The sequence below is a fragment of the Streptomyces sp. ALB3 genome, assembly GCF_044385685.1.
Lineage (GTDB): Bacteria > Actinomycetota > Actinomycetes > Streptomycetales > Streptomycetaceae > Streptomyces.
This window is the reverse complement of the sequence record NZ_JBISCE010000044.1, coordinates 1-113,380: the sequence shown is the minus strand read 5'-3', so window position 1 is coordinate 113,380 and position 113,380 is coordinate 1. Positions and strand designations below refer to the sequence as shown.

Here is a 113,380-nt window from a genome sequence, read left to right as displayed (position 1 = left end):
CTCCCCGAACCCCTCAGGGTTCCGGTCGCCGATTCGCACACCCATCTGGACATGCAGGACGGAACCGTCGAGGAAGGCCTGGCCAGGGCCGCGGCGGTCAACGTGACCGCCGTCGTCCAGGTGGGCTGCGACGTGAAGGGCTCCCACTGGGCCGCCGAGACCGCCGCCGCGCACGCGTCCGTGCACGCCTCCGTGGCCCTGCACCCCAACGAGGCCCCGCGCATCGTCCACGGGGACCCGGAGGGCTCGGCACGGCAGGGCGCGCGGGAGCCGGGCGGGAGAGCGGCCCTGGAGGAGGCGCTCGCCGAGATCGACGCGCTGGCCGCCCTCGGCCACGTACGCGGTGTCGGCGAGACCGGTCTCGACCACTTCCGCACGGGACCCGAAGGCATGGCGGCCCAGGAGGAGTCGTTCCGCGCCCACATCGAGATCGCCAAGCGCCACGGCAAGGCCCTGGTCATCCACGACCGTGAGGCCCACGCGGACGTGCTCCGTATCCTCGCCGACGCGGGCGCGCCGGAGCGGACCGTCTTCCACTGCTACTCCGGTGACGCCGAGATGGCCCGGATCTGCGCGGCGGCCGGGTACTTCATGTCCTTCGCGGGCAACGTCACCTTCAAGAACGCCCAGCCGCTGCGCGACGCGCTGGCCGTCGCCCCCACCGAGCTGGTGCTCGTCGAGACGGACGCCCCCTTCCTGACCCCCGCCCCCTATCGAGGACGGCCCAACGCGCCGTACCTGATCCCGGTCACGCTGCGTGCCATGGCCGAGGTGAGGGGCACCGACGAGGACAGCCTGGCCGCCGCCGTCTACGACAACACCGCGCGGGCGTTCGATTTCTGAGACCGACCGGCCCGGTCCGGCGCGCGTAGGGTAATCGTACGACTTCGTGCGGTGACGGCTCTCCGCTATCGTGCCCGCGCAACGGGGGCGGGCAGGCCGGAACCACTGGAGCGTCGTGGGCCATTCGCAGGGCAGTCACCGCGCGGCGCGCGGCAGTCGGAGCACGAGGCGGTCCCCGGCGCGGGTCCCCGCCCCGCCCCCGGCGCCGCCCCGCTCCCTCCACGAGGAGCGGACGATCGTGGCCCAGCTGTGGCCGGGCCCCCTGCCCGTCCACGACCCCACCGTCCTGGACATCCAGCCGGTGGCCCGGCAGGCGCCCCCTCGGCGGGCACCCGGCGGTCACCGGGCGCCCCGGCGGCGGCGCCGGGCCCCCGGGAACCTGCGGCGGATCGTCCCGCGCGCACTGGTCGTCGCGGTCCTGACGGGCGGTACCGCCGTGTTCCTCGCGCAGGACAAGGCGGTCCGCGTCAGCGTCGACGGGACGACGCGCACCCTGCACACCTTCGCGGACGACGCCGGGGAACTCCTGGAGGCCGAGGGAGTCACCGTCGGCACCCGCGACACCGTCACCCCCGCCCCCGGCACGGGACTGGACGACGGCGACGAGGTCGTCGTCCTCCGGGAGGCGGGCCCCGGCCCCGTGGGCGGCGGATACGGCGCCTCGCGGCGGCCGTAGGCTTGACGGGTGAGCACCACTGAGCCCGACGCCCTCCTGGGCCCCGCAGACATCCGCGAGCTGGCCGCAGCGCTGGGCGTACGCCCCACCAAGCAGCGCGGTCAGAACTTCGTCATCGACGCCAACACGGTCCGCAGGATCGTACGGACCGCCCAGGTGCGGCCCGACGACGTGGTGGTCGAGGTCGGGCCCGGTCTCGGTTCGCTGACCCTGGCCCTGCTGGAGGCGGCCGACCGGGTCGTCGCCGTGGAGATCGACGACGTGCTCGCGGGCGCCCTGCCGGCCACGGTCGCCGCCCGGCTGCCGGAGCGCGCCGGCCGTTTCGCCCTGGTCCACTCCGACGCGATGCTCGTCACGGAACTGCCGGGCCCCGCGCCCACCGCGCTGGTCGCGAACCTGCCGTACAACGTCGCCGTGCCCGTCCTGCTCACCATGCTGGAGCGCTTCCCCACCATCGAGCGGACGCTCGTGATGGTGCAGGCCGAGGTCGCCGACCGGCTGGCCGCCCGGCCGGGGAACAAGGTCTACGGGGTGCCGTCGGTCAAGGCCAACTGGTACGCCGACGTCAAGCGGGCCGGATCGATCGGCCGCACGGTCTTCTGGCCCGCGCCCAACGTCGACTCGGGCCTGGTGTCCCTGGTCCGGCGCCCGGAGCCGCTGCGCACCACCGCGAGCCGGGCCGAGGTCTTCGCCGTGGTGGACGCCGCCTTCGCCCAGCGCCGCAAGACGCTGCGCGCGGCCCTCGCGGGCTGGGCGGGCTCCGCGCCGGCCGCCGAGGCCGCCCTGACCGCCGCCGGGATCTCGCCGCAGGCACGGGGCGAGGCGCTCACCGTCGAGGAGTTCGCCGCCATCGCCGAGAACAAGCCGGAGCCCTCCGCATGACCCGCAGCGTCACCGTCCGCGTACCCGCCAAGGTCAACGCGCAGCTCGCCGTGGGCGCTGCCCGCCCCGACGGCTTCCACGACCTGGCCAACGTCTTCCTCGCCGTCGGCCTGTACGACGAGGTCACCGTGACCCCCGCCGAGGCGCTGCGCGTCACCTGCTCAGGCCCGGACGCCGGCCAGGTCCCGCTGGACGCGACCAACCTGGCGGCCCGCGCGGCGATCGCCCTGGCCGCCCGGCACGGCATCGCGCCCGGGGTGCACATCCACATCGCCAAGGACATCCCCGTCGCCGGCGGTATGGCCGGCGGCAGCGCCGACGGTGCCGCCGCCCTGCTGGCCTGCGACGCCCTGTGGGCCACCGGCGCGAGCCGGGAGGAACTCCTGGAGATCTGCGCCGAGCTGGGCAGCGACGTGCCGTTCAGCCTGGTCGGCGGTGCGGCACTCGGGACCGGCCGGGGCGAGCAGCTGACGGCCGTCGAGGTCGGCGGCACCTTCCACTGGGTCTTCGCGGTCGCCGACGGCGGACTCTCCACCCCCGCGGTGTACGGCGAGTTCGACCGGCTCACCGCCGGTACCCGTATCCCCGAACCGGCTGCCTCCCCCGCGCTCCTGGCCGCCCTGCGCAAGGGGGACGCCGACGCGCTCGCGGAGGCCCTCGGCAACGACCTCCAGGCAGCCGCCCTCTCCCTGCGCCCCTCGCTGGCCGACACCCTCGCGGCGGGCACCGCGGCCGGCGCCCTGGCCGCCCTGGTCTCCGGGTCCGGGCCGACGACGGCGTTCCTGACCGCCGGCGAGGAGTCGGCGCGGAAGGTGGCGGACGCCCTGCTGGCCTCGGGCACCTGCCGCGAGGCCCGGGTGGCGGTCTCGCCGGCGGCGGGCGCCACCGTCGTCTGACGGCGGGTACTCAGACGCGAACTGAGTACGGTCGCGCTGCCGCCCTCCGGGTGCCCGGCGCGACCGTATGCGCATGGGATCACCTGTTCGTGAAACGGCCGAGGCGACACCCGCCACCCGGGACCGCTACATCGACCTGCTGCGCGTCGCCTCGCTCGGCACGGTCGTCCTCGGCCACTGGCTGATGGCCGCCGTCACCACCGACGGGGTCGGCAACCTCCTCGCCGTCGTGCCGGGGCTCCAGCCGCTCACCTGGGTCCTCCAGGTCATGCCCGTGTTCTTCTTCGTCGGCGGCTTCTCCCACGCGCTGTCCTACCGCTCCCTGGTCCGGAGGCGCCCCGACGGCTCCACGGGACCGGTCTACCCGTCCTTCCTGCGCGCCCGGCTGCAACGGCTGCTCCGGCCGACCATGGTCTTCGTCCTCGTGTGGGGCGTCGCCGCGCTCGTCGTCCAGCTGTCCGGGGGCGGGGGCGGCCTGACCGGTGTGACGCTGCGGCTGGTGACCCAGCCCCTCTGGTTCATCGGGATCTATCTCGCGATGGTCGCGTTCACCCCGGCCCTGCTGAGGCTGCACGACCGGTACGGCTGGGGCGCGTTCGCGGCACTCGCGGGAGCCGCCGCCACGGTGGACCTCCTGCGCTTCGCGGTGGGCGTCCCGTACGTCGAGTTCCTCAACTTCGCTTTCGTCTGGCTCGCTGTGCACCAGCTCGGCTTCCTGCGCGCCGACGGCCGTGTCCGCCGTCCCGGGGCCCTGGCCGGCGCGGGGCTCGTCGCGGCCGTCGCGCTGGTGGCCTTCGGCCCGTATCCGCTGTCCATGGTCGGCATGCCGGGGGAGCGGATCAGCAACATGGCGCCTCCCACGCTCGCCCTCCTCGGGCACGGCCTGTGGCTGGTCGGGGCGGTCGAGACGCTGCGGGCTCCCGGAGCGCGGCTGGCCGCCCGCCCCCGCGTCCGGCGCGCGGTCGTGGCCGCCAACGGGGTCGCGATGACCGCGTTCCTGTGGCACCTCACCGCCATGCTGGGCGTGTACGGGATGATGCTCGCGCTCGGCCTGCCCTTGCCCGGGCCGGCCACCGGCGCCTGGTGGGCGCAGGTCCCGGTGCGGATCGCGGCCGCCGCGGTGGTCACCGCGGCCCTGGTCGCTGCCTTCCGGGCCTTCGAGCGCCCCGTCCGTGCCGTCCCCGGCAGGAGCGCGAGCGGTGCGGGAGCCGTGTCGGCGATCGGGGTGGCCCTCGCCCTGCTGGGTGTCCTGGGTCTGTCCGCGGTCGGCTACGCGGGGCTGCTCGAAGGGCACACGGCCCTGCTGATCGCCGTCCACGTCAGCGCTCCGGCGGCCGTGGCGATGGCGCTCGGCGGCTGGCTGCTCGTGGAGCGGGCGGGGCGGTGACGCGGGGCCGTGCGCCGGGGGAGACCGTTCAGCGGCCGTGCGGCGGGGGCGTGTCCCGTCAGCCCAGCTGCAGGGTCTTCCTCGCCAGCTCGTAGGCCGGGAGCATCTCCCGGTGTTCCTGGGAGTCCAGTCCGCCCAGGTGCACCACGACCGGGCCGCCGGGTGTCGCGACCGCGAAGGCTCGCTCCGTCTTCTGTTCGTCCAGCAGTTCGACGGTCACCGTGTAGGTGACCTCGGTGGCTGTCACGGAACCCGCCCGGGTCTGCGTGTACGACGCCTTCGCCGCGTTCGGATCGCCGGCCACGAAGCCCTCCAGCGCCGCTCGCGGGCCGGTGCCGGCGCCTTCGCCCCGCCAGACCCGGAGGTAGCCGATGTTCCCGGCCGGCTTGGCGTCGATCTCGCAGACCATCGTGGCCGAGCCCTGGCGGCCCGGTTCCGCCGGTCCGGAGCCGGGACCCACCTCCACGGCCTGCGGCTTCCAGTCCTCCGCCAGGTCGAACGTCACCGGCAGCTCGCAGGCCGAACCGGGGGCGCCCAGGGTTGTGCCCTTCCTCGCGGCGCCGCTCTCCACGGCCTTCGCGGGGGCGCTGTCCCCGTTCTTGGCGGTGTCCGTGGTCGCGGCCCCGCCGCCGCCGGACGACGCGGAACAGCCGGCCAGCGTCACCGCCGCGAGGACCGCCGGAATCAGAGCCCGTATCGCGTAGCGCGTCATGAAGTCCCCACCCCAGAGATGTTCCGAACCGCTCCGACCTGGGGTTACTCCCCATGATCGATCGCCGCACGCTATCGCACCCCGCGCGGCGACTACTCTGGGACGTCGAGCGGTCCCCGACGCAGGGGCCCCCTAGGCAGGAGTGAAATGGCCGTCAATCTGGTCAATGTCGAGCAGGTCAGCAAGGTGTACGGCACCCGTGCCCTGCTCGACGGTGTATCCCTCGGGGTGTCCGAGGGCGACCGGATCGGCGTCGTCGGCCGCAACGGCGACGGCAAGACGACGCTCATCCGGATGCTCGCCAAGCTGGAGGAGGCGGACACCGGCCGGGTCACCCACAACGGCGGGCTGCGCCTCGGCGTCCTCACCCAGCACGACTCGCTGGACCCCGAGGCCACCATCAGGCACGAGGTGATCGGCGATCTCGCCGACCACGAGTGGGCGGGCAGCGCGAAGATCCGTGACGTGCTGACCGGGCTCTTCGGCGGTCTCGCCCTGCCCGGCTTCGAGCACGGCCTGGACACCGTCATCGCTCCGCTCTCCGGCGGTGAGCGGCGCAGGATCGCGCTGGCGAAGCTGCTCATCGCCGAGCAGGACCTGATCGTGCTCGACGAGCCCACCAACCACCTGGACGTCGAGGGCATCTCCTGGCTGGCCGGACACCTGCGCACCCGGCGCTCCGCGCTCGTCTGCGTCACCCACGACCGGTGGTTCCTGGACCAGGTCTGCACCCGCATGTGGGACGTCCAGCGCGGCTCGGTCCACGAGTACGAGGGCGGCTACAGCGACTACGTGTTCGCGCGGGCCGAGCGGGAGCGGATCGCCGCGACCGAGGAGTCCAAGCGCCAGAACCTGATGCGCAAGGAGCTGGCCTGGCTGCGGCGCGGAGCCCCCGCGCGTACGTCCAAGCCGCGCTACCGCATCGAGGCGGCCAACGAGCTGATCGCCGACGTACCGCCCCCGCGCGACACCAGCGAGCTGATGAAGTTCGCGAACGCCAGGCTCGGCAAGACCGTCTTCGACCTGGAGGACGTGACCGTCCAGGCCGGGCCCAAGACCCTGCTCACGCACCTCACCTGGCAGCTCGGACCGGGCGACCGCGTCGGCCTGGTCGGCGTCAACGGCGCGGGCAAGACCTCGCTGCTGCGGGCGCTCGCCGAGGCGTGCCGGAGCCAGGGCGACGTGCAGCCGGCGGCCGGAAAGGTGGTCGTCGGCAAGACGGTCAAGCTCGCCTACCTCTCCCAGGAGGTGGCGGAGCTGAACCCGAACCTGCGCGTGCTCGAAGCCGTGCAGCAGGTGCGCGACCGGGTCGACCTCGGCAAGGGCCGCGAGATGACGGCGGGGCAGCTGTGCGAGCAGTTCGGCTTCGCCAAGGAGAAGCAGTGGACGCCGGTGGGCGACCTGTCCGGTGGTGAGCGGCGGCGGCTGCAGATCCTGCGTCTGCTGATGGACGAGCCCAACGTCCTCTTCCTCGACGAGCCCACCAACGACCTCGACATCGAGACCCTGACCCAGCTGGAGGACCTCCTCGACGGCTGGCCCGGATCGATGATCGTGATCTCCCACGACCGGTTCTTCATCGAGCGGACCACCGACAAGGTGATGGCCCTGCTCGGCGACCGTGCGCTGCGGATGCTGCCGCGCGGCATCGACGAGTACATCGAGCGCAGGCAGCGCATGGAGGAGACGGCCACGCCCGCTTCCGCCGCCGGGTCCTCCGCGCCGAAGGCGGCGCCGGCCGAGGCCGTCTCGCCGCAGGCCGCGCGGGCCGCGAAGAAGGAGCTCCAGAAGGTGGAGCGGCAGCTCGACAAGATGTCGACCAGGGAGACCACGCTGCACGCCCAGATCGCCGACAACGCCACCGACTTCGAGAAGGTCGCCGCGCTCGACGCCGAGCTGCGTGAACTGGTCGCGGAGCGGGACGTGCTGGAGATGCGCTGGCTGGAGCTGGCCGAGGACGCCTGAGGGTCCGCCCGGTCCGCCCGGTCCGCCCCCGTCCGGGCGGACCGGGCGTTCCGCTGAACAGGCCCGCCGCGCGCGCCGGTCGACCGGTGCCGTCCGGGGGCGCCCACCCGGCCCGGGGCCCCGGCCCGCCGTGCGCCGGGTGGTACAAAGTAGCTCCGCTCGACCGCAGTCACGGACCGGGCGCAGGACCGCACGAAGGGGGACGTGCTGATGACCCAGCCGCCCGGTCAGCAACCGCCGCAGGGGGGCTTCGGAGCACCGTACGACCCTCCGCCGGGAACTCCTCAGCCACCGCCCGGATACGGATACCCGCCTCAGGGGCCGGGCCCGTACGCCCCGCAGGCCGGCCCCTACGCCCGCCCGCCGGGGTACGGACCCCCGCCGCAGCCGCCGGCCACGGCTCCGCGGCCGGGCGGGTCCGGCGGCGGCCGCTCCAAGGGGCGGACCGGTGTGGTCGTCGGCGCCGTGCTCGCCGTGCTGCTCCTGGCGGGCGGGGGGATATGGCTGGCCACCGGCGACGAAGGGGGCGGCAGGAAGCCTCTCGCCGGGCCGACCGGGGGGAGCGGCGGGCCGAGTGCCTCGCCGACGTCCGGCGGGGACGACGACGCGACCGCCTCCGGACCGACCGCCGACGAGCTCAACGCGGGGCGCGAGCCGGGTGAGGCGAAGGTGGCGTGGCTGGCGGAGAACGGGGTCGACCTCCCGGAGTACGGGGAGGAGACGCACGGCCCCTGGTTCGCCGGGGACCTGATCGCCAAGGGCATGTACCGCAAGGTGACCGGCTACGCGGTGGCCGACGGCACGGAGAAGTGGAGCCTGCGGCTGCCCACGGACCTCTGCGCCTCACCCACCGCCCCCACGGCCGACGGCAAGGTCGTCGTCGGTATCGAGGACAACGTCTCGGAGTCGGAGGCCTCCTGCTCGGTCCTCCAGATGATCGACCTGCGTACGGGCAAGGCCGGATGGAAGAAGACGGTCGACCGCTCCGCCCTGCAGGACGGCCTGTCGCACGTCGCCATGTCGATCAGCGGCGACACGGTGACCTTCGGGCGCAACACCGCCTCCGACGCCTTCCGGGTCAGCGACGGCAAGAAGCTGTTCGGCAAGCGCGAAGGAGTCTGCCAGCCCTTCGCCTTCACCGGCGGCGCCCGGATGCTCGCGGCCGTCAGCTGCCAGGCCGAGGCCGACGATCCCGTACGCCAGCAGGTCCAGGAGGTCGACCCGGTCTCGGGGGCGCCGAAGTGGACGTACGACCTGAAGCCCGGCTGGTCGGTCGCGCACGTCTACTCGGTGAGCCCGCTCGTCGTCTCCCTCAGACAGCCGGAGAAGTGGGCCGTCGTCGTCCTGAACGACGACGGGACCTACCGCTCGCAGCTGGTGGGCGGTGACGAGGACTACGGCGTCCGGTGCGCTGAGGAATCGGTGGACCTGGGCGGCAATCTGGACGGCTGCGCGGGGGTCGCGGCGGACGCGGACAGGCTCTACATGTCGGGGCTGCCCGCGACGGGCTCGGGATCCGGCACGAACAAGGTCATCGCGTTCGACCTGGCCACCGGCAACTCGGTGTGGAAGGCGCCCGCACCGCACGGCCGGCTCGTCTTCCCGCTGCGCATGGAGGGCGGGAAGGTGCTGGTGCACATGGAGGCCCTGTACCGCGAGGGCGGTGAGATCGGCACGCTCGCCCCCTCCACGGGGACGTACGCGACGCTGCTGAAGCATCCCGAGTCCGCGGCCGGTACGGAGAGCTCGCTCTTCGTGCCGAAGGTCGTCTACCGCGACGGCCGTTCCTACCTGCTTCCGCAGCGCATCAGCCAGGACGAGGACGAGGAGGAGAAGGCGGCGACCGGCGTGCTGGTCTTCGGCCCGTAGGGCGGGACGAGGGGGAGACCGGTAAACGTGCGCCCCCTGCGCGCAGTTGACGGAGCGTCGGTGAAGGAGCCCGCGCCCGGCCGCGGCAGGCTCGTAACGACGGCATCACGGCCCGGTTCTCCCTTGGGAACAGGGGGTGGACCGAACCGGTGCCCGGTGTGGTGCGGGTGGTACAAAGAAGCCCCGCTCGACTGTCGTAACACTGCGGAAGCCATGCCCGATTCGCTCCTTTCCGGGGGGAATTCAGAGATTTTCTGCACCTGATCCTCTGATCCCAGCGGAATCGCGGGGGAGACCGGACCGGGCACCGGACCGCACGAAGGGGGACGTGCTGATGACCCAGCCGCCCAGCCAGCAACCGCCGCAGGGGGGCTTCGGGGCTCCGCAGGAACCGCAGGGCACTCCTCAGCCGGCTCAGCCGCAGTCACCGCCACCGGCTCCGCCGCAGACGCCGCCCGCACCGCCGCAGGGGCCGCCCCCCGCGCAGCCGGGTTACGGCTACCCGCAGGCCCCCGGGACGCAGCCCGGCTACGGCTACCCCCAGGCGCCCGGCCAGCCGGCCGCCGGCCCGTACGCGCAGCAGCCCGGCCCGTACGCCCCGCAGCCAGGCCCGTACGGCGCCCCGTCCGGCCCGTACGCGCAGCAGCCCGGTCCCTACGGCCAGCAGCCGGGCTACGGCTACCCGCAGCAGCAGTACCCCGGCGCGCCGGCGCCCGGCGGCTCCGGCGGCGGCCCCTTCAAGGGCAAGCCCGCCGTCATCATCGGTGCGGCGCTCGCCGTGGTCCTCGTCGTCGGCGGCGGCATCTTCTTCGCCACGAGCGGTGGTGACGACGAGAAGAAGCCCGTCTCCACGTCGAGCAGCGGCGCCCCCGGCCCGAGCGCCTCGCCGACCGTCGACCAGGGTGACGGCAAGGGTGACGGGCGCCAGGCCGACGACGACCTGAACGCCGGGCGCAAGCCGGGCGAGGCGAAGGTCCTCTGGCTCACGAAGAACGGTATCGACCTGCCGCGCAACGGTGCGGACGTGTACGGCCCCTGGATCGTCGGGGACACGCTCGTCAAGGGCATGTACCGCTCGGTCACCGGCTACTCGGTGTCCGACGGCAAGCAGAAGTGGAACCTGCCCCTGCCGGCCGACATGTGCGCGGCACCCGGGACGGCCACGGCCGACGGCAAGATCGTGATCGGCGTCATGAACGGCACCACGGACAAGGCCGACTGCTCCGAGCTGCAGATGATCGACCTCAACACCGGCAAGCCCGGCTGGAAGAAGTCGGTCAAGAAGAACGGCACCTGGGACCTGATGTCGGACATCGGTCTGGCGATCAGCGGTGACACGGTGACCGTCGGCCGCACGAGCAACTCCAACGCCTACAAGGTCAGCGACGGCACGGAACTGTTCGGCAAGCCGGCGGGCAACTGCCAGCCGTTCGCCTTCGCGGGCGGCCCCAAGCTGATCGCCGCCGCCAGCTGCCGCACCGACGACGTGAAGAACCCGCAGCACCAGGTGCAGGAGATCGACCCCGTCACCGGGAAGGCCAAGTGGACCTACCAGCCCAAGCGCGGCTGGGAGATCGACAAGGTGTACTCCGTGAGCCCCCTCGTCGTCTCGCTGACCCAGCGCGAGGAGAAGAAGTGGGGCATCCTCGCGCTCAAGGAGAACGGGACGCTGCGTTCCCAGCTGACCAGTGACAAGGGCGACAAGCTCTCCGTCGACTGCGGGCACGACTTCTCGATCTTCGGCCAGCAGCTCGAAGGCTGCGGCGGTCTCGCCGCCGACGCCAACAGCTTCTACATGATGACCGAGGACGACACCAGCGGCAGCGCCCGCACCAACAAGGTCATCGCGTTCGACCTGAACACCGGCAAGACCAAGTGGAAGGCCGCGGCCCCGGCCGGGCGCACCATGAAGCCGCTGCGCATGGAGGGCGGCAACGTCCTGGTCTACCTGGAGCCCTCGTACGACAAGGGCGGGGCGATCGCGTCGATCGCGGCCACCGGTGGCGCGCCCGAGGTGCTGCTCCAGCACCCGGACTCGACGACGCAGATCGAGAACTTCTTCTCCTCCAAGACCCTCTACGCCGGCGGCCGCTCCTTCGTCGTCAGCGACCGCGTCAGCGCCGGCAGCGACGAGGAGGAGAAGGAGCAGACGACCATGATGGCCTTCGGCAAGTGACGGCCGACCACGGCAACCGCCGCCCCTTCCTCACAGACTCCGCAGAGGTACGTACGCCATGACCCAGCCGCCCCAGCCGCCCAGCGAACCGCCCCAGGGCGGATTCGGCGCCCCGCAGGACCCGCCGCCCGGCGGATTCGGCGCGCCCACCCCGCCGCCCTCGGACCCGCTCGGCAAGCAGCCCCCGGCCGCGCCGCCCACTCCGCCCGCGGGTGGCTACGGCAGCCCGCCCACCCCGCCCGCCGGCGGCTACGGCAGCCCGCCTCCCCCGCCGCCCGGCGGGTACGGCGCGCCGCAGACCCCGCCCGGGCAGCCGCCGCAGAACCCCGCGTACGGCTACCCTCAGGCGCCGCCTCCCGGGCAGCCGCCGACGCAGCCCGGCTACGGCTTCCCGCAGGGGCCCGTGCCCGGACAGCCCGGCATGCCCGGCCAGCAGGCGTACGGCTACCCGACCGCACCGATGCAGCCGCAGTACGTCGCCCCGCAGCCCGGCGGCGGCAAGAAGTTCAACACCCAGATGAAGATCATCGTCGCCGCGGTCGTCGCCGTGGTGCTCATCGTCGGCGGCGGAGTCATCTACGCCTCCAGCGGCGGTGACGGCGACAGCGGCAAGCAGGACGAGGCCGCCTCGGCGGGCGCCACCGGCGGCGAGGGCAAGGGCGGCGAAGGCGGCGGCCTGGCCGGCGGGACCGAGAAGGCCCCGGCCGACACCAAGGCCAAGGTCGGTTTCCAGCTCCCGCACCCGAAGGTCACCGACACCACCGTCGTCGCCGGCTCCTGGGTCACGGACAAGGTGTACGTGAAGACCGGCGTGTACGAGGTCGTCGGCTACGACCTCGCCAAGGGCACCAAGCTCTGGTCGATCCCGCTCACCGGCCAGGTCTGCGCGGCCTCCCGGCACATGAGCAAGGACTACAGGACGGCCATCGCCTTCGAGGATGGCAAGCCGTCCGCCGAGGACAAGTACCCCGCCTGCACCCAGGTCGGCGCGCTCGACCTGGCCACCGGCAAGCTCATGTGGAGCAAGTCCGTGACCTCCGCGCGCAGCGGCGACGAGCCCATCAGGTTCGGCGAGGTCACGCTCAGCGGCTCCACGGTCGCCGCGGGCGGGACCAGCGGCGGTGCCGCCTTCAACCTCGCCAACGGCGCCGAGCTCTGGAAGCCGAAGGCGGACACCAACAACTGCTACGACATGGGCTACGGCGGCGGCGAAGCCCTCGCGGTGGTCCGCAAGTGCGGCAGCTACGACTCCCCGCAGCTCACCGTCCAGGCGCTGAACCCCGCGACCGGAGCACCGCTCTCCTCGTACGACATGCCGGCCGGCGTCGAGTACGCGAGCATCGTCTCCACCAAGCCGCTGGTCGTCGCCGCCGACGTCGGCGACACCGCCGGCGACGGCAGCAGCATCTCGGACTTCTTCTCCATCGACGCGGCCACCGGCAAGCTCATCGTCCGGATCTCGGCCGACGCGGACAAGTACGCCGCGGACTGCGGCTCCACCGAGGTCGAGCAGTGCACCTCCCTGGCCGTCGGCAACAACAGGATCTACGTGCCGACCGAGGAGCACGAGGGCGGCGGTGAGTACGGCGACACCAACGAGATCGTCGCCTTCGACCTCACCACCGGCAAGCTCGTCGGAGGCAAGGCGGACGCGGGCGACCGCTACACGCTGACCCCTCTGCGCATGGACGGCTCCAACGTCATCGCGTACAAGAAGCCCCCGTACGACAAGGGCGGCCAGATCGTCTCCATCGACGGATCGACGTTCGAGGAGACCGTGCTGATGGTCAACCCGGACGACGAGGCCGTCCGCGACGCGGAGACCAGCTTCTCCACCGACTACGCCGAGTTCATCTACGAGAAGGGCCGTCTGTTCATCTCCGAGCAGATGGTCAGTGAGCCCAGCAAGTCCAGCTCGCTGGACGACAAGCAGTACCTCGTCGTCTCCTTCAGCACCGTCTGACCCGCCCGGCCCTGCCCGGGCCCGTGCGACGGCCCTGCCGGTTGATCATCCGACCGGCAGGGCCGGTCGTTTTCCGACGGGTAAGTAGCCCTGAATGACGCAGAATTCGGCATTCTGGGGGGCTTCTGCCCGGGAGGGGGCGCGCCAGGTCGAACAAGCGTGTAACTTGCCGGGTCAGAAGGCCGGGGGGCCTGTTCAGGGTCGAGCAGCGGTACGGCGCTGCACACATGGGGGCTATCTCGATGGGCGTGCGGCTCATGGTGGTCGATGACCACCGTCTGCTCGCCGAGGCACTCGCCTCGGCACTGAAACTGCGGGGGCACCGGGTGCTCGCGGCGGCCGCGCCGACGTCCGGGGCCGCGGAGCTGGTCGTCAGCAGGGCGCCGGAGGTCTGCCTGTTCGGCACCGCGGCGCCCGCCGACCCCGGGGTGTTCGATCCGATCGTCCGGATCGGGCGGGAGCGCCCGCAGGTGGCCGTGGTGGTGCTCGGCCCGGTGCCCAGCCCGCGCGGCATCGCCGCGGCCTTCGCCGCCGGAGCGGCGGGCTACGTCCGCCACGACGAACGCATCGAGGGGGTCGAGCGCGCCATGGTCAAGGCCCGTGCGGGAGAGGTCGCGGTCGCGCCGCAGCTGCTGCGGGCCGCCTTCACCGAGCTGCTGCACCCGGCTGCCCAGCCGGACGACGAGGGGCAGCGGCTGCTGCGGATGCTGACCCCGCGTGAGGTCGAGGTGCTGATGCGGGTCGCCGAGGGGGAGGACACCCGGCTGATCGCGGCCGGCATGGGGATCGCGCCGAGTACCGCGCGCACGCATGTGCAGCGGGTGCTGATGAAGCTGGGCGTCGGCTCCCGGCTGGAGGCGGCCGCGCTCGCCGCCCGCACGGGACTGCTCGACCGGGCGGCGGGAGGGACGCCGCGGGGGCCGGACGGCCTCGCGTGAACGCGTGGTCGTCCGGCCCCCGCGGGGTGCCGGTCAGCTCTCCGGCGTGCCGGGGGCCTCGTCCGGTACCTGGGCCGGGCGAAGCTTCATCCAGATCAGGAAGAAGAGGCCGAGCGCCAGCATGGCCAGGCCGGTCCAGAGATTGATGTGGACGCCCTCGGCCTTCTTCAGGTCGGCGTCGGACGGGTTGACACCGGCGATGGTGACGATCACTCCGTAGACCACGAAGAGTCCGCCGATGATCCGCCGGATGTCGAAGAGACGGGCCGCGGTCGCGGACTTGCGCTCCAGCTCGGAGACTTCCTTGTGCAGGTCGGACATGGTGAGTGCCTCCGATCAGAGCGAGTAGGGCAGGTAGCAGAGAGCGGCGAGGACCATGGCGCCCCAGCCGAGCAGGGCGGGCTTGCGGTACCAGGCGCTGTCGCCCTCGTCCGGCGCCTCGTCGGCGTCCGGCGACTCCGTCCCGTAGACGAGACCGGCCAGCTCCGCCTCCGGCTTGGGTGCGGTGAAGAGGGTGACGGCGACCATGACGACGGCACCGGCGACGAATCCGACGATGGCGGACACGAAGTTGGCGCCCTGGTCGGAGGGGATGTCGATGACGCCCTGCTTGTAGATGACGAAGTAGTTGACCATCGCGGCGGTGGTGCCCGCGACGAGGCCCCAGACACCGGACTTCATCGAGGCGCGCTTCCAGAACATGCCGATGATGAAGACGACGAACATCGGGACGTTGAAGAACGAGAACAGCGTCTGCAGGTACGTCATGATGTTGGAGAAGCTGGCCGCGATGAACGCCGTGCCGATCGAGGCCAGCACACCCACCGCGGTGATCAGCCGCCCGAACTTCAGGTAGTACGCGTCCGGCTGGTCCTTCTTCACGTACCGCTGCCAGATGTCCGTGGTGAACACCGTGTTGAACGAGGACACGTTGGCGGCCATACCCGCCATGAACGCGGCCAGCAGACCGGTCACCGCGATGCCGAGCACACCGTTGGGAAGCAGCTCCTGCATGAGCAGTGGAATGGCGTCGTTGTACGTCAGGTCCGAGTCGGGAGTGCCGATCCTGGGTACGACCACGGCGGCGACCAGACCCGGGATCATCACCGCGAAGACGATGAAGATCTTCGGGAAGGCGGCGATCAGCGGGGTGCGCTTCGCGGCGGACAGGTTCTTCGCCGACAGGGCGCGCTGCACCTCGGCGAAGTTCGTGGTCCAGTAGCCGAACGAGAGCACGAAGCCGAGGCCGAGGACGATCGTCAGCCAGTTGGCGCCGAGCGGGTTGGCGTCACCGATGCCGGTCCCACCCCAGGCGGTCATGAAGTCCGCGCCGTGTTGCTTCTCCAGCGAGCCGCTCAGCCCGTCCCAGCCGCCGACACGCTTGAGGCCCAGCAGGGTCAGCGGGATCAGCGCGGCGAGGATGACGAAGAACTGCAGCACCTCGTTGTAGATGGCGGAGGAGAGGCCGCCGATGGTGATGTAGACGAGGACGAAGAGCCCCGCGACGACGATCGCGACCCACTGGGGCCAGCCGAGCAGCGCCTCCACGACGATCGACAGGGCGTAGAGGTTCACGCCCGCGATCAGAATCGCCGCGAAGGCGAAGAGTATGGAGCTCAGCAGATGCGCCGACCTGTCGAAGCGCTGGAGCAGGAACTCCGGGACGGAGCGGACCTTCGACCGGTAGTAGAAGGGCATCATCACCAGGCCGAGGAAGACCATGGCGGGGATGGCGCCGATCCAGTACCAGTGGACGACCGCGACGCCGTACTGCGCGCCGGTCGCCGCCATGCCGAGGATCTCGGTGGCGCCGAGATTCGCCGCGACGAAGGCGAGACCGGTCACCCATGCGGGCAGTGACCGTCCGGAGAGGAAGAAGTCGAGGCTCGTCCTCACACTGGCCCGGGCGGCGAAGCCGATGCCGAGCACCACGACGAAGTAGATCGCCAGGATTGTGTAATCGAGCCCGTTCGTGGGGAGCCGGAGCCCTTCGGCCAGATATTGCATGGGGGGTACTCGCTTCGTTGCGCGAACTGAACCCGTCGGAACCTACGCTCATGTGTTCAGAAAATGAACAGGTTGGATGGCGTTCTTTGTTTGATCGTGATCGAGAGGGTCGAAATATCCGCATCTGACCAGCCTCTGCGCACAGGACGGGCCCAGGGCTCGTCGGCATTGACGCCCCTGTTGAGTTGTGATTAGTTATGTGCGGTTCTGTTTAGAGGGCGTTACATGGAGGAGCCTGGTGAAGAAGACGGTCACGACCCTCGCCGACGGCCGGGAGCTGATCTACTACGACTCCGCGGACGACACCGTCCGCGACGCCGCCGACCTGCGGCCGCTGGACGCCGTCTCGACATCCTCGGAGATCCGCCGCGACCCGCTGCTGGGTGACTCGGTGGCCGTCGCCTCGCACCGGCAGGGGCGTACGTACCACCCGCCGGCCGACGAGTGCCCCCTCTGCCCCTCGCGGGAAGGCCGGCTCAGCGAGATCCCCGACACCGACTACGACGTCGCCGTCTTCGAGAACCGCTTCCCCTCCCTCGCCGGCGACTCCGGCCGCTGCGAGGTCGTCTGCTTCACCTCCGACCACGACGTCTCCTTCGCCGGACTCACCGAGGTCCAGGCCGCCCTGGTCCTGGAGGCCTGGACCGACCGCACCGCCGACCTCGCCGAGCTCCCGCAGGTCACCCAGGTGTTCTGCTTCGAGAACCGGGGAGCCGAGATCGGCGTCACCCTCGGCCACCCGCACGGGCAGATCTACGGCTACCCCTTCGTCACCCCGCGCACCGAGCAGATGCTCCGCTCGGCGGAGGCCCACCGCGCCGCGACCGGCGGCAACCTCTTCGACGACGTCGTCGCCCGGGAGCTGGCCGACGGCGACCGGATCGTCCTGGAGGGCGAGCACTGGGTCGCCTTCGTGCCGTACGCCGCGCACTGGCCCTACGAGGTCCACCTCCACCCGCGCCGCCGCGTCCCCGACCTGCGGGAACTCGACGAGGCCGCACGCACGGAGTTCCCACAGGTCTATCTGGAACTCTTGAGGCGATTCGACCGGATCTTCGGCCCCGGCGAGCCGCCGACCCCGTACATCTCCGCCTGGCACCAGGCTCCCTTCAGGGTCCCCGGCCGGGAGGAGTTCGGGCTGCACCTCGAGCTCTTCACCATCAGGCGGACCACCGGCAAGCTGAAGTTCCTCGCGGGCTCCGAGTCCGGCATGGGCGTGTTCATCAACGACGTGCCGCCGGAGGCCGCGGCCCAGCGACTGCGAGAGGTAGCGAGCGAGTGAGCAACACCGGCAAGAAGTACCTGGTGACGGGGGGTGCGGGATACGTCGGCAGTGTCGTCGCCGCACACCTGCTGGAGGCCGGCCACACCGTGACCGTCCTCGACGACCTGTCCACCGGCTTCCGCGAAGGCGTCCCGCAGGGCGCCGAGTTCATCGAGGGCCGCATCCAGGACGCCGCCGAGTGGCTGGACCCCTCCTACGACGGGGTGCTGCACTTCGCCGCCTACTCCCAGGTCGGCGAGTCCGTCACCGACCCCGAGAAGTACTGGGTCAACAACGTCGGCGGCACCACCGCCCTCCTCGCCGCCATGCGCGACGCCGGCGTGCGCACGCTGGTCTTCTCCTCCACCGCGGCGACCTACGGCGAGCCCGTCTCCAGCCCCATCACGGAGACCGACCCCACCGCGCCCACCAGCCCCTACGGCGCCTCCAAGCTCGCCGTCGACCACATGATCTCCGGCGAGGCGACCGCCCACGGCCTGGCCGCCGTCTCCCTGCGCTACTTCAACGTCGCGGGCGCCTACGGCAGCTGCGGCGAGCGCCACAGCCCCGAGTCGCACCTCATCCCCCTGGTCCTCCAGGTCGCGCTCGGGCAGCGCGAGTCGATCTCCGTCTACGGCGACGACTACCCGACCCCGGACGGCACCTGCGTACGCGACTACATCCACGTGGCCGACCTCGCCGAGGCCCACCTGCTGGCCCTGGACGCCGCCACCGCGGGCGAACACCTCATCTGCAACCTCGGCAACGGGAACGGCTTCTCCGTCCGCGAGGTCATCGAGACCGTCCGCCAGGTCACCGGACACCCGGTCCCCGAGACCGCGGCCCCCCGGCGGGGCGGCGACCCGGCCGTCCTCGTCGCCTCCGCCGCCACCGCGAGGAAGCGGCTCGGATGGCAGCCGTCGCGCGCCGACCTGGCCGCCATCGTCGCCGACGCATGGACGTTCGCCCGCCGAGAGGAGCCCACCGCACCATGACCGACGACGCCGAGCTGACCGCCTCCTTCACCGAGCTGTACGGGACCGCCCCCGAGGGCATCTGGGCGGCACCCGGACGGGTGAACCTGATCGGTGAGTACACCGACTTCAACGACGGCTTCGTCATGCCGCTCGCCCTCCCGCACACCGCCCGCGCGGCCGTCGCCCGGCGCACCGACGGACTGCTGCGCCTGCACTCCACCGACGTACCGGGCGGGGTCGTCTCCCTGCGAGCCGACGAGCTGGTCCCGCACTCGGGCCACGGCTGGGCCGCCTACCCGGCCGGCGTCGTCTGGGCGCTCCGCGAGGCCGGCCACCCCGTCACCGGCGCGGACATCCAGCTCACCTCCACCGTCCCCGTCGGCGCCGGCCTGTCCTCGTCGGCGGCCCTGGAGGTCGTCACCGCGCTCGCCCTGAACGACCTGTTCCAGCTGGGCCTGAGCGCACCGGAGGTCGCCGTGCTCGGCCAGCGGGCCGAGAACGCGTTCGTCGGCGTGCCCTGCGGCGTCATGGACCAGATGGCCTCCGCATGCTGCACGGAGGGCCACGCCCTGCACCTGGACACCCGCGACCTCACCCTGCGCCAGGTCCCCTTCGACCTGGCCGCGCACGGACTGCGGCTGCTCGTCGTCGACACCCGGGTCAAGCACGCCCTGGGCGACGGCGCGTACGCGGAGCGCCGGGCCGGCTGCGAGGCCGGAGCCAGGGCACTCGGCATCCGCACCCTCCGCGACCTTCCGTACGAGGGGCTGGACGCCGCGCTGGAGACCCTCGCGGCGTCCGGCGAGGACGAGTCGGTCGTGCGCTACGTCCGCCATGTGGTCAGTGACAACCGACGGGTCGAGCAGGTCATCGCCCTGCTCGACGCCGGCGAGGTGCGCGCCGCGGGCCCGGTCCTCAACGAGGGCCACGTCTCGCTCCGCGACGATCTGAGGGTCTCGTGCCCTGAGCTGGACCTCGTGGTCTCGGCGGCGAACGCGGCAGGTGCGCTCGGGGCCAGGATGACGGGAGGCGGCTTCGGCGGGTCGGCGATCGTGCTGGTGGAGGAGGCGATGGCGGACACCGTCGCCAAGGCCGTCACGGAGGCGTTCGCCTCGGCCGGTCACGCCGCCCCGGGAGTCTTCCCCGCGGTTCCCTCGGCGGGCGGCCGACGGATCGCTCCAGCCGCTTGACCAGGATGAACTCGGCGACGCCGGGCGGGTAGTCCTCGACCTCGCCGACCACCTCGTACCCCTGCTTCCGGTAGAAGTCCGGGGCCTGGAAGTCCCAGGTCTCCAGCCGGGAGCGGGTACAGGCCCGGTCGTCGCGGGCGAGGCGCTCCGCCTCGGCGAGCAGTCGGGAGCCGAGGCCGAGGCCGCGGTGGCGGGTGTCGACCCAGAGGAGGTCGACATGGAGCCAGTGGGCCCAGGTCCGTCCGCTCAGCCCGCCGGCGAGCGCTCCCCGGCCGTCCAGGAGCCAGACGTCCAGCGGGACTTCGTGCTCGGCGGGGGTGGAGCGCAGGGCGCGCAGCTCCGGTGATCCGTCCCAGTTGTCCTCATGCAGCCGCTTGCCCAGCAGAATGCGACGTTCCTTGTCCACTGCGGTCTCAAGACGGAACATGAACAACACCCTAAACACCTTGAGTGGTCAGTTCCGCGAATAGCCTTCCGCCACCGGCCGCCCGCCGTACGCTGATGCTCAGCACCGGTGGGGGCCGGTGCCGTTTCAGGGGACGAGACAGTCGGATGCGACGCCCGGAGCGGGTGGCGGCCGGCACACGGCGGCGGCCGTGCGCCGACGGGCCACCGGAGTGCTCCGGGCGTCGTGTCCGCCGTGGTCCTTCCCCGTCGGGGCAGGCCAGGACGGGGAGCCCCAGGAGCTCGCACAGCATGGGGGTGTCTGTGGCTCGGATCCGGGTTCTGGTGGTCGACGACCACCGCATCTTCGCGGAGTCGCTCGCCGCGGCGCTCGCGGCCGAACCGGACGTCGACGTGTCCGCCGCGGGCAGTGGTCCCGCCGCGCTGCGGTGTCTGGAGCGTGCGACCGCCGAGGGCCGCCGCTACGACGTGATGCTGGTCGACGCCGAACTGGGCGTCCTCGCCACGGGCGGAGGCCGCACCGTACCCGCGCCGCGCGGCGCGCCGGACGGCGGAAGCGGTCCGGTGGACGGCATATCCCTGGTGGCCGGGGTGCGCTCCGGGCAGCCCCACATCCGGACGGTGGTGCTCGCCGAGAAGGACGACCCGTGCCGTGCCGCGACGGCTTTGCAGGCCGGCGCCTCGGGCTGGGTCGCCAAGGACTGTTCGCTCCAACGCCTGCTGACGGTCATACGGGGCGTGCTGCGGGACGAGACGCACCTTCCGGCCGCCCTGCTGACGGGAGTCCTGCGGGAGCTGACGGCGGCCCGCAAGCACCGGACCGAGAGCGAACAGCTCGTCGAGTCACTGACACCGCGCGAGCGCGAGGTGCTGCGCTGCATGGTGGCGGGCCTGGGCCGCAAGGCCGTCGCCGAGCGGCTCTACCTGTCGCCGCACACGGTGCGTACCCACATGCAGAACGTGCTGGGGAAGCTGGGCGTGCACTCGACGCTCGCGGCCGTGGCGCTGGCCCGGCGGGCCGGGGTGGGCCCGGCCGCGCTAACCGGGGACGTTGTCGAACGGGGCGGTCAGCCGGCGTAGCAGTCCGGCCAGTTCGGACCGCTGCCCACGGGAGAGCTCGCCCAGGATGGCCCGCTCCTGGGCGAGCAGCCCGGCCAGCGACTGGTCGGCCTTGTCGCGGCCCAGGTCGGTCAGCCTGACCAGGACACCCCGGCGGTCACTCGGGTCGGGCAGGCGCTCCACCAGCTGTTTCTTGGTCAGCCGGTCGATACGGTTCGTCATCGTGCCGGAGGTGACCAGCGTCTGGGTGAGGAGCTGTCCGGGGGAGAGCTGATACGGGGCGCCGGCGCGGCGCAGCGAGGTCAGGACGTCGAACTCCCAGGGCTCCAGCTGGTGCTCGGCGAAGGCGATTCTGCGGGCGCGGTCCAGATGCCGGGCCAGGCGGGAGACGCGGCTCAGGACCTCGAGTGGTTCCACGTCGAGGTCGGGGCGCTCGCGGCGCCATGCAGCGACCAGTCGGTCGACCTCGTCCTCCATGTCGATCAGTGTAAAGGGTCCCTCGACATGAAGTCTCTTGAATTCAAGTCTCTTGACGTCAAGAGACACTGTCGGTGATCCTGGCCCCATGACAGCACCCAGCTGGGACCCGCGGCAGTACCTCCGCCACGCGGACCACCGGACCCGCCCCTTCCATGATCTCCTGGCCAGGACCGGGCCGCTGCCGCACGAGCCCGCACCCCGGATCGCCGACCTCGGCTGCGGCGCCGGCAACGTCACCGCGCTCCTCGCCGCGCGTTGGCCCGGGGCCCGCGTCACCGGCTACGACAGCTCTCCCCACATGCTCGAAAGCGCCCGCGCCCACGCCGGCCCCCTCCTCGACTTCGCCGAAGCCGACGCCGGGACCTGGGTGCCCGCCGAGACGTACGACCTCATCGTCTCCAACGCCCTCCTCCAGTGGGTCCCCGGCCACACGGCCCGCTTCCCCCACTGGCTGGACGCCCTCGCCCCCGGAGGCACCCTCGCCTTCCAGGTACCCGGCAATTTCGACGCCCCCAGCCACACCCTCATGCGTGAGCTGGCCGCCTCCCCCCGCTGGCACGACCGCCTCGGCGGCCTCCTGCGCCACGCCGACGCCGTGCACACCCCTGCGGAGTACCTGGAGCACCTCACCGCGCCGGGGCGCGTCGTGGACGTGTGGGAGACCACCTATCTGCATCTCCTGCGGGGCGAGGACCCCGTCCTCGACTGGGTCAGGGGAACCGGCCTGCGGCCCGTCCTCGACGCCCTCGCCGACGACCCGCAGGCCCGCGAAGCCTTCCTCACCGCATACCGCGACCTGCTGCGCGCCGCCTATCCCGCGGGCCCGCACGGCACCGTCTTCCCCTTCCGCCGCGTCTTCGCGGTGGTCCGCACCGCAGGGTGAGCGGTCACGGCCGGGCGGACGGGCCCCCGCCCCCCGCGGTGCGGACCGCGGCCGGGGACCTGCGGGCGTCACCCGTACGAGTGATCACACGCCCACCGCGGCGGGTCAGCTCTTCCGGTGGCCTATCAGCCGCGGTTTCGACTCGAGGTTCTCCAGCCCGTGCCACGCCAGATTCACCAGATGGGCCGCGACCTCGGCCTTCTTCGGCTTCCGCACGTCCAGCCACCACTGGCCCGTCAGCGCGACCATTCCGACCAGGGCCTGGGCGTACAGCGGGGCCAGCTTCGGGTCGAAGCCCCGGGCCTTGAACTCCAGGCCCAGGATGTCCTCGACCTGTGTGGCGATGTCGCTGATCAGTGACGCGAACGTGCCCGTCGACTGTGCGACCGGGGAGTCACGGACCAGGATCCGGAAGCCGTCCGTGTACGTCTCGATGTAGTCCAGCAGCGCGAACGCCGCCTGTTCCAGCAGCTCACGCGGATGACCCGCGGTGAGCGCCCCCGTCACCAGGTCCAGCAGCTGGCGCATCTCGCGGTCGACCACGACGGCGTACAGGCCCTCCTTGCCGCCGAAGTGCTCGTACACCACCGGCTTGGAGACCCCGGCACGCGCCGCGATCTCCTCCACCGAGGTGCCCTCGAAGCCCTTGTCGGCGAACAGGGCGCGTCCGATGTCCAGGAGCTGCTCGCGGCGCTCCTTCCCCGTCATCCGGACCCGCCGGGCCCGTCGCGTCGGGGCGGACATGCTCTTCTCGCCGCTGGTGCTTCCGTCGGTCGCCACGTCGTCAATCATGCAGGGTCGGCGGCCACGGGCTTGCGGCGGGCGGCGATACGCGAGGCGTCGGGCCACCGGACGTCGTGCGCCCAGCCGAGCTTCTCGAACCAGCGAATCAGCCGGGCGCTGGAATCGATCTGCCCCCTCATCACCCCGTGACGCGCACTCGTCGGGTCCGCGTGGTGCAGGTTGTGCCAGGACTCACCGCACGAGAGAACGGCCAGCCACCACACGTTCCCGGACCTGTCGCGGGACTTGAACGGCCGCTTGCCGACCGCGTGGCAGATGGAGTTGATCGACCACGTCACGTGGTGCAGCAGCGCGACACGGACCAGCGAACCCCAGAAGAAAGCGGTGAACGCGCCCCACCACGACATGGTGACCAGACCGCCGACCAGCGGCGGGATCGCCAGCGAGAGGATCGTGAAGCTGAGGAAGTGACGGGAGATTGCACGGATCGCCGGGTCCCTGACCAGGTCCGGGGCGTACTTCTGCTGCGGCGTCTGCTCCTCGTTGAACATCCACCCGATATGGGCCCACCACAGGCCCTTCAGCAGCGCCGGGAAGTTCTCACCGAACCGCCACGGCGAATGCGGGTCACCCTCGGCGTCGGAGAACCGGTGGTGCTTGCGGTGGTCGGCCACCCAGCGCACCAGCGGGCCCTCGACCGCCATGGATCCCGCGACGGCCAGGGCGATGCGGAGCGGACGCTTCGCCTTGAACGAGCCGTGCGTGAAGTAGCGGTGGAAGCCGATCGTCACACCGTGGCAGCCCCAGTAGTACATGACGACCAGCAGGCCGAGGTCGAGCCAGCTGACGCCACGGCCCCAGGCCAGCGGCACCGCCGCGACCAGGGCCGCGAAGGGCACAACGATGAACAGCAGGAGCGCGATCTGCTCGATCGAACGCTTCTTGTCGCCGCCGAGCGTGGCGGGGGGAGGTGCGGGGTCGCCTGCCGCCGTCGGCAGGCCGTCGTCGATCACATCGGGGCTGGTGGGCATGTGGGGAGTCCCCCGTGGGGTGAGGAAATATGACGGTATGAGCGGGCTACGCTTCCGTAACCTACGGCAACGTAAGTATTGCAGCGAACGGGGCCGGGACACGAGAGCGCCGCCACCCCAACCCTTGCGGCGACGAGGCACTCCCCCTCCGTATACCCCCGATCCGTCTCACCCCTCAGGGCAACGAGCACGCCGGACCCCCGGACACCTATCCTGGGTGGGTCGGACAGCGCGGTCCGCACTCTGCATATCCGGGGTGACCCGTCAGCACCGCGAGCGCCCCGGCCCCCCTGACAGACGTGCTCAACCACTGCAAGGAGCCGCACACTGTGAGCAGTGCCGACCAGACCCCTGCCGCCAACACCGAACTGCGGGCAGACATCCGCCGGCTCGGCGACCTGCTGGGCGAGACCCTCGTACGACAGGAGGGCCAGGACCTCCTCGACCTCGTCGAGCGCGTCCGCGCCCTGACCCGCACCGACGGCGAGGCGGCAGCCGAGCTCCTCGGCGACACGGACCTGGAGACCGCCGCACAGCTCGTGCGCGCCTTCTCCACCTACTTCCACCTCGCCAACGTCACCGAGCAGGTCCACCGCGCCCACGAGATGCGCGACCGCCGGGCCGCCGAAGGCGGGCTCCTCGCCCGCACGGCCGACCGCCTCAAGGACGCCGACCCGGAGCACCTGCGCGAGACGGTCAAGAACCTCAACGTACGGCCCGTCTTCACCGCGCACCCCACCGAGGCCGCACGGCGCTCCGTGCTCAACAAGCTCCGGCGCATCGCCGCGCTCCTCGAAACCCCCGTCATCGAGGCCGACCGGCGCCGCCAGGACATCCGGCTCGCCGAGAACATCGACCTCATCTGGCAGACCGACGAGCTCCGTGTGGTCCGCCCCGAGCCCGCCGACGAAGCCCGCAACGCCATCTACTACCTCGACGAACTCCACGCCAACGCCGTGGGCGACGTCCTGGAGGACCTGGCCGCCGAGCTCGAGCGCGTCGGCGTCGAACTGCCCGCCGGCACGCGTCCCCTGACCTTCGGCACCTGGATCGGCGGCGACCGCGACGGCAACCCCAACGTGACGCCCGCCGTCACCTGGGACGTGCTCATCCTCCAGCACGAGCACGGCATCACCGACGCCCTCGAACTCGTCGACGAGCTGCGCGGACTGCTCTCCAACTCCATCCGCTACACCGGAGCCACCGACGAGCTCCTCGCCTCCCTCCAGGCCGACCTGGAACGACTTCCGGAGATCAGCCCCCGCTACAAGCGGCTCAACGCCGAAGAGCCCTACCGGCTCAAGGCCACCTGCATCCGGCAGAAGCTCGTCAACACCCGTGAGCGCCTCGCGGCCGGCACCCCGCACCGCCCCGGCTGCGACTACCTCGGCACCGCCGAGCTCACCGCCGACCTGGCCCTCATCCAGACCTCGCTCCGGCAACACAAGGGCGCCATCGTCGCCGACGGCCGGATGGACCGCACCATCCGGACGCTCTCCGCCTTCGGCCTGCAGCTCGCCACGATGGACGTACGCGAGCACGCCGACGCCCACCACCACGCACTCGGCCAGCTCTTCGACCGCCTCGGCGAGGAGTCATGGCGCTACGCGGACATGCCCCGCGACTACCGGCAGAAGCTCCTCGCCAAGGAGCTCCGCTCCCGCCGGCCCCTCGCCCCCACCCCGGCCCCGCTCGACGCCGCCGGCGAGAAGACCCTCGGTGTCTTCCACACCATCAAGCAGGCCTTCGAGCGCTTCGGCCCCGAAGTCATCGAGTCCTACATCATCTCGATGTGCCAGGGCGCCGACGACGTCTTCGCCGCAGCCGTGCTCGCCCGCGAAGCCGGCCTCCTCGACCTCCACGGCGGCTGGGCCAAGATCGGTATCGTCCCGCTCCTGGAGACCACCGACGAGCTCAAGGCCGCCGACGTCATCCTCGACGAGATGCTCGCCGACCCCTCCTACCGCCGGCTCGTCTCGCTCCGGGGCGACGTCCAGGAGGTCATGCTCGGCTACTCCGACTCCTCGAAGTTCGGTGGCATCACCACCTCCCAGTGGGAGATCCACCGCGCCCAGCGCCGCCTCCGTGACGTCGCCCACCGCTACGGCGTGCGCCTGCGTCTCTTCCACGGCCGCGGCGGCACCGTCGGACGCGGCGGCGGCCCCTCCCACGACGCGATCCTCGCGCAGCCCTGGGGCACCCTGGAGGGCGAGATCAAGGTGACCGAGCAGGGCGAGGTCATCTCCGACAAGTACCTCATCCCCGCACTCGCCCGCGAGAACCTCGAACTGACCGTGGCGGCCACCCTCCAGGCCTCCGCCCTGCACACCGCGCCCCGCCAGTCCGACGAGGCACTCGCCCGCTGGGACGCGGCCATGGACACCGTCTCGGACGCCGCCCACGCGGCCTACCGCAAGCTGGTCGAGGACCCCGACCTGCCGACGTACTTCCTCGCCTCCACCCCCGTGGACCAGCTCGCCGACCTCCACCTGGGCTCGCGGCCGTCCCGCCGCCCCGGCTCGGGCGTCTCGCTCGACGGCCTGCGCGCCATCCCGTGGGTCTTCGGCTGGACCCAGTCCCGGCAGATCGTGCCCGGCTGGTACGGCGTCGGCTCCGGCCTCAAGGCCCTGCGCGAAGCGGGCCAGGGCAACGTCCTCGAAGAGATGCACGAGCGGTGGCACTTCTTCAGGAACTTCATCTCCAACGTCGAGATGACCCTGGCCAAGACCGACCTGCGCATCGCCCGGCACTACGTCGACACCCTCGTCCCCGACGAGCTCAAGCACGTCTTCGACGCCATCGAGGCCGAGCACGAGCTCACCGTCAGGGAAGTCCTCAAGGTCACCGGCAGCAAGGAACTCCTCGGCACCAGCCCGGTGCTCCAGCAGACCTTCGCCATCCGCGACGCCTACCTGGACCCGATCTCCTACCTCCAGGTGTCCCTGCTCGCCCGCCAGCGCCAGGCCGCCGAACGCGGCGAGGAGGCCGACCCGCTCCTCGCCCGTGCCCTGCTGCTCACCGTCAACGGCGTAGCGGCGGGCCTCCGCAACACCGGCTGAGCCGGTCGCCGGCCCGTCCGCGGGAGGAGTGACCGGGTGCGGTCCCGTCAGAGGGCGACGAACGTCGCCGTCAACAGGGCCGCACCCGCGAGCCCCGCGCCCCACGCCGTCCGCGTCAGCCGCATACCGCCACCGATCACCGGGGCGGCCAGCACCAGCGCACCTCCCAGCGGGACCCAGGCATGCAGGAAGCCCGGAACCCCGGTACGCACGACGTCCCCGGTTCCGGGCTTCACCACGACGGGGAAGCGGTCCCCCTTCCGCGCCGCGACGGACCGCTCGACGGTCACCTCGGAGCGCTTCGACGCGTCCGCGTCCGGCGCGAACGCGCCCGTGCACACGTCCTCACCGCACGACGTCACCGTCATCCTCCCGTGCTCACGGCCCTTGGCCAGCACGATGTGGTGCGCGCTGTCCCACGACGACCACACCGCCGCGGCCAGCAGCAACAGGACGACACAGCCCGCGGCGAACGTACGGCCGTGGGCCAGCAGCCGGTGGGAGGAACTCCGCTTCATGGGGGCCGATCCTTGGGCAGAGCCCTGCCCTCGGTCAACCTGTGGCCGAAAAACACCCAGGAAGCAACAGGAATGTCAGGAGTTGTACGCGGACTGGGCCCGCTCCAGCCCCTCCGCCAGCAACGACTCCACGGCATCCGCCGACCGGTCCACCAGATAGGCGAGCTCCTTGCGCTCCGCCGACGAGAAGTCCTTCAGCACGAAGTCGGCGACCTGCATCCGCCCCGGCGGCCGCCCGATCCCGAACCGCACCCGGTGGTAGTCCGGACCCATCGCCTTCGTCATCGACTTCAGCCCGTTGTGCCCGTTGTCACCGCCGCCCAGCTTCAGCCGCAGCATGCCGAAGTCGATGTCCAGCTCGTCGTGCACCGCCACGACGTGATCGGTGGGCACCTTGTAGAAGTCCCGCAGGGCGGTGACCGGTCCCCCCGACAGGTTCATGTACGACATCGGCTTCGCCAGCACCACACGACGGCTCAGGGGGCCGGGCGGACCGATCCGCCCCTCCAGCACCTGTGCCTGCGCCTTCTGGGCCCGCTTGAACTTCCCGCCGATCCGCTCGGCCAGCAGATCGGCCACCATGAAACCGACGTTGTGCCGGTTCGCCGCATAGTCGGGCCCGGGATTCCCGAGGCCCACGATCAGCCAGGGGTCGGTGGCGTCGGACATCAGACCTCGGTCTCCTCGCAGTGCGTACACGCCGGACAGGGCGGGTTGGTACGCGTCGGAACGGGTGGGTACAGGAAGACGGGGCGGCGGCACCCCCGGAAGGGAACCGCCACCCCGTCAGTCAAGCAGGTGGGGCGAGGCTCAGCCCTCGGCACCCTCGGACTCGGCACCCTCGCCGGCCGGCTCCTCGGCCTGCGCCGAGACGACCTGCAGCACGACGGCGTCCTCGTCGCCCGCCAGCACCGAACCCTTGGGCAGCGGCACGTCCTTGGCGAGGATCGAGTCACCGGCGTCCAGGCCCGCGATCGACACCGTCACGGACTCGGGGATGTGCGTGGCCTCGGCCTCGACGAGCAGCGTGTTCTGCACGTACTCGAGCAGGTTGCCACCCGGCGCCAGGTCGCCCTCGACGTGCACCGCGATCTCGACGTTGACCTTCTCGCCGCGCTTCACGGTCAGCAGGTCGACGTGCTCGATGTGGCCCTTGATGGCGTTGCGCTGCACGGCCTTCGGGATCACCAGGGCGTCCTTGCCGTCGATCTCGAGACCGATCAGGACGTTGGCGGTACGCAGGGCGAGAAGCAGGTCGTGGCCCGGCAGGTTGACGTGAACCGGCTCAGCACCGTGGCCGTAGACGACCCCGGGAACCAGGTTGGCGCGACGGGTGCGACGGGCAGCGCCCTTGCCGAACTCCGTGCGGACCGTTGCGTCGAGCTTGATCTCAGCCATGCTGCACTCCTCGTGAGGTGACGAAAAACCGATGGTCACCCGGCCCACGACAGGCCTGCTACGAAGAGCGCGTCGATAACGGAGCACCGGTCCCCATGACCACGCATGAGAACGGCCTCCCTCGCCGAGCAACTCACTGAGTCTACCCGGCGGGGAGGCCGCACCCAAAGTCGATCACCCGCAGGTGGTCAGTCCTTCTCCTCGAAGAGGCTCGTCACCGAACCGTCCTCGAAGACCTCGCGCACCGCACGCGCGATCGTCGGCGCGATCGAGAGCACCGTGATCTTGTCGATCTCCAGCTCACCCGGCGTCGGCAGCGTGTCCGTGAACACGAACTCACTGACCTTCGAGTTCTTCAGCCGGTCCGCCGCCGGGCCCGACAGCACACCGTGCGTGGCCGTCACTATGACGTCCTCGGCGCCGTGCGCGAACAGGGCGTCCGCGGCGGCACAGATGGTGCCACCCGTGTCGATCATGTCGTCGACCAGGACGCACACCCGGCCCTCGACGTTACCGACCACCTCGTGGACGCTGACCTGATTCGGCACGTCCTTGTCGCGGCGCTTGTGGACGATCGCCAGCGGCGCGTCCAGACGGTCGCACCAGCGGTCCGCGACCCGCACCCGGCCGGCGTCGGGCGACACGATCGTCAGCTTCGACCGGTCCACCTTCGCGCCCACGTAGTCCGCCAGGATCGGCAGTGCGAACAGGTGGTCCACCGGGCCGTCGAAGAAGCCCTGGATCTGGTCCGTGTGCAGGTCGACGGTGAGGATGCGGTCCGCGCCCGCCGTCTGCATCAGGTCCGCGACCATGCGCGCCGAGATCGGCTCACGACCACGGTGCTTCTTGTCCTGCCGGGCGTAGCCGTAGAACGGCACGATCACCGTCACCGACCGTGCCGACGCGCGCTTCAGCGCGTCCAGCATGATCAGCTGCTCCATGATCCACTTGTTGATCGGAGCCGTGTGGCTCTGGATCAGGAAGCAGTCGGCACCGCGAGCGGACTCCTGGAACCGCACGTAGATCTCACCGTTGGCGAAATCGAAGGCCTTCGTCGGCACGAGGCCGACACCCAGCTGATGTGCGACCTCCTCGGCCAGCTCGGGGTGGGCGCGGCCGGAGAAGAGCATCAGTTTCTTCTCGCCGGTCGTCTTGATCCCGGTCACAGCACAGTCTCCTCAGACGTGTATCTGGCGCCGCGCGCAGGTGTCCCGATGTGCGACGAGCCAGCCGAAATGGGTGAGCATCTATCACGGTACGCCGCCTTCGGCGCACCTGTTTCCGGTCAGCTTTCGCCGTCGGACTCCTGCACGGCCGCCTGAGCGGCCTGAGCCGCAGCGCTCCCAGGACGCTTCCGGGCCACCCAGCCCTCGATATTCCGCTGCTGGCCCCGCGCGACAGCCAGCGAACCGGCGGGCACGTCCTTGGTGATGACCGAGCCCGCAGCCGTGTAGACGCCGTCCCCGACCGTGACAGGCGCCACAAACATATTGTCCGACCCGGTCCGGCAGTGCGACCCGATCGTGGTGTGGTGCTTGGCCACCCCGTCGTAGTTCACGAACACGCTCGCCGCGCCGATGTTGGTGTGATCACCGATCGTGGCGTCCCCGACATAACTCAGGTGCGGCACCTTCGTGCCCTCCCCGATGGTCGCGTTCTTCATCTCGACGTACGTACCCGCCTTCGACTTCGCCCCCAGGCGCGTCCCCGGCCGCAGATACGCGAACGGCCCGACGGAGGCCCCGGGGCCCACCTCGGCGCCGTCCGCGACCGTGTTGTCCACCCGGGCGCCCGCGTGGACGACGGTGTCCCTCAGACGGGAGTTCGGGCCCACCTCGGCGTCCTCGGCGAGGTGCGTCGCACCCAGCAGCTGGGTCCCCGGGTGCACGATCGCGTCACGCTCGTACGTCACGGTCGCGTCGATCAGGGTGGACGCCGGGTCCACGACGGTCACGCCCGCCAGCATGGCGCGCTCCAGGAGCCGCTCGTTGAGCAGCCGCCTGGCCTCGGCCAGCTGGAGCCGGTTGTTGATCCCGAGGATCTCCCGGTGGTCGCCCGCGACCGAGGCCCCCACGCGGTGCCCGGCCTCCCGCAGGATCGACAGCACGTCGGTGAGGTACTCCTCGCCCTGGCTGTTGTCCGTACGCACCTTCCCCAGCGCGTCACTCAGCAGGCGGCCGTCGAACGCGAAGACCCCGGAGTTGATCTCCCGGATCGCGCGCTGCGCCGCGGTGGCGTCCTTGTGCTCGACGATCTCGGTGACGGCACCGGTGCCCGCGTCGCGCACGATCCGGCCGTAGCCGGTGGAGTCCGGGACCTCGGCGGTCAGCACGGTCACGGCGTTCGCGTCGGCCGCGTGGGTGGCGGCGAGCGCGGACAGGGTCCCGCCGGACAGCAGAGGGGTGTCCCCGCACACGACGATCACGGTGCCGTCCACGGATCCGCCGAGCTCTTCCAGGCCCATCCGGACCGCGTGGCCGGTGCCGTTCTGCTCGGCCTGGTAGGCGGTGCGCACGGGGGTGTCCCCGGCGGAGAGGTGCGCGGTGACCTGCTCGCCGGCGTGACCGACGACCACGACGAGGTGCTGGGGGGCGAGCTCACTGGAGGCGGCGACGACATGTCCGACGAGCGAGCGCCCGGAGATCTCGTGCAGGACCTTGGGGGTCTTCGACTTCATGCGGGTGCCCTCACCCGCTGCGAGGACGACGACTGCTGCCGGGGGGTTGGCGCTCACGGATGTGCCCTTCGGCTTCGGGTGGTGGACACCCGCAGGATACCGGGGGCGTTTGTGCCCGAAACGAGCGCGGGCCCCGACCGGAGAGGTCGGGGCCCGCGTGCCGGAGCTCCCCCATCAGGATTTGAACCTGAACAGACGGTACCAAAAACCGCAGTGCTGCCTGATTACACCATGGGGGATCAATACCGACTGAACCGGACATTGTTCCGGCCCGCCGGATCGGCACCCAACACTATGCCGTACCAAGCGCCTTCCACGCGACGACGGAGCTCCGCGCTCTCGGTCAGGGCGGCCCGGGAGCCCCCTGCCGCAGGAGTCCCCCGCCGCCGGGCCGAGGGGACGCCCGGCCCGCCGGAGCGTGGGATCGCGGCACGACCGGTCACCTTCCGTGCTGACGGAGTCCCCGGAAAATGAGATGCGTCCGCCCGTAGGCTGGATGCCATGACCGCAACGGGGGCAGACCGGGAAGCGGCGGGTCCGACCACCCGCGGCTACTGGTGGTGGGAGCGGCGGCGCGGTGTCGCCCTGGACGTGGGGCTTGCGCTGCTCTCGGCGCTGGAGTGTGCGCTGGAGGGAGTGGAGTTCGCCCGGGACACCGGACTGCCGGTGCCGTTCGGGGTGCTCTTCGGGCTGCTGGCGGGGTCGGTGCTGGTGCTGCGCAGGCGGTGGCCGATCGCCGTGGTGCTGGTGTCGATCGCGACGACGCCGGCCGAGATGGGCTTCCTCATGGGGATCGTGGGGCTGTACACCCTGGCGGCCTCCGACGTCCCGCGCAGGATCACGGTGGTGCTGACGGGGATGACGCTCGTCGGCACGTTCATCGTCTCCTACGTGCGCCTGCGGCAGAGCGTGAGTGATCACGCGGACTTCGGGCCGGGTGTCTGGTACGTCCCGGGGGTCTCGCTCTTCATGTCGTTGGGGCTGACGGCGCCCTCGGTGCTCTTCGGTCTCTACATCGGTGCCAGGCGACGGCTGATGGAGAGCCTGCGGGAGCGGGCGGACTCGCTGGAGCGGGAGCTGTCGTTGCTGGCGGACCGTGCGGAGGAGCGGGCCGAGTGGGCGCGCACGGAGGAGCGGACGCGGATCGCGCGGGAGATGCACGACGTGGTGGCGCACCGGGTGAGTCTGATGGTGGTGCACGCGGCGGCGTTGCAGGCGGTGGCGCCGAAGGACGCGGCGAAGGCGGTGCGCAACGCGGCCCTGGTGGGGGACATGGGCCGGCAGGCGCTGACGGAGCTCCGGGAGATGCTGGGGGTGCTGCGCAGCGGGGACGCCCTGGTGGCCGCGCCGTCGGGGCGGGTGCCGCTGGCGTCGGTGGGGCGGGTGGCGGCAGCCGCCGCGGCCGCGGCGGTCGAGGACGGGCCGCGGCTGTGCGAGGTGGAGGCGCTGGTGGCGCAGTCCCGCGAGGCGGGGATGACGGTGGAGCTGTCCGTGGAGGGGGAGCTGCGTCCGTACGCGCCGGAGGTGGAGCAGACGGCGTACCGGGTGGTGCAGGAGGCGTTGACGAACGTGCACAAGCACGCGGCGGGCGCGCGGACGTGGGTACGGCTGGCGCATCGGGGGGCGGAGGTCGCCATGCAGGTGGAGAACGGTCCCACGGACGGTGTGACGGCTGATGCGGGGCTGCCGAGCGGTGGCAACGGTCTGGTGGGGATGCGGGAGCGGGTGCTGGGCCTGGGGGGCGTGTTCGTGTCGGGGCCGACGGACGCGGGGGGTTTCCGCGTGTCGGCGGTGCTGCCGGACGGTGAGGCGGCGTAGAGCTCCTGCGCTCCGGGGGGTCAGCCGGAGGTGAGGCGGGCGGGCTGTGTGCCGGTCACGAGCGTTTCGAGGGCCCGGTCGATGTCGGAGCCGAGGTACCAGTCGCCGGTGTGGTCGATGGAGTAGACGCGTCCTTCGCTGTCGATGGCGAGGACGGCCTGTCCGTCGCCTTCGTCGCCGAGGGGGGCGACTTCGGTCCGGAGCGCGCGTCCGAGGTCGCCGAGTGTGCGAGCCAGGTGGAGTCCGCTGAGCGGGTCGATGCGCACGGTGGTGGTCGCGATCTGCCGGCCGGGTGCGGACGGGGTGAGGCGCAGTCCGCCGAATTCGGCCCAGGCCTCGACGGCTGCGGGGAAGACGGCGTGCTGGTGCCCGGCGGGGGAGGAGTGGGAACGGAGGGCGTCGGCCCACTCCTCGGCCTGCCGGATGTCCCAGCGGCCGGGTTGCCAGCCGGCGTCGCGGAGTGCGGCGTCGACGGCGACGGGGAAGCGGGTCGTGGAGGTGCGGCTCTGCTGGCCGGGTACGTCGTTCCGGTCGTGCATGGTGGTGTGCTCAGCCCTTCTCGGCGGTGGTCGCCGCACCTGTGGTGAGGTCGACGGGGCGTACGCCGAAGTGGGCGAGCATCACCGTGCAGGAACGGCACGGGGGCGCGTAGCTGCCGTGGAGGGGGTCGCCGTCCTCGCGGATGCGGCGGGCGGTGAGGCGGGCGTGTTTGAGTGCGCGCCGGGCTTCGCCGTTGGTGAGGGGTTTGCGCTGGGCCCGCTTGGAGCGGCTTTCGTCGGCTGCGGTGAGCTGGCGTGACAGGAGTATGGCTTCGGGGCAGCGCCCGGTGAAGCGTTCGCGCTGGTTGCTGGTGAGGGTGTCGAGGAAGTCCTGCACGAGCGGGTGGAGGACGGGTGGCTGGTCGCCCTTGCCCGCGGTGCAGGTGAGTGTCTCCCCGCGTACGGACAAGGCGGCGGCCACGGCGGGCAGGATGCCGTCGCGGCGGTGGTGGAGGTGCGGTGGGCGGCTGGGCTCGGTGGTGCTCCAACTGAGTCGCGGGTCTCCGGATGTGACTGCTTGTGCTGTGCGCATGGTGCTCGTGTCCCTCCCTGCAATCCCCCGAGTTGCGGGGGACAGCCTGCCAAATATGCAGGGTGGTGGGGAAGCTGGGTCGGTGAAACGTGTCTGCGTGTCGTGACCCGGGGGCCGAATCGTCGTGTGTCCGTCACGCGGCGGTGACGCTCGGTGAGTGGGGTGCGGGGGCGGGGGGCCTTGTTGCGTCACCGCATAGGCTGTGCGGAACACCGGACGCAGCAGGGGGCAACCGCCATGACGACAGGTCGGCTCGGGCAGCAAGCCGCGCCACCGAACGCGGCCTATGCCGGGCAGGTCGTGCATTTCCCGGATCCTGTCCGGGCGTCCCGCCACCCCAGGGGTGTGCGCGTGGACGGGGACGGCTATCCCGTGCTTTCGCCGTACGCGCGTGCGGCGGCTGAGATCGCGGATCCTCCTCCGGGCTTCGGTGTCGACGAGTTGCGTCTGACGGACTACGTGTCGGCGAACGCGGCGCTGGCGGCGAGCGGGCATGAGCTGTGGGACACGATTCCCGCGGTGGCGACTCCGCACGGGTGGACGTGGCACCACGTGGCGGGTGGCCGGCGGATGGAGCTGGTGCCGGTCGAGGTGAAGGCGCTGTTGCGCCACCACGGTGGCCTCGCGACGGCTTCGGTGGACCAGGAGCGCCGGGGTACGCGGCCGCTCCAGGAGACGCGGCCCGCTCATTTCCGGCTGCCGAAGGGTTCCGTGGCCGTGGGTGAGCAGCAGATCCTCGGCGTCGAGGAGGACCTGGGGTACCGGCTGCCGGGGGCGTACCGGTCGTTCCTGAAGGCGGCCGGTGGTTCGGCGCCGGTGGGTGCGGCGCTGGACGCTGAGCTCGGTCTGCTGGTGGACCAGCCGTTCTTCACGGTGCGTGAGGAGGCCGCGGTCAACGACCTGGTGTATGTGAACAAGTGTCTGCGGGATCACTTCACGAAGGACTACCTGGGCGTGGGTTTCGTCCAGGGCGGCATCCTGGCGGTGAAGGTGCGCGGCGGTGACGTGGGGTCGGTGTGGTTCTGCGCCTACGACGACGCGCGGGATCAGGACGGCTGGGGCGTGCAGGAGCGGGTCGACCGGCTCCTGCTGCCGTGCGGTGAGGACTTCGACGCCTTCCTCCAGCGTCTCGCGGGCAATCCGCCGGAGCTGGAGACGGTGGCGAATCTGATGGTGGACGGTGGCTTCGCGCGGGCCGTCCCGGTGGAGGGGTGAGCGCGGTGGTGACGTTCGCGCAGGCGCAGGAGCGGGCGGACGAGTGGGTCAACGGTGACGTGCCCCCGTATCAGCACCGTGAGGTCCGGGTCCGTGAGTTCGAGCTGGGGTTCGTGGTGTGGGCCGAGGACCGGGCGGAGGGCCCCGTCTCGGACGGGGGCCGCCAGCGGCTGGTGATCGCCCGGGACAGCGGTGAGGCCACGTTGTGGCCGGGGCTCCCGGTGGGTGAGGTGATCCGGCGCTACGAGGAGGACTACGGGGCGTCGGCGGAGGTGCGGGCCGCGCCGGAGCCGCCGCAGCGTATCGATCTGAATCAGACGTCCTTCCTGCTGACTCCGCCGGAGTGGTTGCAGGAGGCGGCCGACAAGCTTGGCATTCCGGACGAGCGTGCGGAGGTGGACGCGCCGCCTTCCGCCTCCACGCCGTCGTCCTCCTCCCCTGCGCCGGACGGCGGGTCGCCGTCCGGCGCTCCGGAGCCCGCTCCGTCGTCGGCTGCCGTCCCGGGGGCGGAGTGGCCGGCTGCCGGCGGGCAGGCGGATCACGAGCCGACGGCGAACGACGGGGTGCCGGCCGGGGCGACTCCCTGGGCGGGTACGGACACGAACGCGGGCACGGACGACGGTGGTGTGCCGTTGCCCGCGACGGTGTTCGCGCCGCCGCTGTCGGGGTCGGACGATGACGGGGCTCCGCCTCCGGTGGTGTCGGCGGAGGCGCCCACGGCGCTGATGTCGGGTGGCAGTCAGCTGCCGTCGACCGCGCTCGTTCCGGGGCTGGACCCGCAGGCTCCGCCGCCGGGGTCCTTCCCCGCGGGGGCTTCCGCCGGTCCCGGGATCCCTGCCGCTCCGCGGCCGGGTGCGGGCGACATCGCGGACGCGGCGACGAGCAAGGCCGCCGTGCCGCCGCGGGGTGCGCGGGTGGCGGGGCCGACGACTCCGCCGCCGCCGGGGGCGCCGGGCACGCCGGGTGTACGGCCGGGGGCGACTCCGCCGCCTTCGGGGCCGGGTGCGCCGGGTGCGCCGGCGGGTGGGTACGTGCCGACGCAACTGGTGTCGCAGCTCGGTCCTCCCGGTGCGCCGGCGTCCGGTGCGACGCCTCCTCCGGGTGCTCGGCCGCCCGCTCCCCCCGCTCCGCCCGGCCCTCCTGGTTCCACGCCGCCTCCGGGCGGCGGGATGCACCACGCTGCGACGATGTTCGCCGACGCGAGCATCGGGGGCCCGAACGCGCCGCGTCCTCCGGGCCCGCCGGGGCCCCCGGCTCCTCCCGGTCCGCCGGGTGCCCCGGGTGCCGTGCCGCCGCCCCCGCCGGGTTCCACGCCGCCTCCTGGCCCTCCCGGTCCTCCTGGTCCTCCGCCGGGGGCGACGCCTCCGCCGGGGGGCGGGGTGCACCATGCCGCGACGATGCTGGCGGGTCCGGGGCAGGCCGGCCCGGGTGCGCCGCTGCCGCCCGGTCCTCCGGGGCCTCCCGGGGGTGCCGGGATGCCGGGTCCGCACACTCCGCCGCCTCCCGGGGCGTACGGCTACCCGCAGCAGCCCCCGGGTCTGCCGACGGTCGGCCCGGGGTACCAGGCGGTGCTGCGTTTCCGTGCGCCCGACGGCAGTGAGCAGCAGCTGATCCGGCGTTCGGCGCCGGGTACTCCGCACCCCGAGTGGCAGATGCTGCACGAGCTGCGTGCGATGAACGTGCCGCCGCAGCAGGTCATCGAGCTGCACACGGAGCTGGAGTCGTGTGAGCTTCCGGGTGGTTACTGTGCGCGGATGATCCGGGAGACCTGGCCGCAGGTCCGGATCACGAGTGTGGCGCCGTACGGCACGGACCACGCGAGCCGTCAGCAGGGCATGCAGCATCTGCTGACGCATCAGGGCGAGCTGCACCAGGTGGCCGACGGTCCGGCGCGGCCGGCTCCGGTGCGGGCGCCGCTGCCGCAGGTGCCGCCGGCCATGGCGGTGCCGCCGGAGGCGTTGGCGGAGGAGCTGCACGGGGCGTTCGGCCCCGGTGTGCTGCGTTTCGACCAGCGTGCGGTGTCCCGTCAGGGTGTGCCGGAGGTGGTGGCGCGGACGTTGGTGTGGGCGGGGCTGCCCGCTGATTTCGGGCCGTTCTTCTGGGCGCAGCCGGGTCATCCGGTCGTGCCGACGCTGGCGGAGCTGGCCGCGCAGCGGCAGGTGCAGCCGGCCTCGGACGCGGGTTCGTATCTGGTGATGGGTTCGGACTTCGGCCGGGCCATCTGTGTGCAGTACGGGACGGCGAACATCGTGGCCGTGCCGGTGGAGGCCGGGCCGGGTGGTCGGCCGGTGCCGCCGCAGTTCGTGAACACGGGGCTGCCGGAGTTCGTGCGGTCGATGGCGTTGCTGGGCCGGATGTGGCGGCTGCGGTTCGGGTTGAATCCGGAGCAGGCGGGGCGTTGGACGGTCGATTTCCAGGCGCAGCTGGTGGCGATCGATCCGGCGGCGCTGGCGTCGCCGGAGGGCTGGTGGTCGGTTCTGCTGGAGCAGATGTGGGACGGGCTGCTGTGACCCGGTCCGGCCGGATCTGATCTGTCGTGTGCGAGAGGCGTCCGTTCCCTGTGGGGACGGGCGCCTTTCGTGTGGGGTCCTGTGATGCGGGTCGCTTCCGTCCTGAAAGCGGCTGATCGATTCCGACTTCCGGGCCAATTACCGCATCCTTGACGTATTGCTTCATGGCCGGGGCGTCGGAGAGCGGGAAAGAGGGCTTCAGGGATGAGTGGTGGACCGGTGTCCGTGCGCGGTTTCGTCGGTGTCCGGGGGCGTGGTTACCGTCCCGATCAGGTGGACCGCGTGGTGGCCTCGCTGTCCGCGGAGCGGGACGGGGCCTTGGAGCGGCTCTCCCGGCTGACGGCGCTGGCGGAGGAGCTGGCGTCGGAGTCGGCGCGGCTGGGTGAGGTGGTGGCCTCGCTCGCGCCGCAGACGTACCGGTCGCTGGGGGAGCGGGCGCAGCAGATCCTGGCTCTGGCCGAGGCCGAGGCGGAGGCCCTGCGGAGCGCGGCGCTGGAGGAGGGGCAGGCACTGCGGGACGCGGCGGACGCGGCGGGCCGGGAGGCCCGTGCGGCGGCGCGTGAGCAGGCGGGGGCGGTGCGGGCCGCGGCCGATGCCCGTGCGGAGGAGGTGCTGGCCGCCGCGCGGGAGGCCGCCGGGGCGCTGGTGGAAGAGGCGCGCCAGGAGGCCGGTGAGGTGCGTGGGGCGGCTGAGGCGGAGATGGCTGAGACGCGTCGGCGTACGGCGGGTGTGCTGGCGCATCAGGAGCAGGAGCACGCGGAGCGGAGCAAGGCAGCTGAAGCCGAGATCGCCGGTGCGGAGGCCGCGGCGGCGGAGCGCGAGGCGGAGCTGACGGCGCGTGGTGAGGCGCTGCTGGAGGCGGCGCGGCGGGAGCTCGCCGAGGCGGAGGAGGCGGCTCGTCACGGTCAGGAGGACGCTCAGGCGCGTGCGGCGGAGCTGCTGTCGGGCGCCAGGGTGGCGGAGGAACGTGTGGTGCGGGAGACGGAGCGCATCCTGCGGGAGCACGAGGAGGGCCGCGAGGAGGTGCAGGCGCACATGGCACACGTGCGTCATTCGCTGGCGGCTCTGACGGGGCGTGCGGCCGCGGACCCGGTGGAGTGACGCCGTGCCGGGCGCGGGCGTGGCTGTCCGTGCGCCGGGGTGCCGGCCTGGACGCCGGTGCGTGGTCCCGGCGTGGTGTGCGTCCGCGGAGACGTGCGGTCAGTCGCCGACGGCCCTGCCTCTTCGTGTGTCCTGACCGGGTTCGAGGGCGAACACCTGGTCGAGCCCGGTGACGCGCAGGATCCGCTGGACCGCGGCGGGCACGGCGGCCAGGGCGATGTCGGCCTGGGCGGCGGTGGCGTGGTTGCGGGCGACGATGAAGGCGGTGATGCCGCTGGAGTCGCAGAAGGCGAGGTGCGCGAGGTCGAGCACGAGCCGCTGGCCCGGTGCGAGGGCGAGGCCCGTCACCACCTGGCGGAGTTCGGCGGCGGTGCTGTAGTCGAGTTCTCCCGCGATGTGGAGTACAGGTCCGGTCTCGGTGACGCGGACGATCGTCGTCATCGGGCTCATGTCAGGGTGTCGCCTCCAGGGAGGGGCCGGTCGGTGGGGACGCCGAGGGCGAGGAGGGCGGTGTCGTCGTCCAGGCCGTCGCCGAAGCTGTTGAGCAGGCCGGTCATCGCCGAGATGACCTCCCGTGGTCCGGTGTGGGGGAGACCCGTCGCGAACGCGCGCAGGGCCTCGTCCCCGAACAGGTCGCGCTTCTCGCCCACGCGGGCCTCCGTGAGTCCGTCCGTGTAGAGCAGGAGGGTGTCCCCTGCCGTCAGCACGGTCCTGGCGGAGGTGAACGGGGCCGCGGGCATGATGCCGACGAGGAGTCCGCCGGGGGTGGGGAGGTAGTCGGCCCGGCCGTCGTGGCGCAGGACGAGCGCCGGGGGGTGCCCGCCGGAGGCGAGTTCGACCTTCACGGTGTCACCGTCGGGTTCGAGGACGCCGAAGACGGCGGTGCAGTAGCGCGGGTCGCCCGAGGCGTACCGCTCGTGGAGAACGGTGTTGAGGGTGGAGAGCGCTGCCACGGGGTCCGGGTCGTGGAGGGCGGCGGCCCGCAGGGTGTAGCGGGTCAGGGAGGTGACGGCGGCGGCCTGGGGGCCCTTTCCGCACACGTCGCCGAGGAAGAACGCCCAGCGCTTGCCGTCCAGGGGGAACAGGTCGTAGAAGTCTCCGCCGAGCCGGTCCGGTGAGGCCGTGTGGTAGTGCGAGGCGGCTTCCATGCCCGGCACCGGGGGGAGCTGTGCCGGGAGCAGGCTCTGCTGCAGGACCGCGAGAGCCTCCTGAAGCCGTGCGCGGTCCTCCTCGGCCTGGCGGCGGGCCTCTTCCGCGACCCGGCGCTCACGCAGCAGCTCCTGCTCGTAGGCGCGCCGGTCGCTGGCGTCGAAGACCGTCGTGCGGATCAGGAGGGGCCGGCCCTCGTCGTCGGTCTTGGTCAGGGAGCTGATGAGCACGGGGATCCGGCCGCCACCGGCCTTCTTGATGTCGAGGGCGATCCCGCTGACGCTCCCCTGCATGCTCAGGAGGGGGGCGAAGTGCGTGTCGTGGTAGATCTTGCCGCCGACGGTGAGGAAGTCGGTGAAGCGCATGCGCCCCACCACCTCCTCGCGGGAGCGGCCCAGCCAGGTCAGCAGCGTGGTGTTGATCTTCGCCACGGTTCCGTCCATGAGGGTGGACAGGTAGCCGCAGGGGGCGGACTCGTAGAGCTCGTCGGCGCTGTCCTCCAGCAGGGCGGTGAACGCCGCGTCGGTGGACGCGGTGGTCCCGCCCTCCGGCAGGTCGGGACCCGGTCCGGTGCGGCACATCACTGCTGGTTTCCCACGAAGTCGGCGATGGCGGCCACGGTCGCCTCGGGGGCGCTCAGCTGCGGGCAGTGGCCGGTCGCGTCCAGGGTGACGAGGCGGCTCCCGGGGACGGCCGCGTGGACGTAGGCGCCCACCTCCCGGGGGGCGATGACGTCCTGCGAGCACTCCAGGACCAGGGTGGGCACGCTCACCGTCTTCAGGTCGTCGCGGCTGTCGGACAGGAAGGTGGTCCTGGCGAAGACGCGGGCGATGGCCGGGTCGGTGGCGCAGAAGCTGTTGGTCAGTTCCTCGCCGAGTTCGGGACGGTCCGGGTTGCCCATGATGACCGGCGCCATGGCCGCCGACCAGCCGAGGTAGTTGGCCTCCAGTGATTCCAGGAGTTCGTCGATGTCGTCGGCGCTGAATCCGCCCCGGTAACCGGGGGAGTCGACGTAGCACGGGGAGGGGCCGATCATGATCAGTGAGGCGATCCTGTCCGGCGCCGCCGCTGCCGCGAGCACGCCGACCATGGCGCTGACCGAGTGCCCGACGAACCGGACCTCGCGCAGGTCGAGCGCCTCGCAGATCTCCACCACGTCCTGGGCGTACCCGTCGAGCGCGGCGTAGCGGGCCTCGCTCCACGCCGAGAGGTCCGAGCGGCCCGATCCCACGTAGTCGAACTGCACCACGCGGTGGTTCTCGGCCAGCGCGGGCGCCACCAGCCGCCACATGTTCTGGTCGCAGCCGAACCCGTGTGCCAGGAGGAGGACCGGTGCGCCCTGGGGGCCTGTCACGGTGACGTTGTTCCTGCTGACTATGTCCATACGGGCATCCTCGCATTCCGTGGCGGGGCCGGGTCCCGCGGTCTCACCGCCGCCCCGCGGGCGGGGCTCCGGCGAGGATCCAGGGTTCCACGGCCTCGTACTGGCGGCGCTGCCCGGTGGCGTCCTTGTCCCTGCCGGACACGGTGCCCAGCCAGCCGGCCAGGAAGCCGAAGGGGATGGACACCAGGCCGGTGGTCGTGAGGGGGAACCAGTTGAAGTCACGGTGGGGGAAGACGGCTCCGGGTGAGCCGGAGACCAGGTTGGTGCCGGTGATCAGGACGAGGACGCAGGCGGTGCCCCCGACGAGGGTGCAGAGCAGGCCGGTGCGGGTGAAGCGGCGCCAGAACATGCTGTAGACGAGCGCCGGGGCGATCGCGGACGCGCCGATGCAGAAGGACAGCGTCACCAGGGCCTGCACGTTCCAGTGCCGGGCGAGGACGGCCAGCGTGACCGCGAGCGCCCCCACGCCGACGGCCGCACCCTGGGCCGCGGCCATCTCGGTACGGTTCCTCACCGGTCTCCCGGCGCGCAGGCTGTGCGCGAACAGGTCGTGGGCGAGGGAGTTGGCGCAGGCCAGGATCATGCCGGCGACGGAGGCGAGCAGGGTCAGGAAGATCGCCGTGGTCATGGTGGTGACGACGAGCGCGCCTGCCGCGCCGCCGCCCGCCACGGCGCCGGTGACCTGGAGGACGGCGCTGTTGCCCTGGGCCCCGGCGGCGGTGATGCGGTCGTGTCCGACGAGGGCGGCGGCTCCGAAGCCGATGACTGCGAGGAGCAGGCAGAGGCCGACGACCACGCAGACGGCCCAGGACAGGGAGCGGCGGACCGCACGGGCGTTGCTGACGCTGGTCATCCGCATGGTGATGTGGGGCAGACAGGCGGCGCCCAGTACGACGGTCAGTTCGGCGCTGATCATGTCGAGGTCGTTGCCCCCGAACTGGAGCCCGGAGTGCAGGTAGGCGGTGCCCGCGCCGCTCCCCGCCTCCGCGGCGCGCAGCAGGGCGCCGGTGTCCCAGGCGAAGCGGTCGAGGACGAGCACGGAGACGAGGAGTCCCGCGCCGAGGAGTACGACGGTCTTGACGATCTGGATCAGTGCGGTGCCCTTCATGCCGCCGATGGCCGCGTAGCCGATCATGACGGCGCCGAGGGCGATGATGGATCCGGTGCGGAACCCGGAGCTGTCGAAGCCGAGGATGAACGCGAGGAGACTGCCGCTGCCGGCGAGCTGGACGACCATCAGGGGCAGCAGCGCGGCGAGCGTGACGGCGCACGAGGCGATGCGGGCGGCCCGGCCGGGGGCCCGGCGGGTGAGCATGTCACCCATGGTGAACCGGCCCGCGTTGCGCAGGGGTTCGGCGAGCAGGAACATCAGCAGGACCAAGGAGAGCGCCGTGCTGAGGGCGAGGACCACTCCGTCGTGGCCGGTGAGGGCGATGACCCCCGTGGTGCCGAGGACCGTGGCGGCGGAGACGTAGTCGCCGGCGATGGCGAGACCGTTGCGCACGGGTGAGAGCGAGCGGTAGCCGGTGTAGAACGCGTCGAGGTCGTCGCGGTCGGGTCCGGTCATGACGCAGAGCAGCAGCGTGACGCTGGCGACGGCGATGAACGCGGTGAGGGACAGCGTCTGGGCGGACTCGTCGAAACCGTTCACCGGCCGGCTCCCTTCCTGCGGTCCTCCGCCGGGGCGTGGCCGGCCCCGTTCCGGGTGCTGTGGCCGGCGCGGTCGCGGAGTCCGGCGCTGAGCGGGTCGACGGTGCGGTGGGCGGTCCACTCGTAGACGGCGATGGCGGCCAGCGCGACGGGGAGCTGGCACAGGCCGAGGAGGAGACCGGTGGTGAGCGTGCCGTCCCCGACGGGGCGGGTCATCAGGGCGGGGGCGTAGCCGGACAGCAGGAGGAAGAGGGTGAAGTAGCCGAGGGCGGTCAGGGCCGAGACGCGGCGCAGCACGCGGTAGGCGGTGCGCAGCCGCCGCAGGTCGCTGTGGTGGCCGGGCGAGGGGGTGGTGCCCCGTACGGGTGCGGGGCGGCGCGGCGGTGCGGGGGGCGGGGAGCTCTGCCACGGCAGGAGGTAGTCACCGGGGTACGGGGGCGGGGCGGGACGGTGCGGGGGTGGCGTGGGGTGGTGGCGGTGCGGGGGCGGCTGCGAGTCGTACGGCATGGCGGTGCTCCTTGCATGGCTCGGGCCCGGTGGCGGGCTGCAAGGCAGGAGCGCGGGTGCGCTGTAGGGAGCGCGTACGTTACTCGCGGGTATCGCGCAGGGGCAGGGTAAACGGCGAACTACCCCAGGTAACCCGCCAGTTGTCTAGTCCTTGGACACCGAGGGAGCGCTCTCGTGTTCGTCCAGGACCGGAAAGCGGCGCGGGGCGACGAGAACGAGCACCAGAAGGGCGAGCGCGGCGGCGACAGCGGCCCCGGCGAACACGTGGTCGACCGCCGTGTCCACGGCCCGCCGCAGGGAGTCCGCGGCGGTGGCGGTGAGGGCCGCCGGATCCTCCAGGGCGTGCGACACGGCGTCCAGGTCGCCGGGCAGCCCCGGAGTGGGGGAGTCGGCCAGCCGGGAGGCGAGCACGGCGTTGGCGACGGCGCCGAAGAGGGCGGCTCCCAGACTCTGGCCGACCTGGCGGCAGAAGAGCACGGACGCGGTCGTCGTGCCCCGCTCGGCCCAGCCGACCGTCGACTGGACCCCGACGATCAGCGGGAGCTGGAAGAGGCCGAGCGTCGCGCCGAGCAGCAGCATGAGCAGGGCGGGCTGCCAGGCGGCGCCCGGGTAGGGCAGGAGGGGGAAGCAGAGCAGGACCAGCAGCGCCCCGGACATGCCGGTGATCGCGGTACGGCGGAAGCCGATGCGGTTGTAGACCCGGTCGGAGAGGGCGGCGGCGACGGGCCAGCTCAGGGTCATCACGGACAGGACGAACCCGGCGGCGATCGGGCCCAGTCCGAGGACCGACTGGGCGTAGGTCGGCAGGAAGACGGTCGGCGCGACCATGAGCAGCCCCATCGCGCCGAGGGCGAGGTTGACCGAGGCGATGGTCCGGCGCCGCCAGACCCAGCCGGGGATGACGGGTTCCGCGGCGCGGCGTTCGATGACGACGGTCAGGGCGGCCAGCGCGGCACTCGCCCCCAGCAGGCCGAGCGAGGGCGCGGAGAGCCAGGGCCAGGCGACACCGCCCTGGACGAGAGCGGTCAGCAGGAGCGCCCCGGTGGCGAAGATCGCGAGCGCGCCCGCCCAGTCGGTACGGGGACGGGTGGCCGGGCGGGGGCGGGCCGGCTCGTGGAGGTGACGGACCACCAGCCAGAGGGCGACGGCGCCGACCGGCAGGTTGATGAGGAAGATCCAGCGCCAGTCGGCGTAGGCGGCGAGCAGCCCGCCGGCCGCCGGTCCGGCCACGGCCGACGTGGCCCAGACGGTGGACAGCTTCGCCTGGATCTTCGGCCGCTCCTTGAGCGGGTACAGATCGGCGGCGATGGTCTGCACCGTGCCCTGGAGGGCGCCGCCGCCGAGACCCTGGACGACGCGGAAGGCGATGAGGGCGGCCATGTTCCAGGCGGCGGCGCAGAGCAGTGAGCCGGCGAGGAAGAGGATGATGCCGGCGACCAGGACCGGCTTGCGGCCGAAGGTGTCGGAGAGCTTTCCGTACACCGGCAGGGTGACGGTCACGGCGAGCAGGTAACCGGAGAAGAGCCAGGAGAAGACGGAGAAACCGCCGAGGTCGCCGACGATCTGCGGGACGGCCGTCGCGACGATGGTGCCGTCGATCGCGGCGAGGCCCATGCCGAGCATCAGGGCCGCGACGACCGGGCGCCGGCCCCGGTCGGTGTCCGGTGCCGCTTTCGGGACGGCCGTCCCGTGCACCGCTTCCGGGCTGTCCGTGCCGCCGGTTCCGTCCGTGCCGCCCACAGAGGTTCCTTCCCTATGCACCTATTTCCTGGAGGTCACTGTCTCACCGTCCGCGCCGCGACGGGAGTCGCAGGCCGAGGCGTGAGACCCCTACTCAGGTCCTGCCCTCGGTCCCCGAACCCTTAGGGGGAGCTACGTAGTTGTGCCCGGGGGCCGTTCCTCCCACCGGAGGACGAGACAGGGGCGTCCTGTTCCTTAGCGTGTTCTTACATCGCCGACGGGGCCGGCCCCAGGGGACGGGGTGGGGAAAACCCCCCTCGAAGACTGCGCCGGGCACCAGCGCGCCCGGCCCCCTTCGCACCCGAGACTCGGAACGTACACAGAGACGTCCGGCCTTTGACCGACATAGGAGAGAAACCGTGACAACGGCTGTAACCATTCCCAGGCACGGGGACACTGGAGGGCGTACGGCCGTCGCTGCGCGGGCGCGGCAGGTCGTCAAGGCCTACGGGGCGGGCGAGACCCGCGTCGTCGCGCTCGACCATGTCGACGTGGACATCCTCCGCGGGCAGTTCACGGCGATCATGGGCCCGTCCGGGTCCGGCAAGTCGACCCTGATGCACTGCCTGGCAGGTCTGGACACGGTGACCTCGGGCCGGATCCACCTCGCCGACACCGAGATCACGGGCCTCAAGGACAAGAAGCTGACTCAGCTGCGCCGGGACCGCGTCGGGTTCATCTTCCAGGCGTTCAACCTGCTGCCGACGCTCAACGCGCTCGAGAACATCACGCTGCCGATGGACATCGCGGGCCGTAAGCCCGACGCCGGATGGCTCCAGCAGGTCGTGGACACCGTCGGCCTCTCCGAGCGGCTCAAGCACCGGCCCACACAGCTCTCCGGCGGCCAGCAGCAGCGCGTCGCGGTGGCCCGGGCGCTCGCCGCCCGCCCCGAGATCATCTTCGGGGACGAGCCCACCGGGAACCTGGACTCCCGGGCCGGCGCCGAGGTGCTGTCCTTCCTCCGCAAGTCGGTCGACGAGCTCGGCCAGACCATCGTCATGGTCACCCACGACCCGGTGGCCGCCTCCTACGCCGACCGGGTCCTCTACCTCGCGGACGGCTCCCTCGTCGACGAGATGCAGAACCCCACGGCCGAGCAGGTCCTCGACCGCATGAAGGACTTCGACGCGCGCGGGCGGACGTCATGACCGTCTGGAAGACCTCGATGCGCAACTTCCTCGCGCACAAGGGGCGCATGGCGCTCTCCGCCGTCGCCGTCCTGCTGTCCGTGGCGTTCGTGTGCGGCACGCTCGTCTTCACCGACACCATGAACACCACCTTCGACAAGCTCTTCGCGGCGACGTCCGCCGACGTCACGGTCAGTCCCAGGGCCGCCCGGGCCGACGACGTCCCCGAGAACGGCAGGCCCGAGGCGCTCCCCGCTTCCGTGGTGGCCGAGGTCGGCGGCGTGGACGGGGTCGAGAAGGCCGAGGGCGCCGTCAGCAGCATGGCCGTCACCGTCGTCGACAGCGACAACAAGAACCTCGGGTCCGAGACCGGCGCCCCGACGATCGCCGGCAACTGGACCGACAACGACCTGCGGTCCATGGAGATCACCTCCGGGCACGCACCGCGCGGCCCGACCGAGGTCATGATCGACGCCGACACCGCGGAGAAGCACCACCTGTCGCTCGGCGACGAGGTCCGCACCATCGCCGTCACCGGTGACATCAGGGCGAAGATCACCGGGATCGCCTCGTTCACCGTGACCAACCCCGGAGCGGCCGTCGTCTACCTCGACACCGCCACCGCGCAGGAGAAGCTCCTGGGCGCCCCGGGAGTCTTCACGCACATCTCGGTCACCGCCGAAGCCGGTGTCGCCGACACCCGGCTGAAGAAGAACGTCTCCGCCGCCCTGGGCGACTCGGGCGCGTACAAGGTGCAGACCCAGGACGAGGCCGCCGCGGCCAACAAGGACTCCATGGGCTCCTTCCTGGACGTACTGAAGTACGCGATGCTCGGTTTCGCCGGGATCGCCTTCCTCGTGGGCATCTTCCTGATCGTCAACACCTTCTCGATGCTGGTCGCCCAGCGCACCCGCGAGATCGGCCTCATGCGGGCCATCGGCTCCAGCCGCAAGCAGGTCAACAGGTCCGTGCTCGTCGAGGCCGTGCTCCTGGGCATCGTCGGATCCGCCCTCGGGGTCGGCGCCGGCATCGGTCTCGCCGTCGGGCTGATGAAGATGATGGGCGCCGTGGGCATGGAGCTGTCCACCGGCGACCTCACGATCGCCTGGACGACGCCGGTGACCGGGCTGGCGCTCGGCATCGTCGTCACCGTCCTGGCCGCCTACATCCCGGCCCGCCGGGCCGGCAAGGTCTCACCGATGGCGGCCCTGCGGGACGCCGGAACCCCGGCGGACGCGAAGTCCGGCTGGGTCCGCGCGGGACTCGGACTGGTCCTCACCGGCGCCGGGGCCGCGGGCCTGTGGGCGACGACCCAGGCGGACAAGGCGACCGAGGGCTCGCTCTACCTCGGTCTCGGCGTGGTCCTCACCCTCATCGGCTTCATCGTGATCGGCCCGCTGCTCGCCGGAGCCGTCGTACGGGTGCTCGGCGCGGTCGTCCTGCGGCTGTTCGGCCCGGTCGGGCGGCTGGCGGAGCGCAACGCCCTGCGCAACCCCCGGCGTACGGGGGCGACCGGCGCGGCACTGATGATCGGCCTGGCGCTGGTCGCGTGCCTCTCGGTCGTCGGCTCCTCGATGGTCGCCTCGGCCACCGACGAGCTCGACAAGTCGGTGGGTACGGACTTCATCGTCCAGTCGGACACCGGTCAGCTGATCGTGCCGCAGGCCGCGGACGCCATCGAGAAGGTGCCCGGGATCGAGCACGTCACGAACTACCGGATGCTCGCCGCGAAGCTCACCAACCCCGACGGTTCGACGGCGGACGAGCACGTCACGGCCGCCGACCCGACGTACCCGCAGGACCTGCGGCGCGAGACGACCGCCGGTGACCTGTCGAAGGCGTACGGCGCGGACTCCATGTCCGTCGGGTCGGACTACGCCGCGCTGCACGGGATCGAGGTGGGTGACGAACTCACCGTCGCCTTCAAGGCCGGCGGGACCGCCGGTCTGAAGGTCGCCGCGATCACCTCCGACGACACGAACGTCGACCGGGGTGCGATGTACATCAACGTCACCACGGCGGAGCGCTACGTGACCGCCGACAGGATGCCCAAGAACATGATCATGTTCGCCTCGGCGGAGGACGGCAAGGAGAAGGAGGCGTACGCCGCGCTCAAGAGCTCGCTCGCGGCGTACCCGCAGTACAAGGTGCAGAACCAGGCCGACTTCAAGCAGGACCTGAAGGACCAGGTCGGCCAGCTGCTGAACATCGTGTACGGCCTTCTCGCCCTGGCGATCATCGTCGCCGTGCTCGGAGTGGTGAACACCCTGGCCCTGTCGGTGGTCGAGCGGACCCGTGAGATCGGACTGATGCGGGCGATCGGCCTGTCCCGCCGCCAGCTGCGGCGCATGATCCGGCTGGAGTCCGTGGTCATCGCCCTGTTCGGCGCGCTGCTCGGTCTGGGTCTGGGCATGGGCTGGGGCACCTCGGCCCAGAAGCTGCTGGCGCTCGAAGGGCTCGGGGTCCTGGAGATCCCGTGGCCGACGATCCTCACCGTGTTCGTGGCCTCGGCCTTCGTCGGACTGTTCGCCGCCCTGATCCCCGCCTTCCGGGCGGGCCGGATGAACGTCCTCAACGCGATCGCCACGGACGGGTGACAGAGCCCGCCGTAGGATGACTGATCCGGCCCCGGGGCGTTCCTCCAGACGCCCCGGGGCCGGGTTGCGTCCCGCTGCCTCCGTCAGGTGGGCATGACCGGCACGTCGTACTGGGGAATCCATTTGTCGCGGGTGACGACCGTCAGACCTTCGGTCCGGGCCTGGGCGACGAGGATGCGGTCGAAGGGGTCGCGGTGGACCGGGGGGAGGCGGCCGGCGCGAACACCGTGCTCAGCGGTGTTCGGGACAGGCCTGAACTGCATGTCTCTGGCGCGCCCGGCGAGGTCGGGGGCACCCCGCAGCCTTGCCGGGCTGCTGTCATGACTGCCTCACAGGGGCCACGAGTGGACTCGCTGCCGGACCGAGGCTGGTCCCGCCGCAGGCGCCGGGACAACGGCGTTCCCTCGCGCGAGTGACACACCGACGTCGTACGCTGGAGCCCCCGGCCCGTGCCACGTGTCGGGTCCTTCGCGTTGCTCACTCGCCACACCGGACGGAACCTTCATGAGCCTGCACGGTCTGCTGGACGTCGTCGTCACCGACCCGGCGCTCTCCGAAGCGGTGAAGGCCGCAGCGGACGGCCACCGGGCCCATGTCGACCTGGTCGGCCCGCCCGCCGCGCGCCCCTTCGCCGTGGCCGCGCTGGCCCGCGAGGCCGGGCGTACGGTGCTCGCCGTCACCGCGACCGGCCGCGAGGCCGAGGACCTGGCGGCCGCGCTGCGGACCCTGCTGCCCCCCGACACCGTGGCGGAGTTCCCCTCCTGGGAGACGCTGCCGCACGAGCGGCTCTCGCCCCGCTCCGACACCGTGGGCCGCCGTCTCGCCGTGCTCCGCCGCCTCGCGCACCCCCGGCAGGACGACCCGGAGACCGGGCCGGTCAGCGTGGTCGTCGCCCCGGTGCGCTCCGTCCTCCAGCCGCAGGTCAAGGGGCTGGGCGACCTGGAGCCCGTCGCGCTGAACAGCGGGCGGACCGCCGATCTGGGCGAGGTCGTGGACGCCCTGGCGGCAGCGGCGTACGCCCGCGTCGAGCTGGTCGAGAAGCGCGGTGAGTTCGCCGTGCGCGGCGGCATCCTGGACGTCTTCCCGCCGACCGAGGAGCACCCCCTCCGGGTGGAGTTCTGGGGCGACGAGGTCGAGGAGATCCGCTACTTCAAGATCGCCGACCAGCGGTCCCTGGAGGTCGCCGAGCACGGGCTGTGGGCCCCGCCCTGCCGTGAGCTGCTGCTCACCGAGGACGTACGTGCCCGGGCTGCCGCCCTCGCCGAGGAGCACCCGGAGCTCGGCGAGCTGCTGGGGAAGATCGCGGAGGGGATCGCCGTCGAGGGCATGGAGTCCCTCGCGCCCGTGCTCGTCGACGAGATGGAGCTGCTGCTCGACGTCCTGCCGAAGGGGTCGATGGCGCTGGTCTGCGACCCGGAGCGGGTGCGGACCAGGGCGGCGGACCTCGTCGCGACCAGCCAGGAGTTCCTCCAGGCGTCCTGGGCGGCCACGGCGGGCGGCGGCGAGGCCCCGATCGACGTCGGCGCGGCCTCCCTGTGGGGCATCGCCGACGTCCGGGACCGGGCCCGTGAGCTGGGCATGATGTGGTGGTCCACCTCCCCGTTCGCCGCCGACGAGGATCTGGACGGCGACACCCTCAAGCTCGGGATGCACGCCCCGGAGGCGTACCGCGGGGACACCGCCCGCGCTCTCGCCGACACCAAGGGATGGCTCGCCGACGGCTGGCGCACGGTGTACGTCACCGAGGGGCAGGGGCCCGCCTCCCGTACGGTCGAGGTGCTCGGCGGCGAGGGCATCGCGGCACGCCTCGACCAGGACCTGACCGAGATCACGCCGTCCCTGGTCCACGTGTCGTGCGGCGCCATCGAGAACGGCTTCGTCGACCCGGCCCTGAAGCTGGCCGTGCTGACCGAGACGGACCTGACCGGGCAGCGCACCGCCAGCAAGGACCTGGGGCGGATGCCGGCCCGCCGCCGCAAGTCCGTCGACCCGCTGACGTTGCAGGCGGGCGACTTCATCGTCCACGAGCAGCACGGCGTCGGCCGCTACATCGAGATGGTCCAGCGCACCGTGCAGGGCGCGACCCGTGAATACCTCCTCGTCGAGTACGCCCCCGCCAAGCGCGGCCAGCCCGGGGACCGCCTCTACATCCCCACCGACCAGCTGGAGCAGGTCACGAAGTACGTCGGCGGCGAGGCGCCGACCCTGCACCGGCTCGGAGGCGCCGACTGGACGAAGACGAAGCAGCGCGCCAAGAAGGCGGTCAAGGAGATCGCCGCCGACCTGATCAAGCTCTACTCGGCGCGGATGGCGGCCCCCGGCCACGCCTTCGCCCCGGACACCCCGTGGCAGCGCGAGCTGGAGGACGCCTTCCCGTACGCGGAGACGCCCGACCAGCTGTCCACGATCGCCGAGGTCAAGGAGGACATGGAGAAGTCGGTCCCGATGGACCGGCTGATCTGCGGCGACGTCGGGTACGGCAAGACGGAGATCGCGGTGCGCGCGGCCTTCAAGGCGGTCCAGGACGGCAAGCAGGTCGCCGTCCTCGTCCCCACGACGCTCCTGGTCCAGCAGCACTTCGGCACCTTCACCGAGCGGTACGCCCAGTTCCCCGTGAACGTGCGGGCACTGAGCCGCTTCCAGTCGGACACCGAGTCGAAGGCGACGCTGGAGGGGCTGAAGGACGGGTCCGTGGACCTGGTCATCGGCACGCACCGGCTGTTCTCGTCGGAGACGAAGTTCAAGGACCTCGGCCTGGTCATCGTCGACGAGGAGCAGCGCTTCGGTGTCGAGCACAAGGAGCAGCTGAAGAAGCTCCGCGCCAACGTGGACGTGCTCACGATGTCGGCGACGCCCATCCCCCGCACGCTCGAGATGGCCGTCACCGGCATCCGCGAGATGTCGACGATCACGACGCCCCCCGAGGAGCGCCACCCGGTCCTGACCTTCGTCGGTCCGTACGAGGAGAAGCAGATCGGCGCGGCCGTGCGTCGTGAACTCCTGCGTGAGGGCCAGGTGTTCTACATCCACAACCGGGTCGAGTCCATCGACCGGGCCGCGGCGCGGCTCCGGGAGATCGTGCCCGAGGCGCGGATCGCCACGGCGCACGGGCAGATGGGGGAGAGCCAGCTGGAGCAGGTCGTCGTCGACTTCTGGGAGAAGAGGTTCGACGTCCTCGTCTCGACGACGATCGTCGAGTCCGGCATCGACATCTCCAACGCCAACACGCTGATCGTGGAGCGCGGTGACAACTTCGGCCTCTCCCAGCTGCACCAGTTGCGCGGCCGGGTCGGCCGTGGCCGCGACCGGGGCTACTCGTACTTCCTGTATCCGCCGGAGAAGCCGCTGACGGAGACCGCGCACGAGCGCCTGGCGACGATCGCCCAGCACACCGAGATGGGCGCGGGCATGTACGTGGCGATGAAGGACCTGGAGATCCGCGGCGCCGGAAACCTGCTCGGCGGCGAACAGTCCGGCCACATCGCGGGTGTCGGCTTCGACCTGTACATCCGGATGGTCGGCGAGGCGGTGGCGGACTACCGGGCGGCGGTGGACGGCGAGACCGAGGAGGAGCCGCCGCTCGAGGTCAAGATCGAGCTCCCGGTCGACGCGCACGTCCCGCACGACTACGCCCCGGGTGAGCGGCTGCGCCTCCAGGCGTACCGCGCGATCGCCTCCGCGAACTCGGAGGACGACATCAGGGCGGTGCGCGAGGAGCTCACCGACCGCTACGGCAAGCTTCCGGAGCCGGTGGAGAACCTCCTGCTGGTGGCGGGTCTGCGGATGCTGGCCCGGGCCTGCGGGGTGGGCGAGATCGTGCTGCAGGGGCCGAACATCCGGTTCGCGCCGGTGGAGCTGCGGGAGTCGCAGGAGCTGCGGCTGAAGCGGCTCCACCCGAAGACGGTCATCAAGCCGTCCGCCCACCAGATCCTGGTGCCCAGGCCGACGGCCGGCAGGATCGGCGGGAAGCCGGTGGTGGGCCGTGAACTCCTGGCGTGGACCGGGGAGTTCCTGACGACCGTCCTGGGGTCGTAGAGGCGGTCGTCAGGACCACGCGGCGCCCCGCCGGACCTCGCGGCGGGGCCGCGCGTCCCCGCGCCGGCTCCGTACCGGTCGGTCGCCGTACCGACAGGTCGCCGTACCGGCAGGCCGACGTACCGGTCACCCGTCGGTGCCGTCGCGGCGCGCGAAGAGCAGGCCGGTCAGTGAGCGGAAGGCGGTCTCCGGGGTGCGGCCCTCCAGGGCGCCGGAGAGGTTGCCCGTCAGCAGCAGGGTGGCGAAGCCGTGGGCCAGGGACCAGGCGGCGACGCCCGCGAGCCCGGCGTCCTCACCCCGGGCCGCTTCGGGCAGGTCGCCGACGCCGGCCCGCAGCGCTTCCGTGGCGTGTGACCTGGCGGTGAGCAGGGCGGTGTCGTCGGCACGGTACAGCTCGGGGCGGAACATCACCTGGAAGTGCGCGGGGTGCCGGGTGGCGAACCGTACGTAGGCCACCCCCCGTTCCTGGAGGTCGGGGGCAGCGGCCAGCGCGTCCGCGAAGAGCGCGTAGCCCTCGGCGGCGACGGCGGTGAGCAGGCCGGTCCGGTCCTTGAAGTGGTGGGCCGGCGCGGCGTGCGAGACCCCCGCCCGGCGGGCCAGGTCGCGGAGGGACAGGGCGTCGGGGCCTTCCTGGGCGATGACGTCCAGTGCGGCAGTGAGCAGGGCCCGGCGCAGGTCACCGTGGTGGTAGGTGCGTTCGCGCGTCATGGGACGTACGGTACGCCGAATCTAGGCATTGACAAGTTCGAGAGCGCGGCGCACCCTGGCCATCTAGACGATGACAAGATTGACCGGACGGAAAGAGGTCGGGAGATGTCCGACGAACGGGGTGGCGTGCGCCAGATGTGGCACCTGCTGGAACCCTTGCACGCCGTCATCTACTACGCGCCGGAGGCGTTCGAGGAAGCAGCCGCGCTGGGATACGCCACGGACGAGCGGTGGCCGTCCTACTTCGCCTGGCGCGCCGCGCCGCTCGGGGCGGTGGACGCGGACCGGGTGACCGGGGTGTTCCACAGCTTCAGTCCGCGGATGACCGGCGCGTACGTGCCGGCCGTCTGGTCCGTCGCCTCCCCGGAGGCGGTGCTCGCGTCCAGGGCGAAGGCCGTCGACCGGGCGTACCGGGCGCTGTTCGGTGACCGGGTGCACGGCCCCGGATTCGCCGAGGCCGCACAGCTGGCCCGGCGGGCGGCGTCGGCGGCGGATGCGACCGGACGCCCCCTGGCCGGGGCCGCCGCCGCGCTGCCCTGGCCGGACGAGCCCCACGTGGCGCTCTGGAACGCGGCGACGATCCTGCGGGAGCACCGGGGGGACGGCCATGTGGCGGCGCTCGCCGGGGCAGGCCTCGACCCGGTGGAGTCGCTGGTCTCCTTCGCAGCCGTCGGGGCCACCCGCCCGGAGGTGTTCGCGAGCCGCGGGTGGAGCGGCGAGGAGTGGGAGTCCGCCCGCGCCCGGCTGGCCGCGAGGGGACTGCTGGAGGCGGACGGGACGGCCACGCCCGCGGGCCGCGCGCTGCGCGAGGAGGTCGAACGCCGTACGGACGAGAGCGCGGCGGAACCCTGGCGGGCGCTCGGCCCCGGGGAGCGGGAGCGGCTGGTGGAGCTGCTGGGGCCGCTGTGGGTGGAGGTGATCGGATCGGGACTCCTCCCCTCCGAGACGACGCTGGGGATCGGGAAGGTGTGAGCCGACCGGTCCTCGCCGGGCGCGCTGCGGCCGGGAGGACGGGCCGGATCGTCCTGGAGGACGCACCGGCCGGGAAGGTGGGCCCGATCGGCTTCTGCGCGGCGCGGCGGGCGGAGGGACGGAGCCGGGGGGTGCGCCGGGCGCGAGGTGCCGGTGCGGCCGGCGTCGCGGTGGGCGGGCGGAACCCGCCCCGTGCCGGGATCGCGGCCGGGCGCCTAACCTGGTGCGCTGTGAAGCCTTCTGACACAGCGCGCCCCCGGCACCGTCTCCCCGCACTCGTGGTCGTGGCCCTGACGGGCTCTCTGGCCCTGACCGGGTGCGACGGCCTCGGCGAACTGCCCGGCCCGGCGCGATCGGAGGCGGCACCGGCGCCCGGCGGCAGTGCGCTGCGAGCGGTCGACGGGCTCGCCGTCAAGGGCCGGGCCCCCAGGACCGGTTACGACCGGGACGCGTTCGGATCGGCGTGGGCCGACACCGATCGCAACGGGTGCGGGACCCGCGTTATCTCTATGCTTCGGACTGTGAAGGGACTGTTCTCGCAGCGTATGCAGGGTGTGGTCGGCTGTGCGTAGCGAGAGGCACATGAGTCACAGGACCTTGTCGACTCGTAGGAAGGGGGCCGTCCTTACGGTTGCCGTTGCCGCCGCTCTCCTTACGGGCTGTGATGGCCTGGAGCCGGGTGGAAGCTCCGCAGGACCCGGACCGGACACAGCTGCCGGCCAGGCGGTGAGCCCGATGACGAATCCCGACGGGACGAAGCCGGGGCTCGCCGCGCTCACGTCGGAAGCGGACAAGGTCAACGCACGCAAGCTCATCCAAGGACTCGCCACAAAGGGTCGTGGACCGAAGACGGGCTACGAAAGGGACGAGTTCGGCTATGCGTGGATGGACACGGCGGACGGGGTTCCGCTGGCGAGAAATGGTTGTGACACGCGGAACGACTTGTTGAAACTCCATGGGCGGCACGTGCAGTTCCGTTCAGGTTCCGACTGCGTGGTTGTTGCGATGGACCTGTATGACCCGTACACCGGCAAGGACATCGCTTGGAAGAAGGCGAAGGCCACCGAGGTGCAGATAGACCACGTGGTTCCTCTCTCCTACAGCTGGCAGATGGGCGCCGCCCGATGGCCGGAGAGCAAGCGCAAGCAACTGGCGAACGACGTGCTCAATCTGCTTCCTGTCGAGGGGCGCGCCAACTCGGCGAAGCGTGACTCGGGGCCTGCGTCCTGGTTGCCGCCGAACAAGAAGATTCGGTGCTCTTACGTGGTGCGGTTCGCTCAGGTCGCCGACAAGTACGAGCTCCCGGTGACAACGGCAGATAGGGCGACGATGCTGAAGCAGTGCCAGGGCTGACAGCATCCCGATGACTGTCCTGGCCCCGGGGGCTGCGGGGTTCCTGTCGGACCGGGTGGTTAAGGTGCGCAATCATGGACGCTGCCGATCTCGACCGTCAGGCCCGGACATTGTCCGGCTGCATCCCTCCGTTCCTGGTCACCAGGCTTCTTGAGCTCGGCCACGATGACGAGGTGGAGGTCCAGGCCCGTTGTGGGGAATGGTTCTGCGCGCGGGCATGGGCGCGGCTGACCGGTGACCAGGGTCGGCAAAGTCAGGCGTTGGAGGTGCTCGCTCCCTACGTTGCCACGGGCTGGTGGCCGGCAGCCCAGACCCAGGCGGAACTGCTGGAGAGCTGGGGGCGGGCAGAGGAGGCGATCGCGCTGTCCCGCCCGTATGCGAGTACGGGAGGACTCCGGCTGGAGTTCTTCGCGCGCCTGCTGGCCCGGCACGGGCATACGGACGAGGCGATCACTCGGCTGAGCGCCGGAATCGAGGACTCGCTTCTTGCCGCCGCTCTGGTCGACATCGCCGAAGGAACAGGCCGGGACGAAGCCGTCGCCGCGCTGCTGGCTGCCCGGATCCCCGACCAGCACCGGTGTGACAGCCCGTGGTGCTGCAGCGGCCTGGACCCCGACAGCGCCATCGGGCTGCTTGCCACGATCCGCGAACGCAGTGGCGGCGTCGACGAAGCGATCGCCCTGCTGCACACCCGGCACATCACATCCGTCAACAACCGGGATCAGCTGGCCGACTTGCTGGCGAGACACGATCGGATCGAGGAACTTCGCGCGTACGCGGTGACCGAGTGCCACGGTCACGCTGCGCAGCGCTTGGCCGAGGTGCTGGAGGAGCGATATGACGTGGAAGGCGCGATCGCCGTGTACCGGCAGTCGGGCGGCTCGCAGGACTTCCGGTGCCACGGCACGGTGCGACTGGCGGAGCTCCTGGCACGGCATGGCCGAAAGGGCGAAGCCGTCGACGTGCTGCGGGAGCTGGCCGAGGCTCATAACGGGGACGACTGGATCCTGCATACGTGGTCCAACCTGTGCCTCGACCAAGGCCGCCCCGAGGACGGCCTGGCGCACCTCGACGCCCTCGCCGCCGCCCGTGGGCGCGAGGAGGCCTGGGACCTGTACTGGATACGGTTGCCGCTGATCGCCGCACGCGACGGCGTCGACGTAGCGGTCGCACAGGCCCGGTCCCACCCCGAGGGATCCACCTCGTACGCTGCGCCGCACATCGCCGAGCTGCTCGCCGGCGCCGGACGCATCGAGGAGGCTGTTGCCGTTCTCGAACAGCACGTCCCCGCGAACAGAAGCGACCTTGCCGGCCATCTCATCGAACTGGGGCGCGTCAACGACGCCGTCGTACTCCTTCAGCAGCGCGATTCCGCGCCGGTCTCACCTGTTTGGACCGGCTTGATCTTCAACGATCCCCCATTCTGAACGGACAGTCTGCCGTGTGGTGGTTCGGCACGGGTTACTGGGACGGCACGGCTCGCATCGCACGGCGGAGACCGGCGCGCGCGGCCGTGAGATCGTCTTCCGTCTCCCGCAGCCGGCCCTCCAGAGCGAGGATCCTGTCCCTGGCCTCCGACAGTTCCTGCCTCAGAACCGTGTTCCGTTGTTCCAGCTGCTGCACGCGTTCGACCAGCTCGTTTCGGTTCACCCCGTCCAATTCGGCACCGAGAGACAGCCGGACCCGGTTGTGGAGACGGTCGCGTTCCCTCTTGAGCTCCTTGATCTCTTCACGCGCCAGGGCGAGGTCCGTCTGCAGCCCGGCAGGAGACACCTGTCGCGCCGCTGGAACGGGGGCGCCCTGTACCTGCCCTTGCTGGGCGGTGATGCCGTTCTGAACGGCCTGGTGCACCTGGGGCTGGTTGTAGACGAACCACGTGGACACCGCCGCGTCCCGCGCCACCTGGCTGACGGTGATGCGTCGTCCCGAGCGGAGAAGGCCGTTCACTGCATCGAGCGCGCGCTTGGTCTTGTCCTCGCTGTCCTTGGCACGGCTGGCGCGCAGGCGCTCGACCCGTGAGTTCCGGTCATTACTGCCGGAAGCGGCAGGACTTTTCATTCTGGGCTCCGCGTCGTCAGTGCCTGCAAGGGGACGAAGGCTGCTGCGGAGCGGGCCTTGCGCAGCTCGCGCGAGGCGGATTCGACGACCGCGCGCTGCTCGGCAGGCAGCGCTTCGAGCTTCCTCCGCATCTCGTCGGCCGACTTCGAGTACGCGCGGATCTGGTCGTCGAGATTGCGCACGACCCAGTCCGCGGCTTCCATCGCCAAAGCGGCCTCCTTGTCGGCACGCAGGTCCGCGATCTGCTGTTCCATGGTCGGCAGGTAGGAGGGGTCGGGCCGGTAGAAGTCGCAGCCCGCGCACTGGAAGCGGATGCGGCAGTGCCCGCCTCCGGCCTTGACGTTGCTCGGTTCGGTGCAGCCGCCGTACGGAACTCCGACGCTCTCCACTTCGTAGGCCAGTGGGTCGCTGAAGCCACGGGACTCCCCGTTCCGGTCGACGGCGAGCGCCGCGACCGTCCGTACGGCTTCCTGTTTTCGGCTGAGGGAGACCTTGTAGTACCCCATGGTGACGTCCAGCGACCGGTGATCCATGAGTTCCCGGAGGACATCGGGGCGAGTACCCGCGTCCGCGTGGCGTTGGGCGTAGGCGTGCCGGAATCCGTACGGGACGATCTGGGTGCGGTCGTAGGGGAGAGGCTCACCGTCGTCGCCGAGGCGCTCATCAACGAGCACGGGAATGACCTCGTCGACCCAGGCACGGAAGATCCTGTTGCAGAACTGCGCAGGGGTGAGGTGACCACGCCGGGGCCGGTTGCGCTGACCTGGTGACGGGAACAACCACTGCTCGCATGCAGGTACCGGTGGCAACCGCTGAAGCGCCTTCTGCCAGGACTCGATCTCCTGGGCCGTCGCCTCGGTGATGGGCAAGCGGCGGCCGTGTCGGCGTCGCTTGTGGTTGTCGTAGATCAGAGTCGGTTTGCCGTCGATCCACTGCAGACAGTCGCGGCGCAGGCTAGTGACCTCGCCAGGGCGCCGACCGGTGTCTCGAAGGACCTTGTAAGCAACCTGGTACATCCGCGCGAAGTCCGCGGCAGTCCAGCCACCGCTTTCGTACGCTGTCGATGTGCCGAGCAGTTCGATGTGAGCGTCGAGCTGTGAGATGACATGTTCCGGGATGGCGCGGCCGATCTCGTCCTCGGAGATCTCGACCGCAGCGATGGTGTGGAATTTCGGGTTCAGCGCGAAGCCGCCGGGAATGTGGTCCATCATCCCGGCCTGTCGTACGTACTCGAGGAACGCACGCCATAGGCGCAGCAGCGACCGCCGGTGGCTCGTTGAGTAGTCGCGACCGTTATCCGGACGCTTGACGATGCGGAACGCGTCCACCACGGCGTTCATGTCCGCCATCGACAACCTTTCCGGTGTATCACCGTAGGGGCGATCGGTCAGCGCGGCTGAGGCGAGCGTCGCGGCGTACACGGTTTGCCGGAACTCGATGACATTGGGGCGCACCGCACGGCCGTAGTCCTTCACCAGTTCACGCAGCCATGGCTGGCGGACCGGACGGAAGTCGATCACGCCGTGCATGGCCGTGTACGTGCGCCCTGGACCGGCGGCGAGTCCCACAAGGGAGCATTCCCAGACATCCCCCGATGTCGGATCGGTGCCCTCGTACTCCAAGCGCGCACGTCGGACGTGTTGGAGGACCCCGTTCAGCATCCCCGCGAGTTCTGCCGGCAGCTCTCGTACGAACGACTCGTCCAGATCCAGGAGCGTCGGCAATGGGGAGGGGAGAGCGGCGACCATACGCCGGACACGCTGGGGCACGAGGTTGATCCCCGCGGCGTCGCGTTGCTGAATCCCGTACTGGATCTCCCGCCGTACGGCCGCGGGGACTTCGCTGAGCGAGAATTGGGAAACTCCAGGGAGGGACCCGGTCGAGACATTGGGGCGACGGCGTGCGGTGTCGGGTACGTAGGTTGTGTCGAAGTCGGACGGGTTCGCCCGCGACCAGCGTGCTCTGATGCAGGCGCTGCAGCGGCCGCCGTTATGGGCGACGTGCGTGGAGCACGCCGCCACCCTGCAGATGAATACGCTGGTCGCGGGGTTGCCGGGGACTGCGGTGAACAGCATTGAGCCCTCGTCCCACTCGGACGCTCGCCACCCGGGCACCAGGCGTTCCGCGAGCCACGAAGCCCAGGACGTATCCGCCTGGAGTGGCAGCGCGACGACAGCCGAGTCGGCCCCCTGCCTCATCGGATCGCCTCCGGCGAGACACGCTCGACGGCAGCTCGGAGCTCCTCGTCCTGGGCGTGCAGATAGACAGCGGTGCTCGCTGATGAGGCATGGCCCAGCAGCGTCTGGACGACGTCTGGTGAGACTCCGCAGCGAATCCAGCGCGTTGCTGCGGTGTGCCGCATCATGTGTGGACGGGCGCGGAAGCCGCAGCGCTTTCCAATCCGCTCGACGATCTGCTTGGCATTGGAGTACGTCATCGGCCTGCCCGCGTACGGCCCGGCGAGGTTCACGAACACGTAGTCGCAGCTGACGGCTTCGGGCACGTTCTCCCGCTCCGAGAGATGGGCGCGGTACCTGTGCACGGCAACTTCAGCCAGTGGCACCATCCGATGGCGGCCTGCCTTCGCTCGTGCGCCGTTCACGTTGTCCTGCCTGGGGCGGACATGGAGATGCGCGCCTCCCGTACGGCAGCCCAGATGCGTCGAGTCGGGCAACAGGTGCATGTCCTCCCGTCGCAGGCCGAGAGCCTCGCCGATCCGCAGGCCCCCTTCGACGAGCACCGTTAGGAGCAGCCGATCCCGGGCTGAGCGGGCTGTCTCCATCACCTCCCTGACCTGGAGATGGGTGAGAATTGCGGGTGCTGTCTCGATCTCCGGCGCCTTCAGGACGCGAGCCTTGATCACGAGGTGCTGGCCGCCTTCCCCCGGGTCGAAGCCGCTCGGCGGCGAGGTCAGGAAGCGCGGTTCACTCAGGCGTGCGGCGACCTCATGCTCCACATGACCTTGGACGGCGCAGAACCGCAGGAACTCGCAGACAGCGGTCAGAACGGCATTGACGGTCCTCCCCGAGGGCAACTGCCCCTGCCGGGAGGGTGTTCGCTCAATATGGAACTTGAACCTTGTCATGTCGCCGAGGCCGGCGGTTTTCCAGTCGGTAGCCCGTCCGGCGCACCAGTTGAGGAAGCGCCCGATCCGGGGGATGTAGGCGCGCTGCGTCTGCGGCGAGCGTCCGGCGCCCCGCAGGTAGAGCGAGAACTCCCGTACCTCGGGATGAGGCCGGTAGGTTTCCTCGTCGACGAGTAACCAGGTGACCTCTCCCGTGGTGGGTGAGACAGCCTTCTCCGTGCGCAGCATCGCCGATTCCTCCCCTTGTCTGAGCATGTCGCTCATGTGCCTCTTGGTATGACTGATAACGGCGAGGTACAACGAGAGGACACGGCTGTCACTCATGTCTCTCACAGGGAACAAGGGCATGCAGATAACCCGCGACGACGTGCTCGCCGAGCAACTGGACGACATCTCCAGGGACGCCGACGGATGCAGGGTGCTCAGCGGCGTCCTCGACCCCGACCCGTACACCGGGACCCGCATCACCTTCGAACGGGGCCGCAGCAAGGTGGACATAGACCACCTCGTCGCCCTGTCCGACGCGTGGCAGAAGGGGGCCCAGGGGTGGAGCGACGGCAAACGGCGGGCCTTCGCCAACGACCCGCTGAACCTGGTGGCCGCCGACTCGTCCGCCAACCGCCGCAAGGGGGACGGGGACACCGCGACCTGGCTGCCGCCCAACAAGGCGTACCGCTGCGCGTATGTGGCGGGGCAGGTGTCGGTGAAGAGCAAGTACGGGCTGTGGGTGACGGCGGCCGAGCGGGAGGCCATGCGCGAGGTGCTGTCCGGCTGTCCCGCCGAGAAGTTGCTCACCGGCGGTAGTCCGACCGAGGCCCCCACGCGCTGACGGTGCTCGTGCCGGCGGTGTGAATACTGGGCGCATGTGGAGATGGCGGCTGACGGCCGCGGGGATGAACCTGCTGTTCGGGGTGCCGGGCGTCGTGCCGGTCTGGCTGCTCTGGTACCTCCTGTCGAACGGGCCGCTCGCGAACGCCGGCTGGACGTCCCGAGAACCGACCGAGAACGACGGAATGATGCTGTGGCTGGTGATCGCCGTGCCGGTGTGGGCGGTGTTCGGCATCATCTGGTGGCTCGCCAACGAGCCGCTGCGCCCCAGGGCCGCGCTGGCGCCCCCCGCCTACTGGACTGCCTGTGTGGTGCTCACCCTGGTGCCGACGGGCGTGCTCCTCGCGGGATCGGTGTGAACCAGGAAATGCGTTGGCCGGGGGCCGGGCAGTGTCTACCGTGGCCGCATGGACCTGAAGATCACCACGCTCGCCGAGCGGCCCGAGCTCGCCGGGGCACTCGGGGAGATGCCCGACACCTGGCCCGCCTTCGTCCTGGAGGACCTGGTCGGCTGGGCCAACTACCCCCGCATAGCGGCCGAGTTCCCTGAGTTCGTTCTCGTCGCCACCGACCCCGGGGGCACGGTGGTGGCCCGGGGATACAGCGTGCCGTTCGCCCTCGGCGCGCCGGGGCGGGGAGAGCTGCCGGAAGGCGGCTGGGACCAGGTGCTGTTGTGGGCCTTCTCGGACCTGCGGCACGGGCGTGCCCCGGACACCGTCAGCGCGATCGAGATCACGGTGACGACCGGGCGGCTCGGACAAGGCATCTCCGGGCACATGGTGGCCGCGATGCGGGACAACGCCCGGCGCCTCGGTTTCCGGGAACTCGTCGCCCCGGTCAGGCCGAGCGGGAAACACGGGGAGCCGAGGGCGCCGATGGAGGACTACGCCCGGCGCGTCCGGGAGGAGGACGGGCTGCCGTACGACCCCTGGCTGCGGGTCCACGTGCGGGCCGGGGGAGTCATCGAGGTGGTGGCCCCGGTGTCGATGACGGTGAGCGGGTCCCTGGAGCAGTGGCGGACCTGGACCGGGCTGCCGTTCGACACGGAGGGGCCCGTCGAGGTGCCGGGCGCCCTGGTGCCGGTGCACTGTTCGCCCGCCCACGGGTACGCCGTCTACGTCGAGCCGAACGTGTGGGTGCGGCACCGGACGGCCTGACACCGCAGCGCCCCCGAAGCGCTCAGGACCGGCCGCCCGCAGGGGCGGGCCGGTCCTGAGCGCTTCGGGGGCGGCGGCCCTGCCGGGGGCCCGAAGGCTGCCGGGCGCCCGCCCGGTCACCCGGCGGAGGGGTTCCCTGCCGGGCGGACCGCGGGGCTGCTCCGCTCGGGCCGGCCCGCGGAGGGTTGCGCACGGTCGGCGCAAGGCGTCGCGCGCGGTCCGGCCGTCAGAGCTTCAGGTCCCACTGGCTCGCGTCCCAGTCGAAGCCGGGAGTGACCTCGACGGTCAGGTTCCCGGCGTCGGCCGGGGCGTCGAAGGCGTACTCCGCCGTGATCTTCTTGCCCGGCAGGACGGTACCGGTGAATCCTTCGCCGACCTTGCCGTCGAAGATCTGCTCGGCGTTCACACCGTCCTCGCCCGCCCGGGCGTCGACGCTCACGAGCGTCGCGTCGAACTTCTCCTTGCCCTTGTTCTCGATGACGACCGAGACCGTGTAGGCGCTGTTGCCCTTGGTGTGGCCGATCGCGAACTCGTCGGCGGTGTAGGAGGCCGGTGCGCCCACGCTGATCTCCAGGCCGTCGTCGTACGCGGCTGCGTCCCCTGCTCCCAGGACCTCCCCCTTCTTGCCCTCGGTCCCGCCGGCCGCCCCGCCCCCGGTGGCCGGCTTCGCGGAGGCCGAACTGTCAGCGACGGCCTTGTTGATGTCGGTCACCACGTCGTCCACGGCCTTGAACGTCAGGACGGCTCCGACGACCGACAGGATCAGCGAGACCAGGCCGAGGACGGCGCCGAACGTCGTCACGCCCTTGTTGGTGGCCTCACCGCGCTTGGCGCGGCCGCGCCCCGCGAGGCCCAGGACCAAGGCGATGAGACCGAGGATCCCCGCGAGCCAGAAGAAGAACGGGATCAGCCCCGAGACCGTCCCGATGATGCCGAGGACGAGGGCGGAGATGCCGAGGCCGTTGCGCGCGGGGCGGGTGCCCGGAGTCTGCGCGGGGGCGTACGGCTGCTGCGGCTGCGTGTACTGGGACATGGCTGTGCCCTTCCGGTGGAGAACGTGGAGTGTGAGCTGAAGAAAGTGACGCAGTGGTGAGCGACGGGTCAATAAGACCATCGCCTGTGAACCGAGTCAACAGCGAATCCCCTGTGAACCGTTCACCGGGCTGTGTCGGTATGCTCACCTACACACAGCACGCGACACGACGCGCGCGGGACGGGAGACGGGCCAGTGCCGGATAGCTCGACAGAGGTGACCGCGGCCGGGATCGCCAGGCTCGCGGGTGTGGGTCGCGCGGCTGTCAGCAACTGGCGCCGTCGCCACGCCGACTTCCCGAAACCTGTCGGGGGCACCGAGGCCAGCCCCTCCTTCGCGCTCCACGAGGTCGAGCAGTGGCTGCGCGACCAGGGGAAGGTCGCCGAGGTACCGCTGCGCGAGCGCGTCTGGCAACAGGTGGCGGGCCACCCCGGTGGCGCCGTCACCGCCCTGGTCCACGCGGGGTGCGCCCTCCTGCTCGTACGGGACAGGCCCACCGCCTGGCTGGAGATCACCGCCGTGTCGGACGCCCGGATGGCAGGTGTGCTCCCGGCCGCCCTCGACCACGTCCTCGCGGACCGCTTCGGAGCGGACCGAACCGTCCCCACTCCCACGGCCGCGGCCCTCCTGCCTTCCGTCCCCCTGCTGCGGGCCGCGGCCGAACTGGCCGCCGAGGGCGGGGCCCGGCAGGCGTTCGACTTCCTCTTCGGCCGTCAACTGGACGCCAACCCACGGCAGTACACGCTCACGCCCCCCGGCCTCGCCGAGCTGATGGCCGACCTCGCGCAGCCGGCGAGGGACGCCGCCCGGCAGAGCGGCAAGCGGGCACCGCTGGTCGTCCTCGACCCCGCCGCCGGAACCGGCGCCCTGCTGTGCGCCGTCGGCCCCCCCACGGCGCTCCACGCACAGGAGGCCGACCCCGACCTCGCGGCGCTCACCGCGCTCCGGCTGGCCCTCCACTCCGGAGGGAACCGGGCCGACGGCTCCACGCTCGCGGTGCGGACCGGCGACACGCTGCGCGCGGACGCGTTCCCCGGCCTCACCGCCGACGCCGTGCTCTGCCACCCGCCGTTCAACGAGCGCAACTGGGGGCACGACGAACTGGCCTACGACCCGCGCTGGGAGTACGGCTTCCCCGCGCGCACCGAGTCCGAACTGGCCTGGGTCCAGCACGCCCTGGCCCACCTCCGCGAGGGGGGCACCGCCGTGCTCCTCATGCCCCCGGCCGCCGCCTCCCGCCGGTCGGGCCGCCGGATCCGCGCCGATCTGCTCCGCCGCGGCGCCCTCCGCGCCGTCATCGCGCTCCCCGCCGGCGCCGCGCCCCCGTACGGCGTCCCGCTGCACATCTGGGTCCTCCGCAAGCCGGGTCCCGAGCAGCCCCCGTCACCGGAACTGCTCGTCGTCGACACGTCGGAGCCCGAGACCGCCGGGTCCGCCTCGGGGCGCGACCGGCTGGACTGGCCGGCGGTGCGCCGCGCGGTGCTCGACGCGTGGCACCCCTTCGACGCGCCGGGCCGCCGCGAGCCCGTCGAGGAGCGACCGGGGGCCGGCCGGGCCGTCCCCGTCATCGAACTCCTCGACGACGACGTGGACCTGGCTCCCGCCCGCCACCTGCCGGCCCAGGCCGCCGGCGGCGGGGCGGCCGAGCTGGTCCGGGTGCGGGAGCGGCTGGAGGAGACCCTGAAGCTGACCGCCCGCCTCACCCCGCTCCCGGCCGCTCCCGGCGAACCCGCCAGGCGGCCCTTCACGACCGTCGGCGAACTGGCCCGCACGGGCGCCCTGCGCCTGCGGACGGGGTCCGGATCCGGCGACGGCACGGCGCCGGTCCTCACCGAGCACGACGTCCTCGCCGGTACCGCCCCGAGCGGCGCGCCCACCGCACCGGCCGGGAGTCCCGAGGACGAACCGCTGCTGCTGGAACCGGGGGACGTCATCGTGCCGGTGCTCGGCGGCGGTCCGGTCGCCAGGGTCGTCGACGAGGCCACCGCCGGTGCCGTGCTCGGCCGCAACCTCCAGCTGCTGCGCCCCGATCCGGCCGCCCTGGACCCCTGGTTCCTCGCCGGCTTCCTGCGCGGCACGGCCAACAGCCGTCGGGCCAGCAGCTACGCCTCCACCGCGACGCGGCTCGACGCCCGCCGTCTCCGGGTGCCGCGCCTGCCGCTGGCCGAACAGCGCAGGTACGGCGAGCAGTTCAGCGCCCTCGCCGCGTTCGAGGACGCGTTGCGCACGGCGGGACGGCTCGGCGGACAGCTGGTGCAGGGGATGTACGACGGGCTCACGGACGGTTCTGTCGCCCCGAAGTGACGTGAAGCACAACGGTTGTGCACAACCCGGGACCGGTTGTCCGTGTCGGTGTATACGCTCACTGCCACACGTCCGATCCACGCCCTCCGGGAGCAGCACATGCACGGCTACGGCTATCCGCCGGAGCAGCAGCCGAAGCCCAGTCCCTCCTCGGCCACGCTGGTCACGCTGCGCGTGGTGTTCGTGGCACTGGCCCTGCTGAGCTGTGGACTCCTGGCCTGGGCGGCCATGCTGCGCCTGGCGATCGTCACCCGCAAGCAGCGCGACTGGTGGCTGTTCGGCCTGGTGCTCGCCCTCGACGTCGGACTCATCGCCTACCTCGGGTCGTTGCCGGAGGAGGAGGAAGTGATGACGGACGGGCAGGCGGTCATCACCCTGGCCTGGATTCTGGTCGTCTTCGTCGGCACGGTGACCTACTACCTCTACACGGAGATACGGCACTTCGATCCGTACCGTGGTCCGCAGGGGGGCCTCCGGGGTCCGCACGGAGCGCCCGGCTCCCACGCCGGCCCGTACGGCGCGCGGCATCCGGGGCCGCCCTCGTTCCCCTCCGGCGGCTACGCCTCACGGCAGACCGTCACCGCGCCACGCACGCCTTCCTACGGCTACCCGCCTGCCCCTCCGCAGGGCCCCGCCCCGACACCGCCGCCCGCCTCCACGCCGGCCGTCCCCGCGCAGCCGTCCGACGCGCCGAGGACCGCCGCCCCTCAGCGCCTCGACCAGGTGCGCGCCGAGCTCGACGAGCTGAGCGACTACCTCCGCAAGGAGGGTGACAGCCGGTGAACGGGCGGGTCATCGCCGGGCGTTACGAGCTGGCGACCATCCTCGGCCAGGGCGGCATGGGGCAGGTCTGGACGGCGTACGACCAGAGGCTCGACCGCAGGGTCGCGGTGAAGCTCCTGCGCCCCGACCGGGTCGCCGGCCCCTCCGGCAGCGCCGCCGCCGACGATCTGCGCCGCCGGTTCGTCCGCGAGTGCCGCGTCACCGCGCAGGTCGACCACCCCGGTCTGGTCACCGTCCACGACGCGGGCAGCGACGGCGAGGACCTCTACCTGGTCATGCAGTACGTCGAAGGCGCCGACCTCGCGGACCACCTGGCCGAGCACGACCCGTACCCATGGCCCTGGGCCGTCGCGGTCGCCGCCCAGCTGTGCGCGGTGCTGTCGGCGGTGCACGCCGTGCCGATCGTCCACCGCGACCTCAAGCCGCGCAACGCGATGGTGAAGCCGGACGGCACCCTCACGGTGCTCGACCTGGGCATCGCCTCCGTCATGGACACCGACACCACCCGCCTGACCCACACGGGTTCACCGATCGGCTCCCCGGCCTACATGGCGCCCGAGCAGGCCATGGGCGGCGCCGTGGGCCCGTACACCGACCTGTACGCGCTCGGCGCGCTCCTGCACGAACTCCTCAGTGGCGACGTACCGTTCGCCGGGTCCACCGCCCTGGGTGTCCTGCACCGCCACCTCTACGAGCCGCCCCTGCCCGTCCGCCATCTCAGGCCGGAGGTCCCCGAGGCGCTCGAGGTGCTCGTCCTGCGACTGCTCTCCAAGGACCCGCAGCACCGCCCTGCCTCGGCCCAGGAGGTCTACGAGTCCCTGCGGCCCCTGCTGCCCGCCGGCGGCGCCCCCTCCGGCCCCCTCGACCCCACCCGCCCCTTCCTCCGGCCGCACGCCCCCTGGCCCGACCGGGCGGCCGTCCCGGCGTCGATGCCCGTCCCCGCCCAGCAGGTCCCCGCCGCGCCTCGGCAGCCGCCCGCCCGGCCGAACGTGGCGCAGGCCGTCGACGACGTGAAGCGGCTCCTCGGTGAGGGCCGCATCACCCAGGCCGTCGACATCCTCGGAGGAATCCTCCCGGCCGCCGCCGCGGAGCACGGCGAACACTCACCGGTCGTACGCATCCTCCGCAAGCAGTACGCGGCGACGCTGATGGACGACGGCCAGTACCGCCGCGCCCTCCCGGAACTCCGCCGGCTCGCCGACGACCGCGCGGCGGAGGCGGGACCCGCCGACCCCCAGACCCTGCAGTTCCGTTACGACGCCGCGCAGTGTCTGGAGCAGCTCGGAGAGGCCGCGGCCGCCCTCGTCGAGTACCGGGCCGTCCTCCCCTACTACGAGAACGGCTACGCCACCTCCGCCGGCCCCGGCCGGGCCTTCGACATACGCCACCGGATCGGCCACCTGCTGCTCGGCGTGGGCGACCACACGGCGGGCCGCTCGCAGTTGCAGGCCCTCCTGTACGACACCGAGCGCGCCTACGGCCCGCATCATCCGCTCCCCACGGAGCTCCGCCGGCAGCTGACCCACCACCAGGACGTACGCGGCTCCCGGTAGGCCGGGCCGGGTCCGGAAAGACGCGCCGCAGGGGATTTCGTCCGCGACCCCACACAGACCGGTCCGGAAATCGTTGGTCGAAGCAGTGGCCCGAACCACGTCCACTGCCTAACATCGATCACCGCAAGGCTTTGTGCACTGATGCACAAACTCTCCCCGGGAGGCTCCTTTGCACCGCCGACGTCGCACCGCGCTCGCCCTTTCCGCCGCCACGCTCGTCGCGGCACCGCTCCTGACCGCGTGCGGCGGCGAGGCCCACCCCGGGGCCGCGGCCGTGGTCGGCGGTGACCGGATCGACGTGGCCACCCTCCAGGCGCAGGCGGCCGACGTGCGCAGCGCGCAGCTGGACTCCAAGCAGCCCGAGAAGCTGGTGACGGAGTCGGGCCGGCTGATCCGGGCCAAGCTGTCCGGCATGATCCTCGGAAAGATCCTTGACCGGGCCACCGAGGACGCCGGGGTGAGCGTCAGCCGCAAGGAGATCCAGCAGATCCGCGGTGTCGTCGCCGACCAGTCCGGCGGGGAGGAGGGGGTGCGGACGCGGATGCTGGAGCAGAGCTGGGTGGCGCCCGGCCAGATCGACGAGACCCTGCGCACGGAGGTCCAGATCCAGAAGCTGGCCCGGGCGCTCGGGGTCGACCTGCAGAGCCCCGCCGGGATGCAGGCCGTGCAGGAGGCCCTCGCCAGGACGTCGGAGGAGCTGCACATCGACGTCAACCCGCGCTACGGCAGCTGGGACGACCGGAAGGTCCAGCTCAGCACCTATCAGGCGCCGTGGATCAAGCAGGTCACCCGTGCACAGGGGGAGGAGCCGGAGGCAGGCGCCTGACCCCGGCCGCCCGGGGGTAGGTTCGGGGGCGTGAACGCTGAAGATCCCGGCCGCATCGTCCTGCTCACCGCCAGCCACCGGGTCGCCCCCGGTCTGCTGTCCTGGCCCGCCTGGCAGACGCTCCACGCGGCCGACCGGGTGCTGTGCGCCGAGCGGGACCACCCGCAGCTGCCGTACCTCCGTGAGGCGGGGATCACCGTCGAGCACACCGCCCCCTCGGCAGGGGAGCTCGTGGACGACTGCGCGGGCGGCAGGACCGTGGTGGTGCTGGTGGGCGGCGAGGGCGATCAGCGGCTGACCGACGGTCTGGCCCGCCTCGGCGGTTCGGGCCGGGTGCAGATGCCCGACCTGGAGCTGCTGCCCGGCTCCTACGACCTGCCGGGCGCCCGGCTCCTGGACCTGGTCCAGGTGATGGACCGGATCCGCCTCGAATGCCCGTGGACCTCGCAGAAGACACACGAGGGCCTCGCGAAGTACGCCATCGAGGAGGCGTACGAACTGGTCGAGGCCATCGAGGACGGCGACCGCGAGGAACTGCGGGAGGAGCTCGGCGACGTACTGCTCCAGGTCGTCTTCCACGCGCGCATCGCGCAGGAGGACCCGGAGGAGCCGTTCGGTGTCGACGACGTCGCCGCCACGATCGTCGAGAAGCTGATCCACCGCCATCCGCACGTGTTCGGCGACGCGACCGCGGAGACTCCGGAGGACGTCCGCGCGCACTGGCTGCGGACGAAGGCCGTCGAGAAGCAGCGCGCGTCGGTCACCGACGGGGTGCCGCTCGGCCAGCCCGGCCTGGCGCTGGCGGCCAAGCTGGGCAGCAGGGCCCGTGCCGCGGGACTCGGCACCGCGCTGCCCGAGGGCGACGGGGTCGGCTACCGGCTCCTCGCCCTCGCGGTACGGGCCGAGCAGGACGGCACCGACCCCGAGGCCGCCCTGCGGGCCGCCGCCCGCGCCTACCGGGACGCGATCCGGGCGGCGGAAGGACTCGGGACCGGCCCGGATAGCGTCGAGGAGTGAACGACAGCCCCGGAACGGCCTCCACGCCCGACGCAGCGCCCGAACTCTTCACCTGGGAGTTCGCCACCGACCCCTACCCCGCCTACGCGTGGCTCCGTGAGCACAGCCCCGTGCACCGCACGGCCCTGCCGAGCGGTGTCGAGGCCTGGCTGGTGACCCGGTACGCCGACGCCAAGCAGGCCCTCGCCGACACCCGGCTCTCCAAGGACCCGGCCCACCACGCGGGGTCGGCGCAGGCCAAGGGCAGGACCGGCATCCCCGGGGAGCGCAAGGCGGAGCTGATGACGCATCTGCTGAACATCGACCCACCGGACCACACCCGGCTGCGCCGGCTCGTGTCCAAGGCGTTCACCCCGCGCCGGGTCGCGGAGTTCGCGCCCCGGGTGCAGGAGCTGACCGACCACCTCATCGACGCCTTCGTCGAGGAGGGGAAGTCGGACCTCATCCACGACTTCGCCTTCCCCCTCCCCATCTACGCGATCTGCGACCTGCTCGGCGTGCCGCGCGAGGACCAGGACGACTTCCGTGACTGGGCGGGCATGATGATCCGGCACGGCGGGGGGCCGCGCGGCGGGGTGGCCCGATCGGTCAAGAAGATGCGCGGCTATCTCGCCGAACTCATCCACCGCAAGAGGGAGGATCCCGGTGACGACCTGATCTCCGGGCTGATCCGGGCGAGCGACCACGGTGAGCACCTCAGCGAGAACGAGGCCGCCGCCATGGCGTTCATCCTCCTCTTCGCCGGTTTCGAGACGACGGTGAACCTCATCGGCAACGGCGTCTACGCGCTGCTGCGCAACCCGTCCCAGCGCGAGCGTCTGGAACGCTCGCTGGCCGCCGGTGAGACGGAGCTGCTCGCCACGGGCGTCGAGGAGCTGCTGCGCTACGACGGACCGGTGGAGCTCGCGACCTGGCGCTACGCCACCGAGCCCGTGACCCTGGGCGGTCAGGACATCGCGGCGGGGGACCCCGTGCTCGTGGTGCTGGCCGCCGCCGACCGGGACCCGGAGAGATTCCAGGATGCGGACACCCTGGATCTCGCGCGGAGTGACAATCAGCACCTCGGCTACGGGCACGGCATCCACTACTGCCTGGGGGCGCCGCTGGCCCGGCTGGAGGGCAGGGTGGCCCTGGCCACCCTGCTGCGACGCCTCCCCGACCTGCGGCTCGCCGCGGAACCTGCCGATTTGCGATGGCGCGGGGGGTTGATCATGCGTGGACTGCGCACGCTTCCTGTGGAGTTCGATCCCGGCCATCCGGTGGCAGAAGGTGACAGACTGTCAACTCCGTGACTTTCACGTGATCTCCGCTGCATCGACTTGTGACACACGTTCGAGTAGGGCTAGGTTCACCGTTCGACTCACCCGTCACATGTCAGTCACACGGAAGGCAATCCCATGGGCTCCGCGACCGGCAGACACCGTCGCCCTCGCCAGGCACCCGCCATCGTCGTCGCCGCAGGCGTCACGGGATCGGCCATCGCCATCCCGCTGCTCGGTGCGGGCGGCGCGCAAGCCGCCGACGCGTCGACCTGGGACCGGGTCGCCGAATGCGAGAGCGGCGGCATGTGGAGTGCCGACCTCGGCAACGGCTACTACGGCGGACTGCAGTTCTCGCAGGAGACGTGGTCGGCGTACGGCGGCACGGCCTACGCGCCGCGGGCGGACCTCGCGAGCCGCTCGCAGCAGATCGCGGTGGCGGAGAAGCTGCTGGACGCCAAGGGCCCCCAGGCGTGGGTCAGCTGCTCCGTGATCTCCGGGCTCGCCCTGGACGAGGGGCTGCCCGGCGTCGACCCGGGCGGCGAGCCGTCCGCCGAGCCCTCGGACACCGCGACCCCGTCCGAAACCCCCTCCTCCGAAGCGACGGACGCCGCCGGCGCGCCGGACGGGGCGGACGACTCCGCCGCGAAGGACGAGGCGGACGGGAAGGCGCCCGCCGGCGCGGCGGACCGGGAGGACGAGGCGAGCGGGAGCGGCGCGTCGCCGTCCGCCACCCCGTCCCCCGAAGCCTCCGGGACGCCCGGTGCGTCGAAGGACGACGGCGCGAAGGGCGGGAAGCACCGCGGTACACCGGCCCCCGAGGCGAGCGCGGAGGCGGAGCCGGGTGACGGGCGCGAGTCCGGCCGCCACGCCTCGCGCGGCGACTCCGGGGGGCGCCAGGGCGCGGACGGGACGTACACCGTCCGCGAGGGCGACAACCTCTGGGCGATCGCCGACGCGCAGGAACTCCCCGGTGGCTGGACCACGCTCTACGAGGCCAACAAGGACGAGCTGGGCTCCGACCCCGACCTGATCCTTCCCGGCCAGAACCTGGACCTCGGCCTCGCGGCCGACACGTCGAAGGCGCAGTCCGAGGAGCAGTCGCAGGCGCAGCCCGAGGGGCAGCCGGAGACCGCCGGCGCCAACTGACCCGAAGCGGGAAAACACCCCGAAACGGGGGGCAGTTCAGAGGCCTATGTCCACTTATGCGTAAGTGAGACATGGGTCTCTTTGCTTCAACTGGGGCGCTCTGCCCGTCCGGTCCGTCCGCATTGGCTCCGACCTGCGAAAACCACGCTCCGTGCTGGGTCATTAGGGACTGATCAACCGTTATGTCCATCTTTGAATGTGGGGGTTGGGTGTGATTACGGTCGGAGCCGCTCGCACCGCGGGCACCTTCGACCGTCACGCCGAATCCTGCCGTCGGCCGAAGGGGACCGACGCGTAAAGCGCCGTAGGCAGGAGCGGGGGACCCAGGTAAGTGCCGGACCCGGCCGTCGGACGACGGACCGGGAGCGGCTAGGGGTGAAGGCGTCCGTGATCGCGGACGGCCGGGCGACTCACAGCCCGAACCCGACAGCTCACCTCGTAGGCGTCGGTGAGGAGAACCATGCTGCTTTCCAGCAAGGGCAAGCACCGTCGCCCGTCCAAGGCCGTTCGTATCGCGACCCTGGCCGGTGTCACCGGTGCCGCCGTCGCCGTGCCGCTCATGGGTGCGACGGGCGCTTCCGCCGCCTCCGTCGAGACCTGGGACGCCGTCGCCCAGTGCGAGTCCGGTGGCAACTGGTCCATCAACACCGGCAACGGGTACTACGGCGGCCTGCAGTTCTCGCAGTCCAGCTGGGCGGCGGCCGGTGGCACGCAGTACGCCTCCCGTGCCGACCTGGCCACCAAGGGCCAGCAGATAGCCGCGGCCGAGAAGCTCCTCGACCTCCAGGGTCCCGGTGCCTGGGCCTGCGCGGGTGCCGGCGGCCTGACGGACGACGGTGTGGACCCGGGTGTCGACACCGGCTCCGGGAAGAACGGCGACACCGCGCCGGAGGCCGCGCCGGAGCGCAAGGCCGAGCAGCCCACCACGCGCAGCGAGAAGCGGACCGCCCCCGAGAAGACCGTCACCACCCCGACCGGGGAGAAGGTCGAGAAGGGTGACGGCGAGTACAAGGTGAAGGCCGGCGACACGCTCAGCAAGATCGCCGACGCGGAGAAGGTCAAGGGCGGCTGGGAGAAGCTGTTCGACCTGAACGACGACATCGTCGACAAGGCCGACCTGATCTTCCCGGGCCAGCAGCTCCACCTGAAGTAGCCGGAAGCGGCCCGGGGTCCTCCTCCGCCCCGTGGCACCGCTCCGGAGTTCCGGCCCGGCGCGCCGACCCCCCGCGCGCCGGGCCGGAGCCGTGTCCGGCACCCGCCGGGCGGCGCGCCTCGGTGGGCCCACCGAGGCGCGAGCGTTCAATTGTTGTGGTTACTTGCCAGTAGAATTCTGGAGCTTTGCCCGGAATGTGGGTCCTTGAGTCCTTTTTCGTCCCACGGGACGGGCGGACGGCCGACGGAGCGGGCCGGGCCGGTTAGGCTCGTGGCGCAAGGCCACAGTGACCCTGCACAACCAGTGTCAGATCCCAGAAGGAGATGCCTCGTGCCGTCCATCGACGTCGTCGTAGCCAGGGAAATCCTCGACTCCCGGGGCAACCCCACGGTCGAGGTCGAGGTTGGCCTCGACGACGGCAGCACGGGACGTGCTGCTGTTCCGTCCGGCGCCTCCACCGGTGCGTTCGAGGCCATCGAGCTTCGCGACGGTGACCCCAACCGCTACCAGGGCAAGGGCGTCGAGAAGGCCGTCCTCGCCGTGATCGAGCAGATCGGCCCGGAGCTCGTCGGTTACGACGCCACCGAGCAGCGCCTCATCGACCAGGCGATGTTCGACCTGGACGCGACCGAGAACAAGGGCTCCCTCGGTGCGAACGCCATCCTCGGTGTCTCGCTCGCCGTGGCGCACGCCGCGTCGGAGGCCTCCGACCTCCCGCTCTTCCGCTACCTCGGCGGCCCGAACGCGCACCTGCTGCCCGTTCCGATGATGAACATCCTGAACGGCGGCTCGCACGCCGACTCCAACGTGGACATCCAGGAGTTCATGATCGCGCCGATCGGCGCCGAGTCCTTCTCCGAGGCCCTTCGCTGGGGCGCGGAGATCTACCACACGCTGAAGAAGGTCCTCAAGACCAAGGGCCTGTCCACCGGTCTCGGCGACGAGGGCGGCTTCGCCCCCAACCTCGAGTCCAACCGCGCCGCCCTCGACCTCATCATCGAGGCCGTCAAGGAGGCCGGCTACGTCCCGGGCCGCGACATCGCGCTCGCGCTCGACGTCGCCGCGTCCGAGTTCTACAAGGACGGCGTCTACGAGTTCGAGGGCAAGTCCCGCTCGGCCGCCGAGATGACCGAGTACTACGAGGAGCTCGTCTCCGCGTACCCGCTGGTCTCCATCGAGGACCCGCTGTACGAGGACGACTGGGCCGGCTGGAAGGTCATCACCGACAAGCTCGGCTCCAAGGTGCAGATCGTCGGTGACGACCTGTTCGTCACCAACCCCGAGCGCCTCGCCCGCGGCATCGAGGAGGGCTCGGCCAACGCCCTGCTCGTCAAGGTCAACCAGATCGGTTCGCTGACCGAGACCCTGGACGCCGTCGAGCTGGCCCAGCGCAACGGCTTCAAGTGCATGATGTCCCACCGCTCCGGTGAGACCGAGGACGTCACCATCGCCGACCTCGCCGTCGCCGTGAACTGCGGCCAGATCAAGACCGGCGCCCCGGCCCGCTCGGACCGCGTCGCCAAGTACAACCAGCTGCTGCGCATCGAGGAGATCCTCGACGACGCCGCGGTCTACGCCGGGCGTTCGGCGTTCCCGCGGTTCCGCTTCGAGGGCTGACAGCCCCGCTCCGGAGCACAGCCTCCGTCCGTCCCCGCATCCGGTCCCGTACCGTGTGCGGGGACGGACGTGCGTAAGGGGAGGCGTGAGACATGGCCGGGAAGGACCGCGACCGGTTCTCCACCGCGACCAGGCTGCGACTGCTCGGCGAGCAGACGGCGGCCCGCGTCTACCGGTCGCAGAGCCGCCGCCAGGCCCGCCGCTCCCGGCTCACCGGCCGGGCCGCGTTCCTCGCGCTGATCGTCTGCTCCCTGGTGGTCGCCCTCGCGTATCCCATGCGGCAGTACATCTCCCAGCGCGACCAGATCGCGGAGCAGGAGAGGCTGTCGCAGGAGGCCCGGCAGCGTACGGAGGAGCTGCGCGACGAGAAGGCGCGGCTCAAGGACGACGCGTACATCCGTCGTCTCGCGCGTCAGCACCTCCACTACGTGCTGCCCGGCGAGACCGCTTTCACGGTGGTCGACCCGGACGCGGCCGAGGTGCGCCGGGGTGAGCCGGGGGCGACGGGACGCCCCTGGCACTCGAACCTCTGGGACGGCGTCGACAGCGCGGACCGCGAGTGACCGCGGCCTCGCGCCGGGCCCCGTGACCGCGCCGTCCGCTCCGCACCGGATCCTCTTCCCGTACCGCTTCCCACAGTCCGACCGATGACATCCAAGGCAGGCATGGACACGCCCCCTCCGCAGACCGAATCCACCACGCCCACCGATGCGGACATCGCCGCGTTCGAGCTCCAGCTCGGCCGGCCGCCGCGCGGTCTGCGCGCCATCGCGCACCGCTGCCCGTGCGGCAACCCCGACGTGGTCGAGACACAGCCCCGTCTGGAGGACGGCACGCCGTTCCCGACGACGTACTACCTGACCTGTCCGCGTGCCGCGTCCGCGATCGGCACGCTGGAGGCCAACGGGGTCATGAAGGAGATGACCGAGCGGCTCACGACGGACCCGGAGCTGGCCGCCGCCTACCGTGCCGCGCACGAGGACTACCTCGCTCGGCGCGACGCCATCGAGGTCCTGGAGGGCTTCCCGAGCGCGGGCGGCATGCCGGACCGGGTGAAGTGCCTGCACGTCCTGGTCGGCCACTCGCTGGCGGCGGGTCCCGGAGTGAACCCGCTGGGCGACGAGGCGATCGCGATGCTGCCGCAGTGGTGGGCGAAGGGTCCCTGCGTCACGCCGTGCGGCTCCGACGCCGGCTCCGACGCGTCCTGACCCCGTTCGCCACCCGTACGACCACAGGAGCCCCATGACCCGCGTTGCCGCCATCGACTGCGGTACCAATTCGATCCGCCTGCTCGTCGCGGACGTGGACCCCGCCGGCGGGCAGTTCACCGAACTCGACCGCCGGATGCGGATCGTCCGGCTCGGCCAGGGTGTCGACCGGACCGGCCGGCTGGCCCCCGAGGCACTCGAGCGCACCTTCGACGCCTGCCGTGAGTACGCGGATGTGATCAAGGAGCTCGGCGCCGAGCGGATCCGGTTCGTCGCCACGTCGGCCTCCCGTGACGCGGAGAACAGCGACACGTTCGTCCGGGGCGTCCTGGACATCCTGGGTGTCGAGCCCGAGGTCGTCACGGGCGACCAGGAGGCGCAGCTGTCCTTCGACGGCGCCACGAAGGAACTCGTGGGCAGCGACCACCTGGAGAAGCCGTACCTCGTCGTGGACATCGGCGGCGGCTCCACCGAGTTCGTCGTGGGTGACGACGGCGTCCGGGCCGCCCGGTCGGTGGACATCGGCTGCGTACGGATGACCGAGCGTCACCTGGTCGTGGACGGAGTGGTGGTGGACCCGCCGACGCCCGACCGGGTCGCCGCGATCCGGTCGGACGTCGACGCCGCGCTGGACCTGGCCGAGGAGACGGTCCCGCTCTCCTCGGCGGCGACGCTCGTCGGCCTGGCCGGGACGGTCACCACGGTCGCCGCCATGGCGCTCGGACTCCAGGAGTACGACTCCGAGGCGATCCATCACTCCAGGGTCTCCCTCTCGCAGGTCCGGGAGATCACCGGCCGGCTGCTCGCCTCGACGCACGCGGAGCGCGCGGCGATCCCCGCGATGCATCCGGGCCGGGTCGACGTGATCACCTCGGGGGCGCTCGTCCTGCTCGCGGTGATGGAGCGGACCGGCGCCCGCGAGGTCGTCGTCAGTGAACACGACATCCTCGACGGGATCGCCTGGTCGGCAGCCTGATCACAGCCCGGCGAAGGGCGCGGTGAGATGGCGCTCAAACGCTTCCCCGCCTGCACCTTTGAGCTCGCGAAGGCCTCTCCGGACCCCTCCGGAGAGGCCTTTCGCGTAGTGCTGCGGGAAACTTCGTGAACTTCTTCACAAGGAATTCGGCCCCGCCGGGCGAAGTTCTTCCCCCTGGGGGCCGTGCGGGCGGCCCGGCGGCCCGCACGGCGTGGGGGCAGGCAGGTTTCGCGGGTGTGGCGGGAGGGTGTCGCCGATGGGTGGTGCGCCTCGCCGGGCGGCTCAAGGGCCAGCTCACAAGCGGTGAACAACGTTCGCCGGAGCGTCGTGGTTCCCGGCCCGCACCATGACCTGGGTCACGTGGGCGGCGAAGTGTAGCAGAGGGTGGCGCATACCTTGTGAAGGGGCTCACGAGCAGCCCCCCCGAGGGGGGTGGATACTCGATGGCATGAGCACCACGGAGCGTCCCAGGATCCTCGTTGTAGGCGGTGGGTACGTAGGCCTGTACGCAGCTCGTCGCATTCTGAAGAAGATGCGGTATGGAGAGGCGACCGTCACGGTCGTCGACCCGCGCTCGTACATGACGTACCAGCCCTTCCTCCCCGAAGCTGCTGCCGGCAGCATCTCGCCTCGGCATGTCGTCGTCCCGCTGCGACGCGTGCTGCCCAAGGCAGAGGTTCTCACCGGCCGTGTCACGACCATCGATCAGGACCGCAAGGTCGCCACGGTCGCGCCGCTCGTCGGCGAGGCCTACGAGCTGCCCTTCGACTACCTGGTCATCGCGATGGGCGCGGTCTCCCGCACCTTCCCGATCCCCGGCCTCGCCGAGCAGGGCATCGGCATGAAGGGCATCGAGGAGTCCATCGGTCTGCGCAACCACGTCCTCGAGCAGCTGGACAAGGCCGACTCGACGACCGATGAGGACGTCCGCCGCAAGGCGCTGACGTTCGTCTTCGTGGGTGGCGGCTTCGCCGGCGCGGAGACCATCGGCGAGGTCGAGGACATGGCGCGCGACGCGGCCAAGTACTACACGAGCGTGAAGCGCGAGGACATGCGCTTCATCCTGGTCGACGCCGCCGACAAGATCCTTCCCGAGGTCGGCCCGAAGCTGGGCGCGTACGGCAAGGAGCACCTGGAGAGCCGTGGCGTCGAGGTCTACCTCTCGACCTCGATGGACTCCTGCGTGGACGGTCACGTGGTGCTGAAGAACGGCCTCGAGGTCGACTCCAGCACGATCGTCTGGACGGCCGGCGTGAAGCCGAACCCGGCGCTGGCCCGCTTCGGCCTGCCGCTCGGCCCGCGTGGTCACGTGGACACCTCCGAGAAGCTCCAGGTGCAGGGCACCGACTACATCTGGGCCGCCGGCGACAACGCGCAGGTGCCCGACATGGTCGGCCGCCGGGCGGGCAACCCGAACGCCTGGTGCCCCCCGAACGCCCAGCACGCGCTGCGTCAGGCCAAGGTCCTCGGTGACAACGTCATCTCCGGCATGCGGGGCTTCCCGCAGAAGGAGTACAGCCACGCCAACAAGGGTGCGGTCGCCGGTCTGGGGCTGCACAAGGGCGTCGCGATGATCGTCGTGGGCAAGGTGAAGATCAAGCTCAAGGGCCGTCTCGCCTGGTACATGCACCGCGGCTACCACGGCATGGCCATGCCGACGTGGAACCGTAAGATCCGGATCTTCGCCGACTGGACGCTGGCGATGTTCCTGAAGCGCGAGGTCGTCTCGCTCGGCGCCATGGAGACTCCGCGCGAGGAGTTCTACGAGGCCGCCAAGCCGAGCCCCGCGCCCGTCGCGGCCAAGGCCGAGGGCGACAAGAGCAAGGCCGGCGAGAAGGCCAAGGCCTCCTAGCGCCCGTACGTCACCGAAGGGGTCGTCCGCCATCCGTGGTGCGGACGGCCCCTTCGGCGTTCCCCGGCCAGCAGTAGGTGGTAGCTACAGCTATTTTGCCGTTCCGTTGCCCGGCGGCGGGATGGCGCGGGTGCCGTGTCGCGTTGAGGCTGGTGTACCTCGCTGCGGCCCCGAGGTGTCGCGGCCCGGTTCGGGTGCGTATATGCGAATTTAGGCACGTTCGGAAACACCACCACGGAGGTGTGCACCATGGCCGACGCCGCGTCGCGGCTGACCGCTCTTGCCGAAGAGTTGCTGGGAGAGCCCCTGCCGGTCCGGATCCGGGCCTGGGACGGCAGTGAGTCAGGGCCCCCGGGCGCCCCCGCCCTCGTCCTTCGCCACCGCCGTGCCCTGCGCCGACTGCTCTGGAAGCCGGGCGAACTCGGCCTGGCACGTGCCTGGGTGGCCGGGGAGATCGACGTCGACGGGGACCTGTACGCCGCCCTGGACGCCCTGGCCGGGCTGCTCTGGGAGCGCGGCGCAGACGCCAAGGACACCGTCCACCCCGTCCGCGACCCGAAGGTCCGGGCGTTCGCCCGCGGACTCGTCCAGGTGGCCGGACCCTGGCCGCCGCCTCCCCCGCCGGCCGAGGAGGTCCGCCGCCGCACCGGCCCGCTGCACACCAGGCGCCGTGACAAGGAGGCCATCAGCCACCACTACGACGTGGGCAACGACTTCTACTCGATGGTCCTCGGGCCCTCCATGGTCTACTCCTGCGCCTACTGGCAGGAGGGCGGCACACTCGAGGAGGCCCAGCGCGACAAGCTCGACCTCGTCTGCCGCAAGCTCGCGCTCCAGCAGGACGACCGTCTCCTCGACGTCGGCTGCGGCTGGGGCTCCATGGCCGTCCACGCCGCCCGTGAGTACGGAGCACGGGTCACCGGAGTGACCCTCTCCACCGAGCAGGCCGCCTTCGCCCGCAAGCGAATCGCCGAGGAGGGGCTCACCGACCGGATCGAGATCCGGGTCCAGGACTACCGGGACGTCAGGGACGGCCCGTACGACGCGATCTCCTCGATCGGCATGGCCGAGCACGTGGGCTCGGTCCGCTTCCGTGAGTACGCCGACGACCTCTACGCGCTGCTCAGACCCGGCGGCAGGCTGCTCAACCACCAGATCGCCCGCCGCCCCGAGAGGGACGAGGCGGCGTACCACGTCGACGAGTTCATCGACGCCTACGTCTTCCCCGACGGCGAACTGGCCCCGGTGGGCCGTACCGTCGCCACCCTGGAGGAGGCCGGTTTCGAGGCCCGGGACGTCGAGGCGATCCGCGAGCACTACGCGCTGACCCTGCGTCAGTGGGTGGCCAACCTGGAGAAGCACTGGCAGGAGGCGGTCCGGGCCACCTCGCCCGGCCGTGCCAGGGTGTGGCGGCTCTACATGGCCGCCTCCGCGCTCTCCTTCGAGCACAACAAGATCGGCGTCAACCAGATCCTCGCGGTGCGCCCGGGGGAGGGTGGCGGCGTGGGCATGCCACTGCGGGCCCGTGACTGGACGGCGTCGCCGGACAGCCGGCCCGCGACGACGACCTGACCCGGACGGAAGAGCTGCCCCGGAAAGACGGAAGGGGCGGTACCCGCGCGCGGGTACCGCCCCTTCCGCCTCCCGCCTACTCCGTCTTGATCGCGGTGAGCATGTTCAGCTTCGCGCCGCTGCGGGCCGGCCAGAGCGACGCCAGGACGCCCACGAGGCCCGCGAGGACCAGGAAGAGCGCGAGCCGGTCCCAGGGGATGACCAGGGCGTAGCCCGGGATGGAGGCCGAAACGCTCTTCCCGATGGCCCAGCCGAGGAACGTGCCGAGGCCCACGCCGACCACCGCTCCGAAGAGCGAGATGACGACGGCCTCCAGCCGGATCATCCGCTTGACCCTGCGCCGGTCCAGACCGATCGCCCGCAGCATGCCGATCTCCTGCTGACGTTCGAAGACCGACATGGCCAGCGTGTTGACGACTCCGAGGACCGCGATGACCAGGGCCATCGCCAGCAGCGCGTACATGATGTTCAGCGCCGTGTTGATGAACCCGCCGAACATGTCCCTGATGCCCTGGCGGTCCATGACGCTCATCGCCGGGTTGTCGCCGAGCGCGTCGACCACGGCCTTCTCGTTGGCGGCGCTCTGTCCGCCGTCCATGGTCAGCCAGACCTCACGGATGTCGGCGACGCTCTCGTGCGGGTCGACGACGTCCTCGGGGATCAGGACCGGGGAGAGGAACTCGTTGCCCTCGTAGAGGGCACCGACCTTCAGGGTCTCCTTCTTCTCGTCGTCGAACGTCACGGGCACACTGTCGCCGGTCTTCCAGCCGTGCGACTTCGCGGTCTCGCGGTCGACGGCGATCGCGCCGTCCTTCAGCGAGGAGAGTGATCCGGAGACGACCTTCAGGTTGAAGACCTTCTCGACGTCGCCCGGAGTGACCCCGGAGGCGGAGACGCCCCCCTTGCCGGCGGTGAGCCAGACGGCCCTCTGGGGGGTGGCCGCGGAGACGCCGTCGGCCTTGCGGAGGGCGTCGAGAGCCGACGCGTCCAGGGAGTCCCCGCTGGCCATCGACACCATGTAGTCGGCCCGGATGTTGTCCGTCGTCATCTTGTCGATGGCCTGGCCGAGCGTGACGCCGAGCACGGAGATGCCGGTGACCAGGGTGAGCCCGATCGCCAGGGCGGAGGCGGTGGCTCCGGTACGGCGCGGGTTGCGGACCGCGTTCTGCGCGGCCAGCTTGCCGGACACCCCGAAGAGCCTCCGCAGCAGCGGTCGTGCCAGGGCGATCACCGGCCGCGAGAGCAGCGGGATGAGCACGATGACACCGATGAGGGTGAGGAACGCCCCGCCGCCGATGAGCCACCGGCCGTTCTCGTCGCCCTGGGCGGCTCCGGCGACGATCACGGCCGAGCCGAGGAGCGTGAGCACCCCGCCGATGGAGTTCCGCACGACCAGGGACTTCGTGGTGGCCACCGCGTGCACGCTGCCCATCGCCGCCACGGGCGGGATCTTGGCGGCACGACGGGCGGGGAGCCAGGCGGCGAACACGGTGATCAGCACGCCCACGGCGAACGCGGCGGCGACCGCCGTGGGGGAGACGACCAGCGGGCCGGCGGGGATCTTCCCACCGAACATGCCCATCGCGGAGCGCAGCCCCGTGGCGAGGCCGACGCCGAGCAGGAAACCGGTCACCGACGCGATCAGACCGACCACACCGGCTTCGAGCAGGATGGCCCGCTTGACCTGGCGGCGGGAGGCGCCGACGGCCCGCATCAGGGCGAGCTCCTTGGTGCGCTGGGCGATGAGCATGGTGAACGTGTTGGCGATCAGGAACACACCGACGAAGAGCGCGATGGCCGCGAAGGCCAGCAGCATCGAGTTGAGGCTCTTGAGGCCGGACTCGGTCATCTCGGCCTCCTCGTCCGCGAGGGCCGCGCCGGTCTTGGCCTCCGCGTTCTCGGGAAGGAGGGGCTTCACCGCCTCCAGCAGCCGCTGGTCGGACGCCCCGGCCGCCGCGGTCACGGTGACGTCGCTGAACTGGCCGGGCCGCAGGTAGAGCTGCTGGGCGACGTCGGTGTCGAAGAGGACCAGGCTGCCGCCGGCGTTCACGGCGCCGTCCTCGGTGGTGAAGACACCCGAGAGGGTGTACTCCTTCACCGGCCCGTTCGTGGCGACCCGCACGGGGGCGCCCACGCGGTACTCGCCCTTGTCCGCCGTGGCCTCGTCGAGGGCGATCTGGCCGGCCTTCGCCGGCCCCGTGCCCTCGGTGAACGTGTACTGCTCGTCCTTGCCGTCGGTCCCGGGGGAGTAGTTGGAACCGGTGTTGGACCAGCCGTTGCCGATGAGCTTGCCGTCGGGATCGGCCACACCGGCGAACCCGGAGACCCGGCCGGTGGCCTCCGCCACGCCGTCGAGGGCCTGGATCTTCTTCAGTGTGGCCTCGTCGACGGCGGCGGTCTCCTTGTCACCGCGTTCGGCCCAGGTGGTGACGGCGACGGCGACGTCGTCGTAGCTCTTGGCGGACTGGTTGCGGAAGGCGTTGCCGAGGGTGTCGGTGAAGACCAGGGTGCCCGAGACGAAGGCGACGCCGAGCATCACGGCGAGCACGGTCATCAGCAGCCTGGCCTTGTGCGCGAGGACGTTGCGCACGGCGGTTCGGAACATGTGTCGATTCCTGGGGGAGTTCGGTGTGCGGAGGGGAGGGGCGGACAGCCGTCGTGTCAGCTGGTACGGCCCTTCGCGTCGAACGCCTTCATCCGGTCGAGGACACCGTCCGCGGTGGGGCTGATCATCTGGTCGACGACCGCCCCGTCGGCCAGGAAGATCACTCGGTCCGCGTAGGAGGCGGCCACCGGGTCGTGGGTCACCATCACCACGGTCTGGCCGAGCTCGCGCACGGAGTTGCGGAGGAAGCCCAGGACCTCGGCGCCGGAGCGGGAGTCGAGGTTGCCGGTCGGCTCGTCACCGAAGATGATCTCCGGCTGCGAGGCCAGGGCGCGTGCCACCGCGACGCGCTGCTGCTGGCCGCCGGAGAGCTCCGTGGGGCGGTGCTTCAGCCGCTCGGAGAGGCCCACCATGTCGATGACCCTCTGGAGCCAGGCGGCGTCGGGCTTGCGGCCGGCGATGTCCATCGGGAGGGTGATGTTCTCCAGGGCGGTCAGCGTGGGCAGCAGGTTGAAGGCCTGGAAGATGAAGCCGATCTTGTCCCGGCGCAGCTGGGTGAGCTGCTTGTCCTTCAGCGAACCCAGCTCGGTCTCGCCGATGCGCACGGAACCGCTGCTGAAGCTGTCCAGACCGGCCACACAGTGCATCAGGGTGGACTTGCCGGAACCCGAGGGGCCCATGATCGCGGTGAATTCCCCCTGCGGGAAGTCCACGGTCACCCGGTCGAGGGCGACGACCTGGGTCTCACCCTGGCCGTAGACCTTCGACAGCTCCGTGGCGCGGGCGGCGACCGCGGTGGTGCGGTGGACGGTGGTGGTGGTCACAGGGGTACTCCAGGTTCGGGCGTCGGGTTCGCGGGGACCCCTCCATCGTCGCCGCCGTACCGTCCCGGGTCGTCAGCCCTCGTGCCCGTTCCCGGGGCCCTCTTGAGTCGCACCCACCGGAGGGCCGTGTAGTCCTGAGGTAGGAGACCGACCCGGAGTCCGGCACCCTCCTCAGCGGGGCGGCGCGGTGGATCCGCGAGGCACCAGACGGGCCGCCGCGTCCTCGAAACCGGGGGCCGAGCCGTCGGCCACCGTCGCCAGCAGGGTGCGGGCCGCATGAGTGCCGTACGCGGGGATGTCCCTGCTCAGCGCCGTCAGCGAGGGGCGCACGACCCGGGAGAGCTGGGAGTCGTCCCAGGCGACGAGCGAGAGGTCGGCGGGGACGTCCAGACCCATCTCCTGGGCGACCGAGAGCCCGGCGACGGCCATGATGTCGTTGTCGTAGACGATGGCGGTCGGCCGCCCGGCCGAGCTGATCAGCCGCCGCGTGGCGTGCGCGCCCTCCTCGCCGGAGTAGTCGGTGTGCACCACCACCGGTTCGTCCAGGCCGAGTTCCGCGCTGATCTCGCGCTGGGCGCGGTCGCGCAGCTGGGTGTGGATCAGCTCGGGCAGCCCGGCGACCCGGGCGACGGTGCGGTGGCCGAGCGCGGCGAGATACGTCAGGGTGTCCCGCAGCGCCGCCGAGTCGTCCGACCACACCGGGGTGAGGGAGCCGGCCGCCGAGGGATGGCCGATCACGACGGCGGGCATGCCCAGCCCGGTGATGCCCTCGATGCGCGGATCCGGTGAGCGCACATCGACGAGGAACACCCCGTCCACCCGGCCCTCGCCCCACCAGCGGCGGTACATCTCCAGTTCCTGCGCGGGGTCGGTGACGACCTGGAGGAGCAGGGCGCAGCCGCGTGCGGAGAGCTCGGTCTCGATGCCGCTGATCAGTTCCATGAAGAAGGGTTCGGCCCCGAGCATCCTGGCGGGCCGGGACAGCGCGAGTCCGACGGTGTCGGCCCGGGCGTGGGTGAGGGCCCGGGCGGCGCTGTTGGGGCGCCAGCCGATCTCCTTGGCGATGGCCTTGATGGAGGCGCGGGTCGCGGGGGAGACGCCGGGGCGGTCGTTCAGGGCGTACGACACCGCGACCTTCGAGACCCCGGCGCGTCGCGCGATGTCGGCGATCGTGGGGCGGTGCTTGGGCATGCGACCTCGCTTAACCGGTTCGTGTCCGGGCAGCATCCTAGCCGCAGGGCCCTGACCTCTGTCTTCCCCGGAGCGGTCCAGACCTCTTGGAGGAGGCCCGGAAAAAGGTGGATGGGAGCGCTCCCTCTCCCTTGACACCGCTTCGGCGCACCCATACCTTCACGGGCACTTACCCGGTTCAGTAACTCCGCTCGGCAGGGACGGCGCGGGGAAAAGGAGGGGCTATGGGTACGCGTACCCGGCTGCGGGTCACCACCGCACTCGCCGTGTTCACGCTCGCCGCGACCGCCTGCACGGGAGGCGGCTCGGGGGCGGGCGGCGCCGGCGGCCCGGTCGGCAAGGGCGGCTCGCTGCCGCGCAACGAGACGCTCTACACGACCGGCACCCAGTGGGGGCCTCCGGCCAACTACAACCCGCTGCGCAACTGGGACCACGCGACCGGCACCAAGGGCCTGGTCTACGAGACGCTGTTCCACTTCGACCCGAACGAGGGCGAACTGACGCCCTGGCTCGCGGAGTCGGGCAGCTGGACCGACGACAAGACGTACGAGGTGAAGCTGCGGCAGGGCATCACCTGGGCGGACGGGAAGCCGCTGACCGCCAAGGACGTGGCGTACTCCTACGGCCTCGGCAAGATCGAGGCGTCCGCCTTCCACTCGCTGTGGAGCTGGCTGTCCGACGCGAAGGCGGTGGACGACTCCACGGTCCGCTTCACCTTCAAGGAGGCCCGCTACCAGGAGTGGGACTACACCCTCTACGGCCAGCCGATCGTCCCCGAGCACCTCTGGAGTCCGCGCACCGACGAGGACGTGCTCAACGGCGTCAACGACAAGCCGGTCGGCACCGGGGCGTACAAGCTGAAGAGCAAGAGCCAGGACCGGGTCGTGTGGGAGCGGCGCGACGACTGGTGGGGCACCAAGGCCCTCAGCATGACGCCGGCCCCGCGCTACATCGTCGACGTCTCCAACCCGAGCAACGAAGTGGTCATCGGCCAGCTGGGTCAGGGCCAGCTGGACCTCAGCAACAACTTCCTGCCCGGCGCCTCCTCGTTGATCAAGAGCAGGAAGGCCGTGTCGTACTACGACGAGGCCCCCTACATGCTGTCGGCCAACACCGCCTGGCTGGTGCCCAACACCACCAGGAAGCCGATGGACGACGCCGCCTTCCGCCGCGCGCTCGCCGCGTCCGTCGACACCGGGAAGATCGTCAAGGGTGTGTACGGCGACCTGGTCAAGCCCGCCTCGCCGACCGGTCTGCTGCCGCAGTGGGAGCAGTTCGACGACAAGGCGCTCATCGCGGAGAAGGGCTTCACCCACGACGCTGCGGCGGCGAAGAAGGAGCTCGCGGGCGCCGGTTACAAGGACACGGACGGCGACGGCTTCGTCGAGAACAAGGACGGCTCCGCCCTCAGCCTGAAGCTGGCCGTGCCCTCCGGCTGGACCGACTGGATGGAGGCGGCCAAGGTCATCGCCGCCGGCGCCAAGGACGCGGGCATCCGGATCAGCACCGAGTTCCCTGACCAGAACGCCCTCGGTGAGCAGCGCGGCAAGGGTGAGTTCGACCTCGTCATCAACAACGAGCGCCAGCTGTCCAACACCCCGTGGACGTACTACGACTACATGTTCCAGCTGCCGGTCCAGAAGCAGCAGAACACCGTCAACTTCGGGCGCTACGAGAACGAGGAGGCCTGGAAGCTGGTGCAGGCGCTGGGCGGGGTCAAGACCGACGACACGGCCGGTATGAAGGCAGCCGTCTCGAAGATCCAGGACATCCAGCTGACCGAGATGCCCATCATCCCGCTCTGGTACAACGGCCTCTGGTCGCAGTCCACCACCGGGACCTGGAAGAACTGGCCGTCGGACGCCGCCGGAGCCCCGAAGACGGCGCCGGCCCTGTGGCGCAACTGGCTGGAGATGGGTGGCTTCGAGACGCTCACGCAGCTGAAGCCCGCCAAGTGACACGGCAGTTCTGACTCCATGACCGCCCCGTCGTGCGCGCCACCTGACCGTGCGCGCACGGTGGGGCTCTCCACCAGGGGAGCACCCTTGCGCCGCTACTTCGCCCGGAAACTTCTCGTCTACGCACTGACCTTCGTGGCCGCCGTGACCGTCAACTGGATGATCCCGCGCTTCATGCCCGGCGACCCGGTCGCGGCGATGGTCGCCAGGGCCCGGGTCTCGCAGCCCGAGGCCGCCGAGGCCATGCGCTCCTACTACAACGAACTGTTCGGATTCGACGAGCCCCTGTGGCAGCAGTACCTCCACTTCTGGGGCGCGCTCCTCCAGGGCGACTTCGGCATCTCCATCTTCGTCTTCCCCACGCCCGTCGGCGACGTCCTGCTCGACGCGCTCCCGTACACCCTCGGCCTGATGATCCCGTCCGTCCTGCTCAGCTGGTTCGCCGGCAACTGGATCGGCGCCCTGTCGGCCCGTCGCAAGGTGCTGGACAACACGGTGCTGCCGGTCGGCTACCTGCTGACCGCGATGCCGTACATGTGGATCGCCGTGATCCTCGCCTGGGCGTTCGGCGCCAACGCCGGCTGGTTCCCCATATCGGGCGGCTACAGCCTGGACATCACACCCGGCTGGAGCGCCGCCTTCGTGCTGGACGCCCTGCACCACTGGGTGCTGCCCTTCCTCTCGCTCTTCCTGGTGGCACTGGGCGGCTGGGCCATCGGCATGCGCAACATGATCATCTACGAGCTGGAGTCCGACTACTCCTCCTACCTCTCGGCCCTCGGCGCGCCCCAGCGCCTGATCCGCCGCTACGCGTTCCGCAACGCCGTCCTGCCCCAGGTCACCGGCCTGGCACTCCAGCTGGGCGTGCTGGTCGCCGGGGCGCTCGTCACCGAGATCGTCTTCGCCTACCCGGGGCTCGGTTCCCTGATCCTGGCCGCGATCCAGAACCAGGACTTCTTCCTGCTCCAGGGCGCGTTCCTGTTCATCGTCATCGGCGTGCTGATCGCCAACTTCCTCATCGACATCGTCTACGTCGTCGTCGACCCCCGCACCCGCACGGGCATGGCAGGAGGCACCTCATGAGCACGCTGCCCGACCCGGTACCCGAGGCCGCCGCCGCACCGGCGGCGCCGTCCGCACCGGCGGCGAAGCCCGGCAGCGAGTGGCTGCACTACGCGGTGCGCAACCCCAAGCTGGTCATCGGAGCGGTCCTCGTCGTGATCCTGCTCGGCATCGGCCTCGTCGGCCCGGTGGTGCTCGACGACGGAAACCCGAACGAGTACGTCGGCCCCCAGGCCTCCGCGCCCGACGGCACGTACTGGATGGGCACCACGACCTTCGGCCAGGACGTCTTCGCGCAGTTCGTGCACGGGCTGCGCTCCACGTTCCTGGTGGGTGTCGTCGGAGGCGCGATCGCCGCCGCCATCGCCATGGTCGTCGGCTTCCTCGCCGGCTACCGGGGCGGACTCGTCGACGAGGTCCTCAACATGCTCACCAACATCGTGCTGGTGCTCCCCGCCCTCGCGGTCCTGCTGATCATCAACGCCTACCTGGGTGTGCGCAGTGTGGCCGTGCAGGGCCTGTTCATCGGGCTCACCTCCTGGCCCTGGGCGGCGCGTGCCATCCGGGCGCAGACCTTCTCGCTGCGCACCCGGGAGTTCGTGGACCTGGCGCGGCTCAGCGGGAGCGGCACGTGGCGGATCGTCTTCCGCGAGATCGCGCCCAACATGAGCTCGTACCTCTTCATGATGTTCATCCTGCTCTTCGGCGGGTCCATCCTCATCGCCTCGTCGCTCGACTTCATCGGGCTCGGCCCGACCGAGGGCGTCTCGCTCGGCCTGATGCTGCAGAGCGCCCAGCAGTGGAGCGCGCTCCAGCTCGGCATGTGGTGGTGGTTCATCCCACCGGGTGCCGGGATCACCGCGATCGTCGGCGCGCTCTACGTCGCCAACGTGGGCCTCGACGAGGTCTTCAACCCGAAGCTGAGGGAGTCCTGAGCACATGACCCTGACCGTCAACGATCTGCGGGTGCACTACCGCACGCTGCGTGGCGAGGTCCGGGCGCTGGACGGCGTCGGCTTCGACCTGGCGGACGGCGAGATCCTGGGCCTGGCGGGCGAGTCCGGCTGTGGCAAGACCACACTCGGCAAGTCCCTCATCCGGCTCGACGGACGGATGCGGCACGCGGGCGGCACCGTCACCCTGGACGGCGACGAGCTGCCGCTCTCCGACGACCGCGCGATGAACGCCTACCGCTTCCACAGGATCTCGCTCGTCCCGCAGTACTCGATGAGCGCCCTCAACCCGACCCGGCGCATCGGACGCATGATCCGCGAGCTCCTGGCCTCACGCGGCGTCGCCGTGGACACCGGCGAACTCCACCGCAGGCTCGCACTCGTCGGCCTGGAACCCGACGTCCTGGAGCGCTACCCGATCGAGCTGTCCGGAGGCATGAAGCAGCGCGCCGTCATGGTGATCTCCACGCTGCTCGACCCCTCCGTCCTCATCGCCGACGAGGTCACCTCGGCCCTGGACGTCTCCAACCAGCAGGCCGTCGTCGGCGCCCTCCGGGGCCTCCGCGACAAGGGCCTGGTCACCAGCATGATCTTCGTGACCCACGACCTCGGACTGACCTCGCACATCGCCGACTCGATCATGGTCATGTACGCGGGCAAGCTCGCCGAGAAGGCCCCCACCAAGGTGCTGACGACCGAGCCCCGCCACCCGTACACCAAGATGCTGATCGGGTCGCTGCCCCAGGTGGGCGCCCGCTACAGGGACAAGCCGCTCCGAGGCATCGAGGGCTCCCCGCCGTCCCTGCTGGACCCGCCCGCGGGCTGCCGGTTCCGTGACCGCTGCCCGCTCGCCGACAGCCGGTGCGCCGAGGAACCGCCGGTCGTCGAGATAGCCCCCCGCCACTCCGTCGCATGCTGGAAGGCGGCCTGATGCTGACCCTCGACCGTGTCACCAAGACCTTCCGGGCCGGCGCCTTCGGCGGCGGGTCCGTCACCGCGGTGGACCGGGTGTCCTTCGAGGCGGCGCCCGGCGAACTGGTCTCGCTCATCGGCGAGAGCGGCAGCGGGAAGTCCACCATCGGCCGCATGGTGCTGGGCCTCACCCGGGTCAGTGCCGGCAGTCTCACCCTGGACGGGGAACCGGTCCGGCCGGGCAAGGACTTCTACCGCCGGGTCCAGGGCGTCTTCCAGGATCCCTTCAGCTGCTACAACCCCGTCTTCAAGGCCGACCGCGTCTTCGCCCTCGTCCGCCGCGCCTACCACCCGGGCGTCACCGACAAGGAGTGGGCGGAGCGGGTGGAGAAGGCCGTACGGGACGTACGCCTGGACCCGGGTCAGGTGCTCGGCCGCTACCCGCACCAGCTCAGCGGCGGCCAGCTGCAGCGCCTGCTCATCGCCCGCGCCCTCCTGCTCGACCTGCGCTTCCTGGTCGCCGACGAGATCACCAGCATGCTCGACGCCTCCACCCGCATCGATGTGCTGAACCTCCTCGCGGGCCTCAAGGAACGCGGCCTCGGCGTCCTCTACATCACCCACGACCTCTCCCTGGGCACCTACCTCGCCGAGAAGACGGTGGTGCTGCGGAACGGCCGGGTCGTCGAACGCGGTGACACCCAGAAGGTCTTCGGCAACCCTCTGCACCCCTACACCCGCACCCTCCTGGCGGCGGTCCCCCGGCTGAACGAGCCCTGGACGCCCGCCGTACCCGTGGAGGCCTGCGCCTACCACGAGGGGGGCGCGCGGGACACCGGCCTCCACGAGACCGAGCCGGACCACTTCGTCGCCTGTGCCGGTCTCCCCGACTGCGGAAGGACCTCCGCGTGACCCCTCGCCACCTGCCCCTGCACGACGGCTGGACACTCCGTGCCGACGGCCCCGTACCGGTGGAGCTCCCCCCGGAGGGCGTCCCCGCGGCCGTCCCCGGATGCGTCCACACGGACCTGATGGCCGCCGGGCTCATCGACGACCCCTACCTGGACGACAACGAGAAGCGGCTCGGCTGGATCGGACGCACCGACTGGACGTACAGCACCGCCTTCGAGTGGTCCGCCGACGCGCACGAGTCCACCGACCTGTGCTTCGACGGACTGGACACCGTCGCCACGGTCCTGCTCAACGGCACGGAGGCCGGAACCACCGCCAATCAGCACCGCAGCTACCGCTTCCCCGTCAGGCCGCTGCTGCGCGAGGGCGTCAACACCCTGACCGTGCGCTTCACCGCCCCGTACACCTACGCCGAGGCGATGCGCGACAAGCTCGGCGACCGGCCGGGCGCGTACAGCGAGCCGTACCCCTTCATCCGCAAGATGGCCTGCAACTTCGGGTGGGACTGGGGGCCGACCCTGGTCACCTCCGGTATCTGGCGGCCGGTCGGGCTGGAGTCCTGGTCCGGTCCGCGGATGGCCGAGGTCAAGGTCCTCGGCGACCTCGACGGTGACGGGGTGCCGCGCCTGGCGGTCACCCTCGCCGTCCGGCGCGCCGGAGACGGACCCCTGGAGGCGTCGGTGGAGGTGGCAGGCGAACGGGTGGTGTTCACCGTCCCGGCCGGGGACGAGCGTGCCGCCGTCACCCTGCCCGTCCCCGGGGCCGCTCGCTGGTGGCCGCACAGCCACGGCGAGCAACCGCTGTACGACGTCACCGTCCGCCTCGGCGACGAGGCGTGGAGCGGCAGGACCGGCTTCCGGAGCGTGGGACTGGAACGCGAGGCGTTCCGCGTCTCGGTCAACGACGAACCGCTCTTCGTGCGAGGCGTGAACTGGATCCCCGACGACTGCTTCCCGGCCAGGGTCACCAGGCAGCGGATCTCGGACCGCTTCGACCAGGCGATCGCCGCGGGCGTCAACCTGGTCCGGGTGTGGGGCGGCGGCCTCTACGAGAGCGACGACTTCTACGAGCTGGCCGACGAGAAGGGGCTGCTGGTCTGGCAGGACTTCCCGTTCGCCTGCGCGGCCTATCCGGAGGAGCAGCCGCTGTACGACGAAGTGGCCGCGGAGGCCCGCGAGAACATCGTGAGGCTGGCCCCGCACCCCTCGCTGGTCCTCTGGTGCGGCAACAACGAGAACCTGGAGGGCCACGCCGACTGGGGCTGGCAGGACGAGCTGGAGGGCCGCAGCTGGGGCCACGGCTACTACCACGAGCTGCTGCCCGCCCTGTGCGCCGAGACGGACCCCTCACGCCCCTACTGGCCGGGATCGCCCTACTCCGGCTCACCCGGGCTGCCCCCCAACGACCCCGCGAGCGGCACGGTCCACCTGTGGGAGGTGTGGAACCGGGTCGACTACCGGCACTACGCCGACACCGCCCACCGCTTCGTCGCCGAGTTCGGCTTCCAGGGTCCGCCCGCGTACGCCACCCTGCGCCGCGCGGTCAGCGGCACGCTGGAGCCGGACGCCCCGCTGCTCGCGCACCACCAGAAGGCGGAGGACGGCGACGCGAAGCTGCTGCGCGGCCTCGGGGACCACCTCCTGCAGCCCGCGTCCTTCGACGACTGGCACTGGCTCACCCAGCTGAACCAGGCCCGCGCTGTCGCCTTCGGCATCCGCCACTTCCGCTCGCAGAGCCCGTACTGCATGGGCGCGATCGTGTGGCAGCTCAACGACTGCTGGCCGGTCGTCTCCTGGGCCGCCGTGGACGGCGACGGCCGCCGCAAACCACTCTGGTACGCCCTGCGCTCGGTGTACGCGGACCGGCTGATGGCCGTGCGGGACGGAGCCCTGCACCTGGTCAACGACTCCCCCCGGCCGTGGGAGGGCACCCTGCGGCTGACCCGGCGCTCCCTGGACGGCACGGTCCTGGCCGAGGAGAAGGTGGCGGTGGGCACGGCGGCCCGTGGCGTCACCCGGGTGCCCCTGCCGTCCTCGGTCGCCGAGCCGGCCGACAGGACGCGCGAGGTGCTGGTGGCGGAGCTGGGAGAACTGCGGGCGGTGGAGTTCTACGAGGAGGACACGCGCCTCGCGCTGCCGCCGGCGCGCTATCACGTCACGGTGACCCAGGGTGACGAGTCGGGCATCGGTTACCGGGTCACGGTGACGGCGCGGACGCTGCTGCGCGACCTCGCGCTGTTCCCCGACCGGCTGGATCCGGCAGCGGAGGTGGACGACATGCTCGTCACCCTGCTGCCCGGCGAGAGCGCGGTGTTCCACGTCACGGGCGCGGTCCTGAAGGATCCGGAGGCGCTGGGATCGCGGCCGGTTCTGCGGTGCGTCAACGACACCGTCGTCGGGTGAGGTGGCGGGCCCTGGCGAACGGTGGCGCGGCCCGTGGCGAATGGGCCGTACGGGTGCGGCGAGTTTCCGTCATTCCCGTTTGCCGGGGTTCGTCCCCCTCGCCCGGGCCGGGCGTGTGCTGATGCGGTGAGCGAAGTCTGACGGACCCTCACATGGTCAATAAAATAAGACAACATCGAGGGGATGTTCCGCTGTCCGGGGGACGCTCCCGGATAGGGTCATGTGCCAGACGCGGAGCCGCGCGCCCACGCCCGGGTGGTGGAATGCAGACACGGCGAGCTTAAACCTCGCTGCCTCCTCGGGGGCGTGCCGGTTCGAGTCCGGCTCCGGGCACCACCCGCACCGCCGGTGGGCCCGGCCGGTTCCCTCACTCATTCAGCCGTCAACTTCTCGCGGCAGCCCGCGACGCGGTCGCGCCCCCGGACCGGCTGATCACTCTGCGTGCCGGGGCCCCTGCCTCCTGGACGCCCCGGCGGGACGGCGGCTCCCCGCCGCCGCCTCCTTTTGCGGACCGGTCCCGGCGGGTACGAGGTTTCCGTACCACGCCGGAGGGATCGGGGCCGCCGGCTCCCGCGAAGATCCTCCTCCGGTACTAGGGCGATTGTTTTGCCTACCCATTACTCTTGTGGCAAGGCCACGCACGGTGGCCATGGAGGAGTGAAATGAGGAGCAGCAACCCGGTCTTCTCGCGACGGGGGTTCAGCCGCGACAACGGCTACGCGGGCTTCAACGCGGCGCCGCAGGCCGGGGCCCCCGCAGCGGGTGCCAACCCGTACGCGCAGGGCACCGCCGCCAACCCGTACGCCACGAACCCTTACGCACAGCAGGACACCCAGTACGGCGCCCCGCAGGCGCCGGCGCGCTCGGGCGCGATGACGATCGACGACGTCGTCACGCGCACGGCGATGACGCTGGGCACGGTGGTGCTCACCGCCGCGCTCTCCTGGGCCCTGCTGCCCGTCGACGAGGCCAACCTCGGCAAGTCCTACGGCATCGCCATCGGCGCGGCCCTGGTGGCGTTCGTCTTCGCGATCATCCAGTCCTTCAAGCGCAAGGCCTCGCCCGCGCTGATCCTCGCCTACGCGGCCTTCGAGGGTGTCTTCCTCGGGGTGATCTCCAGCACGGTCAGCACCTACATCAGCCCCGGCACGGTGATGCAGGCGGTGATGGGCACCATGTGTGTCTTCGCCGGTGTCCTCATCGCGTACAAGATGCGTTGGATCCGCGTCACCCGCCGTTTCTACGGCTTCGTGATGGCCGCGGCCGTGGGCTTCGTGCTCCTGATGATGGTCAACCTGCTGTTCAGCGTGTTCGGCGGCGGTGACGGCCTCGGCTTCCGCAGCGGCGGTCTGGGCATCCTCTTCGGAGTCATCGGCATCATCCTCGGTGCCTGCTTCCTGGCCCTGGACTTCAAGCAGGTCGAGGACGGCATCAACTTCGGCGCACCGCGCGAGGAGTCCTGGCTGGCGGCCTTCGGCCTCACCCTGACCCTGGTGTGGATCTACCTGGAGATGCTGCGTCTGCTCTCCATCCTCAACGGGAACGACTGACCCCGTAAGCGCGACGACGGAACGGCCCGCAGGCATCGCCTGCGGGCCGTTCCGTCGTCGCGGGGAGCGCGGGTGTCACAGGAGTTTGCGTGCGGCCCGTCTCAGGTCGTACTCGTGGATGATCGCCTTGGCGTGGCCGTAGGTGAGGTCGTGCTCGCTCCGCAGCCAGCTGACCTTCTCCTCGAAGCGGAAGAGGGAAGGGCCTTCGTCGACCGTGCGCAGCCACTCCGCGATGTCGCGGCCGGTGCGGCGGGGGATCCGGGAGAGCAGGTTGCGATGGGTTTCTTCGGAGAAGACTTGAGACATCGGCGCCTCCGACGCGGTACGCGTTGCTGGTCCTTCCCGACACCGTGCCCGAGTGCCGGCGCGTTGGCAACCATCCGGGAGGGGCGCGTAGGGTCACGGCGTGCTGGATACGACACCCCTGATCACCGCCGTGGACCGATTCGCCGACCGCCTGCGGAGCACTCCGCAGAGCCGGCTGCAGCGTGGTGCGGCCGCCGAGGCCCTGGAGACGGCCAGGGAGCTGTCCGCCCGGGCCCAGCGCGCCGAAGCGCCTGACCGGGAACCGAGGACCATGCCGGACGTCGGGATATTCGCGGTCGGCGACCAGGTCGCGGTCGCGGGGCGGGACCTCGCCGTGGCACTGGAAACGGCCTCGTCCCAGGAGCTGGACGAGGCCGTGCGGTGTGTCGAGGAGGCGGCGGTGAGGGCCTTCGCGCCCGGGCCACGCTAGAACGAGGCGATGACGCGGTCGGCGAGGATGTAGACGTTCTCCTCGCCGCACGAGAACGTCAGGGCGTAGGCGCCCGACACCCCGGAACCGCCCAGCAGCACCGGCTGCTCACCGGAGCGCAGCGAGGCGGCGAGCCGTTCGGCGGTCTCCCGGTGGCCCGGGGTCATGCACAGCGTGGTGCCGTCGGCGAAGACGTAGACGTCGAGCGTCCCGAGGGGGCCGGGGCGCACGTCGGTGAGCTCCGTACCGGTGTCGGCGAGCCGCTCCAGCCGGTTGACGGTACGCTCATGGTCGGTGACCACGGGTGTCTGCACGGGGACGAAGTCGGGGTGCGAGGGGTGGCGGCGGCGGGCCGCGGCCAGCTCGGGGGAGTCCTCGGGGAACTCCGCGAGCTCGGGCATGTCCGTGAGTTCCGTCAGCTCGTCCAGGGCTTCACCCGCTTCGAGGTCCATCGCCTCCAGGCCCGCGAAGTCGCTCTGCCGGGGCATGAAGAACGGGGCGTCGTCGCCGAGTCCGCCCAGCAGGGACGGGGCGTCGGCGGCGTCGCGTGCCTCCTGGGCCGCCCAGAAGGCGCGCGCCTCCGCGAGCTCGCGCTCCCGCTCCTCGGCGAGTGCGTCGGCGACGGCGGCGCGTATCTCCTCGGCGGGCGTGCCGGTGCTCCGGTTCCGTTGCTCGGGCATGGACGCGTGGAGACTCCGCCCCTCCGCCAGCTCGGCGCGCAGGGCCGTGACCTGCTTGCGCAGCCCGTGTGCGGCGTGCAGAGCGGCGGCGCCGACGGCCGTGGCAGCGGCGGTGGTCAGCAACAGGGCAAACGGCATGGCGCTCACTGACATACTCCCGGTTTCAATCGACACCCCCGACTTCCTACATCAGCTTGTCCTGTACCGGTGCCTGCTGTCAGTGCATTACGTCACGAATTGGACAGGTCTTTGTGCCCGGTGTTGAGCCCTGTGGCTGGTGTGACCTGCGGGAACGACTCTCCCCCGGGACGCAGATCACATCCTGGGGGAGATTCGGTCACGGTCGGGGCTCGGCCGGTTCGAAACGGCCCTCATGCGGGAGGGCGGCGCACGCCCCGCCCCGCGCCTCGGATCAGCTCAGCCGCTCGATGACCATGGCCATGCCCTGGCCACCGCCCACGCACATCGTCTCCAGGCCGAACTGCTTGTCGTGGAACTGCAGGCTGTTGATCAGCGTGCCGGTGATGCGGGCGCCGGTCATGCCGAAGGGGTGGCCGACGGCGATCGCGCCACCGTTGACGTTGACCTTGTCCAACGGCAGGCCGAGGTCGCGGTAGGACGGGATGACCTGCGCGGCGAACGCCTCGTTGATCTCCGCCAGGTCGATGTCGTCGACGGTCAGCCCGGCGCGCTTCAGCGCCTGCTTGCTGGCTTCGACCGGTCCGTAGCCCATGATCTCGGGGGACAGGCCGGAGACACCGGTCGAGACGATGCGGGCCAGCGGGGTCAGGCCCAGCTCGCGCGCCTTGGTGTCGGACATGATCACGAGGGCGGCGGCACCGTCGTTGAGCGGGCAGCAGTTGGCCGCGGTGACGAGCCCGTCGGGACGGAACACCGGCTTCAGGCCCTGCACACCCTCCAGGGTGACGCCCGCGCGGGGGCCGTCGTCCTTGGCGACGACCGTGCCGTCCGGCGTGGTCACGGGCGTGATCTCACGCTCCCAGAAGCCGTTCTTGATGGCTTCCTCGGCGAGGTTCTGCGACCGCACGCCGAACTCGTCCATGTCCTGACGGGTGACGCCCTTGATCCGGGCCAGGTTCTCGGCGGTCTGCCCCATCGCGATGTACGCGTCGGGGACGAGCCCCTCCTCGCGCGGGTCGGTCCAGCTCGTGCCCTCCTGCTCCGCCCGGGCGGCGGTGCGGGCCTCGGCGTCGGCGAAGAACGGGTTGCGCGTGTCCGGCAGGCTGTCGGAGTTGCCCTTCGCGAAGCGGGACACCATCTCGACACCGGCGGAGATGAAGACGTCGCCCTCACCGGCCTTGATGGCGTGCAGCGCCATGCGGCTGGTCTGGAGCGAGGACGAGCAGTAGCGGGTGACCGTGCAGCCGGGGAGGTGGTCCATCCCCATCTGCACGGCGATGATGCGGCCCAGGTTGTTGCCCTGCTCGCCGCCGGGGAGGCCGCAGCCGAGCATCAGGTCGTCGATGTCCTTCGGGTCCAGCTCGGGGACCTTGGCCAGCGCCGTCTGGATGATGGTCGCGGTCAGGTCGTCCGCGCGCAGATCCTTGAGGGACCCCTTGAAGGCCCGGCCGATGGGTGAACGGGCAGCAGAGACGATCACGGCTTCGGGCATCACGCGGCTCCATGAGGGCTGGAAGGCAGGAAGGCTGGGCTGCCTTGGAAGTTACCCGGACGTACAGCTGAGGTCACCCGACAGGCGATGTGATGCGGACCTCTTTTCTAAGCAACCGCTCAGTCGCCCGCAATGTTCCCCCGCGCGGTTCCCGGTACCGGCCCGGCGGAGGACGGCGGGTTCAGGCCCGCCGCCACGTCGCCCCCGGCCCGTGTCCGGGCAGATGGCTGCCGCCCGAGCCCCACTCCCGGTCCTCGTGCGGCACCGGTTCCGTGTGGGCGGGCAGCCGCCGGCGCCTGCGGTGCTTGAGCAGGGCCCACGGAGCGCGTGCCGCCGTCACCTCGGTGCCCGCCTCCCGCGCGGCGCGGGAGGCCGCCTTGGCCACCGGCAGCATGCCCTCGCGGCGCGAGCCGTCCAGCCGGTCGGACTCCGGCCACAGGCCGAGTGCGGCGCACAGGGTCGGCAGCATCGCCATCGAGGCGGTCGCGTACCCCTCGGCCGACGGGTGGTAGCTGTCGGGGCCGAAGAGCTCCCGGGGGTTCGCCTCGAACTCCGGACCGAGCAGGTCGCCCAGCGAGACCGTCCGCCCTCCCTGTTCCACCGCGCCGATGGTCTGGGCGGCCGCGAGCTGCCGGCTCACCCGCCGGGCCAGCCACCGCAGCGGCTGGTAGACCGGCTCGATCGTGCCCAGGTCCGGGCAGGTGCCCACGACCACCTCGGCGCCGGCCGTGCGCAGCCTCCGCACGGCCGTGCTCAGACAGCGCACCGACTGGGTCGCCGGCATCCGGTGGGTCACGTCGTTCGCGCCGATCATGATGACGCAGACGTCCGGCACCCCCGCGGGATCGGCCAGCACCAGGGACACCTGGCGGTCGAGATCGTCCGACCGCGCACCCGGCAGGGCCACGTTCCGCAGGTCGACCGGCCGTTCGGCCACCGCCGCCAGTCCTGACGCCAGCAGCGCACCCGGGGTCTGTCCGGCCCTGCGCACGCCCTGGCCCGCCGCCGTCGAGTCGCCGAGCAGGACGAAGCGCAACGGGTCGGAGGGGCCGGCGAACGCCACTCCGTACCGCCCGTCCGCGCTCGGCGGGACCGGTGCGCTGCCCCCGCCCACCCGCCGCTTCGCCAGCTGCACCTCGGCCAGCACCAGGCCCACCGTCGCCGCACCGATCAGCCCGACGCTGCCGCCCCCGTAGGCCGCACCCGCCGCGATCCGCCGCGCCACCCTCGCTCTCGACACAGTCCGGTCCACCTCCTCCGTGCCGCACAGCCGTACACAGCACTACCTGCCCCGTCGGGGGCGTAGCTCAATCGCTTCGTCCAATCTCCTGCCCGTACGCATACTCTTGCCTGACCATCTCGGAGACCCCGGAGTACACGGTGCAATTCCACGATTCGATGATCAGTCTTGTCGGCAACACCCCGCTGGTCAGGCTGCGCAATGTGTCGGCAGGCATTCAGGCGACGGTCCTGGCCAAGGTCGAGTACTTCAACCCCGGCGGGTCGGTGAAGGACCGCATCGCGCTGCGCATGATCGAGGCGGCAGAACAGAGCGGAGAGCTCCGGCCGGGCGGCACGATCGTGGAGCCGACCAGCGGCAACACGGGCGTCGGCCTGGCCATCGTCGCCCAGCAGAAGGGCTACAAGTGCATCTTCGTCTGCCCGGACAAGGTGTCCACGGACAAGATCAACGTACTGCGCGCGTACGGCGCGGAGGTCGTCGTCTGCCCGACGGCCGTGGACCCCGGACACCCGGACTCGTACTACAACGTCTCCGACCGGCTGGTCCGCGAGACGCCGGGGGCCTGGAAGCCCGACCAGTACTCCAACCCCAACAACCCGCGCTCGCACTACGAGACCACGGGTCCCGAGCTCTGGGAGCAGACGGAGGGGAGGATCACCCACTTCGTCACGGGCGTCGGGACCGGCGGCACGATCACCGGCACGGGCCGCTATCTCAAGGAGATCAGCGAGAACCGCGTGCAGGTCGTCGGCGCGGACCCGGAGGGGTCCGTCTACTCGGGCGGCTCCGGTCGCCCCTACCTCGTCGAGGGGGTCGGTGAGGACTTCTGGCCGAGTGCCTACGACCCTGCGGTCACGGACGAGATCGTCGCGGTCTCGGACAAGGACTCCTTCCAGATGACCCGCCGCCTCGCCAAGGAGGAGGGTCTGCTCGTCGGCGGCTCGTGCGGGATGGCGGTCGTCGCGGCCCTGAGGGTCGCCGAGCGCCTCGGTCCCGACGACGTGGTGGTCGTCCTGCTCCCTGACAGCGGACGCGGCTACATGAGCAAGATCTTCAACGACGAGTGGATGGCCGACTACGGCTTCCTCGAGGACGCCGGCCCCTCCGCCCGTGTCGGCGAGGTGCTCGACTTCAAGGAGGGGCCGCTCCCCTCGCTCGTCCACATGCACCCGGAGGAGACCGTCGGCGAGGCCATCGACGTCCTGCGGGAGTACGGCGTCTCCCAGATGCCGATCGTGAAGCCGGGCGCGGGACACCCGGACGTGATGGCCGCCGAGGTCATCGGCTCGGTCGTGGAGCGTCAACTCCTCGACGCGCTGTTCACCCAGCGGGCCTCGCTGTCCGACCCGCTGGAGAAGCACATGTCGGCCCCGCTGCCGCACGTCGGTTCCGGCGAGCCGGTCGAGGACCTGATGGCCGTGCTCAGCGGTTCGGGCGGCGCCGACGCGGCGATCGTCCTCGTCGAGGGCAAGCCGACGGGCGTCGTGAGCAGGCAGGACCTGCTGGCCTTCCTGGCGAAGGGCGCGGCCCCCAAGCAGTAGCGCCGGTTCCCGGGTTTCGCCCGAACGGTACGAGCGCGACACGTCGGCGCAGCACCGGCTTAACACGGCTCCGGCACAGTAAGGGGTGTCGGCGGGGGAACCCGCCGGCCCCGCAAACGGCGACACGGACTACGGAGCGGCTCCCGGACCTCCACCGTCGCCAGGACGCGACCCCCGGCCCTGACCCGGGGCCGCGTCCCTCGCGGGGACCGCCGTCGTCCCGCCCCCTGGGCAACCGGGGGTGCGGCGGTCCCCGCGATCATGCGTGCGGACGTGAGGGGCGGCCCGGCCGCCCCCGTCCCGGCCGTCCGGCCTCCTCGGCCTTGCCGGCCCGCTCAGCCGTCCCAGTCGGACCGGGCCCGGTGCTTCCTCCGGTCCCACGGCCACGCGCGTGCGGCGTGGACCGCGTTCACGCCGAAGATCCCCAGCCAGGCCACGACGAGTCCCTCGATCCCGGCGTTCGCGACACCGATCGCGGACAGGGGGACGGCCAGCACCAGCGAGACGACCCCGAAGCCGAACCGCTCCCCGAAGGTGCCGGCCGGCCTGGCGGGCTGCCCGCCCCGGACGGCGGCCATCTGCTGTTCGGCGAGCTGCCGCCGCGTCCGCTGGTCGTGCGTGCCGGCGAGCCGCTGCTCGACCTTCTCCAGGAAGGAGTCGATGAGCGCGGACTCGTACTCGGGCCCCAGCTCGCTGCGGGCCTTCAGGGTGGCGTCGAGCTCTCGCCTGAGCTCAGGGTCACGGGCTTCCATGGGTGTCACGGTACGAACGCGCGGGCACCCCGGTCATTGGGGTTAGCCCCCCTGTTTCGCCGCCCCGCAGCGGAGGGCGGCACCGCACCCGCCGGCGTAGCGTTGATGCCGGGAGACGGGAGGCGCGCCCATGGCCACCACGACATCGTCCGCCCGGGCCATTCCCCGCACGTCCGGGACCAGGGCCCGCCTGGTCAACGAGGCCGAGCTGCGGGCGACGCTCTCCACCTTCCGTGAACTGCCCGACGCGGACTGGCCGCGCCCGACCGTCTGCACCGGCTGGACGGTCCGGGACATGCTGGCCCACACCGTCGGCCAGTACGAGGAGCTGCCCCGCCCCTGGGTCGCCGTGCGCCGGATCCGGCAGGCCGCGCGGACCCATCCGCACCTCGGCCGGCTGGACGGGCACAACCAGGTCCAGATCGAGGACAGGCAGGCCGTCCCGGGACGCGAACTGATCGGTGCCCTGGCGCACTTCGCCCCCCAGGGCCTCGTCGCCGTGCGGCGCACACCGGCTGCCCTCCGCCGCAGGATCCGGCCCAGCTGGCTCTACCCGGAAGCGAAGGCGCTGCCGGACGACTCGATGGACTACCTCGGCAACGTCATCGTCGCCCGCGACACCTGGATGCACCGGGTGGACCTCAGTGACGCCACCGGGGCCGAGCTGGTCCTCGACGGGCACGACCGGGAGATCGTGGACCAGGTCGTGCTCGACCTGGCCCTTTCCTGGACGGGCCCCGCTGTGGAGGTCGACCTCCACGGTCCCGCGGGGGGACGCCGTCTGCTGGGCATCGGCACGCCGGCCGCCACTCTCCACGCGGACGCCGTCGACTTCGCCCGGCACCTGTCCGGACGGCCGCCGCGCGCCCGTCCGGAGCTGGAGGGCGATCCCGGGGCGCGGGCCGCGCTGATGGCGGCGCGTGTCGTGTTCTGACCCCCCGGGCACGGGACGGCAGGTGGCCCCGGGCCGCCCCGGGCCGTGCAACGGGCCTGGATAGGCTGCCTGTTGACCGGACGTCGGACCCGGTGGCTTCCGCTGCGACGTCCCCGGACCCGATGTCTCCAGGAGGACCCGTGCCCGACCAGGCCGACCGGATCAACACGTCGCAGCCTCACACCGCCCGGATCTGGAACTACTGGCTGGGCGGCAAGGACAACTACCCCGTCGACCAGGCCGCCGGTGACCACATCCGCACACTGCACCCGGGCATCGGCGACTACGCCCGGGAGGACCGGTTGTTCCTCGGGCGGGCGGTCGGCCATCTGGTCGCCGACCGCGGGATCCGGCAGTTCCTCGACATAGGCACCGGCCTGCCGACGGCCGACAACACCCACGAGGTGGCTCAGCGTCTGGCGCCGGAGTCCCGCATCGTCTACGTCGACAACGACCCGCTGGTACTCGCCCACGCGCGCGCTCTGCTCACCAGCACGCCCGAAGGCAGGACCGACTACCTCGACGAGGACCTGCGCAACGCCGACGTCATCCTGGAGCACGCGGCGAAGACGCTCGACCTCAGCCGGCCGGTCGGGCTCGTCCTGCTGGGCGTGGTCATCTTCATCGAGGACGACGCCGAGGCGTACGGGCTGGTCCGCCGGCTCATGGACGCCCTGCCGGCCGGGAGCCACCTCGTCCTCTCCCACACGGTCACCGATCCCTCGATGCCCGACGTCGACGCGGCCGTGGAGTTCTGGAACGAGAACGGCACGCCGAAGCTGACACAGCGGACACCTCGCGACGTCACCCGGTTCTTCGACGGGCTGGAGCTCCTCGACCCCGGGGTGGTGTCGTGCAGCCGTTGGCGCCCGGAGCCGGGCGGCGACGGCCTGCCCGAGGAGGTGGCCATGTTCGGCGGTGTCGCGCGCAAGCCCTGACGGCACGCGGCGCCGAGGGCGCGCACGGCCGCGAGGGCACGCGCCGTCTGCGGGACGCGCCCCGTTCCGGCGCCGGCCGCGGCCCTCACCGCACCCGCTGACCGGACGCGCCGGGCGTTCACGGGGGAGTCACCTCGGCGAGGAAGGCCTCCGGGGTGACCGCGTACCCCAGGGCGTTGATGACGGGTACCGGGGTGCGGTCGATCAGGACCGTCGGGGTGGACCGGACGCCGCTCGCGCCGAAGGCCGCCGACACCTGTGCCGCCCAGGGCAGGTACGTGCGCTCCACGACCTTCTGCCGGAAGGCGTCGCCGTGCAGTGCCTCGACCTCGCCGGCCAGCCGCAGCAGGGTGTCCCGGTCCGCGAAGGCGTCGACGTCCTCGCTGGGCTGATCGGCGTACAGCGCCCGCAGGTAGTGCATGAACGGCTTCTGCCCCTCGTCGGCGGCGGCTCCCAGCGCGGCCAGTGCCTCCAGGGAGCCGCTGCCGCCGGCGGCGTCGTCGATGAACGTGCCGAAGTGGTGGTCCACCGCGAAGCGGCCCTCGTCCGCGGCCCGCTCCATCACGGCGCCGAGCCCGAGCTCCATGCGCTTGCAGTAGGGGCAGCGCAGGTCTGCGTAGACACTCAGCACGTGCGTGGCATCGCCGGCGCCGTAGCGGACGATGACGCCGCCCGGCCCTCTCGTATTGGCTGGGATCATGACCCCAGGGTCGGCAGCGGAGGGCGGTCCCGCAATGCGAGCGGCCGGCCGGGACCCGGGCCGGGGCTGTATATGGACATGCAGACCGCTTGCTGGCTGAATGGATTTTTCGGCACCGGACCGGTGCGGTGGAACTGTGGAGGGGACAGCATGAGCGGGAGCAGCCCGGCTGCGCGGTTGCAGCGGCTCTTCGAGGGGCAGCGGCTCACGCCCACCCAGCGGCGGATCGCGCACTCCATGGTGCGGCGGGCCGCCGACGCTCCCTTCCTGTCGAGTGTGGAGCTGGCGGAGCTGGCCGGTGTCAGCCAGCCGTCCGTCACACGCTTCGCCGTGGCGCTGGGGTTCGACGGGTACCCGGCGTTGCGCAGGCACCTGAGGGAGGTCACGCCGGAGGCGGCGGCCGACGGCCGTGGCGGTGAGGAGACCTTCAACGAGTACCAGCAGGCGGTCCGGGCGGAGATCGAGAATCTGCGGCAGCTCTCCGAACTGCTCGCCGATCCGGCCCCGGTGGAGCGGGCGGGGCGGCTGCTCGCGGAATCCAGGCCACTGCTCGTACTCGGCCTGCGGGCCGCCTCCTCGCAGGCCCGGGGGTTCGGGTACTTCGCCGCCAAGGTGCACCCGGACGTGCGGGTGCTCGACGAGGGCGGCAGCATGCTGCACGACCGCATCGACGCCGCCCGGCGGGCCGGGGCGAGCGCGCTGATGTGCTTCGCGCTGCCCCGGCACCCCCGCGAGGCCGTGGACGCGCTGGCGTACGCGCGGGAGCGCGGGCTGACCGTCGTGACCGTCGCCGACTCGGCGTTCGCCCCGGTGGCGGCCCACAGCGATCTGCTGATCCCGGCCGCCGTGGGGACCGGGCTGGCCTTCGACACCGCCTGCGCGCCGATGCTGCTGGGGCGGGCACTGCTGGAGGCCATGTGCGACGGGCTGCCCGAGGCGCAGGCGCGGCTCGAGGAGTTCGACGCGAGGGCTGCCGCCCGGGGTCTGTTCGTCGAGTAGCCGGGGCCCGGGGCGGCCGGCGGTCCGGACGGCCCGCTTCCGCCGGTTCTCAGACGCCGCTCATCTGTGCCCGTTAATCTCCGCGCCCAGAAGGTCCACAGGCAACCGTGGGAGAGGGGTACGGACGTGGTGCGCGGAGCGCAGTCGCTGGCGAGGGTGGCCGTGATCGTACGGGCGGGGGCCGCGCCGTTGTGGTGGCCGGGGCTGCTGGCGGCAGCCGTCGGGGCGTTCGTCCCGGGCCTCACCGGCCGGCGGACCGGGCTGCTGGCGGGGGCCGCGCTGTTCCTGGTGACACTCGTCGCCGTGGCGTTCACCGGGGCGGGGCGGTACGCGGAGCTCGCGAAGGGCGCCACACGGGCCGGACGCGGCGACTTCCTGCAGGACCGGGCGGTGACCGTACGGAACTGGCGGCGCGGTCACCGCTGGTGGCTGGCCGGCGCGTTCCTCGGGGCGGTCGCCGTCGCGTACGTGCTGCCGGGTGCCGGCGGGCTCGTGCTGGCCGGTGCGGGGGCCGGGCTGTGGCTGAAGGCCGTACGGCTGGGGCGGCGGGAGCGGCGGGAGGACGTCCTGTACTGGGTGCGGACCGACTGGGTGGAGCGTGGCCGGCCCGCGGGCAGGCGGGTGAAGGGCTACCGGACGACCGGGCCCGTGGCGGGGGACGCCGCGCCCGGCGGGGCGCGGCGTCGCCGCCGGTGAGAAGGCCGGGTCAGACCTCCAGCTCCGCCTCGATCTTCCGGAGCTGGTGGCGGGCCATCGCGAGGTTGGCCCTGGCACCGTCCAGCACGAGGTAGAGGAACAGGCCGTTGCTGCCACGGGTCTTGAGCAGGCGGATCAGGTGGTACTGGGTGCCGAGGGTGATCAGGATGTCCTCGATCTCGTCCTTGATGCCCAGGTGCTCCATGGTCCGCAGCTTCGCCCGGACGACGTCCGTGTTGCCCGCAGCCGCGACGTCGAGGTTGAAGTCCTTGCCACCGCCGAGGGTGCCCAGGGCCATGCCACTGGTGTAGTCGACGAGTGCGACACCGACGGCCCCCTCGATCGACGCCATCGCGTCCTTCAGTGATGCTTCGGTGTTGGCCATAGTGCTCGTTTCCTTTCCCTGGCCGGCCCGGTGGCCGGTCCGTTACTGGCTGGTGCGTTGTCGGCTGGTGCGGGTGTCACGTGGGATCCGGAGGGGTGGGGCGGCGGGGCAGCGCCCTGGACTGCTGCGGGCGGGGAGGGGGCGCGGCGCGGTCGGCGCGGTCCTGCGCGGAGTCGACCAGCTCGCCGATGCGCGCACCGGCGCGGCGGCCCTCGAGATGGAGGCGGCCCACGTTGATGCGGTCCTCGGCCAGCAGGGTGAGGACGGCGGAGGAGCCCGCCGCGTACGTGGCGATGTAGCCGCTCCCGCCGCGGATCAGGAGCTCGCGGAAGCCACCGCGTCCGGTGGCGTCGGTCATGCGGATCGAGACGCCGAGCGCGGCGGCGGTCAGCGCGGCCACGCCCTCGGCCTCGACGCCCGGGGTGTCGTGGGCGACGACCAGGCCGTCGGTGCTGGCCGCCAGTGCGCCGGTCAGGAGCGGCACCCGGGCGCGTAAGCGCTGGAGCTCGTCGAGAACGTCCTGCGTCTCTGCCTCGGGCACCATCAGCTGTCTCCTCCCGGCACGCTGTCTGAGCGCGCGTATCACAGGGCCTCCAATGCGTCTCTGAGCCGGCGCAGCAGGGCGACGTCGGGGTCGGCCGTGACCTCGGGGAGCGTGATGCGGCTCTGTCCGGACACCGGAGCCGACCCGGCCGTGGCCGGGCGCACCGCTTCGACCAGTCCGGCGGCCGCCAGCCGGCGCAGGTCGACCAGGGTGTGGAACGCCGAGCGCCCGAGTTCCCGGGCGATGTCGGTGGCCGTGCGCTCGCCGTTCACCAGGGCCAGGACGCGGCGCTGGCGTGGGGGGACCGGGGCGTCGACCGGGTGGGACGTGGGGGAGAGCGGCGCGCTGTCGGTGAGCGCGTCCGGCCAGATCCGGTCCAGGAGTTCCCGGCGCCGCAGCGTCTCGCGCTGCACGGCGTGCACGGGCACGGGGCGTACGGGGCCGATCCAGTGGGAGATCCCGTAGCGGAACCGGGCGGGTGTGTGGGTGGGGGCCAGGGCGAAGAACGCCGCGTCGTACAGCGCCCCCAGGTGGCAGAGCTCCAGCGCACCGCCGGGGACCCGGCCGCTGTCCACCAGATACCGTCCGACCCGCTGCCCGGCGCCCGCCTGGGCGACCGCTTCCCACCAGCCTTCGGAGCGCAGGGCCCCGCCCGTGGTGAGCAGGACGTCGATACCGGGGGTCGCGGGGCTCTCCGCGTGGACGACCTGGCCGTCGGCGAGATACAGGGTGCCGCGGTCGCGCATCAGGGCGCCGGTCGCGCGCTCCGCCGCGAGCCGCTGCAGCATGGGCGAGGGGGTGGTCTGTTCGGGTGAGTCCGGCCGGGCGGCTACGGAGGGGCTCATGCGAGGACCAGCCGCTCCGCTATCTCGCCGAGCCTCATGCGGGCCAGGGCGAGGTTGCCCTCCGCGCGGTCCAGCCAGAGGTGGAGGAAGACGCTGCTGTCGAAGGCCGTCTCGACGAACCGGAGTATGTGGTAGCCGGGGGCGGTGGTGACGATGACGTCCTCGACGGCGGGGGCCGACGCCTCCGGAGAGCCGCCGGGCGCGTGCGCCTGGGCGAAGACCGGCTGTTCGGCTGCCATCCTCGCCACCTCGGCCGTCTCGGCCGCCGTGGCCTCGTGGTCGCCGTTGGGTGACTCGCCGATGGTGCCGAGCGCGAGACCGCTCGTCCAGTCGACCACCGAGGCACCCCTGGCACCGGGCAGCCTCATGACCTCGATCAGACATTCGTCGATTCCGGGCACCGCGAACTCCCCCTCCCGACGTGGTGTGCGGGTGTAATGGAGAGGCTACGCAACGTGTGTGCGCCTGGTGGGAGTTCTGGCATTTTCCACAGGTACATGCGGCGGGCCCGGTAGGGGGCGGCAGGCCGACGCGCGACAGCCGGCCGGAACGGGCCCGGCCGGCTGTCCTCCCGCGGCGGATCCGGTCCGCCCGCCTCGCGTCAGGCCTTCTCGCGGGACGACATCACCGCCTTGTTGACCGCCCAGAGACCGATCCCGATCAGCAGGAGGATCCCGGCCCGGACGTAGACGTCCCCGGCGCGGTCGGCCATCGGGGAGGCGAGGATCAGCGAGGTGATCGCCCCCAGTACGGGCAGGACCGTCGGCGTGCGGAAGTGGTGGTGGTCCACGCGGTCCTTGCGCAGCACCAGCACGGCGATGTTGACGACGGCGAAGACGCAGAGGAGGAGGAACGAGGTGGTGTCGCCGAGCCCCTCGATCTCGCCCGTGGAGACGAGGCCGACGGCGAGCACGGTCACGAAGACGATGCCGACCCACGGAGTGCGGCGCCGGGCGAGGACGCGGCCCATCGCGGGGGGCAGGATGCGTTCGTTGGCCATGCCGTAGCAGAGGCGCGAGGCCATCATGATGTTGATCAGCGCGGAGTTGGTGACCGCGAAGAGGGCGATCAGCGCGAAGAGCTTCGGCGGGAAGTCGAGGCCGCCCGCCTTCACCACCTCCAGCAGCGGACCGCTGGACCCCTCCAGGGTGCGGGAGTCGACCAGCAGGGACGAGATCAGGGCGACCAGGACGTAGATGGTGCCCGTCACCGCGACGCCGATGAAGATGGCGCGCGGGAACGTCCGGGCCGGGTTGTGGGTCTCCTCGGCCATGTTCACCGAGTCCTCGAAGCCGACGAAGGCGAAGAAGCCGAGTGCGGTCGCGCCCAGGACGCCGGTGATCAGCGCGTACGCGGTGCCGCCGGTCTCCAGGTCGGTGAGCCGGGAGGGCTCGCCGCCGTCCGTCAGCACGGCGTAGGCGCCGATCGAGAGGATCACCAGGAGGCCGCTGAGCTCGACGAGCGTCAGGACGACGTTGGCCTTCACCGACTCGGAGACGCCCCGCAGGTTGATCGCCGCGAGGGCGAGGATGAAGAGGATCGCGATGAGCGTGGGCGGCAGGGCGTCGGTGAACTCCCCGAGGTAGTCGCCGCTGAAGGCGCGGGCCGCGGCGCTGGCGGAGGACAGTCCCGAGCACATGACCATGAAGGCGACGATGAAGGTCAGGAACGGGACCTTGAACGCCTTCTGGGTGTAGAGAGCGGCGCCGGCCGCCCTGGGGTACTTGCCGACGAGCTCCGCGTACGAGGCCGCCGTCAGGATCGCCACCACGAAGCCGATCAGGAACGGCAGCCACAGGGCCCCGCCGACCTTGCCCGCGACCTTGCCGGTCGTGGCGTAGATGCCGGTGCCGAGGATGTCGCCGATGACGAACAGGATGAGGAGTTTGGGGCCGATGGCCCGCTTGAGCGCGGGCTCACCGGCCGGGGTCGTTGGCTGCGATGCGGACACGGGGCCTCCCCGGGAGTGTGGTGACAACAGGCCTGCCCCGACGGGCGCGTACCTCACCTGTTGACTAGGAGTATTCAGCCAGACAGGATGTGAATAGGAGAGTCACATTCGCGAGGAGGCAGCCCCATGTCAGGACCCCGCCCCGTACGGGCACCGCGCGGTACGGAACTGAGCGCCCTGGGATGGCAGCAGGAAGCCGCCCTCCGCATGCTGCAGAACAACCTCGACCCCGAGGTCGCCGAACACCCGGACAAGCTCGTCGTCTACGGCGGCACGGGCAAGGCGGCCCGCGACTGGCGCTCCTTCGACGCCATGGTCCGTACCCTGCGGACGCTCAGGCAGGACGAGACGATGCTCGTCCAGTCCGGGCGGCCGGTCGGCGTGATGCAGACCCACGAATGGGCGCCGCGCGTCCTGATCGCCAACTCCAACCTGGTGGGTGACTGGGCCAACTGGGAGGAGTTCCGCCGTCTGGAGGCACTCGGGCTCACCATGTACGGCCAGATGACCGCCGGGTCCTGGATCTACATCGGGACCCAGGGGATCCTCCAGGGCACCTACGAGACCTTCGCCGCCGTCGCCGCGAAGCGGTTCGGCGGGACGCTGGCGGGGACCATCACGCTGACGGCCGGACTCGGCGGCATGGGCGGCGCCCAGCCGCTGGCCGTCACCATGAACGACGGCGTGGCCCTCTGCGTCGACTGCGACCCGCGCGCCATCGAGCGCCGGATCGAGCACCGCTTCCTGGACGTCCGGGCCGACTCGCTCGAACACGCCCTCCAGCTGGCCGTCGAGGCCCGGGACGCGCGGCGCCCGCTCTCCATCGGCCTGCTGGGCAACGCGGCGGAGCTGCTGCCCCGGATGCTCGCCGAGGGCGCCCCCGTCGACATCGTCACCGACCAGACCAGTGCGCACGACCCGCTCGCCTACCTGCCCGTCGGCGTCGACTTCGACGACATGGCCTCCTACGCGGCCGAGAAGCCGGCCGACTTCACCCGGCGCGCCCGCGAGTCGATGGCCGCGCACGTCGAGGCGATGGTGGGCTTCATGGACGCGGGCGCCGAGGTCTTCGACTACGGCAACTCCATCCGGGGCGAGGCCCAGCTCGCCGGATACGCGCGCGCGTTCGACTTCCCGGGCTTCGTTCCCGCGTACATCCGGCCCCTCTTCTGCGAGGGCAAGGGCCCCTTCAGGTGGGCCGCCCTGTCGGGTGAGGCATCGGACATCCACAAGACGGACAAGGCCCTGCTCGACCTCTTCCCGGAGAACGAGTCGCTGCACCGCTGGATCAGGATGGCCGGTGAGCGGGTCCACTTCCAGGGACTGCCGGCCCGGATCTGCTGGCTCGGCTACGGCGAACGCGACCGCGCGGGCGAGCGGTTCAACGACATGGTGGCGAGCGGGGAGCTCGCCGCGCCTCTGGCCATCGGCCGCGACCACCTGGACTGCGGGTCGGTCGCCTCTCCCTACCGGGAGACCGAGGCCATGCTCGACGGCTCCGACGCCATCGCGGACTGGCCCCTGCTCAACGCCATGGTCAACGTGGCCTCGGGCGCGTCCTGGGTGTCCCTGCACCACGGGGGCGGTGTGGGCATGGGGCGCTCGATCCACGCGGGCCAGGTCACGGTCGCCGACGGCACGGAACTCGCGGGAGAGAAGATCCGGCGGGTCCTCACGAACGACCCCGGGATGGGCGTCATCCGGCACGTCGACGCGGGGTACGACATCGCGGAGTCCGTCGCCTCCGACAAGGGTGTGCGGGTCCCGATGACGGAGGACGAGGCCCGGTGACCCCGGCGGCGAGCGGCGGTCCGGGGCCGACGGGCGTGGCGGCGGGCGGCAGGCCGGCGATGAGCGGGACGACGGCCGGCCGTGCGGGCGGGAGCCGCCCGGCGCCGGCCGAGCGGAACGGACCGGGGGCGGAGTCCCGACCGCTGCCCGAGCCCGAGTCGTTCGACTCGATGTGGCGTGGTCTCGCACCGATCGGGCTCGACCCCGGCAGCGGCGGGTACCCCCCGTACGCGTGGGCCGCCGCCCGCCCGCGCTGCCCGGCGGGGTCCCCCCCCCC

Annotated in this window: 95 protein-coding genes, 2 tRNA genes, 3 pseudogenes and 1 riboswitch (1 of these 101 cut by a window edge); of the genes and pseudogenes, 59 read left to right on the top strand and 41 right to left on the bottom strand. The window is 71.4% G+C overall.

The annotated features are described in order from the left end of the window. The 5 genes from ACHFIV_RS29065 to ACHFIV_RS29045 all read left to right on the top strand — a co-directional run. A protein-coding gene (locus tag ACHFIV_RS29065) for a TatD family hydrolase (protein WP_398975196.1) crosses the window boundary here: on the top strand, window positions 1-843 show its 3' portion. It extends 24 nt beyond the left edge of the window; the window shows 843 of its 867 coding nt (coding positions 25-867); its start codon lies beyond the left edge, outside the window; the stop codon is at window positions 841-843. Window positions 844-1,081: 238 nt separating this feature from the next. Continuing rightward, window positions 1,082-1,519 (top strand): ubiquitin-like domain-containing protein, encoded by a 438-nt coding sequence (locus tag ACHFIV_RS29060; protein ID WP_398975194.1) that lies wholly within the window; start codon window positions 1,082-1,084, stop codon window positions 1,517-1,519. Window positions 1,520-1,528: 9 nt separating this feature from the next. Further along, on the top strand, window positions 1,529-2,401 hold the full coding sequence (gene rsmA / locus ACHFIV_RS29055; RefSeq protein WP_398975191.1) for a 16S rRNA (adenine(1518)-N(6)/adenine(1519)-N(6))-dimethyltransferase RsmA: 873 nt from the start codon (window positions 1,529-1,531) through the stop codon (window positions 2,399-2,401). Next, window positions 2,398-3,297 carry a 4-(cytidine 5'-diphospho)-2-C-methyl-D-erythritol kinase gene (locus ACHFIV_RS29050; RefSeq protein WP_398975188.1) on the top strand — a complete coding sequence of 300 codons (900 nt, stop codon included), beginning with the start codon at window positions 2,398-2,400 and terminating at the stop codon, window positions 3,295-3,297. The genes rsmA and ACHFIV_RS29050 overlap by 4 nt, the downstream gene beginning before the upstream one ends. 73 nt (window positions 3,298-3,370) lie before the next feature. Continuing rightward, a complete protein-coding gene (locus tag ACHFIV_RS29045) occupies window positions 3,371-4,684 on the top strand; it encodes an acyltransferase (RefSeq protein WP_398975187.1) in 1,314 nt (437 codons plus the stop codon). A 58-nt stretch (window positions 4,685-4,742) separates the two neighbouring features. Here ACHFIV_RS29045 and ACHFIV_RS29040 read toward each other — a convergent pair whose 3' ends face one another. After that, a complete protein-coding gene (locus ACHFIV_RS29040; protein ID WP_398975185.1) occupies window positions 4,743-5,396 on the bottom strand; it encodes a lipoprotein in 654 nt (217 codons plus the stop codon). A 147-nt stretch (window positions 5,397-5,543) separates the two neighbouring features. Between ACHFIV_RS29040 and ACHFIV_RS29035 the strand changes: the two genes are divergently transcribed. From ACHFIV_RS29035 to ACHFIV_RS29015, 5 genes are all read left to right on the top strand, one after another. Next, the gene (locus tag ACHFIV_RS29035) at window positions 5,544-7,361 is read left to right on the top strand and encodes an ABC-F family ATP-binding cassette domain-containing protein (RefSeq protein ID WP_398975182.1); all 1,818 of its coding nucleotides are present in this window, start codon (window positions 5,544-5,546) and stop codon (window positions 7,359-7,361) included. A gap of 210 nt (window positions 7,362-7,571) precedes the next feature. After that, window positions 7,572-9,230, top strand: a complete 1,659-nt coding sequence (locus ACHFIV_RS29030; protein ID WP_398975180.1) for an outer membrane protein assembly factor BamB family protein — start codon at window positions 7,572-7,574, stop codon at window positions 9,228-9,230. Window positions 9,231-9,564: 334 nt separating this feature from the next. Next, window positions 9,565-11,406 carry an outer membrane protein assembly factor BamB family protein gene (locus tag ACHFIV_RS29025; protein ID WP_398975177.1) on the top strand — a complete coding sequence of 614 codons (1,842 nt, stop codon included), beginning with the start codon at window positions 9,565-9,567 and terminating at the stop codon, window positions 11,404-11,406. A 58-nt stretch (window positions 11,407-11,464) separates the two neighbouring features. After that, window positions 11,465-13,369, top strand: coding sequence for an outer membrane protein assembly factor BamB family protein (locus ACHFIV_RS29020; RefSeq protein ID WP_398975174.1), 1,905 nt, complete (start codon window positions 11,465-11,467; stop codon window positions 13,367-13,369). 242 nt (window positions 13,370-13,611) lie between these two features. Beyond that, a complete protein-coding gene (locus ACHFIV_RS29015) occupies window positions 13,612-14,307 on the top strand; it encodes a response regulator transcription factor (protein WP_398975522.1) in 696 nt (231 codons plus the stop codon). 33 nt (window positions 14,308-14,340) lie between these two features. Here the strand turns inward: ACHFIV_RS29015 and ACHFIV_RS29010 are convergent, their stop codons facing one another. Both ACHFIV_RS29010 and ACHFIV_RS29005 read right to left on the bottom strand, forming a co-directional pair. Next, the gene (locus tag ACHFIV_RS29010; protein WP_398975171.1) at window positions 14,341-14,628 is read right to left on the bottom strand and encodes a hypothetical protein; all 288 of its coding nucleotides are present in this window, start codon (window positions 14,626-14,628) and stop codon (window positions 14,341-14,343) included. A 15-nt stretch (window positions 14,629-14,643) separates the two neighbouring features. Then, window positions 14,644-16,314, bottom strand: coding sequence for a sodium:solute symporter family protein (locus tag ACHFIV_RS29005; RefSeq protein WP_398975169.1), 1,671 nt, complete (start codon window positions 16,312-16,314; stop codon window positions 14,644-14,646). Between the two features lie 238 nt (window positions 16,315-16,552). Here ACHFIV_RS29005 and galT point away from each other — a divergent pair, with 238 nt between their 5' ends. From galT to galK, 3 genes are read left to right on the top strand one after another with little or no spacing between them, the layout of a single operon-like run. Next, the gene (galT, locus tag ACHFIV_RS29000; protein ID WP_398975166.1) at window positions 16,553-17,596 is read left to right on the top strand and encodes a galactose-1-phosphate uridylyltransferase; all 1,044 of its coding nucleotides are present in this window, start codon (window positions 16,553-16,555) and stop codon (window positions 17,594-17,596) included. Further along, complete coding sequence (gene galE, locus ACHFIV_RS28995) at window positions 17,593-18,573, top strand: UDP-glucose 4-epimerase GalE (protein ID WP_398975163.1); 981 nt, start codon at window positions 17,593-17,595, stop codon at window positions 18,571-18,573. Before galT ends, galE begins: the two co-directional genes overlap by 4 nt. Continuing rightward, window positions 18,570-19,745 carry a galactokinase gene (galK, locus tag ACHFIV_RS28990; RefSeq protein WP_398975161.1) on the top strand — a complete coding sequence of 392 codons (1,176 nt, stop codon included), beginning with the start codon at window positions 18,570-18,572 and terminating at the stop codon, window positions 19,743-19,745. The genes galE and galK overlap by 4 nt, the downstream gene beginning before the upstream one ends. On the opposite strand, the pseudogene ACHFIV_RS28985 reads toward galK, so the two are convergent. Next, window positions 19,735-20,172: pseudogene (locus ACHFIV_RS28985) on the bottom strand (GNAT family N-acetyltransferase); the annotation flags it as partial. The gene galK and the pseudogene ACHFIV_RS28985 sit on opposite strands and share 11 nt — an antisense overlap. Before the next feature lie 269 nt (window positions 20,173-20,441). Here ACHFIV_RS28985 and ACHFIV_RS28980 point away from each other — a divergent pair. Continuing rightward, window positions 20,442-21,230, top strand: a complete 789-nt coding sequence (locus ACHFIV_RS28980; protein WP_398975158.1) for a LuxR C-terminal-related transcriptional regulator — start codon at window positions 20,442-20,444, stop codon at window positions 21,228-21,230. Here the strand turns inward: ACHFIV_RS28980 and ACHFIV_RS28975 are convergent. Continuing rightward, on the bottom strand, window positions 21,189-21,686 hold the full coding sequence (locus ACHFIV_RS28975) for a MarR family winged helix-turn-helix transcriptional regulator (protein ID WP_398975154.1): 498 nt from the start codon (window positions 21,684-21,686) through the stop codon (window positions 21,189-21,191). The two genes, ACHFIV_RS28980 and ACHFIV_RS28975, sit on opposite strands and share 42 nt — an antisense overlap. An 88-nt stretch (window positions 21,687-21,774) precedes the next feature. Between ACHFIV_RS28975 and ACHFIV_RS28970 the strand changes: the two genes are divergently transcribed. After that, a complete protein-coding gene (locus ACHFIV_RS28970; RefSeq protein ID WP_398975151.1) occupies window positions 21,775-22,572 on the top strand; it encodes a trans-aconitate 2-methyltransferase in 798 nt (265 codons plus the stop codon). A gap of 105 nt (window positions 22,573-22,677) precedes the next feature. On the opposite strand, the gene ACHFIV_RS28965 is transcribed toward ACHFIV_RS28970, so the two are convergent. Both ACHFIV_RS28965 and ACHFIV_RS28960 read right to left on the bottom strand, forming a co-directional pair. Continuing rightward, window positions 22,678-23,364: a TetR family transcriptional regulator gene (locus tag ACHFIV_RS28965; RefSeq protein WP_398975149.1), complete on the bottom strand. Its 687-nt coding sequence runs from the start codon at window positions 23,362-23,364 to the stop codon at window positions 22,678-22,680. Further along, window positions 23,361-24,347: an acyl-CoA desaturase gene (locus ACHFIV_RS28960; RefSeq protein WP_398975146.1), complete on the bottom strand. Its 987-nt coding sequence runs from the start codon at window positions 24,345-24,347 to the stop codon at window positions 23,361-23,363. The genes ACHFIV_RS28965 and ACHFIV_RS28960 overlap by 4 nt, the downstream gene beginning before the upstream one ends. 329 nt (window positions 24,348-24,676) lie before the next feature. Here ACHFIV_RS28960 and ppc point away from each other — a divergent pair, with 329 nt between their 5' ends. Beyond that, window positions 24,677-27,406: a phosphoenolpyruvate carboxylase gene (ppc, locus tag ACHFIV_RS28955; RefSeq protein ID WP_398975143.1), complete on the top strand. Its 2,730-nt coding sequence runs from the start codon at window positions 24,677-24,679 to the stop codon at window positions 27,404-27,406. A gap of 47 nt (window positions 27,407-27,453) precedes the next feature. Here the strand turns inward: ppc and ACHFIV_RS28950 are convergent, their stop codons facing one another. The 6 genes from ACHFIV_RS28950 to ACHFIV_RS28925 form a co-directional block, all read right to left on the bottom strand. Beyond that, window positions 27,454-27,924, bottom strand: a complete 471-nt coding sequence (locus ACHFIV_RS28950) for a hypothetical protein (RefSeq protein ID WP_398975140.1) — start codon at window positions 27,922-27,924, stop codon at window positions 27,454-27,456. A gap of 75 nt (window positions 27,925-27,999) precedes the next feature. Then, window positions 28,000-28,593 (bottom strand): aminoacyl-tRNA hydrolase, encoded by a 594-nt coding sequence (pth, locus tag ACHFIV_RS28945; protein ID WP_398975137.1) that lies wholly within the window; start codon window positions 28,591-28,593, stop codon window positions 28,000-28,002. 141 nt (window positions 28,594-28,734) lie between these two features. Further along, on the bottom strand, window positions 28,735-29,322 hold the full coding sequence (locus ACHFIV_RS28940) for a 50S ribosomal protein L25/general stress protein Ctc (RefSeq protein WP_398975134.1): 588 nt from the start codon (window positions 29,320-29,322) through the stop codon (window positions 28,735-28,737). Between the two features lie 188 nt (window positions 29,323-29,510). Then, window positions 29,511-30,488 (bottom strand): ribose-phosphate diphosphokinase, encoded by a 978-nt coding sequence (locus tag ACHFIV_RS28935; RefSeq protein WP_398975131.1) that lies wholly within the window; start codon window positions 30,486-30,488, stop codon window positions 29,511-29,513. Window positions 30,489-30,607: 119 nt separating this feature from the next. Next, complete coding sequence (gene glmU, locus ACHFIV_RS28930; RefSeq protein ID WP_398975129.1) at window positions 30,608-32,056, bottom strand: bifunctional UDP-N-acetylglucosamine diphosphorylase/glucosamine-1-phosphate N-acetyltransferase GlmU; 1,449 nt, start codon at window positions 32,054-32,056, stop codon at window positions 30,608-30,610. A gap of 109 nt (window positions 32,057-32,165) precedes the next feature. Further along, window positions 32,166-32,238, bottom strand: a tRNA-Gln gene (locus ACHFIV_RS28925). 262 nt (window positions 32,239-32,500) lie between these two features. Between ACHFIV_RS28925 and ACHFIV_RS28920 the strand changes: the two genes are divergently transcribed. After that, complete coding sequence (locus tag ACHFIV_RS28920; protein WP_398975126.1) at window positions 32,501-33,817, top strand: sensor histidine kinase; 1,317 nt, start codon at window positions 32,501-32,503, stop codon at window positions 33,815-33,817. 20 nt (window positions 33,818-33,837) lie between these two features. On the opposite strand, the gene ACHFIV_RS28915 is transcribed toward ACHFIV_RS28920, so the two are convergent. Then, window positions 33,838-34,356 carry an SUKH-3 domain-containing protein gene (locus ACHFIV_RS28915; protein ID WP_398975123.1) on the bottom strand — a complete coding sequence of 173 codons (519 nt, stop codon included), beginning with the start codon at window positions 34,354-34,356 and terminating at the stop codon, window positions 33,838-33,840. A gap of 10 nt (window positions 34,357-34,366) precedes the next feature. Further along, on the bottom strand, window positions 34,367-34,888 hold the full coding sequence (locus tag ACHFIV_RS28910) for a YwqJ-related putative deaminase (RefSeq protein WP_398975120.1): 522 nt from the start codon (window positions 34,886-34,888) through the stop codon (window positions 34,367-34,369). Window positions 34,889-35,125: 237 nt separating this feature from the next. On the opposite strand from ACHFIV_RS28910, the gene ACHFIV_RS28905 reads away from it, so the two are divergent. From ACHFIV_RS28905 to ACHFIV_RS28895, 3 genes are all read left to right on the top strand, one after another. Further along, window positions 35,126-36,103 carry an SMI1/KNR4 family protein gene (locus tag ACHFIV_RS28905; protein ID WP_398975117.1) on the top strand — a complete coding sequence of 326 codons (978 nt, stop codon included), beginning with the start codon at window positions 35,126-35,128 and terminating at the stop codon, window positions 36,101-36,103. After that, the gene (locus tag ACHFIV_RS28900) at window positions 36,100-38,613 is read left to right on the top strand and encodes an SUKH-4 family immunity protein (RefSeq protein WP_398975114.1); all 2,514 of its coding nucleotides are present in this window, start codon (window positions 36,100-36,102) and stop codon (window positions 38,611-38,613) included. Before ACHFIV_RS28905 ends, ACHFIV_RS28900 begins: the two co-directional genes overlap by 4 nt. 204 nt (window positions 38,614-38,817) lie before the next feature. Beyond that, complete coding sequence (locus ACHFIV_RS28895) at window positions 38,818-39,714, top strand: cellulose-binding protein (protein ID WP_398975110.1); 897 nt, start codon at window positions 38,818-38,820, stop codon at window positions 39,712-39,714. 99 nt (window positions 39,715-39,813) lie between these two features. Here ACHFIV_RS28895 and ACHFIV_RS28890 read toward each other — a convergent pair whose 3' ends face one another. From ACHFIV_RS28890 to ACHFIV_RS28865, 6 genes are all read right to left on the bottom strand, one after another. After that, entirely contained in the window at window positions 39,814-40,164 is a 351-nt protein-coding gene (locus ACHFIV_RS28890) for an STAS domain-containing protein (RefSeq protein ID WP_398975108.1), read from the bottom strand. Further along, entirely contained in the window at window positions 40,161-41,444 is a 1,284-nt protein-coding gene (locus ACHFIV_RS28885; RefSeq protein ID WP_398975105.1) for a PP2C family protein-serine/threonine phosphatase, read from the bottom strand. The genes ACHFIV_RS28890 and ACHFIV_RS28885 overlap by 4 nt, the downstream gene beginning before the upstream one ends. Then, a complete protein-coding gene (locus ACHFIV_RS28880) occupies window positions 41,444-42,247 on the bottom strand; it encodes an alpha/beta fold hydrolase (protein WP_398975102.1) in 804 nt (267 codons plus the stop codon). Before ACHFIV_RS28880 ends, ACHFIV_RS28885 begins: the two co-directional genes overlap by 1 nt. Before the next feature lie 43 nt (window positions 42,248-42,290). Then, window positions 42,291-43,898, bottom strand: coding sequence for a cation acetate symporter (locus tag ACHFIV_RS28875; RefSeq protein ID WP_398975100.1), 1,608 nt, complete (start codon window positions 43,896-43,898; stop codon window positions 42,291-42,293). Next, window positions 43,895-44,404 (bottom strand): DUF485 domain-containing protein, encoded by a 510-nt coding sequence (locus ACHFIV_RS28870; protein ID WP_398975098.1) that lies wholly within the window; start codon window positions 44,402-44,404, stop codon window positions 43,895-43,897. Before ACHFIV_RS28870 ends, ACHFIV_RS28875 begins: the two co-directional genes overlap by 4 nt. A gap of 144 nt (window positions 44,405-44,548) precedes the next feature. Beyond that, the gene (locus ACHFIV_RS28865; RefSeq protein ID WP_398975096.1) at window positions 44,549-46,144 is read right to left on the bottom strand and encodes an MFS transporter; all 1,596 of its coding nucleotides are present in this window, start codon (window positions 46,142-46,144) and stop codon (window positions 44,549-44,551) included. Window positions 46,145-46,503: 359 nt separating this feature from the next. Here ACHFIV_RS28865 and ACHFIV_RS28860 point away from each other — a divergent pair, with 359 nt between their 5' ends. Both ACHFIV_RS28860 and ACHFIV_RS28855 read left to right on the top strand, forming a co-directional pair. Continuing rightward, window positions 46,504-47,292, top strand: coding sequence for an ABC transporter ATP-binding protein (locus ACHFIV_RS28860; protein ID WP_398975094.1), 789 nt, complete (start codon window positions 46,504-46,506; stop codon window positions 47,290-47,292). Beyond that, window positions 47,289-49,868, top strand: coding sequence for an ABC transporter permease (locus ACHFIV_RS28855; protein ID WP_398975092.1), 2,580 nt, complete (start codon window positions 47,289-47,291; stop codon window positions 49,866-49,868). Before ACHFIV_RS28860 ends, ACHFIV_RS28855 begins: the two co-directional genes overlap by 4 nt. A gap of 83 nt (window positions 49,869-49,951) precedes the next feature. On the opposite strand, the gene ACHFIV_RS28850 is transcribed toward ACHFIV_RS28855, so the two are convergent. Continuing rightward, window positions 49,952-50,170, bottom strand: a complete 219-nt coding sequence (locus tag ACHFIV_RS28850; protein ID WP_398975520.1) for a type II toxin-antitoxin system VapC family toxin — start codon at window positions 50,168-50,170, stop codon at window positions 49,952-49,954. 202 nt (window positions 50,171-50,372) lie between these two features. Here ACHFIV_RS28850 and mfd point away from each other — a divergent pair, with 202 nt between their 5' ends. Continuing rightward, on the top strand, window positions 50,373-53,903 hold the full coding sequence (gene mfd / locus ACHFIV_RS28845) for a transcription-repair coupling factor (RefSeq protein WP_398975090.1): 3,531 nt from the start codon (window positions 50,373-50,375) through the stop codon (window positions 53,901-53,903). Window positions 53,904-54,029: 126 nt separating this feature from the next. On the opposite strand, the gene ACHFIV_RS28840 is transcribed toward mfd, so the two are convergent. Then, a complete protein-coding gene (locus ACHFIV_RS28840) occupies window positions 54,030-54,611 on the bottom strand; it encodes a TetR/AcrR family transcriptional regulator (RefSeq protein ID WP_398975088.1) in 582 nt (193 codons plus the stop codon). 105 nt (window positions 54,612-54,716) lie between these two features. Between ACHFIV_RS28840 and ACHFIV_RS28835 the strand changes: the two genes are divergently transcribed. From ACHFIV_RS28835 to ACHFIV_RS28825, 3 genes are all read left to right on the top strand, one after another. Then, window positions 54,717-55,583 carry an SCO6745 family protein gene (locus ACHFIV_RS28835; protein ID WP_398975085.1) on the top strand — a complete coding sequence of 289 codons (867 nt, stop codon included), beginning with the start codon at window positions 54,717-54,719 and terminating at the stop codon, window positions 55,581-55,583. Window positions 55,584-56,165: 582 nt separating this feature from the next. Continuing rightward, window positions 56,166-56,936, top strand: coding sequence for an HNH endonuclease family protein (locus ACHFIV_RS28830; RefSeq protein ID WP_398975083.1), 771 nt, complete (start codon window positions 56,166-56,168; stop codon window positions 56,934-56,936). Window positions 56,937-57,010: 74 nt separating this feature from the next. Then, on the top strand, window positions 57,011-58,363 hold the full coding sequence (locus ACHFIV_RS28825) for a tetratricopeptide repeat protein (protein WP_398975081.1): 1,353 nt from the start codon (window positions 57,011-57,013) through the stop codon (window positions 58,361-58,363). 34 nt (window positions 58,364-58,397) lie between these two features. Here the strand turns inward: ACHFIV_RS28825 and ACHFIV_RS28820 are convergent, their stop codons facing one another. From ACHFIV_RS28820 to ACHFIV_RS28810, 3 genes are all read right to left on the bottom strand, one after another. Further along, window positions 58,398-58,994, bottom strand: a complete 597-nt coding sequence (locus tag ACHFIV_RS28820; RefSeq protein ID WP_398975078.1) for a DUF6262 family protein — start codon at window positions 58,992-58,994, stop codon at window positions 58,398-58,400. Next, on the bottom strand, window positions 58,991-61,069 hold the full coding sequence (locus ACHFIV_RS28815) for a tyrosine-type recombinase/integrase (RefSeq protein WP_398975077.1): 2,079 nt from the start codon (window positions 61,067-61,069) through the stop codon (window positions 58,991-58,993). The genes ACHFIV_RS28820 and ACHFIV_RS28815 overlap by 4 nt, the downstream gene beginning before the upstream one ends. 119 nt (window positions 61,070-61,188) lie before the next feature. Further along, complete coding sequence (locus ACHFIV_RS28810) at window positions 61,189-62,343, bottom strand: tyrosine-type recombinase/integrase (RefSeq protein WP_205022847.1); 1,155 nt, start codon at window positions 62,341-62,343, stop codon at window positions 61,189-61,191. 91 nt (window positions 62,344-62,434) lie between these two features. On the opposite strand from ACHFIV_RS28810, the pseudogene ACHFIV_RS28805 reads away from it, so the two are divergent. The 3 genes and pseudogenes from ACHFIV_RS28805 to ACHFIV_RS28795 all read left to right on the top strand — a co-directional run. Then, window positions 62,435-62,908: pseudogene (locus ACHFIV_RS28805) on the top strand (HNH endonuclease family protein); the annotation flags it as partial. Between the two features lie 34 nt (window positions 62,909-62,942). Next, entirely contained in the window at window positions 62,943-63,266 is a 324-nt protein-coding gene (locus ACHFIV_RS28800; protein ID WP_398975072.1) for a hypothetical protein, read from the top strand. A 48-nt stretch (window positions 63,267-63,314) separates the two neighbouring features. After that, window positions 63,315-64,064: an N-acetyltransferase gene (locus tag ACHFIV_RS28795; protein WP_398975070.1), complete on the top strand. Its 750-nt coding sequence runs from the start codon at window positions 63,315-63,317 to the stop codon at window positions 64,062-64,064. A gap of 226 nt (window positions 64,065-64,290) precedes the next feature. Here the strand turns inward: ACHFIV_RS28795 and ACHFIV_RS28790 are convergent, their stop codons facing one another. Then, a complete protein-coding gene (locus ACHFIV_RS28790) occupies window positions 64,291-65,097 on the bottom strand; it encodes a DUF4190 domain-containing protein (RefSeq protein WP_398975067.1) in 807 nt (268 codons plus the stop codon). A 195-nt stretch (window positions 65,098-65,292) separates the two neighbouring features. Between ACHFIV_RS28790 and ACHFIV_RS28785 the strand changes: the two genes are divergently transcribed. The 14 genes from ACHFIV_RS28785 (at window position 65,293) to ACHFIV_RS28720 (ending at window position 82,366) form a co-directional block, all read left to right on the top strand. Next, entirely contained in the window at window positions 65,293-67,401 is a 2,109-nt protein-coding gene (locus ACHFIV_RS28785) for an N-6 DNA methylase (protein ID WP_398975064.1), read from the top strand. 99 nt (window positions 67,402-67,500) lie between these two features. After that, complete coding sequence (locus ACHFIV_RS28780; RefSeq protein ID WP_398975062.1) at window positions 67,501-68,184, top strand: hypothetical protein; 684 nt, start codon at window positions 67,501-67,503, stop codon at window positions 68,182-68,184. Then, complete coding sequence (locus ACHFIV_RS28775) at window positions 68,181-69,737, top strand: serine/threonine-protein kinase (protein WP_398975059.1); 1,557 nt, start codon at window positions 68,181-68,183, stop codon at window positions 69,735-69,737. The genes ACHFIV_RS28780 and ACHFIV_RS28775 overlap by 4 nt, the downstream gene beginning before the upstream one ends. Window positions 69,738-69,906: 169 nt before the next feature. Then, on the top strand, window positions 69,907-70,563 hold the full coding sequence (locus tag ACHFIV_RS28770) for a hypothetical protein (protein ID WP_398975056.1): 657 nt from the start codon (window positions 69,907-69,909) through the stop codon (window positions 70,561-70,563). Between the two features lie 30 nt (window positions 70,564-70,593). Then, entirely contained in the window at window positions 70,594-71,580 is a 987-nt protein-coding gene (locus tag ACHFIV_RS28765; RefSeq protein WP_398975053.1) for a nucleoside triphosphate pyrophosphohydrolase, read from the top strand. Next, window positions 71,577-72,872 (top strand): cytochrome P450, encoded by a 1,296-nt coding sequence (locus tag ACHFIV_RS28760; protein WP_398975050.1) that lies wholly within the window; start codon window positions 71,577-71,579, stop codon window positions 72,870-72,872. The genes ACHFIV_RS28765 and ACHFIV_RS28760 overlap by 4 nt, the downstream gene beginning before the upstream one ends. Window positions 72,873-72,977: 105 nt before the next feature. Beyond that, on the top strand, window positions 72,978-73,988 hold the full coding sequence (locus ACHFIV_RS28755; RefSeq protein WP_398975047.1) for a transglycosylase family protein: 1,011 nt from the start codon (window positions 72,978-72,980) through the stop codon (window positions 73,986-73,988). 290 nt (window positions 73,989-74,278) lie between these two features. Continuing rightward, window positions 74,279-74,448: riboswitch (cyclic di-AMP (ydaO/yuaA leader) on the top strand. Further along, window positions 74,449-75,141 carry a transglycosylase family protein gene (locus ACHFIV_RS28750; protein WP_398975044.1) on the top strand — a complete coding sequence of 231 codons (693 nt, stop codon included), beginning with the start codon at window positions 74,449-74,451 and terminating at the stop codon, window positions 75,139-75,141. It abuts the riboswitch before it with no gap. Window positions 75,142-75,471: 330 nt separating this feature from the next. Continuing rightward, entirely contained in the window at window positions 75,472-76,758 is a 1,287-nt protein-coding gene (gene eno, locus ACHFIV_RS28745) for a phosphopyruvate hydratase (RefSeq protein WP_356880541.1), read from the top strand. A 92-nt stretch (window positions 76,759-76,850) separates the two neighbouring features. After that, window positions 76,851-77,321, top strand: coding sequence for a septum formation initiator family protein (locus ACHFIV_RS28740; RefSeq protein ID WP_398975042.1), 471 nt, complete (start codon window positions 76,851-76,853; stop codon window positions 77,319-77,321). Between the two features lie 102 nt (window positions 77,322-77,423). After that, entirely contained in the window at window positions 77,424-77,966 is a 543-nt protein-coding gene (locus tag ACHFIV_RS28735; protein WP_398975518.1) for a DUF501 domain-containing protein, read from the top strand. Window positions 77,967-78,000: 34 nt separating this feature from the next. Beyond that, window positions 78,001-78,942: a Ppx/GppA phosphatase family protein gene (locus tag ACHFIV_RS28730; protein WP_398975038.1), complete on the top strand. Its 942-nt coding sequence runs from the start codon at window positions 78,001-78,003 to the stop codon at window positions 78,940-78,942. A gap of 448 nt (window positions 78,943-79,390) precedes the next feature. Next, window positions 79,391-80,794 (top strand): NAD(P)/FAD-dependent oxidoreductase, encoded by a 1,404-nt coding sequence (locus ACHFIV_RS28725; RefSeq protein ID WP_398975037.1) that lies wholly within the window; start codon window positions 79,391-79,393, stop codon window positions 80,792-80,794. A 249-nt stretch (window positions 80,795-81,043) separates the two neighbouring features. Further along, window positions 81,044-82,366: a class I SAM-dependent methyltransferase gene (locus ACHFIV_RS28720; RefSeq protein ID WP_398975034.1), complete on the top strand. Its 1,323-nt coding sequence runs from the start codon at window positions 81,044-81,046 to the stop codon at window positions 82,364-82,366. A gap of 76 nt (window positions 82,367-82,442) precedes the next feature. Here ACHFIV_RS28720 and ACHFIV_RS28715 read toward each other — a convergent pair whose 3' ends face one another. The 3 genes from ACHFIV_RS28715 to ACHFIV_RS28705 form a co-directional block, all read right to left on the bottom strand. Next, window positions 82,443-84,971 (bottom strand): ABC transporter permease, encoded by a 2,529-nt coding sequence (locus ACHFIV_RS28715; protein WP_398975031.1) that lies wholly within the window; start codon window positions 84,969-84,971, stop codon window positions 82,443-82,445. A 56-nt stretch (window positions 84,972-85,027) separates the two neighbouring features. Further along, entirely contained in the window at window positions 85,028-85,795 is a 768-nt protein-coding gene (locus ACHFIV_RS28710; protein WP_398975027.1) for an ABC transporter ATP-binding protein, read from the bottom strand. 171 nt (window positions 85,796-85,966) lie between these two features. Further along, on the bottom strand, window positions 85,967-86,986 hold the full coding sequence (locus ACHFIV_RS28705; protein ID WP_398975024.1) for a LacI family DNA-binding transcriptional regulator: 1,020 nt from the start codon (window positions 86,984-86,986) through the stop codon (window positions 85,967-85,969). A 224-nt stretch (window positions 86,987-87,210) separates the two neighbouring features. Between ACHFIV_RS28705 and ACHFIV_RS28700 the strand changes: the two genes are divergently transcribed. The 8 genes from ACHFIV_RS28700 (at window position 87,211) to ACHFIV_RS28665 (ending at window position 96,735) form a co-directional block, all read left to right on the top strand. Next, the gene (locus ACHFIV_RS28700; protein ID WP_398975020.1) at window positions 87,211-88,944 is read left to right on the top strand and encodes an ABC transporter substrate-binding protein; all 1,734 of its coding nucleotides are present in this window, start codon (window positions 87,211-87,213) and stop codon (window positions 88,942-88,944) included. Between the two features lie 87 nt (window positions 88,945-89,031). After that, on the top strand, window positions 89,032-90,027 hold the full coding sequence (locus tag ACHFIV_RS28695; protein WP_398975018.1) for an ABC transporter permease: 996 nt from the start codon (window positions 89,032-89,034) through the stop codon (window positions 90,025-90,027). Beyond that, window positions 90,024-90,941 carry an ABC transporter permease gene (locus tag ACHFIV_RS28690; protein WP_398975015.1) on the top strand — a complete coding sequence of 306 codons (918 nt, stop codon included), beginning with the start codon at window positions 90,024-90,026 and terminating at the stop codon, window positions 90,939-90,941. The genes ACHFIV_RS28695 and ACHFIV_RS28690 overlap by 4 nt, the downstream gene beginning before the upstream one ends. 4 nt (window positions 90,942-90,945) lie before the next feature. Next, window positions 90,946-91,890 (top strand): ABC transporter ATP-binding protein, encoded by a 945-nt coding sequence (locus ACHFIV_RS28685; RefSeq protein WP_398975012.1) that lies wholly within the window; start codon window positions 90,946-90,948, stop codon window positions 91,888-91,890. Beyond that, window positions 91,872-92,783 carry an ATP-binding cassette domain-containing protein gene (locus tag ACHFIV_RS28680; protein ID WP_398975009.1) on the top strand — a complete coding sequence of 304 codons (912 nt, stop codon included), beginning with the start codon at window positions 91,872-91,874 and terminating at the stop codon, window positions 92,781-92,783. Before ACHFIV_RS28685 ends, ACHFIV_RS28680 begins: the two co-directional genes overlap by 19 nt. Beyond that, a complete protein-coding gene (locus tag ACHFIV_RS28675) occupies window positions 92,780-95,185 on the top strand; it encodes a glycoside hydrolase family 2 protein (RefSeq protein WP_398975007.1) in 2,406 nt (801 codons plus the stop codon). Before ACHFIV_RS28680 ends, ACHFIV_RS28675 begins: the two co-directional genes overlap by 4 nt. 249 nt (window positions 95,186-95,434) lie before the next feature. Next, window positions 95,435-95,521: transfer RNA gene (locus ACHFIV_RS28670), tRNA-Leu, on the top strand. Between the two features lie 326 nt (window positions 95,522-95,847). After that, a complete protein-coding gene (locus tag ACHFIV_RS28665; RefSeq protein WP_398975004.1) occupies window positions 95,848-96,735 on the top strand; it encodes a Bax inhibitor-1/YccA family protein in 888 nt (295 codons plus the stop codon). Between the two features lie 75 nt (window positions 96,736-96,810). Here the strand turns inward: ACHFIV_RS28665 and ACHFIV_RS28660 are convergent, their stop codons facing one another. Continuing rightward, the gene (locus ACHFIV_RS28660; protein WP_398975001.1) at window positions 96,811-97,041 is read right to left on the bottom strand and encodes a DUF4287 domain-containing protein; all 231 of its coding nucleotides are present in this window, start codon (window positions 97,039-97,041) and stop codon (window positions 96,811-96,813) included. 100 nt (window positions 97,042-97,141) lie between these two features. Between ACHFIV_RS28660 and ACHFIV_RS28655 the strand changes: the two genes are divergently transcribed. Next, entirely contained in the window at window positions 97,142-97,471 is a 330-nt protein-coding gene (locus ACHFIV_RS28655; RefSeq protein WP_398974999.1) for a hypothetical protein, read from the top strand. Here ACHFIV_RS28655 and ACHFIV_RS28650 read toward each other — a convergent pair. The 3 genes from ACHFIV_RS28650 to ACHFIV_RS28640 form a co-directional block, all read right to left on the bottom strand. After that, window positions 97,468-98,289 carry a hypothetical protein gene (locus ACHFIV_RS28650; RefSeq protein ID WP_398974996.1) on the bottom strand — a complete coding sequence of 274 codons (822 nt, stop codon included), beginning with the start codon at window positions 98,287-98,289 and terminating at the stop codon, window positions 97,468-97,470. The two genes, ACHFIV_RS28655 and ACHFIV_RS28650, sit on opposite strands and share 4 nt — an antisense overlap. Window positions 98,290-98,563: 274 nt before the next feature. Then, a complete protein-coding gene (locus tag ACHFIV_RS28645; protein ID WP_398974993.1) occupies window positions 98,564-99,784 on the bottom strand; it encodes an acetyl-CoA C-acetyltransferase in 1,221 nt (406 codons plus the stop codon). Between the two features lie 181 nt (window positions 99,785-99,965). After that, the gene (locus tag ACHFIV_RS28640; RefSeq protein ID WP_398975516.1) at window positions 99,966-101,009 is read right to left on the bottom strand and encodes an SGNH/GDSL hydrolase family protein; all 1,044 of its coding nucleotides are present in this window, start codon (window positions 101,007-101,009) and stop codon (window positions 99,966-99,968) included. A 155-nt stretch (window positions 101,010-101,164) separates the two neighbouring features. Between ACHFIV_RS28640 and ACHFIV_RS28635 the strand changes: the two genes are divergently transcribed. After that, window positions 101,165-102,568, top strand: coding sequence for a cystathionine beta-synthase (locus ACHFIV_RS28635; RefSeq protein ID WP_398974991.1), 1,404 nt, complete (start codon window positions 101,165-101,167; stop codon window positions 102,566-102,568). 335 nt (window positions 102,569-102,903) lie between these two features. On the opposite strand, the gene ACHFIV_RS28630 is transcribed toward ACHFIV_RS28635, so the two are convergent. Continuing rightward, complete coding sequence (locus ACHFIV_RS28630; protein ID WP_398974988.1) at window positions 102,904-103,320, bottom strand: hypothetical protein; 417 nt, start codon at window positions 103,318-103,320, stop codon at window positions 102,904-102,906. Between the two features lie 130 nt (window positions 103,321-103,450). Here ACHFIV_RS28630 and ACHFIV_RS28625 point away from each other — a divergent pair, with 130 nt between their 5' ends. Next, on the top strand, window positions 103,451-104,254 hold the full coding sequence (locus tag ACHFIV_RS28625) for a maleylpyruvate isomerase family mycothiol-dependent enzyme (RefSeq protein ID WP_398974985.1): 804 nt from the start codon (window positions 103,451-103,453) through the stop codon (window positions 104,252-104,254). Window positions 104,255-104,376: 122 nt separating this feature from the next. After that, window positions 104,377-105,192 carry an SAM-dependent methyltransferase gene (locus ACHFIV_RS28620; RefSeq protein WP_398974982.1) on the top strand — a complete coding sequence of 272 codons (816 nt, stop codon included), beginning with the start codon at window positions 104,377-104,379 and terminating at the stop codon, window positions 105,190-105,192. Between the two features lie 118 nt (window positions 105,193-105,310). Here ACHFIV_RS28620 and ACHFIV_RS28615 read toward each other — a convergent pair whose 3' ends face one another. Continuing rightward, complete coding sequence (locus tag ACHFIV_RS28615) at window positions 105,311-105,892, bottom strand: thioredoxin domain-containing protein (protein WP_398974980.1); 582 nt, start codon at window positions 105,890-105,892, stop codon at window positions 105,311-105,313. Window positions 105,893-106,042: 150 nt separating this feature from the next. Between ACHFIV_RS28615 and ACHFIV_RS28610 the strand changes: the two genes are divergently transcribed. Continuing rightward, window positions 106,043-106,891: a MurR/RpiR family transcriptional regulator gene (locus tag ACHFIV_RS28610; RefSeq protein ID WP_398974979.1), complete on the top strand. Its 849-nt coding sequence runs from the start codon at window positions 106,043-106,045 to the stop codon at window positions 106,889-106,891. 156 nt (window positions 106,892-107,047) lie between these two features. Continuing rightward, window positions 107,048-107,587 carry a hypothetical protein gene (locus ACHFIV_RS28605; RefSeq protein WP_398975514.1) on the top strand — a complete coding sequence of 180 codons (540 nt, stop codon included), beginning with the start codon at window positions 107,048-107,050 and terminating at the stop codon, window positions 107,585-107,587. Window positions 107,588-107,597: 10 nt separating this feature from the next. Here the strand turns inward: ACHFIV_RS28605 and ACHFIV_RS28600 are convergent, their stop codons facing one another. The 5 genes from ACHFIV_RS28600 to ACHFIV_RS28580 all read right to left on the bottom strand — a co-directional run bounded on the left by ACHFIV_RS28600 (window position 107,598) and on the right by ACHFIV_RS28580 (window position 111,312). Beyond that, window positions 107,598-107,972 (bottom strand): hypothetical protein, encoded by a 375-nt coding sequence (locus tag ACHFIV_RS28600; protein ID WP_398974976.1) that lies wholly within the window; start codon window positions 107,970-107,972, stop codon window positions 107,598-107,600. A 76-nt stretch (window positions 107,973-108,048) separates the two neighbouring features. Beyond that, window positions 108,049-108,516 carry a roadblock/LC7 domain-containing protein gene (locus ACHFIV_RS28595; protein ID WP_398974974.1) on the bottom strand — a complete coding sequence of 156 codons (468 nt, stop codon included), beginning with the start codon at window positions 108,514-108,516 and terminating at the stop codon, window positions 108,049-108,051. A 38-nt stretch (window positions 108,517-108,554) separates the two neighbouring features. Next, window positions 108,555-109,361 (bottom strand): winged helix-turn-helix domain-containing protein, encoded by an 807-nt coding sequence (locus ACHFIV_RS28590; protein WP_398974971.1) that lies wholly within the window; start codon window positions 109,359-109,361, stop codon window positions 108,555-108,557. Continuing rightward, window positions 109,358-109,762, bottom strand: a complete 405-nt coding sequence (locus ACHFIV_RS28585; protein ID WP_398974969.1) for a hypothetical protein — start codon at window positions 109,760-109,762, stop codon at window positions 109,358-109,360. The genes ACHFIV_RS28590 and ACHFIV_RS28585 overlap by 4 nt, the downstream gene beginning before the upstream one ends. Before the next feature lie 200 nt (window positions 109,763-109,962). Next, window positions 109,963-111,312, bottom strand: a complete 1,350-nt coding sequence (locus ACHFIV_RS28580) for an APC family permease (RefSeq protein ID WP_398974967.1) — start codon at window positions 111,310-111,312, stop codon at window positions 109,963-109,965. A 126-nt stretch (window positions 111,313-111,438) separates the two neighbouring features. On the opposite strand from ACHFIV_RS28580, the gene hutU reads away from it, so the two are divergent. Both hutU and ACHFIV_RS28570 read left to right on the top strand, forming a co-directional pair. Beyond that, complete coding sequence (hutU, locus tag ACHFIV_RS28575; protein WP_398974964.1) at window positions 111,439-113,103, top strand: urocanate hydratase; 1,665 nt, start codon at window positions 111,439-111,441, stop codon at window positions 113,101-113,103. Then, a pseudogene (locus ACHFIV_RS28570) lies at window positions 113,100-113,380 on the top strand (allantoate amidohydrolase); the annotation flags it as partial. The gene hutU and the pseudogene ACHFIV_RS28570, both read left to right, overlap by 4 nt.

Excerpts from the sequence above, each read along its gene's own strand:
- ACHFIV_RS29050 (WP_398975188.1), top strand. The coding sequence starts at position 2,398 with ATGACCCGCAGCGTCACCGTCCGCGTACCCGCCAAGGTCAACGCGCAG.
- ACHFIV_RS29045 (WP_398975187.1), top strand. The coding sequence starts at position 3,371 with ATGGGATCACCTGTTCGTGAAACGGCCGAGGCGACACCCGCCACCCGG.
- ACHFIV_RS29040 (WP_398975185.1), bottom strand. The coding sequence starts at position 5,396 with ATGACGCGCTACGCGATACGGGCTCTGATTCCGGCGGTCCTCGCGGCG.
- ACHFIV_RS29035 (WP_398975182.1), top strand. The coding sequence starts at position 5,544 with ATGGCCGTCAATCTGGTCAATGTCGAGCAGGTCAGCAAGGTGTACGGC.
- ACHFIV_RS29030 (WP_398975180.1), top strand. The coding sequence starts at position 7,572 with ATGACCCAGCCGCCCGGTCAGCAACCGCCGCAGGGGGGCTTCGGAGCA.
- ACHFIV_RS29025 (WP_398975177.1), top strand. The coding sequence starts at position 9,565 with ATGACCCAGCCGCCCAGCCAGCAACCGCCGCAGGGGGGCTTCGGGGCT.
- ACHFIV_RS29020 (WP_398975174.1), top strand. The coding sequence starts at position 11,465 with ATGACCCAGCCGCCCCAGCCGCCCAGCGAACCGCCCCAGGGCGGATTC.
- ACHFIV_RS29015 (WP_398975522.1), top strand. The coding sequence starts at position 13,612 with ATGGGCGTGCGGCTCATGGTGGTCGATGACCACCGTCTGCTCGCCGAG.
- ACHFIV_RS29010 (WP_398975171.1), bottom strand. The coding sequence starts at position 14,628 with ATGTCCGACCTGCACAAGGAAGTCTCCGAGCTGGAGCGCAAGTCCGCG.
- ACHFIV_RS29005 (WP_398975169.1), bottom strand. The coding sequence starts at position 16,314 with ATGCAATATCTGGCCGAAGGGCTCCGGCTCCCCACGAACGGGCTCGAT.
- galK (WP_398975161.1), top strand. The coding sequence starts at position 18,570 with ATGACCGACGACGCCGAGCTGACCGCCTCCTTCACCGAGCTGTACGGG.
- ACHFIV_RS28980 (WP_398975158.1), top strand. The coding sequence starts at position 20,442 with ATGGGGGTGTCTGTGGCTCGGATCCGGGTTCTGGTGGTCGACGACCAC.
- ACHFIV_RS28975 (WP_398975154.1), bottom strand. The coding sequence starts at position 21,686 with ATGGAGGACGAGGTCGACCGACTGGTCGCTGCATGGCGCCGCGAGCGC.
- ACHFIV_RS28970 (WP_398975151.1), top strand. The coding sequence starts at position 21,775 with ATGACAGCACCCAGCTGGGACCCGCGGCAGTACCTCCGCCACGCGGAC.
- ACHFIV_RS28965 (WP_398975149.1), bottom strand. The coding sequence starts at position 23,364 with ATGATTGACGACGTGGCGACCGACGGAAGCACCAGCGGCGAGAAGAGC.
- ACHFIV_RS28960 (WP_398975146.1), bottom strand. The coding sequence starts at position 24,347 with ATGCCCACCAGCCCCGATGTGATCGACGACGGCCTGCCGACGGCGGCA.
- ACHFIV_RS28950 (WP_398975140.1), bottom strand. The coding sequence starts at position 27,924 with ATGAAGCGGAGTTCCTCCCACCGGCTGCTGGCCCACGGCCGTACGTTC.
- pth (WP_398975137.1), bottom strand. The coding sequence starts at position 28,593 with ATGTCCGACGCCACCGACCCCTGGCTGATCGTGGGCCTCGGGAATCCC.
- ACHFIV_RS28940 (WP_398975134.1), bottom strand. The coding sequence starts at position 29,322 with ATGGCTGAGATCAAGCTCGACGCAACGGTCCGCACGGAGTTCGGCAAG.
- ACHFIV_RS28920 (WP_398975126.1), top strand. The coding sequence starts at position 32,501 with ATGACCGCAACGGGGGCAGACCGGGAAGCGGCGGGTCCGACCACCCGC.
- ACHFIV_RS28915 (WP_398975123.1), bottom strand. The coding sequence starts at position 34,356 with ATGCACGACCGGAACGACGTACCCGGCCAGCAGAGCCGCACCTCCACG.
- ACHFIV_RS28910 (WP_398975120.1), bottom strand. The coding sequence starts at position 34,888 with ATGCGCACAGCACAAGCAGTCACATCCGGAGACCCGCGACTCAGTTGG.
- ACHFIV_RS28905 (WP_398975117.1), top strand. The coding sequence starts at position 35,126 with ATGACGACAGGTCGGCTCGGGCAGCAAGCCGCGCCACCGAACGCGGCC.
- ACHFIV_RS28895 (WP_398975110.1), top strand. The coding sequence starts at position 38,818 with ATGAGTGGTGGACCGGTGTCCGTGCGCGGTTTCGTCGGTGTCCGGGGG.
- ACHFIV_RS28890 (WP_398975108.1), bottom strand. The coding sequence starts at position 40,164 with ATGAGCCCGATGACGACGATCGTCCGCGTCACCGAGACCGGACCTGTA.
- ACHFIV_RS28885 (WP_398975105.1), bottom strand. The coding sequence starts at position 41,444 with ATGTGCCGCACCGGACCGGGTCCCGACCTGCCGGAGGGCGGGACCACC.
- ACHFIV_RS28880 (WP_398975102.1), bottom strand. The coding sequence starts at position 42,247 with ATGGACATAGTCAGCAGGAACAACGTCACCGTGACAGGCCCCCAGGGC.
- ACHFIV_RS28870 (WP_398975098.1), bottom strand. The coding sequence starts at position 44,404 with ATGCCGTACGACTCGCAGCCGCCCCCGCACCGCCACCACCCCACGCCA.
- ACHFIV_RS28855 (WP_398975092.1), top strand. The coding sequence starts at position 47,289 with ATGACCGTCTGGAAGACCTCGATGCGCAACTTCCTCGCGCACAAGGGG.
- mfd (WP_398975090.1), top strand. The coding sequence starts at position 50,373 with ATGAGCCTGCACGGTCTGCTGGACGTCGTCGTCACCGACCCGGCGCTC.
- ACHFIV_RS28840 (WP_398975088.1), bottom strand. The coding sequence starts at position 54,611 with ATGACGCGCGAACGCACCTACCACCACGGTGACCTGCGCCGGGCCCTG.
- ACHFIV_RS28835 (WP_398975085.1), top strand. The coding sequence starts at position 54,717 with ATGTCCGACGAACGGGGTGGCGTGCGCCAGATGTGGCACCTGCTGGAA.
- ACHFIV_RS28830 (WP_398975083.1), top strand. The coding sequence starts at position 56,166 with ATGAGTCACAGGACCTTGTCGACTCGTAGGAAGGGGGCCGTCCTTACG.
- ACHFIV_RS28825 (WP_398975081.1), top strand. The coding sequence starts at position 57,011 with ATGGACGCTGCCGATCTCGACCGTCAGGCCCGGACATTGTCCGGCTGC.
- ACHFIV_RS28820 (WP_398975078.1), bottom strand. The coding sequence starts at position 58,994 with ATGAAAAGTCCTGCCGCTTCCGGCAGTAATGACCGGAACTCACGGGTC.
- ACHFIV_RS28815 (WP_398975077.1), bottom strand. The coding sequence starts at position 61,069 with ATGCTGTTCACCGCAGTCCCCGGCAACCCCGCGACCAGCGTATTCATC.
- ACHFIV_RS28810 (WP_205022847.1), bottom strand. The coding sequence starts at position 62,343 with ATGAGCGACATGCTCAGACAAGGGGAGGAATCGGCGATGCTGCGCACG.
- ACHFIV_RS28800 (WP_398975072.1), top strand. The coding sequence starts at position 62,943 with ATGTGGAGATGGCGGCTGACGGCCGCGGGGATGAACCTGCTGTTCGGG.
- ACHFIV_RS28795 (WP_398975070.1), top strand. The coding sequence starts at position 63,315 with ATGGACCTGAAGATCACCACGCTCGCCGAGCGGCCCGAGCTCGCCGGG.
- ACHFIV_RS28790 (WP_398975067.1), bottom strand. The coding sequence starts at position 65,097 with ATGTCCCAGTACACGCAGCCGCAGCAGCCGTACGCCCCCGCGCAGACT.
- ACHFIV_RS28780 (WP_398975062.1), top strand. The coding sequence starts at position 67,501 with ATGCACGGCTACGGCTATCCGCCGGAGCAGCAGCCGAAGCCCAGTCCC.
- ACHFIV_RS28755 (WP_398975047.1), top strand. The coding sequence starts at position 72,978 with ATGGGCTCCGCGACCGGCAGACACCGTCGCCCTCGCCAGGCACCCGCC.
- ACHFIV_RS28750 (WP_398975044.1), top strand. The coding sequence starts at position 74,449 with ATGCTGCTTTCCAGCAAGGGCAAGCACCGTCGCCCGTCCAAGGCCGTT.
- ACHFIV_RS28740 (WP_398975042.1), top strand. The coding sequence starts at position 76,851 with ATGGCCGGGAAGGACCGCGACCGGTTCTCCACCGCGACCAGGCTGCGA.
- ACHFIV_RS28735 (WP_398975518.1), top strand. The coding sequence starts at position 77,424 with ATGGACACGCCCCCTCCGCAGACCGAATCCACCACGCCCACCGATGCG.
- ACHFIV_RS28730 (WP_398975038.1), top strand. The coding sequence starts at position 78,001 with ATGACCCGCGTTGCCGCCATCGACTGCGGTACCAATTCGATCCGCCTG.
- ACHFIV_RS28725 (WP_398975037.1), top strand. The coding sequence starts at position 79,391 with ATGAGCACCACGGAGCGTCCCAGGATCCTCGTTGTAGGCGGTGGGTAC.
- ACHFIV_RS28720 (WP_398975034.1), top strand. The coding sequence starts at position 81,044 with ATGGCCGACGCCGCGTCGCGGCTGACCGCTCTTGCCGAAGAGTTGCTG.
- ACHFIV_RS28715 (WP_398975031.1), bottom strand. The coding sequence starts at position 84,971 with ATGTTCCGAACCGCCGTGCGCAACGTCCTCGCGCACAAGGCCAGGCTG.
- ACHFIV_RS28705 (WP_398975024.1), bottom strand. The coding sequence starts at position 86,986 with ATGCCCAAGCACCGCCCCACGATCGCCGACATCGCGCGACGCGCCGGG.
- ACHFIV_RS28700 (WP_398975020.1), top strand. The coding sequence starts at position 87,211 with ATGGGTACGCGTACCCGGCTGCGGGTCACCACCGCACTCGCCGTGTTC.
- ACHFIV_RS28690 (WP_398975015.1), top strand. The coding sequence starts at position 90,024 with ATGAGCACGCTGCCCGACCCGGTACCCGAGGCCGCCGCCGCACCGGCG.
- ACHFIV_RS28685 (WP_398975012.1), top strand. The coding sequence starts at position 90,946 with ATGACCCTGACCGTCAACGATCTGCGGGTGCACTACCGCACGCTGCGT.
- ACHFIV_RS28680 (WP_398975009.1), top strand. The coding sequence starts at position 91,872 with ATGCTGGAAGGCGGCCTGATGCTGACCCTCGACCGTGTCACCAAGACC.
- ACHFIV_RS28665 (WP_398975004.1), top strand. The coding sequence starts at position 95,848 with ATGAGGAGCAGCAACCCGGTCTTCTCGCGACGGGGGTTCAGCCGCGAC.
- ACHFIV_RS28660 (WP_398975001.1), bottom strand. The coding sequence starts at position 97,041 with ATGTCTCAAGTCTTCTCCGAAGAAACCCATCGCAACCTGCTCTCCCGG.
- ACHFIV_RS28650 (WP_398974996.1), bottom strand. The coding sequence starts at position 98,289 with ATGCCGTTTGCCCTGTTGCTGACCACCGCCGCTGCCACGGCCGTCGGC.
- ACHFIV_RS28645 (WP_398974993.1), bottom strand. The coding sequence starts at position 99,784 with ATGCCCGAAGCCGTGATCGTCTCTGCTGCCCGTTCACCCATCGGCCGG.
- ACHFIV_RS28630 (WP_398974988.1), bottom strand. The coding sequence starts at position 103,320 with ATGGAAGCCCGTGACCCTGAGCTCAGGCGAGAGCTCGACGCCACCCTG.
- ACHFIV_RS28625 (WP_398974985.1), top strand. The coding sequence starts at position 103,451 with ATGGCCACCACGACATCGTCCGCCCGGGCCATTCCCCGCACGTCCGGG.
- ACHFIV_RS28620 (WP_398974982.1), top strand. The coding sequence starts at position 104,377 with ATGTCTCCAGGAGGACCCGTGCCCGACCAGGCCGACCGGATCAACACG.
- ACHFIV_RS28615 (WP_398974980.1), bottom strand. The coding sequence starts at position 105,892 with ATGATCCCAGCCAATACGAGAGGGCCGGGCGGCGTCATCGTCCGCTAC.
- ACHFIV_RS28610 (WP_398974979.1), top strand. The coding sequence starts at position 106,043 with ATGAGCGGGAGCAGCCCGGCTGCGCGGTTGCAGCGGCTCTTCGAGGGG.
- ACHFIV_RS28600 (WP_398974976.1), bottom strand. The coding sequence starts at position 107,972 with ATGGCCAACACCGAAGCATCACTGAAGGACGCGATGGCGTCGATCGAG.
- ACHFIV_RS28595 (WP_398974974.1), bottom strand. The coding sequence starts at position 108,516 with ATGGTGCCCGAGGCAGAGACGCAGGACGTTCTCGACGAGCTCCAGCGC.
- ACHFIV_RS28590 (WP_398974971.1), bottom strand. The coding sequence starts at position 109,361 with ATGAGCCCCTCCGTAGCCGCCCGGCCGGACTCACCCGAACAGACCACC.
- hutU (WP_398974964.1), top strand. The coding sequence starts at position 111,439 with ATGTCAGGACCCCGCCCCGTACGGGCACCGCGCGGTACGGAACTGAGC.